The following is a 109,882-nucleotide window of genomic DNA, read 5'->3' on the forward strand; positions in this document are numbered from 1 at the left end:
GCTGCGACTGGCGCATTGTCGACCTGATCGAAGGCGAGCGGCCGGTGTCGCTCTATCTCGTCATTCCGCCATCGGATATTTCGCGGACCAAGCCGCTCGTTCGCCTGGTGCTCAACCAGATCGGCCGGCGCCTCACCGAACGCCTTGATCAGTCAGCCGATCATCGGCGGCACAAACTGCTCGTAATGCTCGACGAGTTTCCGGCGCTTGGGCGGCTCGACTTTTTCGAGACCAGCCTCGCCTTCATGGCAGGCTATGGCATCCGCGCCTTTCTGATCGCCCAGTCGCTGAACCAGATCGAAAAGGCGTATGGCGAACACAATTCGATCCTCGATAATTGTCATGTCCGCGTCGCCTTTGCGACCAATGACGAGCGAACCGCCAAGCGTATCTCTGACGCGCTCGGCACGGCAACCGAACAGCGCGCCATGCGCAACTATGCAGGCCACCGGCTCGCGCCCTGGCTGGCCCATGTCATGGTCAGCCGTCAGGAAACCGCTCGCCAGCTCCTGACGCCGGGCGAGGTGATGCAGCTCTCGCCCGACGAGGAACTGGTCCTCGTCTCCGGCATGGCGCCGATCCGCGCCAACAAGCTCAGGCATTTTGCCGACCGCAATTTTACCGCTCGGCTGGCCCCACCGCCCGTGCTCGCCGAGGGTGGCTATCTAGACCGTCCTGCCGTGCGCCCTGACGATTGGAGCGGCATTGTCCGCAGCCCGGACGCACGGCTTGGCCGTTTGGATAGCGCCGAGGCCCTGGCGGAAGAAGGGGGGCTCGAGCAGCAGCGCCATCCCGGCCTCCCCGAGGCGCCGGGCACTAAAGGGGAACCAGCAGCGGACCCTGCGCTGGCCCTTGCCGAGGACGATGACCTGGTCGCCGACCAGCGCGCGATGGACCAGGCGCGCGGTCTCAGCGTGGTCGCCCGTGGCTATGCCCTCAACGAGGGCAGCGACCATGATCTTGTGCCGGGGATCTGAACCATGAAGGTCCGCCAGAACCTCTATATCGATCGCGAGCTGAGCGACGCGCTCGAAGCGCTTGCCGCCGGTACGGCCGGTAACAAGTCGCGGCTCGTCAACGATGCGCTTGCCGACTGGCTGTCGCGTCGCGGGACCAAGCAGGTCGATGATCTGCTCAAACTGAGGCTCGACCGGATCAGCCGCGAGATCGGCCATGCGCGCCGCGACATCGACGTCCTGCTCGAAAGCCTGTCGCTGTTCGTCCGCTATCAGCTGATGGTGACCGCCCCGCTGCCGGATGCCGATGCCGCCGCCATCGCGGTCGGTCGGGACCGGTTCGAGAAGTTCGTTGCCCAGGTCGGTCGCCAGCTTGCCGCTGGCAAGCGCAGCATCGGCCATGCTCCCGATTTGGAGGAACCGGCATGAGCGGTACGTCCGATACCGTGTCGGAAGGGCGGCGCCGGGCGATGCTGCGCACCGCCATGGGCCCGACCATCGCGGCGGCCCTTGCCGACCCCCTGGTGCTTGAGGTGATGGTCAATCCCGATGGGGCCCTTCGCCTCGACCGGTTGGGCGAGGGTCGCACCGATACGCTCATTCGGTTCGATCCTGCCCAAGTCGAGCGGATCATCCGCCTTGTTGCCTCGCATGCCAAGACCGAGGTGCATGGCGACCGGCCGATCGTGTCGGCTGAACTGCCGCCGCATGGCGAAGGGGCAGGGGAACGGTTCGAGGGCCTGTTGCCGCCAGTCTCGCTCGGTCCCTGCTTCTCGATCCGCAAGCCCGCCACCCGGCTCTATACCCTGATGGACTATGTCGCTGATGGCATTCTGTCAGCGGAAATGGCGCGCCTCTTATCGCTCGCGGTCGTTGAGCGCCGGAATATCCTGATTGCGGGCGGCACCAGCTCGGGCAAGACGACGCTTGCCAATGCGCTGCTCGCCGAGATGGCGAATCTCGACGAGCGCGTGCTGCTCATCGAGGATACGCGCGAGCTCCAATCGCCCGCTCCCGATACCGTGGCGCTTCGCACCCGGCCCGGCAGCATTTCCATGGCGGACCTTGTCCGCTCGACGCTTCGCCTGCGGCCCGATCGGATCATTGTCGGTGAAGTGCGCGGCCCCGAGGCGCTCGACATGCTGAAGGCCTGGAATACCGGCCATCCGGGCGGGATCGCCACGGTGCATGCCAATGGCGCGGCGGCCGCGCTCACGCGCATCGAACAGCTGGTCCAGGAGGCCGTGGTCACCGTGCCGCGCCGGCTCATTGCCGAGGCGATCGACATGGTCGTGTTTATCGCAGGACGTGGCACCGGCCGACGGATCGAGACGATCGCCGAGGTCACCGGCCTCGATGCGCAGGGCGACTACCGCCTTCACGACCTCACCCCCTCCCTGACCCCCCGATGATGGAGATTGAATGATGTCCGACACACTTTCCGCTCGCCGCTTTCCCCGGGCCATGCCCCTCATCGCGCTTGGCATGGTGATTATCGCCGCCGATGCCTGGGCGAGCGGCTCCGGCATGCCCTGGGAAGAACCGCTCCAGCAGGTGCTGGAATCCGTCCAGGGGCCCGTCGCCAAGATTGTCGCGGTGATCATTATCATCGTCACTGGCCTGACCCTTGCCTTTGGCGAGACGGCAGGCGGGTTTCGGCGCCTGATCCAGATCGTATTTGGCCTGTCGATCGCCTTTGCCGCTTCGTCCTTTTTCCTGTCCTTTTTCAGCTTTGGCGGCGGGGCGCTCGTCGCATGAGCACCCTTAGCCCGATCGAAGGCTTTGAGGTGCCGATCCATTCCAGCCTTGGCCAGCCAATCCTCTTGGGCGGCGCGCCGCGCGGGCTTGCAATCGTCAACGGCACCATTGCTGCGGCGCTCGGCCTTGGGCTCCAGCAATGGCTGGCTGGCCTTGCGATCTGGGCAATCGGCCACAGCCTTGCCGTCTTCGCCGCCCGGCGCGATCCCGACTTCGCGCCGGTGCTGCTCCGCCACCTGCGCCAAAAAGGCGAGCTTTCATGCTAGCGCTCCATGAATATCGCCGGCGCGCCGACCGGCTCGCTGACCATCTGCCCTGGGCGGCGCTCATTGCCCCTGGCGTCATTCTCAACAAGGATGGCAGCTTCCAGCGCACGCTTGGCTTTCGGGGTCCCGACCTTGAAAGCGCAACCGAGGCCGAACTGGTCGCGGCATCGGCGCGCGCCAATAATGTGCTGAAGCGCTTTGGCTCGGGCTGGGCACTGTTCTTTGAGGCCGAGCGCCGCGAGGCGCTCGGCTATCCGAAAAGCCGCTTTCCTGATCCCGTCTCCTGGCTGGTCGACGAGGAACGCCGTGCCGACTTCGAAGCCCAGGGCCAGCATTTCGAGAGCCGCTATTATCTGACCCTGCTTTGGCTGCCGCCCGCCGACAGCAGCGATGCCGCTGGCCGTTTCATGGTCGATCGGCCCGGCCATGACGGGGTGCGGGACTGGCGCGGCGACCTTGCCCGCTTCATCGCTGAAACCAACCGCGTCCTCGACCTGCTGTCGGGCTTCATGCCCGAGGTGCGCGCACTCGGCGATGCCGAGACGCTTACCTATCTCCACGGCACGGTGTCCGACCGGCGGCATGCTGTCGCCGTCCCCGATACGCCCATTTATCTCGACGCCTTGCTTGCCGACACGCCGCTTGCCGGCGGCCTCGAGCCCAGGCTTGGTGAGCAGCATCTGCGCACCGTCACCTTGCTCGGCTTTCCGAGCCTTAGCCGCCCCGGCATTCTCGATGCACTGAATGCGGCAGATTTCGGCTATCGCTGGACCACCCGCTTCATCGCGCTCGACAAGACCCATGCGACCCAGGCGCTCACCCGCATCCGCCGGCAATGGTTCAACAAGCGCAAATCCGTGACCGCGCTGCTGCGCGAGGTGCTCTATAACCAGCCCGCCCAGCTGCTCGACAGCGATGCCGACAACAAGGTGGTCGATGCCGACCTCGCGCTTCAGGAGCTGGGCGGCGACCATGTCGCCTTTGGCTATCTGACGGCAACGATCACGGTGGCGGATGCCGACCCGGTCCGCGCCGATGAGAAGCGCCGCGCGGTCGAGCGAATCGTCAATGGGCTCGGCTTCACTTGCGTCCGCGAAACCATGAATGCGGTCGAAGCCTGGCTCTCGTCGCTGCCGGGCCATGCCTATGCCAATGTCCGCCAGCCGCTCATTCACACGCTCAACCTCGCCCATCTGATGCCGCTCTCGGGCATCTGGGCAGGCCCGGACACCAACCGGCATCTGGGTGGACCGCCGCTCCTTCATGCCCAATGCTCGGGCACGACGCCGTTCCGCTTGTCGACCCATGTCGGCGATGTCGGCCATATGCTGATTGTCGGGCCGACAGGGGCAGGCAAGTCGGTGCTGCTCGGGCTGATCGCGCTCCAGTTTCGCCGTTATACCGGTGCGCAGCTCATCCTGTTCGACATGGGGTTCTCGGCCCGGGTGCCCGTGCTGGCAATGGGCGGATCGCATCATGTGCTGGGCGGCCAGGGCGACGAGACCGGTCTCGCTTTCCAGCCGCTTCGGCGCATCGATGACCCGGTCGAACGCGCCTGGGCCGCCGAATGGCTGGCAGGCCTGCTTGCCCATGAGCAGGTCGTCATCACCCCCGAGGTCAAGGATGCGCTCTGGTCAGCGCTTGGCAGTCTTGCAACCGCACCCATTGAAGAGCGGACGCTCACCGGCCTTGCCATGCTACTTCAGTCAGCGCCGCTCCGGGTCGCTCTGACGCCTTACACCATGGAGGGTCCTTATGGCCGGCTGCTCGACGCAGCCGACGAGACGCTCGCCTTTGCCGATATCCTCTGCTTCGAAACCGAGGCGCTGATGCAGCAGCCGGGCGTCGTTGCGCCTGTGCTCCACTATCTCTTCCACCGCCTCGAGGCGCGGTTTGACGGGCGCCCGACGCTCCTCATCATCGACGAGGCCTGGAGCCTTCTTGACGATCCGCTCTTCGCCTCGCGCATCCGCGAATGGCTGAAGACGCTCCGCAAGAAGAATGTCGCGGTCATTTTCGCCACCCAGTCGCTTGCCGACATTACGGAAAGCAGCATTGCGCCAGCGATCATCGAGAGCTGCCCGCAGCGGATCCTCCTGCCCAACGATCGGGCCATCGAGCCGCAGGGCCGGCAGGCTTATGCCCGGTTCGGCCTTAATGATCGCCAGATCGACCTGATCAGCCGGGCAACGCCCAAACGCCATTATTATCTCCAATCGGCGCGCGGCAATCGCCTGTTCGAGCTGGGCCTTGGTCCCGTCGCGCTCGCCTTGTGCAGCGCGTCCGGCCCGGAATGGACAAGACGGATCGATACCCTGCTCGCCGAGCACAGCGCTGCCGGCTTTCCTGGCCACTTCCTGCGCGCCGCCGGCCTCGACTGGGCCGCCGAGCTGCTCGGCCAATTTCCCATCCCCCACGCCCCAGAGGAGAACTGACCATGCACCGTCTGATCCCCATGTTGCCGCGTCGGCACGCCATTGCTGCTGCGCTTGCTGCTGCTTCCCTCCTGTCGCTCGGAATGGCGCTGTCATCGCCTGCCTCGGCGCAGATCGCCGTCTTCGACCCCAGTAATTACAGCCAGAATCTGCTGACCGCCGCCCGGACGCTCCAGCAGATCAACAACCAGGTTCGTTCGCTCCAGAACGAAGCCAATATGCTTCTTGCCCAGGCGAAGAACCTGAAGACGATCGATTTTCCCGAAATGCAGGCGATTACTGAGCGCCTCCAGGCAATCGACCGACTGATGGGTCAGGCCCAGGGCCTCGATTTCCGTATGTCGGGTCTCGACGCGCAGCTTCGCCGCCTGTTCCCTGAGGCATTGAGCGAGGCGCTGTCCACCGATGACCGGATTCGCGCCGCGCGTCAGCGGCTCGAAGCCGCCATGTCGGCCTATCGCGAGACCATGACCGTCCAGGCGCAGGTGGCCGAGAATGTCACAGCCGATGCAAGCCTGCTCACTGGTATCCTGGCGCGCAGCCAGGGAGCCGAAGGCGCGCTGCAGGCAGCCCAGGCAAGCAACCAGCTGCTCGCACTTAGCGCCAAGCAGCAGTTCCAGATCCAGCAGCTGATGGCCGCCCAATATCGCGCCGATGCCACCGAGGCCGCCCGACGCGCTCAGGCTGAGGCTGAAGGGCGAGCGGCCACCAGGAAGTTTCTCGGGTCGGGCTCCGCCTACACGCCCCAATAGGCGGGGCCTCACCCGAGGGCGGCGGCGGATTGCTTTTCGCCGTCGCAGCCGCGGGGCGTGGTCATGCTCCCCCCGCCACGTCCCGCGGCACCCTTTAATGATCGAGAAGGACATGCATCGTGCAGGACCTGAACGTCATCGACCGCTTCATGGAAGCCTTTATCCGCTATATCGATAGCGGGTTCGGGCTGCTTGGACCCGATGTCGCGTTCCTCACGACGACGCTCATTGGCATCGACATCACCCTTGCCGGGCTCTTCTGGGCGATGGGCGGCGAACAGGATGTGATTGGCCGCTTCCTGAAGAAAATCCTCTATATCGGCGCGTTCGCGCTGATCCTGAACAGCTTTGCGACGCTTGCCGACATCATCTTCCGCTCTTTTGCCCAGGCAGGGCTGACAGCGGGCGGCGGCACGCTGTCATCGGAGGATCTCCTCAAGCCCGGGCGCCTCGCCGGCACCGGATTCGAGGCCGCTTGGCCGCTTCTTGAACAGGCATCGAGCATGATGGGCTTTGTCGGCTTTTTCGACAATTTCCTGACCATTGCCGTTCTCCTGTTCGCCTGGGCGATCGTCATCCTCGCTTTCTTCATTCTTGCCGTGCAGATGTTCGTGACGATCATCGAGTTCAAGCTGACCAGCTTGGCCGGCTTCATCCTCGTGCCGTTCGCGCTGTGGAACCGCACCAGTTTCCTTGCCGAGCGCGTGCTCGGCAATGTCGTCTCTTCCGGCATCAAGGTCATGGTGCTCGCGGTCATCGTCGGCATCGGCTCCAATTTCTTCGCCGAATTCACCGCCTCAATGCAGAGCCAGGAGCCTGATCTTGGGCGGGCCATGAGCCTCATGCTCGGCGCGCTTGCCCTGTTCGGGCTCGGCATCTTTGGTCCCGGTATCGCCTCCGGCCTTGTCGCTGGTGCCCCGCAGCTTGGCGCGGGTGCTGCGGTCGGCACCGCGCTTGGCGCTGCCAGCGTTGCAGCGCTGGGTGGCGGGGCAGCGATCGGCGCCGCCCGGCTCGCTGGCGCCGGTGCGCTCGGCGCTGTGCGTGCCGGGACGGCCATGGGGTCAGCGGCACAGACGGCCTATACGCTTGGCCAGGAAGCTTCGGGCTCCTCGAGCATCGGCGCTGGCCTCAAGGGCGTCGGCCAAGCGGTCGCAGGTGCGGCGCGCCAGCGCGCCGGATCGGCGTTGGGCCTCAAGGCCGCCGCCGAATCGGGTCGGGCGTCGGCCTGGGCAGCCCTTGGCGGCACTGGCGGTGCCCAGCCCATGGCCGCATCGAGCGAGGCTGCGGCGCCCTCCTGGGCGCAGGCCATGCGGCGCCAGCAGGACGCGCGGCATCACCGCCATATCGCCATCCAGGCCCTCAAGGAGGGCGATCGCGGCGGTGCCTCGGCAACACCGGACATCAAGGAAAAGGAGGAATAGGCCATGCGCTTCAAGCGAAGCGTCCAACGCTATGGGCGTACCCCGGAACCCGAAACCCCCTATCAGCGCGCCGGCCAGATCTGGGATGAGCGTATCGGTTCGGCGCGGGTGCAGGCACGCAATTGGCGGCTGATGGCCTTTGGCGGCCTGGGTCTCACCGCCGCCATGTCGGCAGCGCTTGTCTGGCAGTCGTTGCAGAGCAGGGTCGTCCCCTATGTCGTCGCGGTCGACCGCCTGGGCGAGGCAAGGGCAGTGAGCGAAGCCGAGCGCGACTATCAGCCAAGCGACGCACAAGTCGCCTGGCACCTTGCGCGCTTTATCGAGCAGGTGCGCTCGGTTTCGCTGGATCCGGTGCTGATGCGCCAGGACTGGCTTTCCGCCTATGATTTTGTCACCCGGCGCGGTGCGCAGTTCTTGGGCGATTATGCGCGCACCGCCGATCCGTTCGGGCGAGTGGGCGAGCGGGCGGTGTCCGTCCAGGTAACGAGCGTCGTTCGCGCATCGGACCGCTCCTTCCAGGTCAAATGGACCGAAACCGTCTATGAGCGCGGTAATCGGACCGGCACGTCTAACTGGACCGGCATTTTGACCGTGATGCGCAAGGGCCCGAGCTCGGCCGAGACCCTGCGCCGCAATCCGCTCGGCCTTTATGTCGATGCCATCGACTGGAGCCGTGAGCTCGACCCCGTACCCACCCCACCGCCATCGTCCGCGCCTCAATCGGCCGAGCCGCCGGTAGACGTTTCAGGCGTGCCGCGCGGATCGCCCCTCGACCCGACCCTCGGGGCCGATCCCGCCCCCAATATGCTCCAGGAGAACAGGCCATGACCCGTCCGCTTGCCCTATCCGCCCTGGCTGCGCTCATCGCCAGCCCGGTTGCTGCGCAGTCCAATCCGTCAACGTCTGCCAACCCATCCCGGTCCGGTGTCGCGGCAATCCGCGCTGCCAACGCCCAGGCAACTATCGACCCTCGAGGTGCTGACTTCATTAACGCAAGTGCGGTCTATCCCTTTGCCGCAGGCACGATCTACCAGGTCTATACCGCCCCCGAACGCGTGACTGATATTGCGCTTCAGCCGGGCGAGACCCTGGTTGCCGTGGCAAGCGGCGATACGGTCCGCTGGGTGATCGGGGACACGGCAAGTGGCACTGGGCCTCATAAGCAGGTCCATATTCTGGTGAAGCCTTTCTCCTCAGGGCTCAGCACCAATCTTGTCATCACCACGGATCGGCGAACCTATCATCTTGCGCTTGCCAGCACGCGCGGGTCGGCGATGGCGGCCTTGTCCTGGAGCTATCCCCAGGATGCCCTGCTGGCGATCCGCCGCGCGCAGGAAGCGGCGGCGGCCGCCGCGCCGGTGGCTACTGGCCTTGAGGTCGAACGGCTCGATTTCGCCTACCAGATTTCAGGCGATCGCCCGCCCTGGCGTCCGCTTCGCGCCTTTGATGACGGGAGGCAGACCTTTATCGAATTCCCGCCCTCGCTTGGCCAGGGCGAGGCCCCGCCGCTGTTTCTTCTCGATCCGAACGGGGAGGCGCAGCTGGTCAATTACCGGCTGCGTGGCCGCTTCTATGTCGTCGACCGGTTGTTCGACAGGGCAGAGCTGCGGCTCGGCACCAAGCGCCAGCAAATTGTTCGGATCAGTAAAGCCGGGCGGAGGACGTCATGACGGATGCCATCCCCTCCGGCGACACAGCACCGCCGGCGAAGGTCGATCCGGAAAGTCTCGTCCTTCGTGCCCAGCCAGTACCTACCATCCGCTTCAAGCGCGGGCTGGTGATCGGCCTTGCCGGTGTCGCCATCCTCGCCATCGTCTTGACGGCCTGGCTTGCGCTGTCGCCGCCGAGCTTCAAGCTGACGGACCAGCCCAATGATCTTGCCGAGCCGGCCAAGGCGCCAAGCGACGCGCTGGACGATCTACCGCTGAGCTATGCCGACGCGCCCAAGCTGGGACCACCGCTCCCCGGCGATCTTGGGCGGCCGATCCTCAAGCACCAGCAGTCGATGGCGGCGGACATGACCGCACAACCGGACGCACAGGAACAGTCGGCGCGTGCGGCACGGGAACAGGCGGCGGCGGAGCGCAAGGCAGCCCGCGAATCAGCCCTGCTGGTTGCGACGGGCACCCGGGCTGTAGCGGACGAGGCTCTGGCGCCAGTGGCCGTGCCCACGCCGGTGATGGCCGATACCCCAAAATCACCGCTAGACCTTGAGCGCGATCCCAATGCGCAGCAGCGCAAGATGGACTTCCTGCAGGCATCGGACAATGGCGGCGGCATCAGTCCGCACAGGATCCGTCCGGCAGCATCGCCCTATCTGCTGTCCGCTGGTAGCGTCATCGCAGCGAGCCTCATCACCGGGCTCCGGTCGGACCTGCCCGGTCTGGTTACCGCACAGGTCACCGAGCCCGTCTTCGACACTGCGACCGGCCGAATCCCCCTGATCACGCAAGGCGCGCGCCTGATCGGGCGCTATGATTCGGTTGTCGCCTTTGGCCAGCGCCGCGCCCTCGTCGTCTGGCAGCGCCTCCTCTTTCCCGATGGCCGCTCACTTGCCCTCGACAATGAGCCTGCAACTGACCCGGCCGGCTATGCGGGGCTGGAGGACAAGGTCAATTTCCACAGCTGGACGCTTCTGAAAGGCGTCGGCATCTCAACCCTGCTGGGGCTTGGCGCGAACCTGACCTTCGCAGGGGAGAGCGACCTCGTTCAGGCCATCCGGCAATCGACCCAGCAGAATGTTGCCCGCGCTGGCGACCAGATCACATCGCGTAACCTCCAGATTCAGCCAACCATCACGATCCGGCCCGGCACGCCGGTGCGGCTTGTGGTCCACCGCGATCTCATCCTCGCTCCCTTGAACGAATAGGTGCCCTATGCCTGATTTGAAGCTTCCCAAGCTGCCGGACCGCACGCCCGTCAAGCTCACGATCAGCATCATGCCTGAGCTGAGCGAGGCGCTCGGCGACTATGCCAAAATCTATCAATCGACCTATGGCCAGTCCGAGGCCGTTGCCGACCTTGTGCCCCTGATGCTCAAATCATTTCTCGACAGCGATCGCGGCTTTGCCAAGGCACGCGAAGCCATGAACAAGGCACAGGGCAGTGGCTGAGCTTTCCGAGCGCCAGGAGCGGTTCCTCAAGCTGCCCGAGGTCTGTCGCCGTGTCGGCCTGGGCAAGTCGATGATCTACGATCTCGTAAAACGAGGCCAATTCCCACCGCCCTATAAGCTGTCGTCCTGTGCGTCGCGCTGGAGCGAACGCGAAGTGGTCGCCTGGATTAACGACGTAAAGGATGGCTTCGAGGGGAAGCGCCGCAAGCTCTAGGTAGCAATTTGCGACGCTCGACAGGTCTAGGCCGTTTGTCCTTTGCGCGCCTTGGTCGCTGGGGCAGGCTTTTCGCCCTGCCTGCGACCAAGCCCGATCTGCTTGGCGAGTGCCCGGCGAGTTTCAGCATAGGCGGGTGCGACGATTGGATAATCCGCCTTCAGGCCGTAACGCTCGCGGTATTCGGCGGGCGTAAGCCCGTTGTTGGCAAGGTGGCGCTTCAGCGTCTTATAAGGTTTGCCGTCGATCATGCTGATGATGAAGTTTGGGTCAGCCAGGCTTTTGCGAATTGTCACTGCGCCTTCAAACTTCCCAGACACTGCCTCCTGTCCCTGATCGGCCGTGCTCGACCCGCGAAGCTCCTGAATGGTCGTATGCATGGCGCGCATGAACGCCGGTACATCCTCGGCGGCGGTGCGTGTATTGGCGTTGGAGAGCCAAGCGGCGGTCAGTTCTGCGGCAAGCTCAACCGCATCCGCCACAGTGTTATCATCTGCCATGATTGGCCCCCATTATGTGTTGTATTGATGGGCTAACGGATGTTCGTGTCAGGCGCAACCAGACCCTGTTTATACCGGTCACGCAAAGACAAAGCCTGACGATGGGCCAGCAATTCTGACGGAACGAACTACAATCCTTCGGCTTTGATCTCTCCGCCAACTCTGAGTGACGGACGTCCTTGGCCTTCGTCGGCTTGAGATAAGCGGGCCGCTTTCTGTCCGCGATGTGGAATGTCGCTCAGTCGGCAACATAGAGCTTGGCGATCGAACCGGAAACACGGATGTCGCCTGCCGATCCCCACCTCATTGCCACCTGTCAAGCCGCGCCAGGTCCACTTGAGATCGGTACAAGAATTCGGTTTCAGCCTTGGGCGGCCTGAACCGCGCGAGCCTCCATAACCACGCCGAGACGCGCTCGCACAGCGCCAAAGATGGCGGCGAGATTGTCCATGCTCGGATTGCCCGATTCCGACAGCATCCGATGCAAGCTCTTGCTTGGCCGCTTCGTCTCGTTCGCCAGTTCCTCAAAGCCAAGCGAGGCGTTGACGAGATCGCGCAGGATCAACCGCGATACATGCGGTTCCCCGTTCAGAAACGCGGTTGCAGCCTCATCCAGCAATGCTTTGGCAAAGACGGGATCACGCGCGACGCGCTCCTTCAACGTTTCCTTGAAATCACGGGTCAGTGCCATCGCTTCACCTCCTGCCTTTCGTGTCGGCCGCCTTACGGGCACGATACTCCTTGAGCAGCACCCCGGCCCGGTCGATGTCGGCCTGCTGTCTGCGCTTTGAGCCGCCGACGAACAGGATGACGAGGTCATCGCCATCCTGTGTCAGATACAGCCGATAGCCTGGCCCCCAGTCGATCCGATATTCGCCAAGCCCTCCGCCAATCCATTTGACGTTGGACACATTCCCCAGTTCCAGCCGAATGACTGCCGTCGCCACCTTGGCCGATGCTTGGGGATCAAGACCATCGAACCAGGATCGAAACGGGCATGAGCCGTCCTCGCGAACATATTCCTCAACAATCACGTCATCCGCTTTCTGGTAACATATAAGTTACCATTTGGCCAGTGACGATCATCGTGCATGACGACGCGGGGCAGGAAAGCGAAAGTCCGGCTCGACGGGGGAGGGTAGCCTTCGGCGCGACCCGGACCCGATTTCCTTCACCGGCCGACCAACCAGTTCAACCGGATCAGGCAGGCCCTCGCTCAACATATCGGCCCAGATCGCCGCCAGCTCGCGTCGGCGGGGCATATAGGCCGCACGGTTATAGGCGCCCTCGACCTTGTCTTTCGGGACATGGGCGAGCATCAGGTCGATCACCTTGCGGTCATGCGGATCGCCATTGCGCTCCGCCCATTCGTTCATGATCGTCGAAAAGGCCGCCCTAAATCCGTGCGGCACATGATGTCCGTGATAGCCGGCCCGATTCAACAGATAGCCAATCGCGTTTTCGCTCATCGGGCGGTGCGCATGCCGGTTGCTGGGAAAAACCAATGGTCCCCCACCCGTGAGCGGCCAAATCGCGCGCAGCACCGCCACCGCTTGTGGGGTCAGAGGAACAAGGTGATCCCCATCGATTGCTTCCTTGCGTTCCAGATCGCCTTTCATTCTGGCCGAAGGGATGCGCCAAAGCGGCAGCTTGCCATCGAGGTCTTCGAATTCAGCCCATTGTGCACCGCGCAGCTCGCTTGGCCTGACGGCGGTGAACGCCAGCATTCTAAGGCCGAGCCGGGTGACCGGCCGTGCATTATCTTCCTCGGCTGCACGGATCATCTCACGCAGGGCGCCGATCTCGGTGATCGCAGGCTGGCGTCCCTTGCGCAGCGGCTTGAGGACAGAGCCCAGCTTTTCGGCAGGGTCGCTTGTCGCGATCCCCTGAGCGATAGCGTAGACGAACACCGCCGAGATGCGCTGCCGTACGCGTTTTGCCGTCTCGATGGCACCCCGGTTCTCGATCTCTCGCAGCACGCCCAGGATCAAGGGCGGGGTGAGCTGGGCGATCGGCAACGCGCCAATGATCGGGAAGACGTCGCGCTCCAGGCTGCGGAGGATGTCGCTCGCATGGATGATGGCCCATTGTGCCTTGGCATTGCCATGCCACTCGCGCGCCACGCGCTCGAACGTCTGCCGGGAAGCTTCCAGGTTCGCCTCGATCTTCAGTCGTTTTGCGACATTGGGATCAAGCCCCTCGCACAGCATCGACCAGGCTTGGTCACGCTTTTCGCGCGCATCGGCCAGTGACACGCGCGGGTAAGCGCCGAAAGCCATGCTCTTCTGCTTGCCGTCATAGTCATAATTCCAGCGCCACAGTTTGCCCCCGCTCGGGGTGACCAGCAGATAGAGCCGACTGGCATCGGCAATTTTGTAGGGTTTTGGCCGCGGTTTCGCGGCTCGGATCTTCGCATCGGTCAGCAATGTCCGTCTCCTGAAAAGTACCACGTTTTTTGACCGCGCGTACCACGTTTAGAGCCCTCCAATTCGTCGGATGGGCATGGACGGGCACGGACGGCCGAGGCCGAACCGGTCTGCTAAGCGTCGGTAATCAGGGAGAAAAAGTCGATCCCACCGGTCTTGTGCGGACCCTTGTGGAATGGCCGGTGGCGGAGCGGGAGGGATTCGAACCCTCGATACGGTTTTGCCGTATACTCACTTTCCAGGCGAGCGCCTTCGACCACTCGGCCACCGCTCCGCATGTCCTGGCAGGTTGCGCTCCCTAGAACGGTGCGGGCGCGGCTGCAAGCATTGTCAGCCGGGCCGGTGCATGCAATTCATTGGCGATGATGCACTGGATCGCCCTTGCCGCCGCCGCCCTTGCGCAGACCGCGCCGGCCACGCCCCCCGCCCCGGGCGATGCGATCGAGGCAGACTGGCGGGCGATACCCGACGATCAGCTGCTGGTCATTGACCTGACCGGCGGGCGGCGGGTGGTCATCCGTCTGGCCCCGGACCATGCACCGGTCCATGTGGACAATATCCGCAAACTGGCGCGCGCCCGATGGTGGGACGGCACTAGCGTCTATCGCGTCCAGGACAATTATGTCGCGCAATGGGGCGATGCGACCGAGCAGAAGCCGCTGCCCGCCGATGTCGTCGCCAATCCGCCGGCCGAATATGAGTTCGCGGCCCGGCCGCTGGCGGCGCGGCTGACCTTGCCCGATCCCTATGCCCTGCGCGCCGGGATGACCGCCGATGGCTGGCTGCAACTGACCGGCCCCTATCGCCCCGATCAGGCAACGGACCGGGCGTGGCTGCCGCATTGCTATGCCATGGTCGGTGTGGCGCGCGATCTGGCGCCCAGCACAGGTTCGGGGGCGGAACTCTACACCGTGATCGGCCATGCGCCCCGGCATCTGGATCGCAACATCGCGCTGGTCGGCCGGGTGATCCAGGGGATCGAGCATCTGTCCACGTTGCCGCGCGGGACCGGCAATCTGGGCTTTTACGAAAAACCGGCCGAGCGCGTCGCGATCGAGACGGTGCGGCTGGCCAGCGACATTCCGGCGGGGGAACGGCCCGGTTTTCAGTATCGCGCGACGGACAATCCGCGCTTTGCCGCCTATGTCCGGGCGCGGGAAAACCGGGAACCGCCGTTTTTCACCGTGCCGGCGGGCGGCGCCGATATCTGCAACGTTCCGGTGCCGGTGCGGCCGAGCCCCCGTTAAGCCGGGCGATACTCCGGATCAGCGGCCGGCCACCCAGTCGGCGACATCGACCGAAACCTTGTTCGCCGCCTCGTTCAGCGCAGCGGCAACCGGTCCCGCTTCCACGGGGCTGACCGGCACGCGCGCCTCGAACCGCCGTTTTTCGACCGATTCTGCACCCTTTCGCACCAGCGCGGCATCATAGGTGACGATCGCTTCACCCGTCCGGGCATCAATGCCAAAGCTGCGCAATTCGCCCGACAGCGACGCGCCCGGATCGACCAGGATCTGCCGCGCGGTCAGCACGGCATAGCCCGACCGCGCGGCCAGCGTGTCCGACAACAGCCGCTGGAACAGATAGGCCGGCGGCTCCACCCACTGGGCGTCCTTGACATAGGAAAGCGTGGTTGCGTCCGACCGCACGGGAACGCGATTGACCGCAATCTCCTGTGGCACGACGGGCGTGGCGATGGTGATCGTTGGCGCAACGCCGGAATTGGCGACCTGACCCGTTGCCGGAGCCGTTGCCGGTTCCAGCGCCATCAGCATCGGCGGCGTCTTTGGCCCGAAGCTGAGGCATCCGGCCAGCGGCAGTGCGGCGGCGATCAGGATCGCATAGCGAATGGCAGGGCGCGTCATGGCCGTCATTTCCCCTTTGGATCGTAATCGGGCAGCTTGCTGGTGCCGATGATGGAGGCCGCGCCCTGGCGATCGACCTTTTGCAGAATGGAATTGATGCTGGTCGTCGCCTCACGCAGTTCACCGACCAGCTGACTGACCTCTGGCAGGGTTTCGCGGGTCAGCCGCTGCACGCCGGGGCGGGCGTCGCCGATGGTACCCTCCAGCGCCTCCATGCTGCGCTGGGCAGAGGCGATGGTGGCATTGAGGTTCTTCAGCGCCGGGCGAACATCGTCCGACACCAGCTGGTTCGACGTGCCGGCCAGCTGGCTCAGCTGATTTGCGGCGTCGGTGGCGGCGCGGATGGCGACCTGCGTGTCCTTCAACGTCTGGGCAATGGCCGGGCCCTGATCGGCAAAGCTGTCGGTCAGCCGGTCGGTATTTTCCAGGATCGAGCTGATCCGCGCCTGATTCTTGTCCGACAACAGTTCGTTCGCCCGTTCCAGCACCGCCGTCAGCCGCTCCAGAATGGCGGGCGCGGAATTGAGCAGCGCGCCAAGGCCGCCCCGCTTGGTCGGGATCACGGGCACGCCCATCGGGCACACGCTTTCCGGACGCGTCTCCGGGCATTCCAGATGGGGCGAGCCCTTGGTCGCGCCTTGCAGCTGGATCTGGCTGACGCCAGTAAATCCAACGCCCTCGATCGCGGCGGTGGTACCGACCAGGATGGGCACATCCTCGTTCACCGAAACGCGCACGCGCACCAGCGACGGGTCGGGCTTGTACAGGTTGATCGACACGACCTGACCGGCAGGAACGCCGGAAAACACCACGGGTGATCCCTTGGCAATTCCGTCCACCGCCTGGCGGAAGAAGATGTCATATTCGCGCGCGGTGTTGGTGTTGAGCCGCGCAAGCCAGACCGTGAACAAGGCGGTCACCAGCAACAAGATCAGCACCACCGCGCCGACCAGCACATGATTGGAACGCGTTTCCATCAGCCCTTCATGCCCCTGTGGCCGGCGCCGACCCGGCCCGTTCGGCCGAGGCGACGGCCGCGCGTCCGCGCGGTCCATTGAAATAAGTCTGGATCCATGGGTGATCCATGGCCAGCAATTCGTCGATTGTGCCTACTGCAATCACCCGCTTGTCCGCCAGCACGGCGACCCGATCGCAAATGGCATAGAGCGAATCCAGATCATGCGTGATCAGGAAAACGGTCAGGCCCAGCGTTCGTTGCAGGGACAGCGTCAATTCGTCGAACGCAGCCGCCCCGATGGGGTCGAGCCCGGCGGTCGGTTCGTCCAGGAACAACAGTTCCGGATCAAGCGCCAGCGCGCGGGCAAGGCCGGCACGCTTTTTCATGCCGCCGGACAGTTCGGCCGGATATTTCGGCCCTGCCTCGGCAGGCAGGCCGGTCATCACCACCTTGTACCCGGCGATTTCGTCGAGCAGCTGCTGCGACAGGCCGGGATAGAATTCGCGCAGCGGCACCTGAACATTTTCGGCCACGGTCAGCGTGGAAAACAGGGCGCCGCCCTGAAACAGCACGCCCCAGCGCTTGCGCACATCGACCGCTTCGGTGGGATCGCGGTCGATCGTTTCCTCACCGAACACGCGAATAGTGCCTTCCAGCGGCTGCTGAAGCCCGACGATGGAGCGCATCAGCACCGATTTGCCGGTGCCCGACCCGCCGACCACGCCCAGGATTTCGCCCCGGCGCACGTCCAGGTCCAGCCCGTCATGCACGATCTGGTCGCCGAACCCGTTCTTGAGGCCGCGTACGCAGATGATCGGTTCGCTCATATCCAGCCGATCCAGGTGAAGAAGACCGCGAAAAACGCGTCGAGCACGATCACAAGGAAAATCGCCTGCACAACCGCAGACGTGGTCCGCTTGCCCACCTGTTCGGCGTCGCTTTCGACCAGCATCCCCTGAAAACAGCCGGCGATGGCGATGATCGCCCCGAACACCGGCGCCTTGACCAGGCCGACATACAGGTCGGTCAGCGGCACGACCTCCCGGATGCGCTGAATGAAGGTGATCGGCGGAATGTCCAGCGTCAGCCAGCACAGCAATCCGCCACCGATCATCGCCACCAGCGAGGCATACATGCCGAGCAGCGGCATCATCAGCACCGCGGCCACCACCCGGGGCAGCACAAGCGCCTCCATCGGGGACACGCCGATGGTCCGCATCGCGTCGATTTCCTCGGTCAGCTTCATCGTGCCGAGCTGAGCGGCAAAGGCGCTGCCCGAACGACCGGCGACCATGATCGCGGTCATCAACACGCCCAGTTCGCGCAGCGTGATCCGGCCGATCAGGTTGATCGTGAACACCTCTGCACCGAACTGGCGCAGCTGCACCGCGCCCTGTTGTGCGATGACGATGCCGATCAGGAAACTCATCAGGCCGATGATGCCCAGGGCGGAAACGCCCACCACTTCGAACCGCTGCACCGTTGCGTGGAACCGGAACCGGTTGGGCGGGCGCACGATGCTGACCATCACGGACCAGAACGCAATGACTGTCGCGCCCAGAAAGCCGAGCAGACCGGCCATCGTGCGGAACGATTGAATCGTCGCCGCGCCGATTTCGTCCAGGATGCGCAGGCCGGACGGCAGGCCGGGATGCTTGACCGTCACCGGCTGATCCGCGGCGGTCACCTGTTCAAAGATAACGCGCTTGTTCTCGTCCAGCCCCTCGATCGACGCATTCCTGGTGGTCGCCGTGCGATGCACCACCCAAGCGCCGATGGTGTCGAGCCGTTCGACGCTGCCAAGGTCGATGACCGAAACCGGGCCGTCGATCGCGCCAAGCCGTTCCGGAAGCGTCCCGATCCGGGCCAGCGACAGATCGCCGGTCAGGGTCAGCCGCGCTGTACTTGCATCATAGCTGAAATCCGCAGGGCCGCTCATAGCACGCTTCCATGCGGCATTTGTGCTGGCGCGGCAAGGCGATAGCCGCCATGGAATGGCCGATGCCGCCAGCGCCGCACCTTTCCATCTGGGACATGGACAAGACGATCACGCGCGTGCCCACCTGGACGCCGTTCCTGGTTCATGCCGCGCTCCGTCGCTCCCCGTGGCGGCTTGCCCTGCTGCCGCTGGCCGGGATGGCCGGAATCGCCTTTCGCATGGGCATGATTTCCCGTGCCCGGCTGAAGGAACTGGCCCAGCATTGGGTGATCGGTCCCCATCTGACCGTCGAAGAGGCGCAGCGCATCGCCGACAGCTATGCCGCGCGGGTGGTCGACACCGGCCTGTTCGCCCGTGCGCACGCCCGCGTGCTGGCCGACCGGGCACAGGGGTACCGCACCGTTCTGGCGACGGCGAGTTTCGATTTCTATGCCGCCGCGATTGCGCGCGCTCTGGAATTTGACGGGGTGATCGCAACCCGGTCGCTGCGCAACGACCTGGGCCACATCCTGCCGCGCGTGGATGGCGAGAATTGCTATGGCCCCGCCAAGCGGCGGATGGTCGAGGCATGGATGGCCGAACAGGGCATTGACCGGCCCGGTACGGCGATCCGGTTTTACAGCGATCATGTCAGCGATGCCCCGATGCTGGAACTGGCGGACGAGGCGTTTGCGGTCAATCCGCACCCGCCGCTCCGCCGGCTGGCGCGCCAGCGCGGCTGGACGATCATCGACTGGGATCGCGAGGATTAGCGTCAAAGCCAGCCGTCCACCGCATGGATGGCCAGCCCCACCAGCCCGCCAACCAGGGTGCCGTTGATCCGGATGAACTGAAGGTCGCGGCCAACGGCATTTTCGAGGCGGTTGGTAATAGTTTGTTCGTCCCAGCCACGGATCGTGTCGGAAACCAGCCGGACGATGGCGTCGCCATAGTCGCTGGCCGCGCCCACCGCCGCGCGGCGGACAAAGCGGTTGACCGTGCGGGCAAGTTCCGGATTGGTCTGCAGCGTCTGGCCAAGCTGGCGCAGCGCGTCGCCCAGCTGACCGGCCATCATCGCATCGGGATTGGCGGCGGTTTCGATCATCCGCGCACGCAGCATCTCCCAAACCGACTGCCACCAGTCGGCCAGTGCGGGATTGGCCAGCAGGTCGGCCTTGAACGCCTGAACCTTTGCCTGGGTGTCGGGATCGTATTTCAGGTCGATGGCCAGCCGGGCCAGCCCTTCCTCCGCCTTGTGCCGCAGGGGGTGGGCGGGATCCTCCGCCATGTCGTTGACCAGCCCGCTCAGCCCGTCGATGATCTTGTTGGATAGCCTTTCATCCAGCCCGGTCCAGCGCAGGATCGATCCTGCGCGGTCGTGCACCATCTGGCGGATGATCGGCTCGTTCGCCTCCAGCACGCGCGCGGCCCAGCGGATCATGCCGTTCATCAGGGGAACGTGGCGATCCTCCTCGATCGCGGCGTGCAGCGCCTGACCCAGCATGGGCGCGATATCCAGCCGGCGCAGCTGGTCGGACAGCGCCGCGCGGACGACGCCGCCCAGCCGTTCCTGATCCAGCGATTGCAGCAAGTCGACCACCAGCCGCGAAGCGCCGTAGCGCAGCCGCCCCGCAACGCCGCCGCCCGGCTGGGTCAGCCAGCGCCCGGCCGCGCCCGCCACATCGACCCCCCGCATCCGCCGTGCGACGACGCCGGGGATCAGGAAATTTTCCTTCAGGAACCGGGCCAGCGTGTCGGCAATCCGGTCCTTGTTGCGCGGGATGATGGCCGTGTGGGGGATGGGCAGGGCAAGGGGGTGGCGGAACAGCGCGGTGACCGCGAACCAGTCCGCCAGGCCGCCGACCATCGCCGCCTCGGCAAACGCCTTGACATAGCCCCAGGCCGGATGCGCCCCCTCCACCGACCGGGCGATCAGGAACAGCGCGGCCATCGCGACCAGCAGTCCGGTCGCCACCAGCCGCATCCGCGTCAACTGGGGCGGGGGTGGCTCCAGTCTGGCGGGGCGGCGGGGAAACAGCTTCATGCCCGCAACAAACCCCCAGCGCCGGGAAAGTTCACTCCGCCGGCTGGTTCGGCCCGCCATCCCCCTGATACCCGATGCGGCCGCCGGGCTGGTGGTCCAGCACCGGCTTGCCATCGTCGCCGGGACGATAGGTGAGCAGGCGGCGCGACAGGCGTGGGCCGACCCAGCGTTCGAACCCGATGGCCAGGCTGAACAGGGCCGGCACCAGCACCAGCGTCAGCAGCGTGGACAGGATCAGGCCGCCGATCACGGTGATGCCCATGGGGGCACGCCACGATCCGTCGCCATTCAGCGACAGGGCGGTGGGCACCATGCCCGCGACCATGGCCACGGTGGTCATCACGATCGGCTGAGCGCGCTTGTGCCCGGCGTCGACGATCGCGGTGAACTTGTCGACGCCCTTTTCCATTTCCTCCAGCGCGAAATCGATCAGCAGGATCGAGTTCTTGGCGACGATGCCGAACAGCATCAGCACGCCGATCAGCACGGGCAGCGACAGCGGATTGCCCGAAACCCACAGGGCGATGAACCCGCCAAGCGGCGCCAGCAGCAGCGAGGACAGGTTGACCAGCGGGGCCATCAGACCGCGGTAAAGCAGCATCAGCACCGCAAAGACGAGGAAGATGCCGGACACAAGGGCGATGACGAAGTTCTGGATCATCTCCGCCTGCCACTTGGCCTGCCCGACCTCCAGCTTGCCGACGCCGATCGGCAGGTTCTTCATGCTGGGCAGCTGGTCGATCTTGGCCAGCACCGCGCCGGAGACATAGGGCTTGCCCGTCTTGGGATCGGTGCCAAGGTCGGCACCGATGACCAGGCGGCGCTTCTGGTTCAGCCGGTCGATGCGGGTCGGCCCTGCACCGAATCGGATGTCGGCGACGACGCCCAGCGGCACCGAACCGCCCGCCTGGGTCGGGACGGGCAGGTTGCGGACCGTATCCAGTTCGGCGCGCGAATCCTCGGCCAGCGCGACGCGGATCGGCACCTGACGGTCGGACAGCGAGAATTTGGCGCTGTTCTGGTCGATATCGCCAAGCGTCGCGATGCGGATCGCGTTGGACAGGGCGGCGGTCGTCACGCCCAGATCGGCGGCAATGTCGGTCCGCGGCTGAATGACGATTTCCGGCCGCTGAAGGTCGCCCGAAATGCGCGGGGCGCGCACTTCCGGCATCCGCTCCATCTCGGCCACGATCTTGAGCGCGGTGTCGTTGAGCAGCTTGGGATCATCGCCGCCCAGCACGATCGACATGGCACGGCCGCTGCCGCCCCAGCCGCCCTGTGCGCGCACGTTGACGCGCGCATCGGCGATCTTGTTCAGCTCCGGCGCCAGCTGCTGTTCGAACACCGTGCTGGTCACCGGCCGCTCGTCCTTCAGCATTGCGGTGACGCGGCCATTGCCCACGAAGGTGCGGGCATAGACGCTCTGCACCACGTCATCGCGCTTTTGCAGGATGGTGGAGACCCGGTCGACCACCGCCTTGGTCTGGGCCAGCGTGGTGCCGGGCACCATTTCGATGTTGACCGTGATGTCGTCCTGATCCTGGCTCGGCTGGAAGGTAAAGGGCAGGGGGCCGCCGACTGCCAGGAACATCTGGAACACCAGTGCGATGGCAAAGGTCGCGACCGCGACCCAGCGATGGCGCAGCGTCCATGCCAGTGTCCGGGTGTACAGGTCCATGACCGGACCCTCGCCATGCGTGGCATGGCCCTTTGCCTTCAGGAAATAGGCCGCGATCATCGGCGTCAGCATGCGCGCGACGACCAGGCTCATCAGCACCGACGCAACGACGGTCAGGCCGAAATTCTTGAAGAACTGACCCGAAATGCCGGGCATCAGGCCAACGGGCAGGAACACGGCGACGATCGACATGGTCGTGGCCAGCACCGCGACGCCGATTTCGTCGGCCGCGTCGATCGATGCCTGATAGGCGGATTTGCCCATCCGCATGTGCCGCACGATGTTTTCGATCTCGACGATCGCGTCGTCGACCAGCACGCCCGCCACCAGGCTCAATGCCAGCAGCGTCATCTGGTTCAGCGTGAAGCCCAGCATGTCCATGAACCAGAAGGTCGGGATGGCCGACAGCGGAATGGCCAGCGCAGAGATGGCCGTCGCCCGCCAGTCGCGCAGGAACAGGAACACGACGACGACCGCCAGGCCCGCGCCCTCCAGCATCGCGTGCATGGCGCTGTCATATTGCTGCTTGGTGTATTTGACGCTGTTGAACAGGACGTCGAACTTCACCTTGGGGTTGCGCGCCTCGATCTCGCTCAGCTTCTTCTCGGCTGCCTCGAACACGGCAAGGTCGGATGCGCCCTTGGCCCGCTTGATGTCGAACGCCAGCACCTGACGGCTGTTATATTCGCCCAGACTGCGTTGTTCGGCATACAGGTCGCGGACCTGCGCGATGTCGCCCAGCCGCACGGTGCGCCCGCCGCCGATCGCGATCATGGAATCGGCCAGCGTCTGGGCGGTTGCGGCGTTGCCCAGCACGCGCACCGACTGTTCGGTGCCCGAAATTTCCGTGCGCCCGCCAGCCGCGTTCAGGTTCACCTGGCGCAGCTGCTGGTTCACCTGGCTTGCGGTCAGGCCAAGCGACTGGATCTGCGCGAGGTTCAGGATCACGCGAATCTCGCGCGTCACCCCGCCGACGCGCTCCACACCCGACAGGCCGTCGACGGCAAGCAGTTCGTTGGCGACATTGTTGTCGACGAACCAGGACAGCTGTTCGACCGTCATGTCCGTTGCCGTGACGGTAAAGCTGGCGATATCCTTGTCCGACGTGTTGAACCGGCCCACCTGCGGCTCAAGGATCCCGTCGGGCAGGTCGCCGCGAATCTGGGCAATGGCGTCGCGCACATCGTTGACGGCCCGGTCGATCGGCGTGCCGATATCCAGCTGAATGATCGTCTGGCTGTTGCCTTCGCTGACCGTCGATTCCAGCTGGTCGATGCCCGGCAGGCTGCGCACCGCAGCCTCGACGCGCTGGGTGATCTGCGTTTCCAGTTCGGTGGGAGCAGCGCCCGGCTGGCTGATCGAAATCCAGACGATCGGGAAATCGATGTCCGGCTCGTTATTCACGTCCATGCGGATGAAGCTGACGATCCCGGCGATGGTCAGCGCGATGAACAGCACGATCGGCGGCATCGGATTGCGGATGGACCAGGCCGAGATGTTCCGAAAGCTCATGATAGGGTTCCGATTCGCTTGCTCATCCTAGGGCGACGTGGGCGGATTACTTCGCCTTGCCGTCCTGTCCATTCACCAACTGGGCGTTCACCTTCTGCCCCGGATTCAGGAACGCGCCGGCGCTGACCACCACGCGCTCTGTCCCGTCCAGGCCGGATGCGATCAGCACGCCGTCGTCCGACACCGCACCGGTGCGGATATCGCGGCGCACGACCGTGCCCGATCCATCGACGATATAGACGAAATTGCCCTTGCCGTCGCTCTGCACCGCCGATTGGGGCAGGCGCGGGGCCACCGATGCGCCCGACTGGATGCGGGCGGTGGCAAAGCCGCCGGGACGCAGCGCCTGATCATAGGACAGGGCAACCCGCACGATCCCCTGACGCGTTTGCGGATCGATCACGGGCGACACCTGCCACACCTCGCCGCGATAGCTGCGCTCGCTGCCGACCGGGGTGACATCGGCGGGTACGCCGGTGGTGATGCGGGTCAGGTCCGCCTCGGACAGGCGCACCTGCATTTCCATCTGGCCGCCCTGTGCCATGCGGAACAGCACGCCGCTGCCCCCGGACACGATCTGGCCCGGCTCGACCGCGCGCGACAGGATCAGGCCGGCGGCAGGGGCGCGGATATCCAGCCGGCCATTGCGCGCGCGTGCTTCGTCCAGCTGTGCTTCGGCCACCCGAACCCGGGCGACGGCGGAATCGCGCGTCGCCGTCCGGCGATCGATATCCGCCTTTGAAATGAAGCCGCGATCCACCAGCTGCAGCGCGCGGTCCAGCTCTGCCTGCGCCAGCTGGGCGTCGGCGCGGGCGACGCGGATCTGCGCGGCCAGCGATTCGGCGGTCTGGGACTGGACCGACCGGTCGACCGTCGCCAGCACCTGTCCCGCCGCAACCCAGGTGCCGGCATCCACCAGCACGCGCGTGACCAGGCCACCCTCGCCCGCCACGCCGACGGGCAGTTCGCGGCGCGCGGCGATCGATCCGGTGCCACTGATCACCCGGGCCACGGTCTGCTGACCCGGCACCATGACGCTGATCGACGGCATGGCGCCGCTGTCGTCGCCCTTCGCTGCCGCCCCCGGCGCCTTTTCGGCGTCCTTGGCACCGCCGCCAAGGGCGAACCACGCGATCAGGGCAGCCACCACCACGGCGACGGCGACGCCAATGATGATCCAGCGGCGGCGGCCCTTACGCTCGCTGCCATCCTCGATCAGATAGGGCGTCGCATCTTCCGTCATGGTACGTTTATCGAAGTTCATCCGGCACTTCCCTGCACGGCCCCCCAAGGCCAAATGTCTGTCATGCTGTATTATATGAATATATCACCCCGCTCAAGCGGGCTTTTTTGGGATTTGCGACCCGTCTTCTTACCGCGCTCGGCATGGCCCCGGCAATGGCGTAAACCATTGCGCCGACAAAACGTCTTGCCACCGGGACCGTAACGACACAGCATCGCGCCCACCGGACGGCCACGATCGGAGCCTGAGGGGTGAACGGGGAGAACGGGGGATGCCGGATTCATTTCTGGGATGGCTGCTGATCGGATTGGTCGCCGGTGCGATTGGCAAGGCCGTCATGCCCGGGCGCGACCCCGGCGGCCTGATCGTCACCATCCTGATCGGTATTGCCGGCGCGCTGATCGGCGGGTTCCTGGCGCGGCTCGTCGGGCTGGAGGCGACGGGCTGGTTCACCAGCTATCTGATCGCGATCGGCGGTTCGGTGCTGCTGCTCTGGCTCTATCGTCAGGTCGTCAAGCGGCGCATCTGATCCGGCGGCCGTTCATCCGCCGTAGCCATGCCGCGGCTAAAGCCTCTGCGATGCGGGTGACCGAATGCTGCACCCGCCAAGGAGGATGACAATGAACCGTTCGCTGCCGCTGCTGTTTGGCACTGCCCTGATGGCCCTGCCCGCCGCCGCCCCGTTGCATGCCCAGACGATGGCCGGGCCGATTGTCCCGGTTGACGGCACGGTTCTGGACGTCGTGGCTGAAGGACGGGTGACGCGCACGCCCGACATCGCCATCGTTCGCGCCGGGATCGTGACTCAGGATGCGAATGCTGCCGCTGCGCTGAAAGCCAATGCGGCCCGCATGACGGCGGTGCTGGCAGCGGTGAAAAAGCTGGGCATCGCGGATCGTGACGTCCAGACGTCACAGATCAGCCTGCAGCCGCAATATCGCTATGCCGAGGGGCAGCCCCCGGTCATCACCGGCTATCAGGCGACGAACCAGCTCACCCTGAAACTGCGCGATGTGGCCCGGGCCGGGGCCGCGCTCGACGTGCTGGTGGCACAGGGTGCCAACACGATCGAGGGGCCCACCCTGATGATCGACGCCGCCGACGCCGCGATGGACGAGGCGCGGACCGACGCCGTGCGCCGCGCCCGGGCGCGTGCCGACCTTTACGCGCGGGCAGCCGGGCTGCGCGTCGATCGGATCCTAGTCATTTCCGAAGGGGCTGCACCCACCCCCGGCCCGGTGCCGGTGATGATGGCCCGGATGGAATCCGACAGCAGCAGCAAGATCATGCCCGGCGAACAGTCGGTCGACATGACCGTGTCGGTCCGGTTCCTGCTGAAATAAGGGGATACGAAAAAGGGCGGCACTGCCCATCCCGGCAGTGCCGCCCGTTTTTTCGTCGTCCGATGATTAACGGACGCGGCCGCGACGGGCCAGGTTGATCAGCGCCAGCAGGATCAGCGCGCCGATGAACGACCACAACAGGCCCACCGGGCTCCACGCGGTCAGCGTCGAGCCATAGCCGAACATGCCGCCGACGACGTTACCGATGAACGATCCGATGATGCCGACGACGATGTTCAGCAGGATACCCTGCTGCGCGTCGGTGCGCATGACGATGCTGGCCAGCCAGCCGATGATTCCGCCCACGATGATGGCGACGATAATTCCCATTTCCCGTCCCTCCTGATGAACGGTTCGCCGCATGACGAACCCTGGGGCATAGGACGCCTCCGGGACGATAAGGTTCCGGGCGCGGCTGAAACGGAACCGGCCCGCCATCCGGTGGGGGAGGGCGGGCCGGCAGATTTCGGTGCTGATTCCGACTGGGATCGAGGTCAGAATTTCTGTTGCCGCTCGTACAGCGATCGATAATGCTGAATGCGCGTGACGCGCAGGCCGGGCATCCCGACACGATCGATCGCGCGCTGCCATGCGGCGAATTCCTCCACCGTCAGGCCATAGCGTTCGCACACCTCGTCGACGGTCAACAGCCCGCCATTCACCGCGGCAACAACCTCTGCCTTGCGGCGCACGACCCAGCGGGTCGTGTTGGGCGGCGGCAGCGTGTCGAGCGTCAGCGGCTCCCCTAGGGGTCCGATCACCTTTGCTGGCCTGATTTTCTGGTTCTCGATCATGTTTCCTCGATCGGGGGCGGGGGCCCCCCTCTCAAACGCTAAAAACGACCATTAGGCGGCGGACTTGAACATCGATTAAAACGGCACGGTAAATGCCGGCTTCACCTCTTTGCCGGCGTGCGCCGATGCAAAGGGGCGAAGGACGCGGGCCGGATGGGCATCCAGTCCGCGAAACCGGCCATCGGCGGGGCGCAGCGGACGACCGCTGACCGGTGCCGACAGTCGGGCCTGCACCCGCGCGGTCGGGCTTGCGGCCTGACGGCTGACGATCCCGACCAGCATCACCGAAAAGTCGGGACACCCCGACGGATCGGGCCGTGCTTCCTTGATCCGCAGCCATTTGGGATCGAGGGTCATCGGGGGCGGTTCGTGCATCACCATTGGGCGGGGATAACGGGAAAACACTGAAAACCCGGTAAAGGGCCGGGAAAGAATCCGGTTTGGGCTTTGCCGATCCGCTCTGACGCGCCTATCTGCGCCAGCAATGTCGCTTGATCTGTTCCAGCTTGCCGGCCCTGCCAGTGCCCGCCGCATCGTCGTCGCCATGTCGGGCGGGGTCGATTCGTCGGTGGTCGCCGCACTGGCTGCGCGCACGGGGGCAGAGGTGATCGGCGTCACCCTCCAGCTGTACGATCATGGCGAGGCGGTGGGCCGGGCGGGCAGTTGCTGTGCCGGACGCGACATTCGCGATGCGCGCGCGGTGTGCGACCGGCTGGGCATCGCGCATTATGTCCTGGACCACGAATCGAGCTTTCGCGAACAGGTGATCGACGATTTCGCCGACGAATATCTGGCGGGCCGGACGCCCATTCCGTGCGTCAAATGCAATATGGGGCCAAAGTTCACCGACCTGTTCAAGGTGGCGCGCGACCTGGGTGCCGATTGCCTGGCGACCGGCCATTATGTCCGCCGCGTCATGGGTCCGGGCGGCGCGGAACTGCATCGTGCGGTCGATCCGGCGCGGGACCAGAGCTATTTCCTGTTCGCCACCACGCAGGACCAGCTGGATTACCTTCGCTTTCCGCTGGGGGGCATGGAAAAGCCCGCGGTGCGCGCGCTGGCCGCCGAGCTGGGGCTGGGCGTGGCGGGCAAGCCGGACAGCCAGGACATCTGTTTCGTGCCGGATGGCGACTATGCGTCGCTGGTCAAGAAGCTGCGGCCCGATGCGGTGCGCGGCGGCGAGATTGTCGACCGGGCGGGCCGGGTGCTGGGCACGCATCGCGGCATCATCCATTTCACCGTCGGCCAGCGCCGGGGGCTGGAGATCGGCGGCACTCCGGAGCCGCTGTACGTCCTGGCCGTCGATGCGGAAACGGCACGGGTCGTGGTCGGGCCGCGCAGCGCGCTGGCGGTTTCGGCGGCGCGCATTTCGGGCATCAACTGGCTGGCCGGGGACGATGACGGCCCGGCAATGGTCAAGGTGCGGTCGATGGCCCGGCCGGTGCCGGGGCGGCTGACCGGTGACCGGGTGATATTCGACGCGCCCGAATATGGCGTGTCGCCGGGCCAGGCGGCCGTTCTGTATCGCGGCGACCGGGTGCTCGGCGGCGGCTGGATCGAGGAGACGGAGGCGGCAGAGGCCATCGCCGCCTGACCTGTCAGAACCGGTTGTCGCTGTACAGCGCGGCGACATCCTCGTCCCAGGCGCGCTGATAGCGTTCGAGCAGCTGTTCCGCCGGCACCTTCCCCTTGCGCACGATGTCGCGCAGCGGATCAAGAAAGCCCGTCTCGTCACTGCCGCCCGCATCGGTGCGCCCGCGCGCGGACAGCCCGGCATGGGCGATATCCAGCACCGCGCCGGCAATGTCGCGCAGCGTCCGTCCGCCGGGCAGCGGCGCGTTCAGCCCCAGTTTCGGCACCGAGTCGCGCAGCGTCTGACGATCCTCGATGCTCCATCCCTTGACCAGGTCCCATGCCGCATCCAGCGCGCCCTGATCATAGAGCAGGCCGACCCACAGCGCGGGCAGCGCACAGATCCGGCCCCATGGCCCGCCATCCGCACCGCGCATTTCAAGGAAGCTTTTCAGCCGTACCTCCGGGAAAGCGGTCGACAGATGATCGTTCCAATCGTCCGTCGTCGGCAATTCGCCCGGCAGGACCGACAATTCGCCCTTCAGGAAATCGCGGAAGCTAAGGCCCGCCGCGTCGATATAGCGCCCGTCGCGATAGGCAAAGTACATCGGCACATCGAGCGCATAGTCGGCATAGCGTTCGTATCCGAACCCGTCCTCGAACACGAAGGGCAGCATCCCCGTGCGCGCCGGATCGGTGTCGGACCAGATATGGCTGCGATAGGACAGGAAGCCGTTGGGCTTGCCTTCGGTAAACGGCGAATTGGCGAACAATGCAGTCGCCAGTGGTTGCAGCGCGAGACTGACGCGGAACTTCTGCACCATGTCCGCCTCGCTGGAATAATCCAGGTTGGTCTGGATGGTGCAGGTGCGCAGCATCATGTCGAGGCCCAGCGTGCCGACGCGCGGCATGTGGCGCAGCATGATCGCGTACCGCCCCTTTGGCATGATCGGCAATTCGGCGCGCGTCTTGTCCGGCCACATGCCAAGGCCCAGAAAGCCGAGGCCCAGCCGGTCGCCCACCGCCTTGACCTGTTCCAGATGGCGGCCGGTTTCGGCGCAGGTCTGATGCAGATTGTCGAGCGGCGCGCCGGACAGTTCAAGCTGCCCCGCCGGCTCCAGGCTGACATTGCCGTCGGGTCCGGCCAGCGCGATGACGTTGCCGCCCTCTTCGATGGGGGTCCAGCCGAACTCGGTCAGACCATTCAGCAGGTCGCGGATGCCGCCGGGTTCGTCATAGGCGGGCGCGCGCAGATCGGCGGTGCGATAGACGAACTTTTCATGCTCGGTCCCGATGCGCCAGCGATCCTTGGGCTTTTCGCCCCTGGCAAAGGCCGCGATCAACTGGGCGCGGTCGGTAATGACCGGCGCGTTGCTATCCGAAACCGTCTTGGTGCTCATCGCGCCCCCCTAGAGCGACACAGATGGGGTCGCCAGCAGGAATTTGCCAACGGGTCGGTGCAGGCGCGAAAGGTTGCGAAAGTGACACTACGTCGCAGCCGGACGTCGATGGTGCGAGGCTGTGCGGCGACGAACGGGGCGGGGGAGTGGGCGACGCGGCGCATGGGTGGAGCGAAACACCGGAAATCCTGCATTCCAGTGGTTTTCCGGGTGGCCACTATGGGACGCGAGAAACACGAAGCGATGATGAACCGCAACCTATCGGGGGGCGCCACGGCGTCCACTATAACACTGTCGATCTCGGCGCTTAAGGCGTATCGCGCAATGGGATGAAGGACATCCACATTTTGGCCCAAGCATCTTGTACACCCGCAACGCTCATCGCGTGGCCCAGTGCTTCTTGGATCGGTATTGGCGTTTCGCAAGGCCCAATGATAACTCTGTTTATGAGCGTGTCCGGCGCAGCTCCTACAACACCCGCGTCAGCGTCATCTTTGAGCGCCAACTTTACCACACGCTGTGGCACTCCACTCACTATCTCGGTCGAAATATCTAACCACGGCGAACTGCCGTCGATTGAAGGTGAGTGAAATACCCGCCATTCACGTTCTTCTTTGAATCCAGGGTGCTTCGTAGCGAGTACAAACGATCTAAACGCGTAGAAAAATAGATTGAGAACTAGCTGACGATCAACCTTCGATAAAAGATCGCCAACGTCCATTATCGATGCCACCCAAATCTGAAACCACTCCACGAATTGTTGCTGATCTCTATAAACAACCGGCATTGAGTAAACAGCCATCTGTTCAGTTTCTGACAGAAACGCTGTTGTGTTCAGTACCAAGGCTACGCCTGAACGCCTGCCATATGCTCGCCACATAGAGAGCCGTCCATAATAATCCTCTTCGTCATCATGCTCGGAAAGGCAGATAATGTAGGTATCATCTATCATACCTTTGGCATGGCCGTTGAAATATTCCTCTAGCTCTGTCTTAATTACTTGCCAGTTATTCTTCAGCCACTTTTGAAGACTTTCTCCAGCAATGGACTTCCAAGCTGCCTGCAAACATTCCAGCCCATGCCTCATTTCGGAGTAATCGTTCATCAGGTGAGCGTTTCTCAGCCAAACCTGCTTTCCCGATATAATCTTGTACGCGTTTTCAGCAGACGTGTAGTGTACAAGCCGAGAGCCGCCTTTGAGACGTTCGATAGCGTCCATCATGTGCGAAGCAAAAACATTCAAAAATGCTTGATCGTCGATAGGTTTCGCTAACGGCTCGATTGCTTGCATTTCAGTTTGCCCTCCTGCCCCCTACCAATCCCCCGCCGCTGCCATCCATAGGCCGACCGCCGCTGCTGCCGCCGTCTCCGCGCGCAGGATGCGGGGGCCGAGGGTGATGCCGACCGCCGCCGGACAGGCGCGAATGGCCGCGCGTTCCTCGTCATCGAAACCGCCCTCCGGCCCGATCAGGATCGCGGCCGGGCCGGGGCGCGCCTGCATCGCTGTCAGCGCGGGTTCGCCGCCCGCCTCGTCAGCAAAGAACAGGTGGCGCTCCGGCGGCCAGTCGCGCAGCATCGCCGTCAGCTTGACCGCCGGGTCAAGCGCGGGGAGCGCGGTGCGGCCGCATTGCTCGGCTGCCTCGATCAGATGCGCGCCCAGCCGTTCGGGGTTCAGCTTGTCGACGACGCAGCGCCGGGTCAGCACCGGCACGATCCGGTCGACGCCCAGTTCGCACGCCTTTTCCAGCGTCCATTCCATGCGCCCCTTCTTGATCGGCGCGGCGCACAGCCACAGGTCGGGCACCGGCTCGCGCGGGCGGAGCAGCGTGCTGATGGTCAGCGTCACGCGCCGCTTCGCCACGTCGGCGGCCACCGCCAGCCACTCCCCCGTGCGATTGTCGAACAGCTTCACCGGATCGCCGGGCGCCATCCGCATCACCTGCCCCAGATAATGGGCGGCATTGCCGTCAAGGGTCAGCGACATCCCCTCGCTCAGCGGCTGATCGACGAACAGGCGCGGGGTCGATTGCGGCGGCCAGGCCGGGGTGGCCACCATCAATCGTCGGTCCGCGATGCGTAGAACGCCGCCCGTTCCGCATCGGTCAGGGGCAGGGGCATGGCGCGTCCGTCCCGCGCGCTGTCGAACGCGGCCTCGATCACCGCCATCACGGCCAGCGCCTGAACCGGCGGCACGGGATTGGCGGCGGTGCCCCGGATGGCATCGCGCAGGCCGGCATAGAAACGGCGCTGATCCCCGGCGGGCACGCGGGCATGGACGGGTTCGCCCGCCCCGTCGAAATAGACGAGCGGATCGGCATCCTGGCCCCAGCCCGGCGCGCCCGGCGTCATGCCCGAGCGCAGCTGCGCTTCCTGCGGGTCCATGCCTGCCTTGACGATGCTGCCGCCCGTGCCGTGCAGGGTAAAGCGCGCCGCGCCGCCCGCCACCAGCATGGACGCGTGGAGCACCGCCCGCGCCTCGCCATAATCCAGCACGGCATGGGCCCAGTCATCGGCCTGTCCGCCGTCGCGGGCGATGGCCAGGCTGGCGCTGACCCGGTCGGGCAGGCCCATCAGCAGCAGCGCCTGATCCACCAGATGCGGGCCAAGATCGTACCAGATGCCGCCCCCCGGCCCCGCGCGTTCGCGCCACCGGTCGACCACATCCGGGCGATATCGGTCGAAATGCGCCTCAAGATGCGTCAGCCGCCCGATCAGGCCGTCCTGCACCGCCTGCGCCACGCCCAGATAGTCGCTGTCCCAGCGGCGATTGTGAAACACGGCACAGGTGACGCCCGCCTCCTCCGCCGCGGCAATCACGCCGCGCGCCTCGTTCAGCGACAGGGCGAACGGCTTGTCGATCACCACATGGGCGCCCGATGCGATGGCGGCATGGGCCAGCGGGGCATGGGTATCGTTGGGGCTGGCAATGACGATCAGGTCAAGGTCGCGCCGCGCGATCAGCGCCTCTGCCGTCGGTTCGACGATCAGGCCGGGAAAATCCACCGCCACCCCTTCGGGCCGGGATGATGCGATGGCGGTCAGCTCCAGCCCCTCGGTCGCCGCGATCAGGGGCGCGTGAAAGGTGCGCCCGGCAAAGCCATAGCCGATCAGACCGACGGAAAGGGGGGCATCGTCCATCCCCTTTCCCTAGCGCGGCGGGCGCGGGCGTCAAAGGTGGCAACGCAACCTTGTCCGGGCGAAAGCTGCCCTGGGCTGGCCTTTCCCCGCAGGGCGAGCCAGAGCAGTTGCGCGCAGTGCAACCATGACGGGGGGAAGCATCCGATGATCCGATGGTTCAGGCCGATGCTGGCCGGGGCGCGGCAGGGGGACCGGATGATCGCCGGGTTCGGTGCGGCGTTCGGCATCGCGATGACCGCGCTGATCGGGATCGCGGCCGGGCTGTCGCCCGACCTGCTGCCCGTCATCGTCGCGCCAATGGGGGCGAGCGCGGTGCTGATCTATGCCGTGCCGACCAGTCCCTTGACCCAGCCATGGCAGGTGATCGGCGGCAACAGCCTGTCCGCGCTGTGGGGGCTGGGCGTCGTCGGCCTGGTCCCGCATCCCGCGCTGGCCGCCGGAATCGCGGTGGGCGGCGCGATCCTGATCATGTCAGCGACGCGCAGCCTGCATCCGCCGGGCGGGGCATCCGCGCTGACCGCCGTGATCGGGGGCAAGGCGGTGGTGGCGGCTGGCATGGCCTTTCCGCTGCTGGTGCTGATCAACAGCGTGTCGATGGTGGTCATCGGCCTTGCCTTCCATCGCCTGATTTCCGACCATGCCTGGCCGCATCGGCCCGCCCCGCCCGCCGCAGCCCCCACCCTGCGCCGCGCCGACATCGACGCCGCGCTGGCCGACATGGGCGAGACGTTCGACATCGCACCCGCCGACCTTGCCGCCCTGCTCGACCGGGCAGAGGCCCATGCAAAGGGGCGGGGATGAGCGGAGCCATGACCAGCTGCTGATACCGGGGGCCGGTCGAGGCGTGCCCGTGCTGCGCCACGCACTGGCCCCCGGTGCGCCGGTGTGGCAACAGGCCGGTTCATGACGGCGACCATCACCCCGGACAGCGAACATCGCGGCCTGATCGCGCTGCTGCCCGCGGCCGCGCGGCCCTATGCCTTGCTGGCGCGGCTGGACCGGCCGATCGGGTGGTGGCTGCTGTTCTGGCCCGGCGCATGGGCAGTGGCGCTGTCGGGTCAGGCGGTGGCGCGGTGGGACCTGATCCTCTGGCTGCTGCTGGGCAGCATTGCCATGCGCGGCGCGGGCTGCGTCTATAACGACATTGTCGACCGCGATCTGGACGCGCGGGTGGAACGCACGCGCAGCCGCCCGCTGCCCAGTGGTCAGGTGTCGGTGCGCGCGGCGTGGGGCTGGCTGGTTGCCCTCGCGCTGACCGGCCTGATCGTGTGGTTCCAGCTCGGCTGGCCCGCGCGGATCGTGGCGCTGGCCAGCCTGGCGCTGGTGGCGGCCTATCCGTTCATGAAGCGGATCACCTGGTGGCCGCAGGCATGGCTGGGCATCGTGTTCAGCTGGGCCGCGCCGGTCGCGTGGATTGAAACTTCGGGGGCGGCGGATTGGGCGGGCATCCTCCTTTATCTGGGCAGCATCGCCTGGGTCATCGGATATGACACGCTCTATGCGGTGCAGGATGTGGAGGACGACGCGCTGGCCGGCATCCGTTCGTCCGCCCGCGCGCTGGGGCCGCGGGTGCGGGCGGGCGTCGCGGTCTGTTACGCGCTGGCGCTGGCGGCGTGGGGTAGCGCGATCTGGCAGGTGTTCGCCAACCCCCTGGCGATTGCCGCGCTGCTTCCCGCCGCGCTGCACCTGATTTGGCAGGTCGCGACGCTGGACCGGGCCGATCCGATGAGCGCGCTGGTCCGGTTTCGCTCGAACCGCAACTGCGGCGCGCTGATCTTCATGGCGATGCTGGTGGTGGGACAGGCGAGTATTGTTTGAGGCGGCACCGGCCCGCTCCTCCGCCCCGCCACCCATCGACAGGATATTCTGAAATGGGCGGCGGGACGGGGGAGCGGGCCGGTGCCGGTCACGCGCAATGGCGCGTCAGACGCTCCGCCGCCCCAGTGCTTCGGCGGCCTCGGCCATCAGGGCCGCGATGATCTCTGCCACCGGTTCTTCCTTCGTCACCATGCCGACCGACTGACCGGCCATCAGGCTGCCATTTTCGACATCGCCGTCGATCACCGCGCGGCGCAATGCGCCCGCCCAGTAATGCTCGATCTGCAACTGCGCCTCGGCCATTTCGACCGCGCCTGCATCCAGCGATGCCGCAACCTCGCGCTGCTTGGCGGTGAACAGTTCCGTGCCCTTGTTCTTCAGCGCGCGTACGGGGATGACGGGCAGGCGGGGGTCCACCTGAACGCTGGCCACCGCATCGCGGGCGCTGGCGCGGAAAAACGCCTTCTTGAAATCGGGATGCGCGATGCTTTCGCTGGCACAGGCAAAGCGGGTGCCCAGCTGAACCCCCGCCGCGCCCATTTCCAGATAGCTGGCGATCGCGCCGCCGCGCCCGATGCCGCCCGCGACGAACACGGGCAGCTGTTCGGCCACTTCGGGCAGGATTTCCTGCGCCAGCACGCTGGTCGACACCGGGCCGATATGGCCGCCGGCCTCCATCCCCTCGATCACCAGCGCATCGACGCCGGTGCGGATCAGCCGCTTGGCCAGCACCAGCGCGGGCGCGAAGCAGATCACCTTTGCGCCCGTCGCCTTGATCGCCTCCAGCGACCCTGCTGGGGGCAGGCCGCCCGCCAGCACGATATGCCCGACGCCGTGGCGGCCGCACACCGCGATCAGATCGAACAGTTGCGGGTGCATGGTGATCAGGTTGACGCCGAACGGCTTGTCCGTCAGCGCCTTTGTAGCCGCAATCTCCCGGTCGAGCAGGTCGGGGCTCATCGCGCCGCACGCGATCACGCCGAACGCGCCGGCGTTCGAGATGGCGGACACCAGGTTGCGTTCGGACACCCAGGACATCGCCCCGCACAGGATCGCCGTTTCCGTGCCCAGAAATTCGGCCCCGCGCGCCATCAGCGCCTTCAGGCGCGCTGCGCCCGCATCAATCGTCTCGCTCATCGCCGCGCCCTAGCCGGAGGCGGGGCTGGTCGGCAAGTCGGGGTGCCTGGTCATCCACCCCACGTTCGCACTGAGGAGCCGCGTCAGAGGCGTCTCGAAGTGCCTGGGACTGTGCTTCGAGACGGGGCTGCGCCCCCTCCTTAGCACGAACGGGGTTGGGCGAGCGGGGTGGCGATCCCGCAATCCTCCCCTGTCAGGGGAGGTGGCAGGCCGAAGGCCTGACGGAGGGGTGTCCACCTCTAGATAGGCGTTCACCTCTCCGCCAGCATGTGTGGCGCTGCCACTGCTCGGTAAGCTAGCTATTCTTGGAATGTAGCCTCAAGTGTTTCGTCAAAAAGACGTAACGTTTCCTGAACTTGAGCAAGGTCTCCTGGTAGAAAAAATTGGTCAGGATGTTCGTAACGCAGCCAATGGGAAAGGTATGGCTGATGCATAATTTCTACCAAATTGCGAAGCGCAGTCATATCATGATCGAAATTCCCCCTCTCGATGCGATCAAGCGCATCAAGGAGATTGTGGCCTAAACGTTTGAGGTCATTCGGAGAAATTTCTACTTCAACCAAACAGACTGCCGCTTTAAGCATAAGTTCAAGTCCAAGCCCCAGCAGATAATGGGTGGACAGAGAGAAGGTGCCATTAAAGGCAAAGTGTTCTGGATCTTCCAACCCACGCTCTTCAGCGTATCGAATTGATGCCCGATATAGCTCAAAGGCCGACAATGCGTGGGACCTCCCCACTTGATAGAGCTGCAAGGCAATTTCTCTGGTCATGCTATTTGGATAGACGGCCTTGATGTTTATCAAAAGCCGCCAGTGGCAGAACCATTCATCATTGGTCGCGCCCACCGGCGTGCCGCCGGCGGTCACCACCTAACGCACCGCGCGTGGCGGCTTGAGCCACAGGATCACCAGCCGCCGCCCCTTCACCCGAACGGTTGGGGACAGTGGCGGGAATCGGGAAAACGTCGTCGGGCTTTCGGCCGCCGGTTCAAGCGACGATTTCTTCCGGCGCGTCGAGGCCATAGGCGGTGTGCAGCACGCGGACGGCGAGTTCGGTGTAATCTTCCTCGATCAGCACGCTGACCTTGATCTCGCTGGTCGTGATCGCCTGAATGTTGATGCCGCGTTCGCCCAGCGTCTTGAACATCGTGGCGGCGACGCCCGCATGGCTGCGCATCCCGACACCGACGATCGTCACTTTGGCAACGCGGGTGTCGTGGCGCAGCGCGCCATAGCCGATGCGGTCCTTGCCCTTTTCCAGCACGTCGAGCGCGCGGGCCAGTTCGGCATTGGGCACGGTAAAGGTCACGTCCGTCGATCCCGCCTCATGCGCGATATTCTGAACGATCATGTCGACATTGATGTTCGCCTCGGCCAGCGGATCGAAGATCGATCCGACCGCGCCCGGCCGGTCGGGCACGGCGGTCAGCGTCACCTTTGCCTCGTTCTTGTCGTGCGCGATGCCGGTGATCAGTTGGCGTTCCACGTCGTCAATCTCCTCTTCGCCGACGATCAGCGTGCCGGGTTCCGGGTCGTCGGTCGCGTCCACAAAGCTCGACAGCACCTGGACGCGCACATTTTCCTTCATCGCCAGACCGACCGAGCGGGTCTGGAGCACCTTTGCCCCGACGCTCGCCAGTTCCAGCATTTCCTCGTACGTCACGCGGCGCAGCTTGCGCGCGCGGGGCACGATGCGCGGGTCGGTGGTATAGACGCCGTCGACATCGGTATAGATGTCGCACCGGTCGGCCTTCATCGCCGCCGCCACCGCCACGGCAGAGGTATCCGACCCGCCCCGGCCCAGCGTCGTCACCCGGCCGGCGTCCGTCATCCCCTGAAACCCCGGGATCACCGCGACATTGCCGGCGGCCAGCGATGCGTTCAGCGCATCGGTGTCGATCCCGCCGATCCGCGCACTGGCATGGGCATCGTCGGTGCGCACCGGCAATTGCCAGCCAAGCCAGCTGCGCGCGGGCACGCCGATCGCCTGAAGCGCGATTGCCAGCAGGCCGCTGGTCACCTGTTCGCCGCTGGCCACCACCACGTCATATTCGGCACGGTCGTACAGGGCGGACGCCTCGCGGCAGAAGTTCACCAGCCGGTCGGTTTCGCCCGCCATGGCCGATACGACGACGGCGACCTGGTTGCCGGCCTCCCATTCCCGCTTGACGCGGGCCGCCACGATGCGGATGCGTTCGATCCCGGCCATACTGGTGCCGCCGAACTTCATCACGATCCGCGCCATAATCTTTCGCCAAACGCCTCTTTGGAGCAATGGGGGCGCCTGATAGGAGTGTCCCATGGCAAAGGCAAGCATCGCAACCCCGTCCAGCATCGACCCCAAAGAGGCCGCGCATTTCGGCACGCTGGCCGCTGACTGGTGGAACCCCAGGGGGTCAAGCGCGATGCTACATCGCCTGAACCCCGTCCGCCTCGCATTCGTGCGGGAATCGGTGGATGCGCACTGGCCGGACGGCGCGGGCGGCTTTACCCCGCTGGCGGGCAGGCGCGCGCTGGATGTGGGGTGCGGCGCGGGGCTGATGTGCGAGCCGCTGGCCCGGATGGGTGCGGCGGTCACGGGGCTGGACGCGGCGCCGGAGAATATCGGCGCGGCCAGCGCGCACGCCGCCGCCATGGGCCTGTCCATCGATTACCGGGCGGTGGGGGTGGAAACGCTGGCCGATGGCGAGCGGTTCGACCTGGTCACCGCGATGGAGGTGATCGAGCATGTCGCCGATCCCGCCGCATTCGTCGTGGCGCTCGCCCGCGTGCTGGCACCGGACGGGCTGATGATCGTTTCCACGCCGAACCGCACGCCGCTATCGCGGATCGGCATGGTGGGCGTGGCAGAGGCGACGGGCATGATCCCGCGCGGCACGCATGACTGGGACAAGTTCCTGACCCCGCCGGAGCTGACCGAAATGCTGGAGGGCGCAGGACTGGCGGTATCGCCGCCGCGGGGCATCGCCTGGTCCCCGGTTCGCGGGCTTCATCTGGGCGATGACTTGGCGCTCAACTATATCGTCAGCGCACGGTTCGTCGCGTGAAGTGAACGCAGTGCTTGCAACGGTCGCATGACTGTGTCGGTATGTCGCAGGATTTTCCTGAGAGGGAACCGGTAGTTCATGGTCATGCGTAATCGTGCCGTTTCGGCAATCGTCCTTGCTGCGTTCCTTTCAGGCTGCGGGGGCGGCGGCGGATCGTCGTCCGGCGGCGGCGGGCCGATCAGCGCCCCGGCCCCGACCCCCGCTCCGACGCCGACGCCGACGCCGCCCGCAACGACCACCTGTTCGCTGGCATCGCGGCAGGACTGGGTCGCGGCACAGATCAACGAATGGTATCTGTTCCCCGACCTGCTGGCCACCAACGTCAACGCGTCCAGTTTCAACAATCTGGACGATTATGTCGACGCGCTGGTCGCGCCCGCCCGCGCCCAGCGGCGAGACCGGTTCTTTACCTATGTCACCTCGATCGCCGAGGAGAATGCGTTCAACAATTCCGGCCAGACGGCGGGCTTTGGCTTCCGCCTGGCCACCGATCCCAGCCAGACGCGCCTGTTCATCGCGGAAAGTTTCGAAAACACGCCCGCGACGGACAATAATGTCGATCGCGGGGCAGAGGTGCTGGCCATCGGCACCACGCCCCAGACGCTGCGCACCATCGACCAGATCGCGCGTGAGGATGGCGGATCGCTGGGTCCCTCGCTTGGCCCGGACACCGTCGGCACCAGCCGGTCGTTCCAGGTGCGTGACGGCGCCGGCACCCGCACGGTGACGCTGACCAAGCGAAATTACGACATCCAGCCGGTGTCGACCCGCTATGGCGTGCGCATCCTGAACGATGGCGGGAAAAAGGTGGGCTATGTGAACCTGCGCACCTTTATCTCGACGGCCGATGCCCAGCTTCGCAACGCCTTTACCCAGTTCCGGGCCGATGGGGTGACCGAGGTGATCGTCGATGTCCGCTACAACGGCGGCGGACTGGTGCGGATTGCCGAGCTGTTTGGCGACCTGTTGGGCGGCAACCGCGCGACCAGCGACGTGTTCAGCCGCACGACGTTCCGCCCGTCCAAATCCAGTTTCGACGAATCCCGCAATTTCGCGCCCCAGCCCCAATCGATCGCCGCGACCAAGATCGTGTTCATCGGCACCGGCGGCACGGCATCGGCCAGCGAACTGGTCGCCAATTCCTTCATCCCCTATCTGGGCAACAACATCGCGCTGGTCGGCACCAACACGTTCGGAAAGCCCGTGGGGCAGATCGCGCTGGACCGCGCGGCGTGCGACGACCGGTTGCGCGTTGTCGCCTTTGCCACCCAGAACCGCGACCGGCAGGGCGAATATTTCAACGGCCTGGCCAGCGTGCTGCCGCGCACGTGCCAGGCGGGCGACGATTTCACCCGGCCGCTGGGCGATCCGTCGGAAGCATCGGTCAGCGCCGCGCTCGGCTTTCTGGCCGGGCGGTCCTGCACCCCGATCAGCAGCGGCGGGGCGACGGCATCGGCCAGCCGGTTCCGCGATTCGGCCCCCTATCAGCTGCTGAGCCCGGATCGGCCGAGCGTCGCGCAGCGCGAAGTGCCGGGGCTGTTCTGATGGTCGCCGCGCGCTGGAACGGCCGGGTCATCGCCGAAAGCGACGATACCGTGGTGGTGGAGGGGAACCATTATTTCCCCGCCGACGCGGTCGACCCCGCCGTGCTGATGCCCAGCACCCGCACCAGCGTGTGCGGGTGGAAGGGGACGGCCAATTACTACAGCCTGTCGGTGGACGGGGCGGTAAACGCCGATGCCGCCTGGTATTATGCCGATCCCAAGCCCGCCGCCGCCGAAATCCGGGGCCGCATCGCCTTCTGGCGCGGGGTCGAGGTCGGCTGACCCGCATGGCCGGGGTGCGGCTTCGGCCCGAATGGCTGGCACAGATTGGGGGCGAGTTCGACCAGCCCTATATGGCGCAGCTGCGTGCCTTCCTGCTGGCGGAGCGGGCGGCGGGCAAGCGCATCTTTCCGCCTGCGTCCGAATGGTTTCGTGCGCTTGACCTGACCCCGCCGGGGGAGGTGCGCGCCGTCATTCTGGGCCAGGATCCCTATCACGGGCCGGGTCAGGCGCATGGCCTGTGCTTTTCCGTCCGTCCCGGTGTCCGCGTGCCGCCCAGCCTTGTGAACATCTACAAGGAACTGGCCAGCGACCTTGGCATCCCGCCCGCGCGGCACGGCCATCTGGAGGCGTGGGCGCGGCAAGGGGTGCTGCTGCTCAACACCGTCCTGACCGTGGAAATGGGGCAGGCCGCCTCGCACAAGGGGCGCGGCTGGGAACGCTTTACCGACGCCGTGATCGCCGCGATCAACCGCTTGCCCCAGCCGGTCGTGTTCCTGCTCTGGGGTAGCCATGCGCAGAAAAAGGCCGCCGCCGTCGATCGCAGCCGCCATCATGTGCTGACCGCGCCGCATCCCTCGCCGCTGTCGGCGCATACCGGCTTTCTCGGCTGTCGCCATTTCAGCCAGGCCAACGCCTTTCTGGCCGCGCACGGGCGCGGCACGATTGACTGGCGCCTGCCCGACGCGGCAGAGGCGGCGGCATGAGCCAGAAGGACGCCGACCGCCAGGCCCGCCTCGCCCAGGCGCTGCGCGACAACCTGAAACGCCGCAAGGCCCAGGCCCGCGCCATGGCCGTGCAGGGCGAACCGGAAAAGCCGGACGAGGGAAGGTAGGGCAAAACCCTCACCCTTCCGGCGCTGACGCGCCTCCCTCCCTCTCCCGCCTGCGGGAGAGGGAAGGGGCCCGCCGCCGCAGGCGGTGGGAAGGGTGAGGGTCTTTTCTGCCACGGCGCTACCCCTGATCCGTCACCCCAACGAAGGCCGGGGTCCATCGCACCGCAAGCGACACCCTCTCAATCGAAGGAAGCAGCCCAGCCGCGCGCTGGATGCCGGAACAAGTCCGGCATGACGGGGAAGATATGCCCGTTGCCTTACCCCCACTCGTCACCCCGGCCTCGCGCCGGGGTCCAGCTTGAGGCGCGCTACCCGATGGACGAAGCGCGAACCAACGCCGTGTTTCAGAAAGCGGCCATTCCGGAAGCGACCCCATAGCGGCGATGGGCTAGCGCATTCCTGATGCCGGATGCTTACGGCTGTTGTGGAGAAAGCCTGTTGGATACGGCGCGCCGCACAACGACTAAGGTCACGACGAAGATGGCTATCGCAGCGGCGAAAACCCCAATTGTCCAAGCTACCATGTAGATGCTCGAGCATGGATCAGGGTCGGGCTGAACGCGGTGCTGCGGAGCGCACCCATAGAACACACGAAAAAGCAGATACACGCCGATAGTTAAAAACGCCGTGATTGAAACCGCGCTGCCAGCCGCAATCCCGGCCAGTATCGACCACAGCTTGATTTTGCGGACGCTCATCGGAGGTATCTTTCCGCCGTTCCAGCCGTTCTGCAATCCACCCATACTTGGCCATCCATCACATGACCTGAAAGAAGTCATTCGCCGGCTCGAACGCCACCCCCAACCGTCACCCCGGCCTTGTGCCGGGGTCCAGCGTCGGCTGGGCAAAAAGTCATGGAAATGTTGGATTTTCCATGCTTCACCCTGGTCGATGCACGGCCCGCTTTCCTGCCCGGCGACCCAAATGTCGCGTGCCTGTCGCGTCATTGACGCCTCACGATCAAAACCCGGTCATTCTGTCAAAACTGTCAACCACTCACCGCCGCTCGGCCATTCCCTCTGCCGCTGCGTGGCCGCTGGCCCAGGCCCATTGGAAATTGTATCCGCCCAGCCATCCGGTGACGTCCACCGCCTCGCCAATGGCATAGAGGCCGGGCACGCCGCGCGCCTCCATCGTCCGCGAAGACAGCCCGGCGGTGGCGATGCCGCCTGCCGTCACTTCGGCCTTGGCAAAGCCCTCTGTCCCGTTTGGCCGGAACAGCCAGTGCGCCAGCCGCTCGCCCGCCGCCGCCAGCGCGCGGTCGGTCTGCGCCGCCAGTTCCCCGGCAAGCGCCAGCCGTTCGGCCAGCACGGTCGCCAGCCGTTCGGGCAGCGCCTCGGCCAGCGCCTTTGCCACTGTCTGCCGGGGCCGCGCCCGCTTGGCCGCGACCAGCCAGTCGGCGGGCCGATCGGGCAGGAAATCGATGCCCACCGCATCGCCATGCCGCCAATAGCTGGACGCCTGAAGGATCGCGGGGCCGGACAGGCCGCGATGGGTGAACAGCGCCGCCTCGCGGAACCGCGCCTTGCCCGCGCTTGCCTCCACCGGGGCGGCGACGCCGGACAGTTCGCGGAACAGCACATCGTCGCCGCCCAGCGTCAGGGGGACCAGCGCCGGGCGCGGCTCGACCACCTTCATCCCGAACCGGCGGGCAAGATCATAGGCATAGCCGGTCGCGCCCAGTTTCGGAATGGCCGGGCCGCCGGTGGCGATCACCAGTTGCGGTGTGCTGACCCGGCGACCGGCCAGCGACAGGGTGAAGCGGCCATCGGCATGCCCCACCTCGCCCACCGCCTGACCCAGCGCCCAGTCGACGCCGCCCGCGTCGCATTCGTCGCGCAGCATCGCCACGATCTGTTTCGCCGACCCGTCGCAGAACAGCTGCCCCAGCGTCTTTTCATGCCAGGCGATGCCATGCCGGTCGACGAGTTCAATGAAATCCGCAGGGGTGTACCGCGCCAGCGCCGACTTGGCGAAATGCGGATTGGCCGACAGATACCGGTCGGGCGCGGTTTGGATATTGGTGAAATTGCACCGCCCGCCGCCGGAAATCAGGATCTTTCGCCCCGGCGCGTCATTATGATCGATCAGGAGGACGCGCACCCCCCGCTTGCCCGCTTCGGCAGCGCAGAACATGCCCGCCGCGCCTGCGCCCAGCACGATGGCGTCATAGGTGTCGCTCATCTGGCGTCGATGATCCGGTTGGCGAGCGCCCGGCCGGACAGCCATGCCGCCTCGATCCGCGGGCCGATCAGCCAGTCGCCGCACGCGCCGATCCGCCGATCCGCGTCCCACATTGCCGCCCCGCCATGGCCGCCCGACCGGGCATATCGCCAGCGATGGGCGGTCAGCAGCAATGGCGGGGGCAGGGGCGATGCGGCATGGGCCGCCAGCTCGGCCAGCAGCGCGTCCGCAATGGCGGGGGCGTCCTCCTCCAGATGCTCGGCCGACCAGGCGGGCGACCCCTGCACCACCCACGCCTCCGGCCCCGTCCGGCCCGGCTTGGCGCTGTTGCGCGCGGCCCAGCCGATGGCGCCGGCATCGCGAAGGGTGTCGGTATCGATCGCCAGCCGGTCGGGGAAGGCGGCCATCATGGTCCAGCACGGGTCCGACCGGGTTGCCTCTGCCGCGGCGGCGAGGTGCGGCAGATGCGGGCTGGCCAGCGCCGCCACCTGTTCGGCCGGGACTGCGATCACCGCCGCGTCGAACGCCGGTGCCTCGTCCGCCCCGGTCAGCCGCCATCCCGCGCCGTCGGCGACCAGCGCGTCGATGCGCGTGGCCCAATGCACGTCATGCGCCGCCGCCATCGCCCGGATCACGGCGTTCATGCCCGGCGTGCCGACCCAGGCATCGGCGCCCGCAACTGGCCAGCGCGCGACGACCCCTGCTTGTGCCCACCCCTCGACCGCTGCAGCAAAGCCGGCATCGCGGGCGGTGAAATATTGCGCGCCATGGTCGAACTGCACGTCGGTCCCGTCGGGCAGGGCCATGCGCCGGGTGCTCATCCGCCCGCCCGGTCCGCGCCCCTTGTCGAACAGGGTGACGGCATGGCCTGCCGCCATCAGCGCGTCCGCCGCCGACAGACCCGCCATACCCGCCCCGATGATCGCAATCCGCATCTTTGCCCTTCGTCCTTTGGTCCAGCTTATCCCGGCACCCATGGCCCCCTATATGGTTGCCCATGGCACAGGTGACAGTCTGGTTCGATGGGGCTTGTCCGCTCTGTACGCGGGAAATTGCGCTGATGCGGCGGCTGGACCGGCGCGGGCGGATCAAGTTTCTCGACGTCAGCGGCGATGCGCCCGCCGATTGCCCGGTCGACCGGGCCGATCTGCTCGCCCGGTTTCACGCGCGGGAGGGGGACCGGATGCTGTCCGGTGCCGCTGCCTTTGCCGCGATGTGGCGGGCGATCCCGCTGCTGCGGCCGCTGGGCGAACTGGCGCGGGTGCCGCTGGTGCTGGCGGGGCTGGAATGGCTGTACCGCCGGTTCTTGCGCATCCGGCCCCGCCTCCAACGCTGGGTGGCGGCGCGATGAAGTGGCCCGACCCCGATCCGACCGCGCCGGGGCAGGAAAGCGTGTGGGATTATCCCCGCCCGGCGGTGCTGCGGTCCAACACGCGCCACATCCTGATCCGCCATCGCGGACAGGTGGTGGCGGAAACGCGCGGCGGGTTTCAGGTGCTGGAGACCAGCCATCCGCCGAGCTATTACCTGCCGCCCGATGCCATCACGCCCGGCCTGCTGATCCCCAATCCCCGCCGGTCGATGTGCGAATGGAAGGGGCAGGCACGATATTGGGACCTGGTCATCGGCAGCGAACGGATCGAGGGCGTGGGGTGGAGCTATCCCAGCCCGACGCCTGCCTTTGCCGCGATGAAGGATCACATCGCATTCTATCCCGCGCCGTTCGACGAGGTGCGGGTGGACGGCGAGCAGGTGACGCCCCAGCCGGGCGGATTTTACGGCGGCTGGATCACCAGCCATGTGGCCGGACCGTTCAAGGGGCCGCCGGGGACCCAGTTCTGGTAAGTTGTTCGTCCAGCCACGCCGCCGCCTGATCCGGGCTGCGCTTGTCGGTGTCGCGGTCGACCATCCAGTTGGCCTGTCGCATCGCCTCTACCGGGATCGCGCCGACCAGGGGGCGCAACGCCGCGACCAGCGCCGTATCGTCCGCCCGGCCGGGGGCGAGCATCAGGATCGCGTCATAGCCCGGAATGGCATGGCGCGGATCGGCCAGCACTTTCAGGTCCTGCGCCGCGATCCGCCCGTCGGAGGAGAAGGCGGAGATGACATCCGCCTGACCATTTTCAATGGCGCGATACATGAAGCTGGGGTTATAAGGCGTCGATGTTTTGAACCGAACTGGATAGGCGCGGCGGACGGCCGCCCATTCGGGCCGTTCCAGAAATTCGACATCGGTGGCAAAGGACAGGCGCGGCGATGCGGGCGCCAGGTCATCCAGGCTGTCGATGCCCAGCCGCTCCGCATCCGCCCGCCGCATGGCAAAGGCATAGGCGTTTTCGAAGCCAAGCGGCCCCAGCAGCGTGACCGAATGGTCGCGGGCCGCCCATTGCCCGACCCCGCGAACGATCGCCTCGCGCGAGGGGACGTCGCTGCGCCCCATCTCGTTGGTCCAGATCGTGCCGGAATAATCGACATAGAGGTCGATATCGCCGGATTTCAGCGCGGCGAAGACGACGGCGGATCCCAGCCCTTCGCGATAGCGAACCCGGTACCCCGCGGCCTGAAGCCGCCGTCCGATCAGCCGGGCGAGGATGAACTGTTCCGAAAACCCCTTTGCCCCAATGGTGACGACGCGGCCCTGCGCGGCGGGAAGCAGCGCGGGGGCGAGCGCCAGCAGCACAGCGCCCAGCATCGCCGCCAGCCCGCCCCACAGCATCCATCGCCGCCGCGCCCGCAACCCCCGCTCGATCAGCCCAAGCAGTGCATCCGCCGCCAGCGCCAGCCCGGCGGCCGCGACGCATCCGGCAAGGACGAGCGCCCAGTTCTGCGTCTGAAGCCCCGCAAAGATGAGGTCGCCCAGGCTTGGCTGACCCACGGTGGTGGACAGGGTGGCGGCGCCGATCGTCCACACCGCGGCGGTGCGGATGCCCGCCATGGCGATGGGGGCAACCAGCGGTGCCTCGACCAGCAGCAGTTTCTGCCACGGCGTCATGCCCATGCCGTCCGCCGCCTCGATCACCGCCGGGTCGAGGCCGGCAAGGCCAGTGACGATGTTCCGCAGGATCGGCAGCACGGCATAAAGGGTGAGCGCCAGCAGCGCGGGCAGGAAGCCCAGTGCGGGCACGCCGCCGCCGACCAGCCCGGACAGGCCGGTCAGCACCGGATAGAAAAGCGCGAGTAGGGCAAGCGCCGGAATGGTCTGAACCAGGCTGGCCAGGCCGAGCGCGATCCGTGCCGCCCAGGGCCGGCGCGCCGCGATCACGGCGAGCGGCACGCTGACCATCAGGCCGAGCAGCAGCGCCGATCCGGCCAGGATCAGATGCTGGGCCGCCAGATCGGGCACGCGGGCAAAGGCGCCGGTCATTCGCCCCGTTCCAGCGCGGCCAGCCGGTGCGCCTGTTCGCGCGGCACCGCGACCAGCGCGTCCGCCGCCGCCCCTGCCCTACCTGCGATCAGATCGGCCGGCGAACCATCGCCGACGATGCGCCCGCGGTCCATCACCAGCACCCGGTCGGCCAGCAGCAGCGCCTCTGCTATGTCATGCGTCACCAGCAGCGTGGTCAGCCCCAGCCGGTCGTGCAGCGCGCGGATGGCGCGGCCCAGCGCGTCGCGGGTAACGGGATCCAGCGCGCCGAACGGTTCGTCCATCAACAGGATGCGCGGGGCGGCGGCCAGCGCACGGGCAATGCCCACCCGCTGTGCCTGTCCACCGGACAGGGCGGGGGCGGGCCGCGCGGCAAACCCGGCAGGCAGATCGACCAGCGCGAGCAGTTCGGCCACGCGATCGCCGGTCCGCCGCTGTCCCGCCAGCCGCAGCGCCATTGCGATATTCTCGCCCACCGTCAGATGCGGAAACAGGCCGATATTCTGAAACACATAGCCGATGTTCCGGCGAAGCAGGGCCGGGGCCTGATCCGCGACGTCGCGCCCGTCGATCCGCACCTGGCCAGCGTCCGGCACGACCAGCCGGTTGATCGTTTTCAGCAGCGTCGATTTGCCCGACCCGCTGGCCCCGACCAGCGCCACGAAGCTGCCCGCCGCAATATCCAGCGAAACGCCGTCCATTGCCGCGACCGCACCGTGCCGGCGGGTCACATCGGTCAGCGCGATGGCGGGGGGCGATGGGGTGGCCGGCATGGATGCACGATTGTGGGGAAAAGCCCGGCCCACGTCAAAAGCGGACTTTGCGGGTCCGCCCGGACGGTATCCGGCCGGGGGCTTGGCGTGGGTGGCGGGCAGGGGCTAGGTTGGGGCAACAAAACAGAAGGCAGGAGGGATGACCATGGCAAAGGATGCGCGTGCAATTTTCATTACCGGAGGCGCATCGGGCATCGGTCTTGCGACCGCGCGGTTGTTTGCCTCTCGCGGCTGGCGCGTCGGGCTGGCCGATGTGAACGAGGCGGCGCTGGTCGAGGCGCTGGCCGATTTTCCGCCCGGTACGGCCAGCACCTATCGGATGGATGTGCGCGAACCGGAACAATGGCGGGCAGCACTGGCCGATTTCTGTTCGTTAAGCGGCGGGCGGCTGGATGTGTTGTTCAACAATGCCGGGATCGCGGTGGGCGGGCCGATGCACGAAACATCGCTGGATGACCTGCATCGGCTGATCGACATCAATTTTACCGGAGTCGTTCATGGTGCGGTGCTCGCCTTTCCCTATCTGGTGAAAACGCCGGGTTCCTGCCTGCTCAACACCGCCTCTGCCGCCGCGATTTACGGGACGTCGGGCACGGCGGTCTATTCAGCGACGAAATTTGCGGTGCGCGGCCTGACCGAATCGCTGGAGGGCGAATGGTACCGGGCGGGGATCAAGGTGCGATCGCTCATGCCCAGCTTTATCGAAACGCCGCTGCTGGACGCCAATGTCGTCGGGTCCAACGCCAATGTCCGCGAGCGGGTGCAGCGGGCGGGGCTGGAGCTGACGCCGGTCGAGCGGGTGGCCGAAGCAGCATGGCGGGCCGTGCATGGCAAGGAGGTGCACACCGTGGTCGGCAAGACGGCCGAGCGGATGCAGTTCGCCGCCCGCTGGCTGCCCGGCAAGCTGCGGCGACAGGCGCGCGGATCGCTGTGACCGATCAGGCGACACCCAACCTGCCCTCGCGCGATTTCGATGCGACGATCGCCTTTTATGCGCCGCTGGGGTTCGCGGTGTCGTGGCGGGGCGGCGGCTGGATGATCCTGGAGCGGGGGGCGATGACGCTGGAATTCTTTCCCTGGCCCGATCTGGACCCCGCAACGAGCAGTTTCGGCGCGTGCCTGCGGATGGACGATATCGAGCCGATCTGCGCAGCTGCGCTGGCGGCGGGGGTGCCGGATGCGCGCACCGGCTTTCCCCGGCTGCATCCGCCGACGCACGATGCGGCATCGGGGCTGACGATCGGCTATCTGATCGATCCGGATGGCAGCCTGTTGCGGCTGATCCGCAACCCGGCGGATTAGGCCATGACGTTGCGGCCGCGCGCGACGGTTGCGCTGTGGCCCACCCGTCCCTTTGCCAAGCGGTCCCGGATCGTGTCCATGAACACCCAGTCGTTGCGGACGCTGTCGGGGTTCAGCGTCATCTTCATGTAGCCACGCCGGCTGGTGTCGCACCATTTGAGTTCGGGATTGGTGTCGACCAGCGCGCGGGCGACCACCGCCGGATCGGCGGCAAGCGCGCTTTCATAGCCGGGCGAGGTGACGGAATGGCCGGCAAATTCGACCCCCGCAGGCTTGCCATCCTGTGCCAGGTCATAGGCCCAGCCATTATGGCTGTCCCCCGCGATCACGACGAGGTTGGCGCCCATCGCCTGCGCCGATTTCAGAAAGCGCGCCCGTGCCGCCGGATAGCCGCCCCAGGCATCGAAATTAAGCGGCAGCCCCGCCTTTGACGCCATGATGCCGGACATCACATATTGGCGGACATAATCAGGCGCATCCTTTGCCATCCACTCGATCGCGCTGGCGGGCGAGCGGGTCTGGCCCATGATCGTGCCGAAACCGACGACCTGCCACCGGGTGCCGCCGCGCACCGATGCGGTCATGGCATCGGCCAGCCAGGCCTCCTGCGGCAGGCCCATCATCGTGGCGGACGGGTCCATCCACGCGCCATCCCGGAACGCGGCGAGCGCGCGGGCCGGATCGGCGGCCTTGAACAGCGGGGCGATATCCTTTTCCTGTGTCCGGGCGAGCACGCGGGTTTCGGTGCGGAACAGCGTGGCGAGCGAACCGATCTGATAGCTGGCCCAAGGTGCGTCGGACACGGGCAACCATTCGCGATAGGCCTGAATCGCCATCGCCTTTCGCACGGCCCAGTCGCCCTCATCCGCCTGATGATTCTGGGCGCCGCCTTCCCAGCTGTCATTGGTGGTTTCGTGATCGTCCCATTGCAGGATCATCGGCTTTGCCGCGTGCAGCGCCATCAGGTCGGGGTCGGCGCGATAGCTGGCGATGCGCAGGCGATAATCGGCCAGCGTCAGAATCTCGTTCAGCGGCTGGGGCACGCGCGATGCGATCGCCTGGGCATCGGCGGGGTAACTGCCTTTCTGATACTCGTAATAATAATCGCCGAGATGGACCGTCAGGTCGATATCGTCGCGCGCGGCGGCATGGGCATAGGCGTTGAACCAGCCAAAGCCGATGTTGGAGCAGGAAAAGACGCCGATGCCGTAATCGCGCACATCGCCGTCGGGCAGGGTGCGGGTGCGACCGATCATCGAGATGCTGCCATCCGGCGCGATGAAGCGGTAATGATAGCGCGTTCCGGGGGTCAAGCCCATCACCACTGCCTTGACCGTATGATCGCGCCAGGGGCCGGTGCTGACTTCCGCCCCGCCGGAAATGCGGACGAAATCGGGCGTTTCCGACACCTCTACCCGGATCTTCACCGCGCCGCCGCCCGACGGGACATAGCGGGCCCAGAACAGCATGTGCGTCTGGCCCGGCTCGCCGCTGGCAACGCCGTGGGTAAAGCCAAGCTGCGATGCCTGTGCCCGCGCGATGCGGGGCAGGGCAAGCGCCCCGACGCCAAGCGTTGCGGACAGGATCAGGTGGCGGCGATCAAGGATCAGGGTCATGGCACGGGTCCCGGAACAAGGTTCCGATGCCCTGCACCCGCTTCATGTCGGGTTGATTACAGGCCGGTCAGCCGGTCGCCGCAGCCCGCCGGTCGGCGCGGGCGTCGAGCAGCGACTGGTAATAGGCGACCAGCTGTTCGGCATGTTCGCGGTCGGACAGCACCTGTGCCGCGGCCCGCCGGGTGGCGGCGCGCAGGATCGCGGGTTCGCGTTCGAACAGACGCTTGATCGCGGCAGCGGCGGAACGTGCGTCGCGCGCTTCATAGGTTTCGGCGATCAGCGGGTCGGCGATTTCGGCAAACCCGCCCTCGTCCGGCGCGATCAGCGGCAGGCCGGACGCAATCGCCTCCAGCCCCACCAGGCCAAAGGGTTCGGCGTCGGATCCGTGGATCAGCGCGTCGCAGCTGGCCATGATTCGGGCAAGGCGGGCGCGGTCATAGATGGGGCGGAACAGCTTGATATGCGGGCTGTCCTTGACCCGGCGCTGGACCGATCGGCTGTCGACGCCGGCGCCGATCTGAATCAGGCCGACCGGCATGACAGAGCCGGCGCGTTCGACCGCGTCGAAAATCATCGGCCAGCGTTTTTCGGGATGGTGCCGGCCAAGGCCAAGCAGCAGATGCGCGTCGCGCGGCAGGCCAAGCTGGGCGAGCAGCGATTCGCGGAATGCCTCGTCCCGGTGATCGGGCGAGAAGATGCCCGGCTGGATCCCCAGTGCGGCGGAATGATGCACGGTCAGGCCGCGCCGCCGGTGCCGCTTTGCCAGGGCGGGGCCGTTGCTGACAAAGGCGTCGAACTTGACCAGGAAACTGGCCATGTAATTCGTGTACCACTGGAACGCCCGTTCGATCCGGGCGGGGCTGGCCCAGCCTTCGAACCAGCGCATCGGATAGGCGCCGACATTGTCGTTATGCGCGAAATAGACCTTTAGCGCGTCGCCCGGCCAGTTGCCGACGATCCAGCCGGGCCGCCAGGGCGAGCTGGTTTCGACGACATCGGGCTTGAGCTCGTCCAGCAGCGCGCGGATTTCGCGGCCGGAGAAAAAGATGCCGTAATTGGTGTCAAAGATCAGGCGCGGCGCCTTGACCCAATAGATGCGGCCGCCGCCGGGCCGTTCCTCGACCCAGCTTTCCCGGCCCGGCGCGATGACGAACAGTTCATGGCCCAGTTCGGCCATGATCTCCATCTTGCGGTCCAGATAGGTGCGCACACCGCCGCCGGTGGGCGAATAATATTCGTTGACGTCGACGACGCGCATGACGGGGGCGGGTGCCCGGTCCCTTTCGTCAGGCGACCGGGCCGAAGCCGGACAGGCCGCGCATATACTGCGCAGTGATGTTGACCGTGGTCACGCCATTGCCGACGGTGATGGTCGCCTGCGCCAGCTTGGGCTTGCTGCGGCCCAGTTTCTGGTTGCTGACAAAGCCCGCGCCGTCCCGCCAGAAATTGAACTTGTTCTTGCCGTCGCGGTCATGGGTGAACAGCAGGGCATAGCGGCCGGGTGCCGGCGCCTTGATGCACAAGCTGACGGGGCCGGAGGCGGGCATGTCGGCCCAGACGCGGCGAAAGAACTTGCCCTCGGCGCGCAGCACCTTGTCGTCCTTCAGGAAATCCTCGTCATTGGCGGGCCAAAGCTCCAGCTTGAGCCGGCCGGTCCGGTCCTTCAGGCCGTTTACATTGACCTGAATCGCCGTTTCGCCATTCACGCACGCAGCCGAATCCGATCCCAGCGGCGGCTTGGCCGCAGCGGGCATCGCAAGCATCGCAGCGGCCGCAAGGCCAAGCGCCGCACGGCCGCTCTTGGCAAACAGGGTCATTCCACTTTCCTCGTCACCGCAGACAGGGCGAAGACAATCGCCAGTCCGATATGCACCAGCAGCGTCAACGTCGCGCCGAACGCGACGAGATCGCTGAGTGCTTCTCTCTGCCCTATAAAAATAATGGCGAAGTTGGCGAAAAGAAGGTCCTTGTTGGGCACAAGCGGAAGGCGGAACACAAGCAGGCGTCCCGCAACGAGAAACGCCCATTCGATCAGCGGCACGTCCGGCATCGCGAGATGCCAGGCGAGGCTGAGGAAAATGCTGTCGATGACGATGCGCAACAGGTGAACCCCGCTGATCGCCCAGAGCGCGGGATAGGGCAGGGCGAATACCCGGCGGGAAAACAGCACGAACGGCACCGACAGCATGAACATCACCACAGCCGACAGGGCGATGTTGCGGAAATCGCGGTCGGGAATCAGGTCCGCGCCATAGGGCAGTACGATCGCCAGCATGGTCAGCGTGACGATATTGCCGGTGACGCCGGACAGGATCGTCACATCCTTTACATTGCCGAAGGGCGAGGTGACCATCCGCATCCGCTGACGCGCCCAGGCATAGAAATACAGGTCTCCGGAATAACCGATGGCGACATCGTTCGCGATGCGTTTGCGCAACAATGCACCCAGGCCCGACACGGGCAGGCCCCAGAGCCGGCGATAGATGACGAAATCGCCCAGCGGCGATGCCATGTAGGACACAGCAAAGCACAGGTAGAACACGGGATTACGGGGCAATTGGGCGCTGAAACCTGCCAGCCCGCCATCGAACAGTTCGCGCGCAAGGCCGCCGGCCATCAGCACCGACACGATGATGCCAATCCATTTCGGCCAGGACGAATCCGTCCCGCGCATCGGTTCCAGACCGCCCAGGTCGGACGGCGCGATCGGCGCTGTATCGGCCGTCCGCTGCTCCATCCTCAACCCTCCCTCAGCCGCCAGCACGGCGGATCGGCCGGATGGGGCGGCCGAACTCCGGCGGGCCGCATAGCCGCTTTGCGATTGCCCGGCAAATCCGTCAGCCTTCCGGCTTTACCCGGTCGGGATGGGCTGCGGCAAAGGGCGGCAGTGCGCAGGCGCGGGCGTCGGCGGCAACCAGCCGGGGATAGCCGGCCAGATCGACATTCAGGCGGCGCGCGTTCGCCACCTGTGGCACCAGGAAGATATCGGCGATATCGGGCGCATCGCCGCCCAGAAAGGGGCCGTCGCCCGCCATCTGTTCCAGCGCCGAAAACCCTTCATGGATCCAGTGCGCATACCAGGTGTCGCGAACCGGCTTTTCCAGTCCCAGCGGCTGTTCCAGATAGCGCAGCACGCGCAGATTGTTCAGCGGGTGGATATCGCACGCGATCAGTTGCGCCATCGCCAGTGCGCGGGCGCGCGCCATCGGATCGGCAGGGATCAGGCGCGGTCCGGGCTGGGTTGCGTCCACCCAGTCGATGATTGCCAGGCTTTGCGTGACCACGCCATCGCCCGTGTCCAGTGCGGGCACCAGCCCCTGCGGATTGCGGGCCAGATAGTCGGCGGCGTGATGGGCATTGTCGATCAGCGACACCGGCACGCGGCGATAGGCCACGCCCTTGAGGTTGAGGGCAATGCGCACGCGATAGGCCGCGGACGAGCGGAAATAGTCATACAGTGTCAGCATCAGCCAGTCTCTGCCTGCGCCCCGGCGCCCTTGAGCGCGGCGTCCAGCGTTGCGCTTTCCGCCTCGCGTTCCGATTCGCGTTCCAGCGCGACCTTGATCATCGCCACGATGGGATCGGCCAGCGCCAGCCCCAGCACCCCGAACAGGGTGGAGGCAAGGATCTGGGACGACACGGTAAGGGCGGGCGGCATGTCCACCGTGCGCTTGGCGATCATCGGAATGATGACATAACCGTCGAAATTCTGGACCGCGAAATAGATGATGATGGCCCAGATGCCCTGTTCCGGCCCGGCCGAAAAGCCGACCGCGACCATCAGGATGCCCGACATCAGCGCACCGATATTGGGAATGAACGCCAGCAGTCCGGTGATGATGCCCAGCACCAGCGCCATCGGCACGCCCGCCAGCGACAGGGCGATCCACGTCACCACCCCTTCGAACGCCATGCCGATCAGTCGCCCGGCCAGCAGCCGCCGCATGGTCCAGGCCATGCGGTCGAGCGTGATGGCGAAATCGCGCCGCCCGCCCGATGGGACCATCCAGGCAAGACCGCGTTCATAGATGCGCGGGTCCATCGCCACGAACAGGCCGATGATGAAGATAAGGAGCATGGTCGTCACCCCGCCGACCAGCGACCCGACGGCGCTGGTCAGCCGGCCGATCGATCCCGCCGCCTGTTGCGCCAGGCTGGACAGGGCGGGCCGGTCGGGCAGCAGTCCGTTATCGTTCGCCCAGTCGATCAGGCGATTGCCCTGCACCTCCAGCACCTGACGCAGCTGTTCGGCCTGAACCGAAATCTGGACACCAGCGGTGTAGAAGACCCAGGCAAGAAACCCGATCGCGGCCGCCAGCACGATCAGCAGCCGCGCGCCGCGCCAGATCGGCAGCACCCGGCCGAGCAGCCGCACGCCGCCGTCCAGCATCGAGGCAAAGACGAGCGCGGCAAAGATGATCAGCAGCGGTTGAACCAGCAGCACGATCAGCGCGATGGCGATGCCGACGCTGGCCCAGACGGTCGCCTTGCGAAATTCGCGGCGGACAAACGGATCGCGCAGTTCGTTCGGACCCGGCCCCTGATCGACCAGTTCCTCGACCTTGCTCATTTGGCCGAGTCGCTATCCTGTTCCGGACGAAGCGATTCGCCGGCGCGACCCGGGCGCAGCGATCCCCACCAGGTCAGCGGGTTCCACGTCCCCTCGCCATCGAAGCTGAAGGTGATGAATTCGGCCCGTCCGCCGATATTTTCCCACGGCACCGGGCCGCCAAGCCCCGCCTCTGCAATGGAAAAGCGGCTGTCGGCGGAATTGTCGCGATTGTCGCCCATCAGGAACACATGACCCTCCGGCACCGTGACCGGGCCGAAATTGTCGGCGCGCGGGCGGAATTCGACATCGATCGTGTCATAGCTGCGCCCGCCGGGCAGTGTTTCGCGATAGATGGGCAGGCGGCAATAATCGCGCCCATCGGGGGCGGTAAAGCGCGCGCCGGGATATTGCGCCGGGTCGCATTGGGCATTGGCGTCGACGGGGATGATGCGGTCGGCACTGCGCACCCGCTTCAGCGGTTCGTCGTTCAGCGAGACCAGGCCGTTATTCACCTCGATCCGGTCGCCGGGCAGGCCGATCACCCGCTTGATATAATCCGTGCCCGACTGGGGCGGGGTGACGATGACGATGTCGCCGCGTTCCGGCAGGCTGCCGAACACCCGGCCCGGAATGAAGGGCAGGATGTGAAAGGTGGGGCTGACGAAGGAATAGCCATAGGGATATTTGGTGACGACCAGCCGGTCGCCCTTCATCAGCACCGGCATCATCGATTCCGACGGGATGTAGAACGGCTTGGCAATGAAGCTGTGAAAGCCGAGCACGGCCAGGATCAGCCAGAACAGGCCCTTTGCCTCTCCCCACCAGTCGGTGCCGCCCTTTGCAGGCGCAGCGGCGGGGGTTTCGTTCGTCGTCGCCACGGGATCGGCGGCCATAATCGTCCTAACTCAGGTCAGCGGGACCGCCTCGATCACCACAAAGGCCTGAGCCCATGGATGATCGTCGGTCATCGTCAGATGCACGCGGACTGCGTGGCCCGGCGGCGTCATCGCGTCAAGTCGCGCCTTTGCCCCGCCGGTCAGCGCCAAGGTGGGGGCGCCGGAGGGCGCGTTGACCACGCCGATGTCGCTCATGAACACGCCGCGGCTGAACCCCGTGCCGACCGCCTTGGAAAACGCCTCTTTCGCGGCGAACCGCTTGGCCAGCGTTCCCGCCGCCGTATAGGGCCGCCGCGCGGCCTTTGCCTGCTCGATTTCGGTGAAGCAGCGGCGCATGAACCGGTCCCCGAACCGGTCGATCGACCGCTGGATCCGCTCGATATTGCACAGGTCGGAACCGAGGCCCAGGATCATAAATCCTCCCCGGTACGGGGAGGGGGACCGCTCGCGCAGCGAGGGGTGGAGGGGGCGCACCACACAGAGCGGGATTCGCGGCCGACCCCCTCCGTCAGCACTTCGTGCTGCCACCTCCCCGTGCCGGGGAGGATTTCGTTTCCCTTCACCGCGCCTGGTCCATCAGGTTGCGCATCCGCCGCACCACCGGACCCAGCCCGTCGAAGATCGCCTCGCCGATCAGGAAATGGCCGATGTTCAACTCGCGCAGCTGCGGGATCGCGGCGATGGGCACCACGTTGTCAAAGGTGAGGCCGTGCCCGGCATGAACCTCGATCCCGTTCTTGGCAGCGAGCGCGGCGGCATCGCTGATCCGGCGCAGTTCGGCGGTCTGTGCCTCGCCCGACAGCTCGCAATACAGGCCCGTATGCAGTTCGATTACCGGCACCTTCAACCGCAGCGCCGCCTCGATCTGCCGCGGATCGGGTTCGATGAACAGGCTGACGCGGATGCCCGCATCGGTCAGCGCATCGCAGAAATGCGCAAGCTGATTGTGGAGGCCGGCGGCATCCAGCCCGCCCTCGGTCGTCCGCTCCTCACGCTTTTCCGGCACGATGCAGGCGGCGTGCGGACGGTGGCGCAACGCGATGGCCAGCATCTCGTCCGTCATCGCCATTTCAAGGTTGAGCGGGATCGGCAGCCCGCCCGACAGGCGGGCGATGTCGTCATCGGTGATGTGGCGGCGATCCTCGCGCAGATGCGCGGTAATGCCGTCGGCGCCCGCATCCGCCGCCAGCAGCGCGGCCCGCACCGGATCGGGAAAGCCGCTGCCCCGTGCATTCCGCACGGTGGCGACATGGTCGATATTGACGCCGAGACGCAGGAATTCGGTCATGAAGGCACTCCGGTTGAGCATAGGGCGGCGCGCAGCACGTCATGGGTGATGCCCGCCTGCTGCCAGATTTCGCCAAAGGCCGCTTCGGCCTCGGCCCGGTTGGAAGTCATGATGACGACCATGCCCTGATCGGGCAGGATGATGTTGCGCAGGACGACCCCGCCGATAAAGCCGCGCCGTTCGACGATCCGCACCGGCACGTTGCCGCAATCCTTCAGCGGCGAGCTGAACGACCATTGGCCGAGTGCCGCAAAGCCATAATCGGGTTTGCCGGTCCACATCACCGCCCGCTGCGCATCAGGCAGCAGCTTGCCGGTCATCAATGCGCGGTCAAAGGCCAGAAGATCGCGGGTCGTGCCGTACAGCGCGCCGGCTCCACCGAAATTTTCCAGCCGGAACGCCGATGATTCGGGCTTGCCGTCGGCAAAGCCCGGTACGGTGGGTGCCGCGCTGGGAAACAGGCCGATGCTGGTCAGGCCGAGCGGCCGGGCGATGCGTTCGTCGATCAGGGTGGCAAGCGGTCTGCCGCTGGTCGCCTCCACCACCGCCGCCATCATGATGAAATCGCAGTCGCCATAGAAGAATTCGGACAATGGCTTGCGCGTCGTCGGCCCTTCGCACCAGCTGCGCCCGGTTTGCGGGCTGTCCCGATCGACGCTGTAAAAGGTCGACCATCCGTCCATGCCCGCCGGCCCTTCCTCGGTCCGGGGCAGGCCGGATACGTGCTGCATCAGCATCCGGGCCGTGATCTGACCGGCATAGGGTGCCTTGCTGTCGGGCAGGTAGCGCGTGATGGGCGCATCCAGATCGAGCCGACCTGCCGCCACTTCCTGCATGGCGATGGTGGCGGTCACCTGCTTGGTCACCGACGCCCAGCGCCACACGGCACCCAGCCGGTGGGTTTCCGTGGCCCGCGGGTCGATCAGCCCGAACGCCCGCTCGTAGATAACGGTGTCGCCGCGCGCGATCAGGATGGTGCCCGGCGCGGTTTCCAGGTTCACGGCAGCGGCCAGCGCCGCCTCATCGATGGCAGAGCCGGCCTGAACAGAAGGGGCCTGATGCGCGGCCGCGCCCATCGCCAGCAACGCCAGGGGGGACAGCATCGCTGCGGCGGCGGCGGCGGCGCGCAGCCGGCGGATCATGCCGCGCGGCTGCCGGGCTTGATGGCCGGGATCGCTGCCAGTTCGGGGGGCAGCGCATCGGCGGCATAGGTGGCGACTTCCAGCCGGATCAGCGGATAGAAGGGGACGCCAAGGTCGGCCGTACCATTGGACCGGTCGACCAGAGCGGCGGCGGCAACCACTTCGCCGCCCGCTTCGCGGATCGCCCGGATCGCCTCACGCGAGGAAAGGCCGGTCGTGACCACATCCTCCATCATCAGCACGCGCGTGCCGGGATCGAGGCGGAAACCGCGGCGCAGGTGGAACACGCCATCGGGCCGTTCCAGGAACATCGCATCGACGCCGAGCGCCCGGCCCATTTCGTGTCCGGCGATGACGCCGCCCATTGCGGGCGAGACGACCGCCTGGATCGCGGAACGAACCGATTCGGGAAGTCGGGCGACCAGCGCATTCGCCAGACGGGCACCCCGCGCCGGGTTCATCAACACCCGTGCGCATTGCAGATAGCGTGAGCTGCGCAGGCCGGACGACAGGATGAAATGCCCCTCAAGCAGCGCATCCGCCGCCCGAAATTCAGCCAGAATGTCCTCGTCGGTCATCATCATTCCCCGGTGATCGGCGCGCTGTTCCCTTAGAGCCGCCGGACCCCGGCTGCAATGTTTCCAAAAAAGGCAGGATCAATGCTTGAGGCGCTGGAATACGCGTCGTATAGGCCGCCTGTCGGGTATTTTCCCGCACAGCACCCGGCCGAATTGTCTGGCGCGGGCGCGGATCAGAAACGGACGAACGACGACGATGCATCTGTCTGGACGAAAATCCTTCATGCTCGCCGCCCTGCTTGCATTGGCCGGGCCTGGCATGGCCCTGGCCCAACAAGCCGCGCCGGTGGATGGGGCCGTTGTGCCCGCCGCCGCCGCGCCGACCGCCGCCGCCGCGGCCGCCGATGCGGCAGCCACGCCCGCCAAGCCGGCGGACCCCACGCTTAACCCGGATGGCTCGTTCAAGCGCGCGCCGACCCCCGGCGTGGGCCAGCCGATTGCCAACGCCATCGGCCTGCAGGATCAGGTGTCGCCCAATGGCCGCGACGGCCTGTGGCTGCACAATGTCATGCTGATGCCGATCATCACGATCATTTCGGTGTTCGTGCTCGGCCTGTTGATCTGGGTGATCTTCCGCTATCGCCGCGCCGCGAACCCGGTGCCGTCGAAGAATTCTCACAACACGCTGATCGAGGTCGTGTGGACCGTTGCGCCGGCGCTCATCCTGCTGGCCATCGCGTTCCCGTCGATCCGCCTGCTGGCCAACCAGTACAAGCCTGCCCCGGCCAATGCCGTGACGCTGAAGGCGATCGGCAACCAGTGGTACTGGTCGTATGAATATCCCGATCATGGCGGCGTGTCGCTGACCGCCAACATGCTGAAGGAGCAGGGCGAGGTCGGCAAGGGCGACCGGTTCCGCACCGATCGCGACGGCCCCCGCTTGCTGGCGACCGACACGCGCGTCGTGCTGCCCGTAAACACGCCGATCCGCCTGATCACGACGGCCAATGACGTGATCCACAGCTGGGCCCTGCCCGCCGCGTGGATCAAGCTGGACGCGATCCCCGGCCGCCTGAACGAGACGACGTTCACCATCGAGAAGGAAGGCGTCTATTTCGGTCAGTGTTCCGAACTGTGCGGCGCCCGCCACGGCTATATGCCGATCGCGGTCGAAGTCGTGTCGCAGGCCGAATTCGCGCAGTGGGTCGCTGCCAAGGGCGGCACCATGCCGAGCGCCGCGACCGCGGCCGCCAGCGCCGCCGCGACGATGACGCCGGAAGCGGCAACCGTGAATGCGGCCGATGCTGCCGCCGTAACCAATGACAGCGCGGCCGACTGGGCCGCCGGCAATCAGGGCAATTAAGGCCATGACCGATTCTGCACTCAACCCCAGCGCGTTCGACGCGCACGGCCACGCGCATGACCATCATGACGCGGATCACAAGCCGGGCTTTTTCGCCCGCTGGTTCATGTCGACCAATCACAAGGATATCGGCACCCTGTATCTGATCTTCGCGATCTTTGCGGGGATCATCGGGGGCGGGATTTCCGGCCTGATGCGTGTCGAGCTGGCGGAGCCCGGCATCCAGTATCTGCCCACCTGGGCCAGCTATCTGGCCGGATCGCAGGTCAGTTTCGATCAGGGCCTGAACCTGTGGAACGTGCTGATCACCGCCCACGGCCTGATCATGGTGTTCTTCATGGTCATGCCTGCGATCATCGGCGGGTTCGGCAACTGGTTCGTGCCGATCATGATCGGTGCGCCGGACATGGCGTTCCCGCGCATGAACAACGTCTCGTTCTGGCTGCTGCCGCCGTCGTTCATCCTGCTGCTCGCCTCGCCCTTCTTCGGCGCGGGTGCGGGTACCGGCTGGACCGTCTATCCGACGCTGTCGACCATCGGTCATCAGGGTCCGGCGGTAGACATGGCGATCCTGTCGCTCCACCTGTCGGGTGCAAGTTCGATCCTGGGTGCGATCAATTTCATCACGACGATCTTCAACATGCGCGCGCCGGGCATGACGCTGCACCGGATGCCGCTGTTCGTGTGGTCGGTGCTGGTCACCGCGTTCCTGCTGTTGCTGGCGCTGCCGGTGCTGGCCGCGGCGATCACCATGCTGCTGACGGACCGCAATTTCGGCACCACCTTCTTTGATCCCGCCGGCGGCGGCGATCCGGTGCTGTACCAGCATCTGTTCTGGTTCTTTGGCCACCCCGAAGTGTACATCATGATCCTGCCGGGCTTTGGCATCGTCAGCCAGATTGTGTCGACGTTCAGCCGCAAGCCCGTCTTCGGCTATCTCGGCATGGCCTATGCCATGGTCGCCATCGGCGTCGTCGGGTTTGTCGTGTGGGCGCACCACATGTTCACCACCGGCCTGAGCGTGAACACCAAGATGTACTTCACCGCCGCCACCATGATCATCGCGGTGCCGACCGGCATCAAGATCTTCAGCTGGATCGCGACGATGTGGGGCGGATCGATCAGCTTCAAGACCCCGATGGTCTGGGCGATCGGTTTCATCTTCATGTTCACCGTCGGCGGCGTGACCGGCGTCGTGCTGGCCAATGGCGGCGTGGACGACATCCTGCACGACACCTATTATGTGGTCGCGCACTTCCACTACGTCCTGTCGCTGGGTGCGGTGTTCGCCCTGTTCGCCGGGTTCTATTACTGGTTCCCGAAGATGTTCGGTAAGATGTATTCCGAACTGCTGGGCCAGCTGCACTTCTGGGTGTTCTTCATCGGCGTGAACGTCCTGTTCTTCCCGATGCACTTCCTGGGTGCCCAGTCGATGCCGCGCCGTTACCCGGATTATCCGGACGCCATGGCCTACTGGAATGAAATCGCCAGCTATGGCTATTTCATCATGGCAGCCGGCATGGTGATCTTCTTCATCAACATCTTCTACTCGCTCGCCGCCGGTCGGAAGGCCGAGGGCAATCCGTGGGGCGAGGGTGCAACGACGCTGGAATGGACGCTGTCCAGCCCGCCGCCGTTCCACCAGTTTGAGACGCTGCCGGTGATCGAGGGCGGCAAGGGTCATTGATCCCCGTCCCGACGGACAGAAATGAACGAGCGCCCCGGGGGAAACTCCGGGGCGTTTCGTCATGGGCGGGGCGCGGGACCCGGTGATCCGGCTGGACCCGGCCGAGCGGCGCATCGCCATCCTGCTGGCGGCGCTGGCGGGATATGTCGACGCGGTCGGTTTTATGGCGTCTGGTGGCTTTTTCGTGTCGTTCATGACGGGCAATTCGACCCGGACCGGCGTGGGCATTGCCGAGCGGATGGGCGATGCCGCCATCGCTGCCATGCTGATCGCCGCGTTCGTCGCCGGGGTTACGGCCGGCACGCTGGTCCGCCGCTGGATCACCCGGCGGTCGATGCTGGTCGCGCTGGTCGCCCTGTGCGTGGGAATCGCAGCGGCGACGGCCCGTCACTGGCCGGTGCCCGCGACCCTGGCCATGCTTGCCTTTGCCATGGGCGCCGAAAACGCAGTGCTGGTCGTGGGGGGAGAGGCGGTCAGCCTGACCTACATGACCGGGACGCTGGTCAAGGTCGGGCAGCGAATCGGCCATGCGCTGGCCGGCGGCGATCGATGGGGCTGGGCCCCGTTCGCCATCCTGTGGGCCGGCCTGATCCTGGGCGCCGTCGCGGGCGGCATGGCCCATCATTGGCTGGGCATTCAGGCGCTGTGGCCCGCCGCATTGGCCGCGCTGCTGATCGCGGTGGCCCTGTTCCTGCGCGAACGTGTCCCGGAGCGGACGGCGGAATAGATTGCTGCCCTTCCTTCGCCCCAATCCGCCCTATATAGGGCGAGCGAGTTCGATGATGACACCCAACACAGCCACCCCCGCCGCGACCGTGGCGATTCCCGCCGACTGGCGCGATTTCCTGGCGCTGACCAAGCCCCGGGTTATGACGCTTGTCGTCTATACCGGCCTGGCCGGGATGCTGGCCGCGCCGGTCCAGTTGCCGCCCGTGCTGGCGTTCACCGCGATCCTGTGCATCGCGCTGGCCGCCGGTGCCGCAGGCGCGCTGAACCAGTGGTATGAGGCCGAGCTGGACGGCAAGATGAAGCGCACGGCCAAGCGGCCGCTGCCCGCGGGCCGGATGGACAAGCAATCCGCGCTGCATTTCGGGGTGGGCGTTGGCGCCGGATCGGTGATCCTGATGGGCCTGGCGCTGAATTACCTGGCCGCCGCGATCCTGCTCGCCTCGATCCTGTTCTATGTCGTTATCTACACCATCTGGCTGAAGCCGCGAACGCCGCAGAATATCGTGATTGGCGGGGCTGCCGGGGCCTTTCCGCCGCTGATCGGATGGGCGGCGGCGACGGGGGACGTCACGCTGTTGCCGTTCCTGTTGTTCCTGCTGATCTTCCTGTGGACGCCGCCGCATTTCTGGGCGCTGGCGCTGTTCGTGCGGCTGGATTACGCCAATGCCGGCGTGCCGATGCTGCCCGTCGTGGCGGGCGAGCGGACGACCCGGCATCAGATCGGCTTGTACACGCTGCCCATGGCCGCCTGTGCCGTGGTGCCGTGGCCGCTGGGCCTGACCGGTGCCATTTATGGCTGGTCGGCGGTGCTGCTGTCCGCCCTGTTCGCCGCGCTGACCGTGCCGGTCGCGCTGCGCACGACGACGGGACCGGATGACCGCATGCTGCCCGAAAAGCGGTTGTTCAAATATTCCATCCTTTACCTGTTCGCGCTGTTCGGCGCGCTGGTTGTCGACAGGTTCGTGCCATGACCCCTGAACAGGAAAAGCTGGTCCGCGAGCGCCAGAAATCCCGGTCGCGCGTCACCGCGCTGTTGCTGGTCGCGTTCTGTGTGCTGATGTTCGCCATCACCATCGCCAAGATCAAGGCAGGGTTCCAATGATCGACCGCAAGATCCGGACGGCCATGCTGGCGGTGCTGGGCGTGGCCGGGATGACTGGCCTGGGCTTTGCCAGCGTGCCCTTGTACCAGATGTTCTGTCAGGTCACCGGCCTGAACGGCACCACCAACCGCGGCGATGCGGCCCCCGGTTCGACCGGCGAAAAGGTGGTGGTCAAGTTCGACAGCAATGTCAGCCCGTCGCTGCCGTGGCAGTTCCAGCCGGAACAGCGGTCGGTGTCGGTCGATATCGGCGGGCGCAACATGGCGTTCTTTACCGCCCGCAACACCAGTTCGGTACCGATCACCGGCACCGCGACGTTCAACGTCACCCCGGCCGCAGCGGGCCAGTATTTCACCAAGATCCAGTGTTTCTGCTTTACTCAGCAGACCTTGCAGCCGGGTCAGGAAGTGCGGATGCCGGTGATCTATTACGTCGATCCCAAGCTGCACAGCGATCCCGATACCAAGGATGTGCAGGCGATCACGCTCAGCTACACCTTTTATCCCAGCAAGGCCGAGCAGCCCGCCGGTTAACCCATTGGGTACGTCGGCCACGATCCGCCGTGCGAGCCGTTGACGCTCCCCGCCGCGCCGCTTAAGGCGGCAGGGAACGACTTTCGACTAGGGACGGATCATGGCCGGAGCCAAGAACCACGATTACCATATTCTGCCCCCCAGCCTGTGGCCGCTGATGGGTTCCTTTTCGGCGCTGGCGATGGCGTCGGGCGGCATCATGTGGATGCACGAAGCGGTCGGCGGCGGCTGGGTGTTCCTGATGGGCCTGGCCGGCGTGCTGGCCACCATGTATTTCTGGTGGGCCGATGTGGTCCGCGAAGCCAATGCGGGCGATCACACCCCCGTCGTTCAGCTTCACCTGCGCTATGGCATGATCTTGTTCATCGCATCCGAAGTCATGTTCTTCGTCGGATGGTTCTGGGCATGGTTCGATTTTTCGCTTTTCCCCGTGCCGCTGGAAATCGATGCCGAGGGGACCGTCACCAACCTGCTGGGTCAGGAAGGCGCCTCTGCCCTGCTGCAATGGCCGCCCAAGGGGCTGGAAGTGGTCGATGCGTTCGGCTTTCCGCTGCTTAACACCATGATCCTGCTGTTGTCGGGCACCACGGTGACCTGGGCCCATCACGGCATCATCCACAACCAGCGCGGCGGCGAACTGCGCGGCTTGTGGGGCCTGATCGGTGTTGGCGACAAGGATTCGGCCAAGAAGGGCCTGTGGCTGACCATTATCCTGGGCGCGATCTTTTCCGCGGTGCAGGCATATGAATATGCCCATGCGCCGTTCGGGTTCGGCGGATCGAACTTCAGCTCCGCCTTTTACATGGCGACCGGGTTCCACGGCTTTCACGTGCTGGTCGGCACGATCTTCCTGATCGTCTGTCTGGCCCGCCTGTATCGCGGCGATTTCACGCCTCGCCAGCATTTCGGCTTCGAAGCCGCTGCCTGGTACTGGCATTTCGTCGACGTGGTATGGCTGTTCCTGTTTGTCGTCGTCTATGTCTGGGGTGGCTGGGGCGCGCCGGTTCACGGCTGAGCCCGAGCGCGACAGACAATGGCCAAGCGGGCCGGCATCCATCGGGGTGCCGGCCCGTTTGCCGTTCGGGGCATCCGCCCGTAAGCCTTTCTGCGCACCCGCCCCATGCACGCGCCGCTTTGCGCCGCCCCGGAAATTGCCCTATCCGGTTCGTCGTCCGTGCCGGACCGGATGAACCAGGAAAGCTGACCCAGGTGAAGCGACTGCCCCTGATCCCCACCCTGATCGTTGCCGCCGCCATTGCGGTGATGATCGCCCTTGGCGTGTGGCAGTTGCAGCGGCGGTCGGAAAAGGAAGCACTGCTGGCGCAATATGCCGCGAATCGCGACCTGCCGGTGATGAGCTTTCCGCGCGCCGCCGATCCGGCAGCGATGTTCCGCCGGGCCAGCCTGTTCTGTCTGGAGGTCGTGCGCTGGGACATGGGCGGGGCGGGCAAGGGCGGATATCGCCACATCGCGCAATGCCGCACCGGCGCGGAGGGCGCGTTGATCCCCGTCGACATGGGGTCGATCCGCGATCCGGGTTTCAAACCGCAATGGCGCGGCGGCGATGTGACCGGCACGATCACCGAAGCGCCAAGCGCGCGATCGGTGCTGGGCGACTGGCTGGCCGGATCCGGCGCGGCCGCCCGGCCGCTGATGCTGGTATCCGAAACGCCGGCCCCGGGCCTTGCCGCCAGCCCCCGGCCCGATCCGGCCAATGTGCCGAACAATCACCTGGCCTATGCCGGGCAGTGGTTCTTTTTCGCACTGGTCGCGGCGATCATTTATTTCCTGGCGCTGCGAGCGCGCGCAACAAAGCTTGCCGCGCCGCGCCCCGGCGGCTAATCGCGCGGCCATCATGCAGTATGTGAGCAGCAGGGGGAATGCGCCCGTTCTGGGGTTCCGGGACGTGACGCTGGCGGGGCTGGCGGCCGATGGCGGGCTGTACGTGCCCGAAACATGGCCGGTGATGAGCCGGGATGCGATCGCAGCGCTGGCCGGGCTGGACTATGTCGAGACGGCGGTGCGCGTGATGAGCCCGTTCGTTGCCGACGCCCTGTCCGAGGATGAACTGCGCGCCCTGTGCACCCAGGCTTATGGCCGGTTTTCGCATCGGGGGGTGACGCCGCTGGTCCAGCTGGATCACCGCCACTGGCTGCTTGAGCTGTTCCACGGCCCGACGCTGGCGTTCAAGGACGTGGCGCTGCAATTGCTGGGCCTGTTGTTCGAAAAGTTCCTGAAGGGCACGGACCAGCATCTGACCATCGTCGGCGCGACCAGCGGGGATACCGGATCGGCTGCGATCGACGCGGTCGCGGGGCGCGAGGGCATCGACATCTTCATGCTACATCCCCGTGGTCGGGTGAGCGACGTGCAGCGCCGCCAGATGACGACGGTGCTGGCCCCCAATGTCCACAACATCGCCATCGACGGCAGTTTCGACGATGCCCAGGCGATGGTGAAGGCGATGTTTAACGACCCCGGCTTTTCTGGGCGGTTCCAGCTGTCGGCGGTCAATTCGATCAACTGGGCGCGGCTGATGGCGCAGGTGGTCTATTATTTCTATGCCGCAGTCCGGCTGGGTGCGCCGGACCGGGCCGTCGCCTTTTCCGTGCCGACGGGCAATTTCGGCGATGTGTTCGCAGGCTATGTCGCCGCGCGCATGGGCCTGCCGGTGGCTAAGCTGGTGGTGGCGACCAACGTCAACGACATCCTGCATCGGGCACTGTCGAGCGGCGATTATTCGACGGGCAGCGTGACGGCGACGGCGACCCCGTCAATGGACATTCAGGTCAGCAGCAATTTCGAGCGACTGCTGTTCGACCTGGGCGGGCGCGATGGCGGCGCGATGGCGGCGCAGATGAAGGGGTTCGAGGCGAGCCGGGCGATGCGGCTGACCAATGCGCAGCGCGAGGGCGCGAGCGCATTGTTCGCCAGCGTGCGGGTGGACGAAAACGGCATGGCGAAGGCGCTGCGCTGGGCGCATGAGGCGGCGGGGCAGATCATCGATCCGCATACCGCCATCGGCCTGGCCGCAGCGCAGGAAAGTGCCGACGACGCCGCGCCGATGGTCACACTGGCCACGGCGCATCCGGCCAAGTTCCGGGACGCGGTGGAACGGTCGACCGGCATCCGGCCGACCCTGCCGCCGCGCGTCGGCGACCTGTTCGACAGGACGGAGCGGTATGACCAGTTGCCCGCGACGTTCGAGGCGGTGACCGGATATATTGCCGAGCGGGCGGTGGCGCGATCCTGATCGCTTCCCCCGCTTTCGCAAGGCAGCGCCAGCGCCTAAGACGCGGCCCATGAATCTGATCACTCTGACCGGCGAGCCGTGGCGCGACTATGGCCTGATCGACAGCGGCCATGGCCGCAAGCTGGAACGATATGGCGACTATCGGTTCGTCCGGCCGGAGCCGCAGGCGCTTTGGGCACCGGCCAGTGCCGACTGGGCCGCGCATGGCGAATTCGTGCCGGGCGCGGACGAGGATGGCGGCGGGCGCTGGCGGTTCGACCGGCCGGTGCCGGAACGCGGATGGCCGCTGGCATGGCAGGAAGTGCGGTTCACGGCATCGCCGACGCCGTTCCGGCATCTGGGCTTTTTCCCCGACATGGCGCCGGTCTGGACCTGGCTGCGCGATCAGGTGGCGGGGACGCGCGATCCGCAGTTCCTGAACCTGTTCGGCTATACCGGGGTCGGCACGCTGGCCCTGGCGGCGGCGGGGGCGCACTGCGTCCATGTCGATGCGTCGAAGAAATCGGTGGAGGCGGCGCGGGCCAATGCCGCGCTGTCGGGTATGGCGGACAAGCCCGTGCGCTGGCTGGTCGAGGATGCGACCAAATTTGCCGCGCGCGAGGTGCGGCGCGGGCGCAGATACGACGCGATCCTTCTGGATCCGCCGAAATGGGGACGCGGGCCGAACAACGAGTTGTGGAAGCTGGAGGAAGGGCTGCCCGGCCTGATCCGCGATGTCGCGGCGCTGATCGACGGGGAGTCGCGTGCGGTGTTCCTGACCGTCTATGCGGTGCGGATGTCGGCGCTGGCGATCGGCGAACTGATGGCTCAGGCGTTCGCGGGCAAGGGCGGGCGCGTGGAGGCGGGCGAACTGGGCGTGCGCGAGGAAGCGCGCGGGCTGACCCTGCCGACGGCGATATTTGCGCGGTGGAGCCGGGATTGAACGGATCGGGGTATTGCCGCTGGATGCCCCGCGTGGAATCGAACCACGATTGACGGAATCAAAATCCGCTATCGTACCGTTAGACGACGGGGCAATGCGGACGACCAAGCCGAACCGGCTGTCCCTGGTCCAATTCTTTAGGAGCGTCCCATCCGCATCGCTGCGCCCGCCACGAAGGGGGCGGCGGCGGTGATGGCTAGGCTGGTGGCGGCGAGGAGCTGGATCGCGCCTGCGCCGCCGGACAGCATCCCGGCACCGAAGATCAGGATGGGGATGGCCAGCGGCAGCATCATCAGGCCGGCGATCGCGCCTGCTCCGCGCAGGCCAGCAACCAGCGCGCCGGTTGCGACGGCCAGCGCCGCCAGCCCCGGCGTGCCGATGGCGAGGCCCAGCATCACCTGCGCCAGCGTGTCGGCCGACAGGTTGAGGAGGCCCGCGCCGATCACTGCCCCCAGTGCGATCGGCGGGGCAAAGGCCAGCCAGTGACCGGCGATCTTGCACGCTGCAAACAGGCTCATCGATGTACCGCGCAGCGCCAGCTGATCGGTGGTGCCGCTGTCCATGTCCGGCGCGACTAGCCGCTCGACGGGCAGCAGCGCGGCGAGCAGGGCGGCGGCCCAGATCACCCCGCCGCCGATCCGGCCGAGCAATTCGCGGTCCGGCCCGATGGCGAGCGGGAACAGGATCACCGCGAGCAGGAAAAAGGCGACGACAAGACCCGCACCGCCGCCCGCATAGCCGCGCCGCACCTCCCGCAGGATCAGCGCGGGGATCACGCCGCAGCCTCGATGGACAGTTCGGCGGCATCGGGCAGGTCGATGGGCTGATGCGTGGCGACGACGGCGATGCCGCCGCCCGCGCGGTGGCGGGCGATCAGGGCGGCCAGCCTGTCCACCGACTTCAGATCAAGGCCGTTGGCCGGTTCGTCGAGCAACCAGACCGCCGCTTGGCTGGCCACCACACGGGCGAGCGCGGCGCGGCGACGCTGGCCGGTGGACAACAGGCGCACCGGCACCTCGGCCAGGTCGGCAAGCCCGACATCGGCAAGCGCGCCGGTGACGCGCGCGCCGTTGTCGCCCGTTCCGTCCATCGCCGCCCAGAAGCGGAGCGCATCAGCCAGCGACCGATCCTCGTCCATCGCCAGCGATTCGTTCATCAATGCGCGCGTTCCCACGATCTCGACCGATCCGGCATAGGGCGACAGCAGCCCGGCCAGCACGCGGATCAGGCTGGATTTGCCGGCACCATTCGGCCCGGTGACGCGCAGCGCCTGACCTGGCGACAGGTCAACAGCGATGCCAGCGAACAACAGCCGCCCGCCGCGCCGACAGGCAAGCCCGGTTGCGGCAAGGCGGGCCGGAGCGGTCATTCGCCCGCCGCATCCTCCAGCGCGTGCATATCATCGTCGGACAGGCCGAAATGATGCCCCACCTCGTGAATCACGACATGGCGGATAAGGTCGCCCAGCGTGACGCCGGTTTCGCACCATTCGGCCAGCAGCGGCTGGCGATACAGGTGGATGCGGTCGGGCATCGCGCCGCTTTCCCACACCGATTTGTCGCCCAGCGGACGGCCGTGATAAAGGCCGGTCAGCTCGAACGGATCGGTCATCCCAAAGCTGGCCAGCGTTTCGTCATCGGCGAATTCGTCGACGATCAGCACGACATCGGCCAGATGCGCGGCAAAGGGTTCGGGGATGGTCGCCAGCACGCGCCGGGCCATCGCCGCCATTTGCGCCGGGGTCGGCGCGGTCCAGTTGCGGGCGGCTTGCTCGTCCATGCAATTCGCCATAGGCCGTCGGGGAGGATCGCGGCAAGCAGCGGGATGAATGGATGATCGACGCGTTGAACGAGGCGGAACGGACGGATGCGCTGGAGGGCCTGCCCGACTGGGATTTCGACGAGGCCCGCGACGCGATCGTCCGCGAATTCACCTTTGACGATTTCAGCCAGGCATTCGGGTTCATGACCCAGGTCGCGCTGCTCGCCGAAAAGGCGGATCACCATCCCGAATGGTCGAACGTCTATAACCGGGTCGAAATCCTGCTGACCACGCATGATGCCGGCGGCCTGTCCGCCCGCGACATCGACATGGCGCAGGCGATCGACCGGCTGGTGGAATAATCGCCATGGCGGGCGCGGCGCGTAACCATCCGGCCGATGGCAGCGAACCCGGCGGCATGAGCGAAGCGCGCCCGACCCGCCTGTACAAGCACCGCCTGCCCACGCGGGTCTGGCACTGGATCAACGCGGTCACGATCTTCGTGATGCTCGGCTCCGGCCTGATGATCCTGAATGCGCATCCCATGCTGTACTGGGGCGATTACGGCGCCAATTTCGACCAGCCCTGGTTCCGCGTCTCCTGGGTGTTCGAGGGCGGGCGGGTGCCGGGATGGCTGACCATTCCGTCGACCTATAATCTGGCGCTGGCGCGGCGGTGGCATTTCACCTTTGCGCTGATCCTGGGCTTTGCGCTGCTGGGCTTCATGGTCTTCAGCCTGCTCAACCGGCATTTCGCGCGCGATTTGCGCATCCGCGCGGCGGAAGTTGCGCCCGCTCATCTGTTGCATGACGTGAAGGCGCATCTGGCGCTGCGTTTTCACGATCCTGCCAATCCGGGCGCGTTCAACGTGCTTCAGAAGATCGCCTATGCCAGCATCCTGTTCGGCGCCCTGCCGCTGATCATCTTTACCGGGCTGGCCATGTCGCCGGGCATGGTCAGCGCATGGCCGTTCCTGAACGAGATATTCGGCGGGCGGCAGTCGGCGCGGTCGATCCATTTCATCGCGGCAATGGCGATCGCGCTGTTCATCATCGTCCATCTGACGCTGGTCATCCTGGCCGGGCCGATCCGCGAGGTGCGGTCGATGATCACCGGATGGTGGCACGCGCCGAAGGGATGGCATTGATGAGCCGGTTGCTGTTGTCCCGCCGCCGTGCGCTGACCGGGCTGACGCTGGGGGCGGGCGGCCTGCTCACCGGATGCGATACGCTGGGCGAGAATGAGGCGTTCCGCAAGTTCCTGTTCCGCGGCGACGACTGGCACCGTGCGTTGCAGCGCTCGCTGGCGGCGAAGGACAGCCTGGCCCCTACTTTTCGGCTGGACGAACGCTCGCCCGTGTTCCGGGTCAACGGCACGGCCAACCCGAACACCGCCGAATATAACGCGATGGTGGCGAACCAATTCGCTGACTGGCGGCTGGTGGTCGACGGGCTGGTCGCCAATCCCCTGCGCCTGTCGCTGGCGCAGCTTCGCCAGATGCCGTTGAAGACGCAGACGACGCTGCATAACTGTGTCGAGGGGTGGAGCGCGATCGGCACCTGGACGGGGCCGCAGCTGGGCCTGATCCTGAAGGCCGCGAAATTGGCGCCGTCGGCCCGGTTCATCGTGTTTCACTGCGCCGACAATTATCGCGGCGGGGCGTGGCGCTATTACGAATCGGTCGACCTGATCGACGCATTCCATCCGCAGACGATCCTGGCGCTGGCGCTGAACGGCAATGCCCTGTCCGTCGGGCACGGCGCGCCGGTGCGGCTGCGCGCCGAGCGGCACCTGGGGTACAAGCAGGCCAAGTTCGTCATGCGCGTGGAGGCGGTCGCCAGCCTGGATCAGGTGTATCGCGGCAAGGGCGGTTTCTGGGAGGATGCGGCCGGATATGAATGGTATGCCGCGCTGTGACATGAAAATGCCGCACTGGGACGCAATCTAGTCGGGCATGGCCCTGATTGATCTGTTCCTGTCGCGCGCGGTCAGGCGGGGCGCGCTGACCCTGATCAAGCCGGACGGCACAACCGCCGTTTTCGGCACCGCCGATCCCGCCATTCGCCCCGTCACCATGCGGTTTGCCGATGATCGCGTGGCGCGCCAGATTGCCGCCGATCCCGGCCTGGGCGCGGCAGAGGCGTGGATGGACGGGCGGCTGACCATTGCGGACGACGACCTGATGGGTCTGCTCGACCTGATTTCCGCCAACAACCGTTGGGAGGACAGCAAGACGACGCTGCTCGCCGGGCCGGTGGCGCGGGCGCGGGACCGGCTGATCCAGAGCATCAAGCGCCATAATGCGGCACAAGTGTCCAAACGGAACGTCGCGCATCATTACGACCTGTCGGCGCGGCTCTATGACCTGTTCCTCGATGCCGACCGCCAATATTCGATGGCCTATTTCACTGATCCGGGCCGCAGTCTGGAACAGGCGCAGGCGGACAAGAAGGCGCACATCGTTGCCAAGCTGGCGATCGAGCCGGGGATGCGTGTGCTGGATATCGGCTGCGGCTGGGGCGGCATGGCGCTGTATATCCACGCAAAGACGGGCGCTGCGGTCCACGGCATCACGCTGAGCGAGGAGCAGCTGAAGATCGCGCGCGAACGGGCGGCGGCGGCGGGCGTTGCCGACAAGGTGACGTTCGAGCTGATCGATTATCGCGCGGTGACGGGCCAGTTCGACCGTATCGTGTCGGTCGGCATGTTCGAACATGTCGGCACGCCGCAATACCGCACCTTCATGGCCAAATGCCGCGCGCTGATGCCGGATCACGGCGTGATGCTGCTGCACACGATCGGACGGGCCGGCGGGCCGGGCGTGACCGACCATTTCACCGCGAAATACATCTTCCCCGGCGGCTATATCCCCGCCCTGTCCGAAATCCTGCGCGCGAACGAGGGCAACAAGATGTTCGTGACGGATGTCGAGGTGCTGCGGCTGCATTATGCCCATACGCTGCAGCGCTGGTACGACCGCGCGGTAGCGGCGAAGGACCAGATTGTCGCGCTGTACGACGAACGCTTCTATCGGATGTGGCTATACTATCTGGCGGGCAGCTGCGTCAGCTTCAGGCACGGCGGGCTGGTCAATTATCAGGTTCAGTTCGCCCGATCGCGCGAGGCATTGCCGATCACCCGCGATTACATGGCCGAGGCGGAGGCCAGGCTGCGGTCCTAGTCCGCCACCTCGCCCTCGCCGGGTGCGGCATACGCGCTGCGGACGATCGCATCCAGCACGTCGGCGTCCACGTCCGCCAGCTTCTTGATGTAGAGGCAGCCCTTGCCGGCCTTGTGCTTGCCCAGCCGGGTCAGCGCGTCGGCCTGCTCAGGCCGCCCGGCACCGACATAGAAGACCAGCTCCGCCTTGCGCGGGGAAAAGCCCACCCGGCACATCTCCCCCTCTCGCCCGCTGGCATAGCGATAGCGGTATCGTCCGAAGCCGATGATCGATGGCCCCCACAGGACGGGCGGCTGGCCCGTTGCCCGTGCCATCAATTCGGTGACGGCAACGGCATCGGCGCGGCGCGCGGGATCCGGCACGGCGTCCAGAAATTCAGTGACGGCTGCATCCGTCGGCAGGGTCTTGTTTGCGGTCATGGCTGTCCCCCTTGCGGTGATGCTGCGCCCGGCGGACGAGTCGGGGCAAGCCGGTGCCTTGCACCAGCGGGCAATGGGTCATAAGGCGCGCGGCGATTCCCCATGCACCGAACCTGCGGAGCCGTGCCCATGTCCGACAAGATCAACCGCATCGTCCTTGCCTTTTCCGGTGGGCTGGACACCAGCGTGATCCTGAAATGGCTGCAGCAGACCTATAATTGCGAAGTCGTCACCTTTACCGCCGATCTGGGGCAGGGGGAGGAGCTTGGCCCGGCGCGCGCCAAGGCCGAGCTGATGGGGGTAAAGCCCGAGCATATCTATATCGACGACCTGCGCGAGGAATTCGTCCGCGATTTCGTGTTCCCGATGATGCGCGCCAATGCGCTGTACGAGGGGCAGTATCTGCTGGGCACGTCGATCGCGCGGCCGCTGATTTCCAAGCGATTGATCGAGATTGCCGCGGAAGTGGGCGCCGATGCGGTCAGCCATGGCGCGACGGGCAAGGGCAATGACCAGGTGCGGTTCGAGCTTTCCGCCTATGCCCTGAACCCCGATATCAAGGTGATCGCGCCGTGGCGCGAATGGGACCTGACCAGCCGCACCGCGCTCATTGCCTTTGCCGAGGCGCACCAGATCCCGGTGCCCAAGGACAAGCGCGGCGAAAGCCCGTTTTCGACCGACGCGAACCTGCTCCACACCTCGTCCGAGGGCAAGGTGCTGGAGGATCCGTGGGATGAAGTGCCGGATTATGTCTATTCGCGCACCGTCAATCCGGAGGATGCGCCGGATCAGCCGGAATATATCACCATCGATTTCGAGCGTGGCGACGGCGTTGCCCTGAACGGACAGGCGATGTCGCCGGCGACGCTGTTGACGGAACTCAACGAACTTGGCCGCAAGCATGGCATCGGCCGGCTGGATCTGGTCGAGAACCGGTTCGTTGGCATGAAGTCGCGCGGGATGTACGAAACGCCGGGCGGCACTATCTATCATCTGGCCCATCGGGGCATCGAGCAGATCACGCTGGATCGCGGCGCCGCCCATCTGAAGGACGAACTGGCCCCGCGCTATGCCGAGCTGATCTATAACGGGTTCTGGTTCGCGCCGGAGCGCGAGATGTTGCAGGCCGCGATCGATTACAGCCAGGAAAAGGTGGCCGGGACCGTGCGGCTGAAGCTGTACAAGGGCAATGCGTCGGTCGTCGGGCGCAAGTCGCCCCATTCGCTGTACAGCGAGCGGATGGTGACGTTCGAGGATGATCAGGGCGCGTATGATCAGCGCGATGCGGCGGGATTCATCAAGCTGAACGCGCTGCGCCTGCGTCTGCTGGGTCGGCGCGACCGCTGATCCGGGCGGGAGCTTCGCGGAGTTGTCATGATTCCGTTTCGAGTTTGAAACGGAAATCGCATCAGGCTGCAACGCAGCGCGACTAGCGGCGCTTCCTGACGGGCCAGCCGATGAACGGCGGCCCGAAAGGGGACATCGCCATGCGCCGTATCATCGCCGGACTGCTCGTCACGAGCGCGTTCATCCTGCCCGCCGCCGCCCTTGCCCAGCCGATGCCGGATGCGGCGGACCCCGCCGATGCCGAACCCGCCGCCGAGGATGGCGACATCGTCGTGCTGGGTCGCGGCGATACGCGGCAGGTGCAGGAACTGGACAATCAGGACATCACAATCCTGTCGCCCGGCACCAGCCCGCTAAAGGCGATTGCCCGTCTGCCCGGCGTCAATTTCCAGTCGGCGGATGCGTTCGGTGCCTATGAATGGGCGCAGCGCGTGTCGATCCGCGGGTTCAACCAGAACCAGATCGGCTTTACGCTGGACGGCATCCCGCTGGGTGACGGCAGCTATGGCAACACCAACGGCCTGCACATCAGCCGCGCGATCATCGCCGACAATATCCGCCTGACCCGCGTCAGCCAGGGGGCGGGGTCGATCGGGACCCAAGCGACCAACAATCTGGGCGGCACGATCGAGTTCTTTTCCGACGATCCCGCCAGCGAGCGCGGTGTGCGTGCCGCCGCGACCTATGGCGATGAAAACACCTATCGCGTCTATGCCCGGCTCGACACCGGCGATATCGGCGGTTCTGGTGTTGCCTTTTACGGCAGCTATGCCCGGCTGGACACCGACAAGTGGAAGGGGTTCGGTTCGCAGCGGCAGGACCAGTTTTCGGGCAAGCTGGTTGCGCCGATCACGGGCGACCTGCGCGCGGTCGGCACGCTCAGCTATTCGGTGCGGCGCGAAAATGACTATCAGGACATGTCGCTGGACATGATCCGCCGCCTGGGCAGCGATTGGGACAATATCTCCGATAATTACGAGCTTGCCGTGCTGATTGCCGATATCGGCGCGAACACGGGCTATACCGGTGCCGCGCCCACCAATCCGGCGGCCGGCACCACCTATCCTGCGCCATTCGCCAACCCGGACGATGCCTATTTCGACGCGGCCGGCCTGCGCGACGACCTGCTCGCATCCTTTGGCGTGGAAACGCCGGAAAGCGCGCCGGTCCGGGTGACGGTGAAGGGGTATCTGCACGACAACAAGGGACAGGGCCTGTGGTTCACCCCCTATGTCCCGACGCCCGGTGGCATCCCGATTTCGATCCGCACGACCGAATATGACATCGACCGCAAGGGCGTGTTCGGTTCGGCAGGCGGCACGTTTGGCGACGTGTACGACCTGACCGTCGGCGGCTGGTACGAGAAGAACGATTTCCGCCAGGCGCGGCGCTTTTACGGCCTGGCCAGCCGGAACCGGCCGGGCCGGGACAGCCTGTCCTTTCAGGCGAACCCGTTCTTCACCCAGTGGGATTATAATTACGAGACCGAGACGGTTCAGTATTTCGTCCAGAACAAGCTGAGTCTGGGCGCGCTGACGGTCAATCTGGGCTGGAAGGGGTACAAGGTCGAGAACCGCGCCGATCCGATCGTTGCCGGGGCGCTCGCCAGCGGCGAGTTTGAGGTGAAGGACTGGTTTCAGCCCCATGCGGGCGTCAGCGTTGCCATCAGCGACGACCTTGAGGTGTTCGGCGGGTTCACGCAGGTGACGCGCGCCTTTACCTCGGCGGCCACCAGCGGCCCGTTCGCCACCACCCCGGCCGGATTTGCCGCGCTGGGCGACCTGAAGCCCGAACAGTCGGACACGTTCGAGCTTGGCGGCCGGTTCCGGTCGGCGGCGTTTTCGGGGTCGGTCGGTGCCTATTACGTCAATTTCCGCGACCGGCTGATCGCCTTTGCCAATGGCGCGGGCATCGTTGGCAACCCGGCGATCCTGCAGAATGTCGGCGATGTGCGGTCGCTGGGCATCGAGGCGACGGGCGAGTTTCGCCTGGGCGGCGGCCTTAGCCTCCAGGGCAGCTATGCCTACAACGAATCGACCTATCGCGACGACGTTCTGAACGCTGCCGGCGCTGTGGTCGCGGCAACCGAGGGCCGCACCGTTGTCGATGCGCCGCGCCACATCGCCAGCGCCGAAATCGTCTATTCCGGCGATATCTTCTTTGGCCGGTTCGGCGGCAATTACATGAGCAAGCGGTATTTCACCTATGAGAACGACCAGTCGGTCGACGGGCGGCTGATCGCCGATGCGACGCTGGGCGCGCGGATCGAGGTGGCGCCGGGCCGTCAGGTGGAACTGCAGCTGAATGCCACCAACCTGTTCGATGAGGAGTATGTCGCAACGATCGGGTCCAACGGGTTCGGCAATCGCGGCGACAACCAGACGCTGCTGATCGGTGCGCCGCGCCAGGTGTTCGTGACGCTGAAGACCGGGTTCTGAGCGGATCGGGCAGGGATGATGCTTCGACAGGCTCAGCATGAGCGAGGTGGGGATGACGCTTCGTTCCCGACACCGCTCGTCCTGAGCTTGTCGAAGGGCGAATCTCTGTCGCTGTGACAGGCCAATGCTTCCCCATGCCCGGGGGCGGTTCGCGGCAGGTGGCCTTGACGTCGTTCCCCGGCTCGGCAAGGGCCGGGGAATGCGCTGGTCTGCCGTCATTCCCGTCTTTAACGAGGCGGATTATCTGCCTGCGACACTCGCCTCGCTGATCGCGCAGGACGAGCCGGTCCGGATCATCGTGGTCGACAACGGATCGACCGATGGCTGCATCGATGGAGCGCGCCGGCAGGCACAGGCAGCGGGGACCGATATCCTGTTCCTGGATGAACCGACACCGGGGCAGGTCTATGCCCTGCGTCGCGGGATCGACGCGGTGCAAACCGAATTCGTCGCGGTCTGCGATGCCGATACCGTCTATCCGCCGCATTACCTGATGCGGGCCGGCGAACTGTTCGATGCGGGCGGGCCGGGGCGGGTGATGCTGGGCGCGTGGCTGAAGCCGGATGACGGCGATCCCGACCATGCCGTGCGCGCGCGCCGCCACCGGCTGACCGCCGCCGCCGTCTGGCCGCGACAGAACCATACCAGCGGCGCGGCACAGCTGTTCCGAACCGAGGCGCTGCGCCGGGCGGGCGGATATGATCCCGCCCGCTGGCCCTATGTCCTGAAGGATCACGAACTGGCGCACCGCGTGCTCAAGCTGGGCCAGCAGGCCTATGATCCCGACCTGTGGTGCGTCAGCTCGTCCCGGCGCGACGACCGGCGCGGGGTGCGATGGACGCTGTTCGAGCGGCTGATGTACCATTTCACGCCCAACGCGGCGAAAGACTGGTTCTTTTACCGCTTTCTGGCCGGGCGGTTCGCCGCGCGCGGCCAGCGCGACACCGTGCTGCGCCAGCGCAGCTGGGACAAGCAGGGATGACCGACCCTGCGCCGCTGACCGAAGAGCCGGAGGCGGCGCGCGGCTGGTTCGACCGTCTGATCGCATGGGGGCGGCCCTATGCCCGGCCGCTCCACTGGGTGTGGATGGCCGCGATCCTTGGCTATGTCGGCTGGAAACTGACCGAGCTTGGCTGGCGTGACGTGCTGACCCGGTTGCCGGTCAGCCCGTGGTTCTACATCGTCTATGCGGTCAGTTTCATGCTGTTGCCGCTGACCGAACAGCGCATTTTCCGGATGATCTGGGGCAAGCCGGTGCCGCTTGGCCCCGTGCTGCGCAAGCGCGCGCTGAACGCCGTCGTCATCGGATATTCCGGCGATGCCTGGTTCTTTGTCTGGGCCAGCGCCACGCTGGGCATCCCGACACGTCGGGCGATAGCGGGGCTGAAGGACAGTTCGATCCTGTCGGGCATGGGCGCGACGCTGACGACGTTGCTGCTGGTCGCGGCGCTGATCGGGCTGGGCCAGCAGGGGCTGGTCGACCGGATCATCGGCGGGCAGACGGCGCTGTTCGTGGGGCTGGCCGTCGCGGCGCTGGCGGTGGCGGTGCTGGCCGTGCTGTTCCGGCGGGCGGTGTTCTGGATCGACGGCGCGCGCGCAATCCGCATCTTTGCCATCCACCTTGCCCGCGCATGGGCGGTGCTGGCGCTGCAGGTGGTGCAGTGGTGGGTGGTGCTGCCGATGGTGCCGATGGAAACATGGCTGCTGTTCGTGACGGCGCAGGCGGTGATCAATCAGCTGCCCTTCGTTCCCAATCGCGAGATCCTGTACCTGGCCGTCAGCCTGGAACTGGTCGGCGGGTCGGGGGTCGATGCGGCGACGCTGTCCGCGCTGATGGTTGCGACGGCGCTGGTCAAGCAACTGGCCAATCTGTTCACTCTTGCCATCACCGGATTCGGTGGCAATGATGGTGTCATGGTCCGGGAACACACCGGGCAAGAGGCCGACCGGCCGACCTGAACCGACACCCCATTCACGGGAACCATCCATGCGTAGAATCAGCACCAGCATGACGGCGATCGCGGTTGCGATTTCCGTTCCGTTCCTTGTCGCCCCTGCATCGGCCGAGCCGGTCGCCCAGGCCGCAAAGCCTGCGCCTGCGCCGCTCAGCCAGCTCGTCAAGTCGATCGACATTCCGTATCAGGAATTCACCCTGGCCAACGGTCTGCGCGTGATCGTGCACGAGGATCGTAAGGCGCCCGTGGTTGCGGTCAGCGTATGGTACGACATCGGGTCCAAGCACGAGCCCAAGGGCAAGACCGGCTTTGCCCACCTGTTCGAGCATCTCATGTTCAACGGCACGGAAAATTCGCCGGGCGAATATTTCGAGCCACTGCAGCAGATCGGCGCCACCGACCTGAACGGCACCACTTTTTTCGACCGCACCAATTATTTCCAGACCGTGCCCCGCCCCGCGCTGGACATGGCGCTGTTCCTGGAAAGCGACCGCATGGGCTATCTGCTTGGCGCGGTGACGCAGGGCAAGCTGGATGAGCAGCGCGGCGTCGTGCAGAACGAAAAGCGCCAGGGCGACAACAACCCCTATGGCCTGACCTTTTACGAGGTGCTGAAGGGCCTGTTCCCCGAAGGTCATCCCTATTCCCATTCGACGATCGGTTCGATGGCCGATCTGGACGCAGCCAGCCTGGCCGATGTGAAGCAGTGGTTCACCGACCATTACGGCCCGAACAACGCCGTGCTGGTGCTGGCGGGTGACATCAACGCCGCCGAGGCGCGGCCGCTGGTCGAGAAATATTTCGGCGCGATCAAGCGCGGCCCGGAAACGCGCACCCCCGACGCGCCTGTCGTTCCGCTGAGCGCGCCGAAGCGGGTCGAGATGAAGGACCGCGTCGCAACCACCCGCATCAGCCGGTACTGGCCGACGCCGGGCCTGAATGATCCGGAATCGACGCTGCTGCAGATCGGCGGCAGCGCGCTGGGCGGGCTGGCGTCGTCGCGGCTGGACAATGCGCTGGTCCGCGAAGACAAGCTGGCGGTCAGCGTCAGCGCGGGCGAATCGCCCTTTGCACAGGTCGGCTTTTTCTCGGTAAGCGCGGACGTGCGCCCGGGCGCCGATCCGGCGCTGGTCGAAAAGCGGATGGACGAAGTGGTCGCCAAGCTGCTGGCCGAAGGGCCGACGGCGGACGAGGTGGCGCGCGTGACGACCAGCACCGTGTCTGGTCGCCTGTCGGGCCTGGAGGCCGTTGGCGGGTTCGGCGGCAAGGCGGTCGCCCTGGCCGAGGGCGCGCTCTATTCCGACAATCCGGGTTACTACAAGATGCAGCTGGAGCGGATGGCGGCGGCGACGCCCGCCGCGGTCAAGGCGGCGATGGCCAAGTGGATCGGCAAGCCGGCGCTGACCATCGTCACCACGCCGGGCGAGCGCCCCGCCTATGCCGAGGCGCAGGCCCCGGCAGCCAAGCCTGCCGCCGCGCCCGCCAAGGACGAAGCGGTGAAGGGCACGCGCGGACCGCTGCCCCAGGTGGGCGATGTCAGCGCGCTTGAGTTCCCCAAGGTCGAGCGCGCCAAGCTGAACAACGGGATCGAGCTGGTCTATGCCCAGCGCAGCGCCCTGCCCATCACGCAGGTGGTGATGCAGTTCGATGCGGGCGCCGTGGCCGATCCCGACGACAAGCTGGGCACGCAGGCGATGATGCTGGCGGTGATGGACGAGGGCACCAAGTCGCTCAATTCGGTCCAGCTGGCCGAGGCGCAGGAGCGGCTGGGCGCGCGGATCAGCACTAATGGATCGGCCGACCGGACGGCGGTGACGCTGTATACGCCGAGCGCCAACATGGCCGGATCGGTGGCCCTGTTCGCCGACGTGGTGCGCAACCCCGCCTTTGCCCCGGCAGAGGTCGACCGCGTGCGCGCGCAGCAGCTGGCCCGCATCAAGCAGGAACTGTCCAGCCCGCAGGGCCTGGGGCAGCGCGCGATGCCCAAGCTGCTCTATGGCGACAAGTCGGCCTATGCCAAACTGGCGGCGGCAACGGGCGATCCGGCGGTGATCGCCAGCCTGCAATCGGCCGATCTGGCCGCATTCCATCAGGCATGGCTGCGTCCCGAAAAGGCCAAGATCTTCGTCGTCAGCGATCGTCCGCTGGCCGAGGTGAAGGCAGAGATGGACCGTGCCTTTGCCGACTGGAAGGCCGCGGGCACGGCGGGCACCAAGGTGGCCGGTACCAATGTGCAGGCCAGCCCGCGCATCCTGCTGATCGACCGGCCGCAATCGCCGCAGTCGCTGATTCTGGGCGCGCAGCTCACCAAGCTGGACCCCAAGTCGGACCTGCTGGCGTATCAGACCGCGAACGAGGTGCTGGGCGGATCGTTCCTGTCGCGCATCAACATGGACCTGCGCGAGGAAAAGAGCTGGTCCTATGGCGCGGGCGGCCGGTTCAACCAGCTGGACGATGCCGTCACCTATGTCGTCAGTGCGCCGGTACAGGCGGACAAGACCGGTCCGGCGATCGAATCGCTGAAGCGCGAAGTGACCGAGTTCCTCACCACGAACGGCGTGCAGAAGGACGAGTTCGAGCGGACGATCAACGGCCAGACGCGCGAGCTGGCGGGCAATTTCGAGCGCGCAAGCTCGGTCCTGTCCGCGATGATCCAGAATGACGAGCTGGGCCGTCCGGACAATTATTACACCACGATCGCGCAAAAATATCGTGCGCTGACCGCGCAGCAGCTTGACGCTGCGGCACGCTCGACTTTCGACCCGGCCAAGTTTGTCTGGGTCGTCGTTGGCGATGCCAAGGTGGTGAAGCCCCAGCTTGACTCGCTCGGCCTGCCGGTCGAGGTCAAGCCGATGGCCGAGCTGACCGCCCTGCCGCAGGGCAAGGCCGCGGCCACCAAGTGATCGAAACAGGATAGGAGTGGATGCCATGGCGAATGTCGATGGAAGCTGGGACACCGTCACCAAATCGCCGATGGGCGATCAGCAGGCGACGCTGTCCGTCACCAGCAATGGCGATACCTTTACCGGCACCTATTCGGGCGCCATGGGCACCACCGAGGTGAAGGACGGCAAGGTGTCCGGCGATAGGCTGACCTGGAAGGTCGATATCGTCGTCCCCATGCCGATGACGCTGGATTGCGAGGCGACCGTCGATGGGGACACCATCACCGGCACCGTCGGCGCCGGCGTGTTCGGCAGCTTTCCGTTGAGCGGCAAGCGCGCCTGAACCGACCCGGGACGACAGGATCGGCCCGCCATCCCACCGGGGTGGCGGGCCGTTTCCGTTTGGCGGCGGCAAAGATTTTTTCTGATGTGCCATAATACGGTATAGTTTTGCGACATTTGGGACATAGGAGGCTTCAACCCCCTCCTGTGTCAGGATCGCCATGCGCCCCCTCGCCCGATTCGTCCTGCTGACTGCAACGGCCCTGTCCACCCTGGCGTGCCCAACGCTGGCCGGGGCGCAGACCACTCCGCCCGGGCAGGAGGCTGGCAATGGTCAGAACACGCCTGCCACGCCGCAATCGGCGGGCGACGGATCGGCAGGCAGCGCCCCGGCCGAACCGGCAGCCGAAGCCGAGGAAATCGTCGTCGTCGGCCAGCGCCTGCCCGGTGCGGTCGAGGGGGATGTGAAGCCCGAGGTGCAGTTGTCGCCGGCCGAAATCCGGGCCTATGGCGCCAGCAATATCGCCGAGTTGATCGCTGCACTGTCGCCGCTGACCGACAGCGGACGCGGGCGTGGCGGCGGGCCGGTATTCCTGCTGAACGGTCGCCGGATCGGCAGCCCGCGCGAGATTCAGAGCATCCCCAGCGAGGCGCTGGTCCGGGTCGACATCCTGCCGCCGGAAGCCGCCCTTGCCTATGGATACGGCGCGGACCAGCGGGTGGTCAATTTCGTGGTGCGCCAGCGGTTCCGGTCGCTGTCGGTCGAACTGGCCGACACCGTGCCGACCGAGGGGGGCACGAACGCCATCCGGGCCGAAGCGACGCTGACCCAGATCCGGCCGAGCGGGCGCAACAATATCGAGATCGAATATAATCGGCAGACGCCGCTGCTGGAAAGCGAGCGCGACCTGATTTCGACCCGCGGGGGCCAGTTTGACCGGCTGGGCAATGTGACGGGCATTGGCGGTGCACAGATCGACCCGGCATTGAGCGCGCTGGTCGGCGAACCGGTGACGATTGCAGGCGTGCCCGTCACGGCCGCAACCGCCGCGCCGACGCTGAACGATTTCGTCGCCGGGGCGAACGATCCGAACACGACGGACATCACGCCGTTCCGTACCCTGCGCGCAGCCAGCGATTCGATTGAGGGCAATGCGGTGATTGCCCGGACGATGTTCGGTAATGTCGATACGACCTTCACGCTTGGTTCCACATTGACGGACACGACCGCGCTACAGGGCTTGGCCCAGGCGACCCTGACCGTGCCGGGCAGCAATCCGTTTTCGCCCTTCGACAGCGACGTCCGGTTGCTGCGCACACTTGGCGACGAACCGTTGCTGGCAAAGAGCCGCAACTGGGAAGTGAATGGCGCGGTGTCGATGAACGGCACCATCCCCGGCAACTGGCGCTGGTCGTTCAACGGCAATGTCGAGCGCACCGAGCGGAGCGGCACCACGGATCGCGGCTTTGCTATTGCGCCGGTTCAGGCGGCGCTGACGGCGGGTGATCCGGGCGTGAACCCGTTCGGACCGTTGCTGCCGCTGGCACCGATCATCGACACCAATCGGGAGGTAAGCACCGCGCTGTCCGGCGATGCGGTCGTTTCGGGTGCTGCGTTCCGCCTGCCCGCCGGCGATGTGCGGACCAATGTCCGGCTGCGCGCCAACAGCAGCAGCATTGACAGCCGATCGGTGCGAAGCGGCATCGAGCAGGTGGCAAGCCGCGGACGCGACGAGGTAACGGCACGATTGGGGATCAACGTGCCGATCGCCAGCGACCGGGAAAATGTGCTGCCGTTCCTTGGCCGCCTGTCCTTCAATGCCGCTGGCGGCGTGACCGAGCTGTCGGATTTCAGCAGGTTGGTCGAATACAGCTATGGTCTGAACTGGGACCCGGTCCCGATCCTGAGCATCCGGGCCTCCTTTGCCGGGGACCAGAACGCACCTTCTCAGAATCAGCTGGCCGCTCCGGTGATCGTCACCCCCAACGTGGTGGTGTTCGATTTCGTGCGCGGCGAAAGCGTGGCCGTGACGGCGACCACGGGCGGCAACCCCGATCTGCGCGCAGACAACCGGCGGTCCTTCAGCGTGGGCGGCAACCTGAGGCTGCTGGATGCCAACAACACGCGGATCGACGTCAACATGGATTATTCCCGCAACCGGATCGACGATCCGACCCAGGCGTTTCCGGCGATCACCGCCGCGATTGCGCAGGCCTTTCCCGAACGGTTCACGCGCGATGCAACCGGCCGGTTGCTGGCCATCGATACCCGCGCCGTCAATTTCGACCGGAGCGAGCGCCAGGAGCTGCGCACAAGGATCAGCTTCAACAAGAGTTTTCCTGCGCCGCAAGGCCGGGGCGACGGCGAACGCTGGCGCCAGATGGTCGGCCAGGGGCAACCCGGCGGGGAAGGCTCCCCGCGCGGTGACGGCGGACAGCAGGGCCAGGCGGGTCCCCGCGGCGAGGGTAGCCAGCGTGGCCCGGGTGGCGGCTTTGGCGGCGGCGGAGGCGGCGGCCGGTTCGGCGGGCGCGGTGGCGGCAATTCCATCGGCATTGACCTGACCCATACCTATCGGCTGGCGCAGACATTGCTGATCCGCGAGGGGCTGCCCGAACTCGATCTGCTCAATGGCGATGCCCAGAATTCCCGGGGCGGATCGCCCCGCCACGAGGTGAGGGTACAGGCGCGAGGTCGCTATAACGGCTTCAATTTCCGGCTGGAGGGCAATTATGCCGGCCCGACCTTTGTCAACGGGGGTGTCGCCGCTGATGGCCGGCTCGATTTTTCAAGCCTGACGCGCTTCAATGCCCAGGCTCAGGTCGATCTGGGGCAATCCTTCATCGCGCGCGGCGAGCGATGGGCGCGCAATGCCCGGGTGTCGCTGAACGTTACCAACCTGTTCAACACGCGCCAGCGGGTGACCGATGCCAATGGCGAGGTGCCGCTGACCTATCAGCCGGGGTTCGTCGATCCGCTGGGCCGGACGGTGTCGATCACGCTGCGCAAGCTGTTCAGCTGACCGGACGAACGAACGGTTATTCGCCGAACGCTCCGCGGCGATAGAGCAGGGTGATCGCGACCCGGCGGTTGCGGGGATCGGACGGGTTCTTGACGATCAGCGGTTCGCGGTCGGCCACGCCCTCGATCCGTTCGAAGGATGCTTCCTTGACCCCCCCGGCCAGCAGGCGGCGGCGCGTCGCCTCTGCCCGGCCGGATGAGAGCATCCAGTTGTTCATGGCGCGCGGGTCGCCGAACGGCAGGCTGTCGGTATGGCCGCGGATCATGATCGGGTTGTCGAGCGGCGCGATCGATGCGGCGACCAGCCCGATCAACTGATTGGCATCCCCGGCAAAGGCCGTGGTGCCCAGGTCGAACATCGAATAATCGGCATCGTCGATCAGGTCGATGCGCATCCCGTCGCGCGTCTTCACGAAGCGGACATGCTTGCCCAGCTTGGCGAGCTTCTGGTTCGACTGGATCTGTGCCTCGACCCGCGATTTCATCCGGCGGAAATTCTTTTCGTCCTCCGCCGCCAGCGCGCGCTTGTCCTTGAGCGTGCCCTTTTCGCCTGAACCGACCTGACGTCCGCCGGATGCGTCGACGGGAATGGTCATCGACCGGGTGCCGGTCTGGCCCGCACGGTTGGGATAATTGTCCGGCTCGTTCAGCGAACTGCCGCCAAGCAGGCCGTCGGAACCGGCGCTGTTCTGTTTTTTCTGGATCAGCGTGGGCGAGAAATAGTCGGCCAACGCCTTGCGCTGCTTCTCGTTCGTCGCGCCCAGCAGCCACATCAGCAGGAAGAACGCCATCATCGCCGTCACGAAATCGGCATAGGCGACCTTCCACGCGCCGCCATGATGCCCGCCATGACCATCGGCGATGATCTTTTTGACGATAACGATCTTTGGCGGCTGATTGTTGCCGTGCGGTGCGCGGGAAGAGGGCATTACAGAGCGCCCTTTGACGCGCCGGTGCCGCTTATCGGCGCAAGCCGATCAAACAGCATCATCAGCGGCCCCGCAGTCCGTCGAATACTTCGCCGAAACCGGGCTGGTTGTGATGCGCGATGCCGCTGCGCGCGGCCTCGATCACCAGCGGCTGGGGATGGCCGTGCAGCGATGCGATGATGATCTGTTTCACGACATGATAGATGGCGGCATCGGCGTCGATCACCTGTTGCAGGCGGGTCGCCAGCGGGCCGACAATGCCATAGGCGAGCAGCACGCCCAGAAAGGTGCCGACCAGCGCCGAACCGATCATCGCGCCCAGGATGCTCGGCGGCTTGTCGATCGAGCCCATCGTCTTCACCACGCCCAGCACGGCCGCGACGATGCCCAGCGCGGGCAGCGCGTCGGCCAGACCCTGCAGCGTCGTCTGCGGCCCCTGAACCTCGTGATGATGGGTCTTGATGGCGTTATCCATCACTTCTTCGACCGCATGGACATCCAGCGTGCCCGACGACACGACGACCAGGCGCAGCGTGTCCGCGATCAGGTTGATCAGCGTGTGATCGGCGAGCAGGCGGGGATATTCGGAAAAGATCGCGGATGATTTCGGATCCTCGACATGCGGTTCCAGCGCGATCGGCCCTTCGGTGCGCAACAGCTTCATCAGCTTGGACACCAGGAAGATCGTGTCGAGATAATCCTGTTTCTTGTATTTCGGCCCCTTGAGCACCTTGACGACGCCGCCGCCCAGCGCCTTCAGCTCCTTCATCGAATTGCCGATGATCAGCGCGCCGACCGCCGCGCCGCCGATGATCAGCATTTCGTGGGGCAGTGCGTGCAGCACAGGCCCAAGCGCACCGCCGGTGATGGCGAAGCCGCCGAACACCATGGCGATCAGCACGACAAGACCGATCAGCGGAAACATGGAACAGCGGCACTCCCGGTTTTGACTGGCCCTTCACATCGGAAGGGGGGCGATTTGACCCTTTTTGCCAGCAAGGCGGAAAAAAATGGTTACCGAGGCGATCCGGCGATCATCGCAGTTGGTCGAACAGGGTCAACTGCGACAGCCGGGTAAAGCTGGACTGCGTCGCCTGAAGGATCGTCAGCGTCTTCTGAAGCTCGGTCACCGCCTTGGTCACATCGACATCCTCGATCGAGGACATGGCGATTTCGCGGTCGGTTTCCTCGGTCTTGCGGCGCTGGGTTTCCAGTTCGACCCGCATTTCGCGGGCGCCCACCGACGCGCGGGCAGCCGCGACGTGATCGAGCGCGGCCAGAATATCGTCATTATGGCCGGCCGTCCCAGCGGCATCGCCCGACCGGATCGATGCGGACACCGCCGCCAGCGTCGCAAAGATATCGGTCCCGCCCGCGGGCATGAAGATATGTTCGCCATTCTCGCTGGCGATCACGCTGCGCCCTTCACCGATCGGAATGGGCACCGGCGCGCCGTCACCGGTATAGCTGACCGTGCCGTCCGCCGCCTGGGTAAAGGCATCGCCGGTCGAGCTACCGCCGAAAATCGGGGCGCCGCGCGAATCGCGGCTATTGGCCAGACTGAGCAATTCGTCGCGGATCGTATCGAGTTCGGTTGCCACGGCTTCCCGGTCCCCCTGGGACAGGATGCCGCTGCGCGCCCGCACGGTCAGTTCGCTGACCCGCTGCAGCCGGTCGTCCACGCTGCCGAGCAGGCTGTCGCTCTGCGCCAGCAGGCCCTGTGCCAGCGCCAGATTGGCCGTGGTCGTTTCCGCCGCGACCGATTCGCGCTTCAGCATGGCCAGCCGCTGATACCCGCCGGGATCGTCCGCCGCGGTCAGCAGCTTCTTGCCCGTCGCAATCTGCGTCTGCAACGTTTCGGCGCGGCTGCTCATCCGCAGCATCAGCGAGGTGGAGCGATCGTAAAAGCTGGCGGTGGCGATGGACATGGCGCTTACCGGATCTGGAGGATGCTATCAATCGTCTCGCGCGCCACCTGGATGACGCGGCTCGACGCCTGATAGGCTTGCTGGAAACGGATGAGGTCGACGGCCTCGCGGTCAAGGTCGACGCCGACGGCGTTGGACCGGCTGCTGACCGCCTGATCCTTGATCGATGCCTGCGCCTCTGCAACCGACTTGCGCGCCTGAAGCGCCGCGCCGTTGCCCGCGATCATGCTGGCGGCGCGATCCTCGAACGCAGCGGTGCGGCGAAACTCGTCCAGCGCCAGCAAAGTGGCGTTGTCGCGCGGGCCGCCGCCGACGCCGGATGCGGCGATGCCGCGCGGATCGGTGAGGCCGACCGTCATGCGCGACGGATCGGCGGGATCGGTGATGAACAGCGGCTGCCCGGCATTGCCGTCAAGGTCGCGGCCCTGCGCCTGCAGCGTGTTGATGCCATCGGCAAATTCGTTGGCCATGATGCGCAGTTCGATCTGCGCGTCGGCGATGCGGCCCGCGCCCTCCACGATCCCGGCCAGCCTGCCGCCGGTCGCCGGAAGGACGGAGGTGACCCCGGCGCTGGACACGATGAACTGTGCCGCGCCGGTGTTGCTGCGATTATAGGCGATGGACGACACCCGGTCGCCGGTGATCAGCACCGGACCGCCAGGGCCGCCGACCCTGAGCGTCGCGCGCCCGACATCGTCGGTGGTGACGTTGAGATCGACATAGGCGGACATGGCGTCGATCAGCCGGTCGCGTTCGTCGAGGAGCTGGGCCTGGCCGCTGCTGCCCGGCTGGGTCCGGCCGATCGCGGCATTCACCTGAGCCAGTGCGCGGGAATGGGATTCAAGGTCGCTTGCGGCGCCCTGACCGGCGACATCCACCTCGGCCGTCATCCGCTCCAGCGTGTCGGCGCTGGTCGAGAACGCCTGTGCAATGCTGATCGCGTGTTCCAGCATGACGATGCGCGGGGCGGTGGCGCTGGGGTCGGCCGCCGCCTGGGCGCCCGCATTGAAGAACTGGCCCATCCGTTCCGCCAGCTGAGGCCCGGCCAGCGCGACGTCCAGCCGCTCAAGCCACACGATTCCTGCTTCGCTGCGCGCCAGATCGGCCGTGGCAACCCGCACATCGGCGTCGCGAAAGATGTCGCCCATCCGCCGGATGCCGTCCGACACGACGCCATACCCGCCAATGCCCTGCGCCGCGCCTATTTCGGTCATGTTGGCGGTACGGCGGACATAGCCGGCGGTGTCGGTGTTGGCGATGTTTTCCGACGTGGTGCCCAGCGCCGTCTGATAGGCGCGGACGCCGCTGGCACCGATGGAAAGCAGGTCGCTGCTCATGGCTTATTCCTTTGCATCCGGCGCCATGGCCGCGCCCGGAGGCTCGGCCAGCGTCGGCTGGCTGCGCGACAGAAAATCGGTCATCGCCCGGCCGATGCCCAGCGGCGTGGACGCCGCCATGGTCTTGGCCAGTTGCTGATCCTGCATGTCGCGGAACTGGGTCATGGCCTGGCTGTCGAACAGCGGCTTGGCGAGGTTCGCCTTGCGCATCGAGGCCAGCATCATGCCGACGAACAGCGATTCGAACTGCTGTCCGGCCTTGTTCAGGTTGTCGCGGCTGGACAGTCGGCTGGTGTCGATCGACACGCCGGCGCTGGACGCCGCAGGGGCGGGGGCGGAAAGCGGGTTCATCACAGGATCACCAGATCGGCCTTGAGCGCGCCCGCTTCCTTCAACGCCTGAAGGATCGCGACCAGATCCCCCGGCGATGCGCCGATGGCGTTCACCGCCTTGACGATATCGGCCAGTTTCGGCCCCGCCTCGAACAGGAACATCGGGCGCAGATCCTCGCTGATGCCGACCGAGCTCTGTTCCTCGATCGCGGTCTGGCCGCGGCTGAGCGGGGCGGGCTGGCTGACGCGGGGGGATTCATCGACGCGCACGGTCATGTTGCCATGGCTGACCGCGACCGGCGACACGCGCACGGCGGAGTTGATGACCACGGTGCCGGTGCGGGCATTGATGATGACGCGCGCGGGCGCCTCTGCCGGTTCGACGGGCAGGTTTTCGATTTCCGAAATCAGCATCGCGCGGATGTCGGCACCGGGCGGTGCGCTGACCGACACAGACACGGCATCGAGCGCCGTCGCCCGCCCCGCACCAAAGCGCATGTTGATGACGTCGGCAACGCGCTGGGCCGTCGTGAAATCGGCCCGCGATAGATTGTAGGTGAGCGCGGGCGTGTCGGCAAAGCCGGTGGACACGGTGCGTTCGACCGTTGCGCCCTCCGGAATACGACCCGACGAAGGGATGTTGACGACGACGGACGATCCGTCCGCGCCCTCTGCCCCCAGACCGGACACGGTCAGCGTCCCCTGGGCCATCGCATAGATCTGGCCATCGGCACCGATCAGCGGGGTCAGGATCAGGCTGCCGCCGCGCAGGCTTTTCGCCTTGCCCATCGAGGCGACGGTCACGTCGATCCGCTGGCCGGGCTTGGCAAAGGCGGGCAGGTCGGCGGTGATCATCACGACGGCGGCGTTCTTCAGGCCTGGATTGATCCCGGCCGGCAGCTGAAGCCCCAGCCGCGAGGTCGCGGATTTCACCGACTGGATCGTGTATTCCAGATTGTCGTCGCCCGTGCCGGGCAGGCCGACAACGATGCCGTAACCGGTCAGCTGGTTGGACCGGATGCCTTGGAACTGGCCAAGGTCCTTGACCCGTTCCGCATAAGCGGGCGCCGCCAGTCCGAGCAGGGCGATGAGCAGCAGGAAGAAGCGCATGATCGTGCTCCGCGTCAGAAAGGGCTGATGACCTGGAAGAAGCGGCTGAGCCACCCCTGACGGCTGGCGCGGGCGATATCGCCCTTGCCGGTATAGGCGATGCGGGCATCGGCGACGCGGGTGGACGGGACGCGGTTGTTCGCATCCACATCCGCCCGGCGGATCAGCCCCTTGATCTGGACGAACTCGTCCCCGCGGTTGAGCGTGACGCGCTTTTCGCCCTGAACCAGCATGGTGCCGTTCGGATAGACCGCCGTCACCGTGACGCTGAATTCGCCGGACAGCGCGTTCGACTGTTCCGCCGACCCTTCGCCCTTGAACGCGCGGCGGCCGCCGACGGTGGCGTCGGACTGGCTGAACAGCGCCAGCGCGCCCGTCGATGGCGGGATCAGCGACGTGCTGCCATTGCTGTCGAGCTGCGATCCGGACGACTTGGTCGCAGTGGTGCGTTCGACCAGCACGATGGTGACGGGATCGCCGACCTGGGCCGCACGCGCACCTTCGTGCAGCGCGGCATAGCCGTTCTCGGGTTGAAAGATGCTGCCATTGGCGACGGGCGGCGGCGGGGGTGGCACCGGCGCCGGCATGGCGGCGGTGAAATCCTCTTTGGGCTTCTTCTTGCCAAAGATGCCGGCCTGTGCGCCGTTGGGCAGGGCGGTGCCGGCGATGGCCAGCATCAGGATGAGTGTGCGCATCACGCCCTCAGATCGTCTGGTTGACATATTGCAGCATCTCGTCGGTGGCCGAGATCATCTTGGAATTGACCTCATAGGCGCGCTGCGTTTCGATCATGTTGACGAGTTCCTCGACGACATTGACGTTGGATCCTTCCAGCATCCCCTGCCGGATGGTGCCGCGGCCAAGCTCGCCCGGGATGCCGATATTGGCAGGGCCGGAGGCGGCGGTTTCGATGAGGTAATTGTCGCCGCTGGCCTGCAGACCGGCGGGGTTGGGAAAGCCGGCGACCAGAACCTGGCCAAGCTGGCTGGATTCCGTCTGGCCCGCGATCTGGGCCGACACGGTGCCGTCGCCGCCGATGGTGATCGACGTCGCGCCTTCCGGAACGGTGATGCCGGGCATCAGCTGATACCCCTCGCTTGTCACCAGCAGCCCCTGGGGCGAGCGGGCGAAATTGCCGGCGCGGGTATAGGCAAAGGTGCCGTCCGGCATCTGGATCTGGAAATAGCCCTGACCGTCCAGCGCCATGTCCAGCGAATTGCCGGTGGTGGCCAGCGACCCTTGCGTGTCGATGCGTGCCGTCCCCTGGATGCGGACGCCGGTGCCGAGGTTGAGGCCGGTGGCATATTGCGTCTGCTGCGTGCTGGCCGAACCGGCCGCCGTCACCACCTGATAGGCCAGCGTCTCGAACGCGGCGCGGTCGCGCTTGAACCCGGTCGTGTTGACGTTGGCCAGGTTGTTCGAAATCACGCGCATCCGCATGTCCTGGGCGTCCAGGCCCGTGCGGGCGATGTGCATTGCGGCGTTGCCCATGGTCTTGCTCCTTACTGGATTCGCATCAGCGAGGCGGACTTCTCGTCCATTTCCTTCGCTTCTTTGACGAGATTGGCCTGCACCTCGTAGGCGCGCTGGTTTTCGATCATGTCGACCAGTGCCTGGGTCAGGTTGACGTTGGACTGTTCGAGCGACCTGCTCATCACCCGGCCCTTGAGGTCGGTGGGCAGCACGCCGCCGCGCTCGACGCGCATCAGGCCGTCCAGCCCCTTGACCGTTTTCGATCCGGCATCGCTGACCAGTTTGATCTTGCCGATTTCCTGCGGCACCGCGCCCGGTTCTGCACCCAGCGGGACGATCGAGATCGACCCGTCATCGGCGATTGCGATGCGTTCGTGCGGGGGCACCGTGATCGGGCCGGTTTCGCCCAGCACCGGATGGCCATCGCCCGTTTCCAGCATCCCCGTGTCGGAAATGTGCAGGTCGCCCCGGCGGGTATAGCCTTCCGTCCCATCGCCGGCCTGGACCGCGATCCAGCTGTCGGTGGCGATGGCGACATCGAGGTCGCGGCCGGTGGAGATGATCGCCCCGGCCTTGCGGTCGATATCGGTCACTTCCTCTGCCGCGGGCCGGCGCGATTCGAACTGGCCGCCGCCCTTCAGCATGGCCTGTTCGAACGACACCCGGTCCGCGCGATAGCCGGTGGTGTTGGCATTGGCGATGTTGTTGGCGATCGTCGCCTGCGCGGCCATCCGGCTCTTCAGCCCGGACAGTGCAGTGTAGATCAAACGGTCCATCGCCTATGCCCCCCTGGTGCCGGCTATCAGTTGATGTTGAAGATGGTCTGAGAGATCTGGCTGGCGGTATCGAGCGCCTTGGCATTCGCCTGGAACGCGCGCTGCGCGGCGATCAGTCCGACCAGTTCCTCGGTGATGTCGACGTTCGACCCTTCGATCATGCCGCTCATCAGCGAACCGAAGCCATCCCCATTGGGTTCGCCGACAATCGGTTCGCCCGACAGGCCGGATGCCGTCCAGTAGCTGTTGCCGATCTGACGCAGGCCAGTGGGGTTGGCGAAATTCGCCAGCATCACCTTGCCCAGGATCGTGCTTTCGCCGTTGGAAAAGCTTGCCTTTACAAAGCCGTCGGGATCGACGGTCACGCCTTCCAGCTGGCCGACCGCAACGCCGTCCTGGCTCCGCTCGCTGACGCTGAACGGACGGACGCCCTGGTTCGTGGCGCTGGCGAACTGAAGGCTGATCGTCTGATCGCCGGGGGCCGACGCGGGCGAGAAGGGCGCAAAAGTGGTCGCACCGGTCGGCGAGACGAGCGCGCCCGACGCATCGAAGGTCAGTTCGACCGGCGACGGCGTGCCTGCGGCGGTGCCAAGCCCGGCATCGCCGACGAAATTGCGCACATCCCACGTCGTCGGGCTGGTCTTCACGAAATAGGACGACAGGGTCATCGGGCTGCCGCCCGCGTCATAGATGGTCGTCTGCGTCGTCTGGTTATAGGTCGCCGGATCGAACCGATCGAACGCCCCCGACGGGATGGCCGAACCGCTGTTCAGCGTGACGCCGAGCGTCACCGCGCTGGTCGGAACCGGCGTGCCGCTGGTTTCCGGCAGACGCAGGCTGACCGCCTGATCGATCCCGGTGGCGACCACCGTGCCCGATCCATCGACCGGGAATACCTGAAGGTGCCCGCCCTGCGCATCGACGACGAACCGCTGGGCATCGACCATGAAGCCGCCATTGCGGGTGAAGTTCACCCGCTGACCCGACAGGTCGGGCTTGACCGCGAAAAAGCCGTCGCCGGCAATGGCGATATCCAGCGACGATCCGGTCTGGGTCATGTTGCCCTGATTGAACTGCTGCTGGATGGCGCGCGTGACCGTGCCCGATCCGATCGCCATGTTGGGCGATTGCGACAGGTTGGACGCCATCACGTCGGCAAATTCCGCGCGGCTCTTCTTGAAGCCGTTGGTGACCACGTTCGCCAGGTTGTGCGAGATGGTCGACATGTCGGTCTGGGCTGCCTTGAGGCCGGAGAGCGAGGTGTAGAAGGACATGAAACGATGCTCCTGTACGTAAAGAGGGGTCAGCCGATCCGGCGGACGGCGGATGCGGACACCTGACCGATGCCGGGCAGGTTGAGGACGGGGCCGCCGGTTGCCGGCAGCGAAACGGAAGTGACGGGCGCCCAGACGAGCGCACGGGCAGGCACGGCGCCGTTCGCGCCGCGCGCCTCGACGCTGAGCGTATAGGGGCCGGTGCCGGCAGGCTCGCCATTGGCCAGCGTGCCGTCCCAGTCGAACATGACGGTGCCGGCGGCCTGTTTGCCCATTTCGATGGTGCGAACGGGGTTGCCGTCGGCATCCCCGATGGTGACGGTGACGCCGGTGGCATCCTTGTCCAGCTCGATCCCGGCCTCGATCCCGCCGATGTCGCGGGCATAGGCGGTGCTGCCTTCGGTGAGGACGGTGCGGCCGACCCAGGACAGCGCCTCTGCCGGGCTGGTCGCGCCCAGCTTGTCGGCGATCGCCTTGAGCGTCGAGTTCATTTCCTGCTGACCGGCCAGCGACGAGAATTGCGCCATCTGCGCAACCATCTGGGTGTTGTCGACCGGTTCGAACGGATCCTGGTTGCGCAGCTGCGCCGTCATCAGCGACAGGAAATCCTGCTGCCCAAGCGACGATTTGCCGGTGGCGTTCGCCATCGCCGCGCTGCTGGTGTCGCTGCGCTTGATGCCCAGCCCGTCAAGTGTCGTATCGAATGCGCTTGCCATGATCAGCGTCCCAGCCGGAGCGTTTCGGTGATCAGCGACTTGGCCGTCTGCATCACCTCCACATTGTTCTGATAGGAACGGGCTGCCTCCAGCATATCCACCAGTTCCCGGGATTCCTGCACCGCGCTTTCCCAGACATTGCCGTCCTTGTCGGCCAGGGGATTGCCCGGATCGTACCGCTTGGTCGGTTCCTCACCCGCCGTGACGACGCGCTGGACATCGACCGTGGCCATCCCGGTCGCCTGATCGAAATGGGTGCGGAACACCGGTTTCATCGTGCGATAGGCAGCGGCCTGCGAATTCGCGATCGACCCGGCATTGGCCAGGTTCGACGCCGTGGTGTTCATCCGCACCATCTGGGCGGACATCGCCCGGCCGGACACTTGAAAGATATTGAGCGGAGCGTCAGCCATGGTCATTCACCCTTCAGCGCGCGCTTGATCGTGTCGATGCGGCCGTTGAGGAACGCCAGCGTCGTCTGATAGGCGACGGCGTTCTCGGCAAAGGCGGTCTGTTCCAGCGGCAGGTCGACGGTGTTGCCATCCAGCGACGGCTGAAGCGGCACGCGGTACAGCGTCGCGCCGTTGATCGCGGCCTGGCTGTTGGTGCCCGGCTGTTCCACCGCAGCCAGCGCCGCGCGGAAATCAATGTCCTTCGCCTTGTAGCCCGGCGTCGAGGAATTGGCGATGTTGGACGCCAGCACGTGCATGCGCTGAGCGCGCACCGCCAGTGCCGCGCCATGCACGCCGAAAAGCCGATCCTGAGCCATAAGCGGTCTCCACGAAAAGTCGTTCGCCGGTTCACTAAGCAATGGCCGTGCCAATTTGCCGAAACGGGTATGCAGGGGGCAAAGCGGCAATCCGGGCGGCAAGATCTTGCCGGTTGCGGCAGACGGTTGCCGCCCGCCCCGCGCCGCCGCCGCTGCCCGCGCCGCAGCTTTGCCGGGCGCAGCGGATTGGCCCGCCCCTTGCATTATCATCGCGCATGATCGGAACCGACCTTTCCCAGACCGCTGCGCTGATGGCGCCGTTCGTCGATTGGCCGTCCATCGCCATTGTTGGCGGCGGCACGGCGATCGCGCTGGCGCTGCGCCATCCGCTGGGCGACCTCGGCAGGGCGATCGCTGCGCTGACGCTTGCGCCGCGGCGGCGGTTCGGTGCCGATGCGCTGTTGATGCAGATCGATGCGCTGTCGCGGATCGCGAAGCGGCATGGCGTGATGCAGCTGGATCAGTCCGTGATCGATGATCCTGATGTGCGCGCGGCGATTGCCGTGATCGTCGATCGCGGGGCGCCGGACCGGGTCGCGCAGCTGCTGGACGAGCGGCGAACCGCACGGGCCGAGCGGCATCAGGCAGCGATCGCCGTTTGGGCAAGCATGGCCGATATCGCGCCCGCCATGGGCATGATCGGCACGTTGATCGGCCTCGTCCGCATGTTCACGACGATGAGCGATCCGCGCGCGATCGGTGCGGCGATGGCGATTGCGCTGCTGACGACCCTGTACGGAGCCTTGATTGCGACATTGATTGCACTGCCGGTCGCCTCGCGCCTGCGCGCGCTGGCGCGGGCGGAATGGATGGAGCGGACCCGGCTGGTGCAGCCGCTGAACGAGCTGGCCGCGCGCGAGCAGCCGCGTTTGCGCCCGGTACAGGACCGGACCGCATGATTGCCGCCGCCGATCCGTTCGAAATGCCGGACGCCCGGCCGGTCTGGCTGACGACGCTGGCCGATCTGTCGCTGCTGCTGCTCGGCTTTTTCGTGCTGGTCATGGCAACAGAGGGGCAGGACCGGACCCGGCTGGCTGCGGGGATGCGGGCGGCGTTCGGTGTCGAGACAGAGGGGACGGCGCCCGTGCGCCCCGCGCCCATGCCGCTGGAAACGGCGCGGGTGCGCGGGTTCGTCGCGGGCGACGATGGCATTCCCGATGCGGGCATGGCCATTGCCGATTGGGCAAGGGCCGCCGCCGCCGATCCGCGCGTCACCCTGACCCTGAGCGGCGGTGCGACGGGCGGCGAGGATGTCGATCCCGATACCGGAAGCATCGCGGTGCTGGCACAGGCACGGGCGCTGGCCGTCGCACAGGCGCTGGTCGCCGCGCGCGCCGTGCGCCCCGAACAGCTGCGCATCGCCGCCCATGACGGCCAGCCCGCGCGCGAGGCGCAGGTGATCGTGACCATCGGCTTTGCCGGCACGACGGCAGGAGCCGCCCGATGACAACCCCTTCAGTTCATGTTCCAAGCAGGAGACGATCCATGCGGATGATCCTTTTGCCGCTGTGCCTAAGCCTGTCGCTGCCCGCGCTGGCCGGCCCCGGCGATGTCCAGTCGACCCAGATCCTGGATACGGCGGTGGCGCAGTTCACCGGCGTGCCCGTCGGACAGGAAGGGGGTGCACGCACCGCCGTCGATCCCCGGCTGCGGCTGGCATCGTGCCAGTTGCCCCAGCTTGAATGGTTCACGCCCGCGCGCGACACAGTGGTGGTGCGCTGTATGGCGCCGGCCTGGCGCATTTTCGTGCCGGTCAACCGGTCGCAGCCGGTGCAGCAGCCCGTGGCCGCGACACCCGCCGGCATGGCCGGGCGGCCAGCGCCGGAGCCAAAGGCCGAACCGGTGATCAAGCGCGGCGATGCCGTGCGGGTCCAGGCGATGTCATCCGGCTTTGCCATCAGCCGCGACGGCGTGGCGATGGGCGATGCCGCTGCAGGCGGGCGCGTGCTGATCCGCGTGGACGACAAGAAGCCGCCGATTCAGGCTGTGGCGGTCGAACCGGGCGTCGCCACCCTGCCGGGCTGGATCCGCTGACGGCCCCGTAAATCGGCGTGGCAGAAAAAATGTCTTCAGCGATGAACAAAACCCTAAAGCCTTTTTCGCTTCGGTCGTTTCCCATTGTGTCAGCAGCTTATTCGGAGCGTGGACATGGTGGACCCGATCGGCATCAAGCCCATCCAGACCGGCGATCGCGCCGGGCCGGTGGCGGCCGTGCGGCCTGCCCGGACGCCGGAGCAGACCGCAGACACTGCGGCGCGCACGGCCCAGCCGGGCGTGCGGACGCTGGCCCGTCAGGCAGCGGAAAAGCCGGAAGTTCGCGCCGAGCGGGTTGCGGAGGTCAAGCGCGCGATCGAGCGCGGCGACTTTCCAATCCTGCCCTATACCATCGCCGATCAGCTGATTGCGCTGCGGCTGGACTGGCTTGACGTCCGATGACCCGCAAGGACGCCCTGTGCCAGGTGATCGAGTGCCTGCACGCCGAAATCGACGCGCTGAAGGCGAATGACGTCGCCGCGCTGGAGGCTGCGACCCAGGCCAAGCTGGGCGCGCTGGAAATCGTGGTCGCCAATGACAATGGCGCTGCCCCTGATGCCGAGCTGCGCGCGCTGGCCGAGGAAGCGCACAAGCTGAACGAGACGGCGCGCATTTACGTCAACCTGATGGCGGCAAATGTTCGCCGCCGCCTGCAGGATCTTGCCGGTGCCACGGGTGCCGCCCTGCGCCCGGCAGGCGCGGCTGGCCGGGTTACCGCCGCTTACGGGGCCTGATCCGACCCATCGGGTCATTTTGGCACACTCCTTGCTGTGATGCTTCCGTAACGGAGCAATCGAGCCAGGACTGATGCCGACCAATCTAGTCAATCCAGTCGCATCGCGATCCAGTGTCCATTCCGCCATTGCGCAGGCAAGCCAGCGCACCGGCATGGATTTCCATTATCTGCTTGGCCAGGCGCAGGTCGAAAGCGGCCTGCGCGCGGATGCCCGCGCCGGCACGTCGAGCGCGACCGGCCTTTATCAATTCATCGAACAGAGCTGGCTGGGCGTGGTGAAGCGGCATGGCGGCGAGCACGGCCTTGGCTGGGCCGCCGGTGCCATCGGCCAGACGGCCAACGGCCGCTATATCGTCAGTGACCCCGGCGTCCGCCGCGCGATCCTGAACCTGCGCAACGATCCCCAGGTCGCATCGCTGATGGCGGCGGAGCACGCATCGGACAACAAGGCCGCGCTGGAACAGACGCTGGGACGCGAGGCCGGCGGCACGGACCTGTACATGGCGCATTTCCTGGGCCTGGGCGGCGCGCGTCAGTTCCTGAGCGCGATGGAGGCCAATCCCGACCGCAGCGGCGCGGCAATGTTTCCCGCCGCCGCACGCGCCAACCGTTCGATTTTCTACACCGCCGGCGGACAGCCGCGCAGCCTGTCCGACATCTATCAGCGTTTTGCCGCCAAGCTGGACAAGGGCGCGATGGCCGCCGGATCGACCGGCCCGCAGCCGGCCAGCCCGTTCCAGAATCTGGACCCGGGTGTCGAGGTGCTGCTGGGCAACGAGGCGGAGGGGAATGACCGCGCCTGGGTGGAAACGACGCTGGCCAATCTGAACGTCATTCGCGGCCAGCAGACGCCGGGCGCGATGGGCGATCCCATCCGCACCGCCGCCTATCGCCCGACGCCGGAAACGGCGCGGCTCGCCTATCTGATGCTCGCCAATCTGGGGGCCTGATCCACGATGTTCGCAGCCCTGGCCACGCACCGCAATTTCATGCCGATCGTCCGCAACAGCGCGCTGCCGCTGGCGATCCTGCTGCTCGTCCTGTTGATGGTGGTGCCGATCCCGGCCTTCCTGCTGGACGTGTTCTTCATCCTGAACATCGCCATCAGCCTGGCGGTGCTGATGGTTGCGCTGAATGCGCAGAAGCCGCTGGATTTTTCCGCCTTTCCGTCGGTGCTGCTGTTCGCCACGCTGTTTCGCCTGGGCCTTAACGTCGCATCGACCCGCGTCGTGCTGGTGCACGGTCATGAGGGCGAGGCCGCGGCCGGTCATGTGATCGAGGCTTTTGGCACGTTCCTGATTGGCGGCGATTATGTCGTCGGTCTGCTGGTCTTTGCGATCCTGATGATCATCAACATGGTCGTCGTGACCAAGGGCGCGGGCCGCGTGTCGGAAGTGTCGGCACGCTTTACCCTGGACGCCCTGCCCGGCAAGCAGATGGCGATCGACGCCGATCTGAACGCTGGCCTGATCACCGCCGACGAGGCGCGGGCCAAGCGGGTCGAGGTGGCGACCGAGGCCGATTTCTATGGCGCGATGGACGGTTCGTCCAAGTTCGTGAAGGGCGATGCCGTTGCGGGCCTGCTGATCCTGGCGGTCAACATCATCGGCGGCCTGATCCTGGGCGTGGTCAGCCACCAGCTGAGCATCGGCGATGCGGCCCGCACCTATATCATGCTGGCCATCGGCGACGCGCTGGTGGCGCAGGTGCCGGCGCTGCTGCTGTCGATCGCCGCCGCCGCCATCGTGACCCGCGTGACGTCCAGCCAGGATCTGGCCGGACAGATTGGCGGCCAGTTCGGATCGTCGCGCACCTGGACCCCGGTTGCCGCGATCCTGGCGCTGCTGGGCGTGCTGCCCGGAATGCCGACGCTGATCATCCTGCCCGCTGCTGCTGCTGCCGGATTTGCCGCCTATCGCCTGCGTCAGGCAGAGCGTCGTCCGCCGCCGCCCGAGCCGGTCGCGCCGCCGCCCGACCTGTCGCGTATCGGATGGGATGAGGTTGCCGACACGCTGATGATTCAGGTGGATATCGGTTATGGCCTGGTGCCGCTAGCCGACGAGCGGCGCGGTGGCCCCGTCATGGGCCGCATCACCGGCGTGCGCCGCCAGCTGTCCAAGGAACTGGGTTTCGTGGTGCCGCAAGTGCGGGTGCGCGACGACATCAACCTTGCCCCCTATGCCTATCGCGTGCTGATCGGCGGCGTCATCGTCGGTGAGGACAGCGTGTCGCCCGACGAGATGCTGGCGCTGGACACCGGTCAGGCGATCGGTGCGGTGCAGGGCAAGCGGGTCAAGGACCCGACCTTTGGCCTGGACGCGGTCTGGATCCGCGCGGGCGATGCCGATGCGGCGACAGGTCAGGGCTATCTGGTGGTCGATCCGGCGACGGTGATTGCCACCCATCTGAACCAGTTGCTGATCCAGCACGCCGCCGACCTGCTTGGCCCGGACGAGGTGCAGTCGCTGCTGGACGAGCTGAAGGAGCGCCACGCTGCGCTGGTCGGATCGCTCAGCCCCAATCCGCTGCCGCTGACCACGCTGACCCAAGTGCTGAAGGGGCTTCTGGCCGAGAATATTCCGCTGAAGGAATTCCGCCGTATCGCCGCCGCCATCGCCGTCGCTGCCCAGCGCAGCATCGATGCGGAGGAGATCATCGAGCTGATCCGGCCCGATCTTGGCCCGCTGATCATCCAGAAGCTGTGCGGCGTGCGCGAGCCGCTGCGCGTGATGACGCTGGAAGGGCAGCTGGAGGCGCTGCTGAGCCAGGCCGTGCGCGGCGACATGAGCCGCCGCCACGCCATCGATCCCGAACTGGGCCGCCGCATCGCCGATGCGCTGCAGCGCGCCGCCCAGCCGCTGGTCGCCGATGCCAAGCCGTTCGCGCTGGTGGTTCAGCCGGGCATCCGCCTGGCGATCCGAAAGCTGGTCAGGACGGTGCTGCCCGACACGCCGGTCATGAGCTTTTTCGAGGTGCCCGAGGACAAGCCCGTCGAGGTGGTGGCCGTGATCGGTGCGCCGGAGGCATTGCCCGCATGAACGCGCCCTTTTTCCCCGAACGGCCGCTGACCTATTCCCCCGCCGCCGCACAGGCACGGGACAAGGATGCGCTGGCCCGCAAATATCTGCCGCTGGTGCGCCGCGTCGCGTGGCACGTGCACGGCGCGATGAGCACGCTGATCGAGGTGGAGGACCTGATCCAGTTCGGGCTGGTTGCGCTGATCGAGGCGGCCGACCAGTTCGAGGAGCGGGGTACCGCGACGTTCGAGCAATATCTGACGACGCGGGTACGCGGCAGCATGATCGATGCGCTGCGCCGGAACGCGACCATGACGCGCGGCGCGATGCGCCGGAAACGCGAATATCGGGAGACGATCGCGATGCTGACCACTGATCTGGGCCGGCCGCCGCGCGATGCGGAGGTTGCCGCACGGCTGGGCGTGACGCTGGACAAGCTGCGCACGGACTATGCCGGGGCAGAGGCGTTGCGGTTCGATTCGATCGATGAGCTGTACGACGACGAAGCGCCCTGGTTCATGTCCGACGCGCCCGATCCGTTCGAGTCGCTGGCCGAGGGGGATCAGCGCGAGGCGCTGGCCGCGACGATCGCCGAATTGCCCGAGCGCGAGGCGCTGGTCATTCAGCTGTACTATGTCGAGGAACTGAACCTTGAGGAGATTGGCGAGGTGCTGGGCGTCGGTTCGGCGCGCATCTGCCAGATCAAAAAAAGCGCGCATGAACGGCTGCGCAAGGGGTTGATGCGGCGGCTGGGGTGAATTGACCGGTCGGTGATCCGGTCAGTCCAGCAGCCCCTTTAGCCGGTAAAGCTGGTCCAGCGCATCGCGCGGGCTGAGCGCATCCACATCCAGCGCCGTCAGTGCCTCGCGCAGCGGGTCCGCAGCCTCCGGCTCCGCATCTGCCATCGCGGCGAACAGGGGCAGGTCGTCAAGGCCAGCGGCAATGCCGCCCGTCTTTTCGCGCCCCGCCTCCAGCCGCGCCAGCACGGCCTTTGCGCGGGCAAGGGTTGCAGGCGGCAGACCGGCGAGCCGCGCGACAGCCAGGCCATAGCTGCGATCCGCCGGCCCCTCTGCCACTTCGTGCAGAAGGACCAGATCGCCCTTCCATTGGCGCGCGCGGACATGGTGGAGCGACAGGGCCGGGCAGCGTTCCGCCAGCCGGGTCAGCTCGTGATAATGGGTGGCGAACAGGCAGCGGCAGCGATTGTCGTCATGCACCGCCTCCACCACCGCCCAGGCGATGGCAAGGCCGTCATAGGTGCTGGTGCCGCGCCCCACCTCGTCCAGGATGACGAAGCTGTGCGGTGTCGCCTGCGCCAGAATTGCGGCGGTTTCGACCATTTCGACCATGAAGGTCGATCGGCCGCGTGCCAGATTGTCGGACGCGCCAACCCGGCTGAACAGCCGGTCGACCAGCCCGAGCCGGGCCGTTGCCGCGGGCACATAGCTGCCGGCCTGAGCCAGCACCGCGATCAGCGCGTTCTGACGCAGGAACGTCGATTTTCCGCCCATGTTGGGGCCGGTCACCAGCCACAGCCGGTTGTCGGGTGACAGGCCGCAGTCATTGGCGACGAACCGCTCACCGGACCGTGCCAACGCGGTTTCCACGACGGGATGACGGCCGCCCGTCACCTCGAAACAGGGATGGTCGGCAATGTCGGGGCGGGCCCAGCCGCCCTCTGCCGCGCGCTCGGCAAGGGCGGCGGCCACGTCCAGCCGGGCGACGGCGTCGGCGGTGCGGGCGATCGCTTCCCGGCTGGACAGCGCCTGTTCGGTCAGGTCCTCAAGATGCGCGGCCTCGGCGGCCAAGGCATGGCTGCTGGCCTGAGCCACCTTCATCGCGACATCGTGCAGGTCGGCGGCGTTGAACCGGACCGCACCCGCCATGGTCTGTCGATGAATAAAGCCGCTGTCCGGCGCCATCAGCGCATCGGCGTGGCGGGCCGGCACCTCGATATGATAGCCAAGGACATTGTTGTGCCGAACCTTGAGCGCGGCGATGCCCGTGCGGGCGCGGTAATCCACCTCCAGCCCGGCAATCGCCTGACGCCCGCCAGCGCCGGTGCGGCGCAGATCGTCGATCGCAGCGTCGAACCCCTCGGCAATATACCCGCCCTGAGCAGCGTCGATGGGCGGTTCGGACACCAAGGCGCGCCGGAGCAGGTCGATCAGCGCGCCATGGCCGCGCATATCGGGCAGCAGCGCGGCAAGCAGCGGCGGCCCGCCCGCGCGTTCCAAGCGCTCGGCCAGCCGCCATGCGCCGTCCAGCCCGTCGCGAAGTTGGCCCAGATCGCGCGGGCTGCCGCGGCCGGCTGCGATCCGGCCGATGGCGCGGCCGATATCGGGCATGGCGCGCAGGGCCGAGCGAAGCTGATCGCGCCGTCCGGCATCGTCATGGAAATGCTGAACCAGATCGAGCCGTTCGGCGATGGCCGCCCGGTCCATCAGGGGGGCAGCAATGTCGGCGGTCAGCAGTCGCGCGCCCGCCCCGGTGACGGTGCGGTCGACAGCGTCGAGCAGGCTGCCCCGCCGCGTGCCGGACTGGCTGACGGTCAGCTCAAGGCTTTCGCGCGTGGCAGCGTCGATCGCCATCGTCGCCTCGCTCGACTGAATACGGGGCGGACGAAGGAAAGGCAGTGACCCCTTTGCCGTGTGGTCGAAATAGGCGATGAGGCCACCCGCCGCCGCCAGCGCCGCCCGGCTGAACTGGCCAAAGCCATCCAGCGTCGCCACGCCGAACAGGGATTTCAGCCGCGCCTCGCCCCGGCTACTGTCGAAATCGGTCCGCGCGCGCAGTGTCGTGGCGGCAGCATCCACGGCCGAACCCTCGGCCGCGATCAGCTCTGCCGGGGACAGGCGGGCAATGGCCGCGCCAACGCCCTCGGCCGATGTCTCGATGATCTCGAACCGTCCGGTCGAGATGTCGGCGGCGGCGATGGCGGTGCCGCCCGCCGCCTCCCCCACCGCGGCGCACCAGTTTGCTGCGCGGGCATCCAGCAACGCTTCCTCGGTCAGCGTGCCTGCCGTCACCACCCGCACGATGGCGCGGCCGACCAGCGCCTTGCTGCCGCCGCGTTTCTTCGCCTGTTCCGGCGTTTCGGTCTGTTCGGCAATCGCGACGCGGTGCCCCGCCTTGATCAGTCGCTGCAGATAGGCCGTCGCCGAATGGACCGGCACGCCGCACATCGGTATTTTTTCGCCCTGATGCTCGCCCCGCGCCGTCAATGCGATGTCGAGGCACGCGGCCGCCACCCTGGCATCGTCGAAGAACAGTTCGAAAAAATCGCCCATGCGGTAAAACAGCAGGCAATCCGCCGCCTCTGCCTTCAGCGCCAGATATTGCGCCATCATCGGGGTGGGGGCTGGGGCGTCGGCCATCCGGTTCGAATAGCCGGTGGCGGGGGGCAGGCAAGCGGTGTCAGCGATGATATCGCTAACAATTTCGCACTTGCGGGATGGAATGGCGGGTGACGTGGCGGAATTGCCCGGTTAAGGACCATGGCAAAGCCGTACCCAGAGGATGTCGATGACCGACGAGACCAACCAGTTTTCCGACCGCGAGGCCCTGCGCTTTCATGCCGAGGGCCGCCCCGGCAAGATCGAGATCGTCGCGTCCAAGCCGCTGACGACGCAGCGCGACCTGGCACTGGCCTATTCGCCGGGCGTCGCGGTGCCGGTAAAGGCGATCGCCGAGGATCCGGCCACTGCCTATGATTACACGGCCAAGGGCAATCTGGTCGCGGTGATTTCCAACGGCACGGCGATCCTGGGCCTGGGCAATCTGGGCGCGCTGGCATCAAAGCCGGTGATGGAGGGCAAGGCGGTCCTGTTCAAACGCTTTGCCGATGTCGATTCGATCGACATCGAGCTGAAGACCGAGGATGTGAACCGCTTCATCGATGCGGTCGAACTGATGGAGCCGACATTCGGCGGCATCAACCTTGAGGATATCAAGGCGCCGGAATGCTTCATCATCGAGCAGACGCTGCGCGAGCGCATGAACATTCCGGTGTTCCATGACGATCAGCACGGCACCGCGATCATCACGGCCGCGGGCCTGATCAACGCCTGTCTGCTGACCGGGCGCAGCTTTGCCGACATCAAGGTGGTCGTGAACGGCGCGGGCGCGGCCGCCATTGCGTGCACCGAACTGATGAAGGCGATGGGCGTCCGGCATGAAAACGTGCTGATGTGCGACCGCACCGGCGTCATCACCGTCGACCGGGAAGATGTGAACCAGTGGCAGTCGGCGCACGCGGCAATCACCGACCGCAAGACGCTGACCGACGCATTGTCGGGGGCGGACGTGTTCCTGGGCCTGTCGGCGGCCGGCGCGCTGAAGCCGGAGATGGTCAAGGACATGGCGCCTGCACCGATCATCTTTGCCATGGCCAATCCGGAGCCGGAAATCCGCCCGGAGCTGGCCAAGGCGGCGCGGCCCGATGCGATTGTGGCGACGGGCCGGTCGGATTATCCGAACCAGGTCAACAACGTCCTCGGCTTTCCCTTCATCTTCCGCGGCGCGCTGGATGTGCGGGCGACTGGCATCAACGATGAAATGAAGATTGCGGCGGCCAATGCCATCGCAGAGCTGGCGCGCGAACAGGTGCCGGAGGAAGTGGCGCTGGCCTATGGCGTCCAGCACAGCTTTGGTCCCGAATACATCATCCCCGCGCCGTTCGATCCGCGGCTGATGGAGGTGGTGCCCGCCGCCGTCGCCAAAGCGGCGATGGATTCGGGGGTTGCCACCAAGCCCATTCTCGACATGGCCGCATATCGCCAGTCGCTGAAGGCGCGGCTCAATCCCACGACATCGGTGCTCAGCCTTGCCTATGAAGGTGCGAGGGCCAAGCCCAAGCGCGTCGTCTTTGCCGAGGGCGAGGAAGAGGTAGTGCTGCGCGCGGCCATCGCCTTCAAGGAAGGCGGCTATGGCACGCCGGTGCTGGTTGGCCGCGATTCGACGCTCGACCGGCTGAAGGCGCTGGGCGCCAATCCCGATGATTTCGAACTGCACAACAGCGCCCATTCGCCGCTGGTGCCGCGCATGGTCGAGTTCCTGTACGCCCGGTTGCAGCGGCGCGGCTATCTGCGCCGCGATATCGAACGGCTGGTCAATCGCGATCGCAACATCTTTGGCGCGCTGCTGCTGCAGATGGGCGAGGGTGATGTGATGATCACCGGCACCACCCGGACCTGGGCCGAAACCATGCGTCAGGTCCGCCGCGTCATCGACCCGTCGCCCGGCCGGATCCCGTTCGGCATCCATGTGCTGGTGGGCCAGTCGCATACGGTGTTCATCGCCGACACGACGGTGAACGAGCGGCCGACCGCCGAGGAACTGGCCCAGATTGCCGAGGGCACCGCAGCGGTGGCGCGCCGGATGGGCGTGGAGCCGCGCGTGGCGTTCGTTTCCTATTCGACGTTCGGCAACCCGGAGGGCCGCTGGATCGACAATCTGCGGGGCGCGGTGAAGCTGCTCGACGAACAGAATCCGGGCTTTGAATATGAAGGCGAAATGCCGCCGGACGTGGCGCTGAACCCCAAACAGCTGGCCAATTATCCGTTTGCCCGGCTGTCCGGCCCGGCCAATGTGCTGATCATGCCCGGCCTGCAATCGGCGAATATTTCCGCCAAGCTGCTGCGCGAACTGGGCGGCGACGCCACGATCGGCCCGATGCTGGTCGGCATGGAAAAGCCGGTGCAGATCGCCCCGATGAGTTCGACTGCCAGCGATCTGGTGACGCTGGCCGTGCTGGCGGCGGGCGGCATCGTCCAGTGAGCTGCTTGCGGAGCGTGTTGCAATGCAGCAACACGCTCCGCGCAATTCCACGCAATTCGTCCTGCCGGGTTGCGTAATAAAGCTGTTTGATAAAGCCTGTGTCCGTTCGATGGTTGTCGCAGCCCATCGAGCCGTTGTCGTCCGTCGGGCGGATGACAGCGACACATAGCCGCCGGCCGGACCGACAACCCGAAAACAGGGTGCGGCCGGACAAGGTCGGATGCCCGGAGAGGCCTGGAATCACACCTTGATGAGGGGGATCCATGCCCAATATTGCTATTCTGCTCGCCTCTACCGCGCTGGTCGCATTCGCGGTGCCTGCCCATGCCCAGTCCGGACCCAGCGCCGACCCCGAACCGGTGGTCGCCACCGATGAATCCGCACAGGATCAGGCCGCCAGCAGCGAGATCGTCGTTACCGGACGCCGCGTTTCGACCGCCGAAACCGCGATCGGCACCGACGAGACCACGGCCACCATTTCGATCACGCGCGAGGCGCTATTGTCCGCACCAGCGGGCATTTCCGGCCTGAAGATGCTGGAAGGGCTGCCCGGTTTCAACGTGCAAGCGAACGATGCCCTTGGCCTGTACGAATTCGGCAATTCGGTGTTCGTGCGCGCGTTCAATTTCCAGCAGATCGGGTTCGTGCTGGACGGCGTGCCGATGGGCCGATCGGACCAGTTCGGCGGCAGCCCCATTTTTCGCTATGTCGAAAACGAGAATCTGTCGCGCGTGACGGCCAGCCCGGGCGCAGGCGATGTTTCGCTGCCCAGCTATTCCTCGCTTGGCCCCATCGTCCAGTACATCACGACCGATCCCGAAAAGGAGATGGGCGCGGTGGCCCAGTTCACCGTCGGCGCGGACGATTTCCGGCGCGGGTTCCTGCGCCTGGACACCGGGGACGTGGGCGGATTTTCAGCCTATGCCAGCTATTCGCGGCTGGAGGCCGATGTGTGGCGCGGGCCGGGATTCATTGAGCGCGATCATGTCGAGGCGAAGGCGCGGTATGAATTCGGGCCCCACTCGCTGGCGTTCCGGTTTCTGTACAACGACTATTTCGATTACGACTCGCCCGCCATTTCGATCGCGCAATATGAGGGGACGGCCGGCGATGCGTTCGGCCGGTCGGGCCGCTATTTTGCGTATCTGGGCGAGGTGCCGGACCTGCCGGTGACGACGCCCGGCATCCGTTATTCCA

115 protein-coding genes and 2 tRNA genes (2 of these 117 only partly in view) are annotated in these 109,882 nt (G+C 66.0%); 60 read left to right on the forward strand and 57 right to left on the reverse strand.

What is annotated here, in order from left to right; all coding sequences use genetic code 11:
• From ACNI3Q_RS07150 to ACNI3Q_RS07210, 13 genes are all read left to right on the forward strand, one after another.
• A protein-coding gene (locus ACNI3Q_RS07150; RefSeq protein ID WP_426275252.1) for a conjugal transfer protein TraG crosses the window boundary here: on the forward strand, positions 1-977 show its end. Its footprint begins 1,042 nt before the window's first position; 977 of the gene's 2,019 nt are visible here — the last part of the coding sequence; its start codon lies off the left edge, out of view; the stop codon is at positions 975-977.
• Between the two features lie 3 nt (positions 978-980).
• Positions 981-1,385 carry a CopG family transcriptional regulator gene (locus ACNI3Q_RS07155; protein ID WP_426275254.1) on the forward strand — a complete coding sequence of 135 codons (405 nt, stop codon included), beginning with the start codon at positions 981-983 and terminating at the stop codon, positions 1,383-1,385.
• Positions 1,382-2,368, forward strand: a complete 987-nt coding sequence (gene trbB, locus ACNI3Q_RS07160; protein WP_426275256.1) for a P-type conjugative transfer ATPase TrbB — start codon at positions 1,382-1,384, stop codon at positions 2,366-2,368. Before ACNI3Q_RS07155 ends, trbB begins: the two co-directional genes overlap by 4 nt.
• 13 nt (positions 2,369-2,381) lie before the next feature.
• A complete protein-coding gene (locus ACNI3Q_RS07165; protein WP_426275258.1) occupies positions 2,382-2,714 on the forward strand; it encodes a TrbC/VirB2 family type IV secretion system protein in 333 nt (110 codons plus the stop codon).
• A complete protein-coding gene (locus tag ACNI3Q_RS07170) occupies positions 2,711-2,980 on the forward strand; it encodes a VirB3 family type IV secretion system protein (RefSeq protein ID WP_260021063.1) in 270 nt (89 codons plus the stop codon). The genes ACNI3Q_RS07165 and ACNI3Q_RS07170 overlap by 4 nt, the downstream gene beginning before the upstream one ends.
• Positions 2,974-5,415, forward strand: coding sequence for a conjugal transfer protein TrbE (gene trbE / locus ACNI3Q_RS07175; RefSeq protein ID WP_426275260.1), 2,442 nt, complete (start codon positions 2,974-2,976; stop codon positions 5,413-5,415). The genes ACNI3Q_RS07170 and trbE overlap by 7 nt, the downstream gene beginning before the upstream one ends.
• A gap of 2 nt (positions 5,416-5,417) precedes the next feature.
• Positions 5,418-6,167, forward strand: a complete 750-nt coding sequence (trbJ, locus tag ACNI3Q_RS07180; protein ID WP_426275262.1) for a P-type conjugative transfer protein TrbJ — start codon at positions 5,418-5,420, stop codon at positions 6,165-6,167.
• A 119-nt stretch (positions 6,168-6,286) separates the two neighbouring features.
• A complete protein-coding gene (gene trbL / locus ACNI3Q_RS07185; protein WP_426275264.1) occupies positions 6,287-7,588 on the forward strand; it encodes a P-type conjugative transfer protein TrbL in 1,302 nt (433 codons plus the stop codon).
• 3 nt (positions 7,589-7,591) lie between these two features.
• On the forward strand, positions 7,592-8,416 hold the full coding sequence (gene trbF / locus ACNI3Q_RS07190) for a conjugal transfer protein TrbF (protein WP_426275266.1): 825 nt from the start codon (positions 7,592-7,594) through the stop codon (positions 8,414-8,416).
• Positions 8,413-9,258: a P-type conjugative transfer protein TrbG gene (gene trbG / locus ACNI3Q_RS07195; RefSeq protein WP_426275268.1), complete on the forward strand. Its 846-nt coding sequence runs from the start codon at positions 8,413-8,415 to the stop codon at positions 9,256-9,258. The genes trbF and trbG overlap by 4 nt, the downstream gene beginning before the upstream one ends.
• Positions 9,255-10,457: a TraB/TrbI/VirB10 family type IV secretion system protein gene (locus tag ACNI3Q_RS07200; protein ID WP_426275270.1), complete on the forward strand. Its 1,203-nt coding sequence runs from the start codon at positions 9,255-9,257 to the stop codon at positions 10,455-10,457. The genes trbG and ACNI3Q_RS07200 overlap by 4 nt, the downstream gene beginning before the upstream one ends.
• A 7-nt stretch (positions 10,458-10,464) precedes the next feature.
• Complete coding sequence (locus tag ACNI3Q_RS07205; RefSeq protein WP_426275271.1) at positions 10,465-10,701, forward strand: DUF2274 domain-containing protein; 237 nt, start codon at positions 10,465-10,467, stop codon at positions 10,699-10,701.
• Positions 10,694-10,915 carry a helix-turn-helix transcriptional regulator gene (locus tag ACNI3Q_RS07210; protein WP_426275273.1) on the forward strand — a complete coding sequence of 74 codons (222 nt, stop codon included), beginning with the start codon at positions 10,694-10,696 and terminating at the stop codon, positions 10,913-10,915. Before ACNI3Q_RS07205 ends, ACNI3Q_RS07210 begins: the two co-directional genes overlap by 8 nt.
• 26 nt (positions 10,916-10,941) lie before the next feature.
• Here ACNI3Q_RS07210 and ACNI3Q_RS07215 read toward each other — a convergent pair whose 3' ends face one another.
• From ACNI3Q_RS07215 to ACNI3Q_RS07235, 5 genes are all read right to left on the reverse strand, one after another.
• Positions 10,942-11,415 (reverse strand): Ros/MucR family transcriptional regulator, encoded by a 474-nt coding sequence (locus tag ACNI3Q_RS07215; protein WP_426275275.1) that lies wholly within the window; start codon positions 11,413-11,415, stop codon positions 10,942-10,944.
• A gap of 361 nt (positions 11,416-11,776) precedes the next feature.
• Positions 11,777-12,106, reverse strand: coding sequence for a helix-turn-helix domain-containing transcriptional regulator (locus tag ACNI3Q_RS07220; protein WP_426275277.1), 330 nt, complete (start codon positions 12,104-12,106; stop codon positions 11,777-11,779).
• A 4-nt stretch (positions 12,107-12,110) separates the two neighbouring features.
• A complete protein-coding gene (locus ACNI3Q_RS07225) occupies positions 12,111-12,449 on the reverse strand; it encodes a type II toxin-antitoxin system RelE/ParE family toxin (protein ID WP_426275279.1) in 339 nt (112 codons plus the stop codon).
• 48 nt (positions 12,450-12,497) lie between these two features.
• Positions 12,498-13,841, reverse strand: a complete 1,344-nt coding sequence (locus tag ACNI3Q_RS07230) for a tyrosine-type recombinase/integrase (RefSeq protein ID WP_426275281.1) — start codon at positions 13,839-13,841, stop codon at positions 12,498-12,500.
• Positions 13,842-14,024: 183 nt separating this feature from the next.
• Positions 14,025-14,115 (reverse strand) — tRNA-Ser (locus ACNI3Q_RS07235).
• Between the two features lie 88 nt (positions 14,116-14,203).
• Between ACNI3Q_RS07235 and ACNI3Q_RS07240 the strand changes: the two genes are divergently transcribed.
• Positions 14,204-15,088 carry a peptidylprolyl isomerase gene (locus ACNI3Q_RS07240; RefSeq protein WP_426275283.1) on the forward strand — a complete coding sequence of 295 codons (885 nt, stop codon included), beginning with the start codon at positions 14,204-14,206 and terminating at the stop codon, positions 15,086-15,088.
• A gap of 18 nt (positions 15,089-15,106) precedes the next feature.
• Here ACNI3Q_RS07240 and ACNI3Q_RS07245 read toward each other — a convergent pair whose 3' ends face one another.
• The 4 genes from ACNI3Q_RS07245 to ACNI3Q_RS07260 are packed head-to-tail and all read right to left on the reverse strand — an operon-like array spanning position 15,107 to position 18,603.
• Positions 15,107-15,706 carry an ABC-type transport auxiliary lipoprotein family protein gene (locus tag ACNI3Q_RS07245; protein WP_260021075.1) on the reverse strand — a complete coding sequence of 200 codons (600 nt, stop codon included), beginning with the start codon at positions 15,704-15,706 and terminating at the stop codon, positions 15,107-15,109.
• A 5-nt stretch (positions 15,707-15,711) separates the two neighbouring features.
• The gene (locus tag ACNI3Q_RS07250) at positions 15,712-16,683 is read right to left on the reverse strand and encodes an MlaD family protein (RefSeq protein ID WP_426275286.1); all 972 of its coding nucleotides are present in this window, start codon (positions 16,681-16,683) and stop codon (positions 15,712-15,714) included.
• 7 nt (positions 16,684-16,690) lie between these two features.
• A complete protein-coding gene (locus ACNI3Q_RS07255; RefSeq protein ID WP_426275288.1) occupies positions 16,691-17,491 on the reverse strand; it encodes an ABC transporter ATP-binding protein in 801 nt (266 codons plus the stop codon).
• Positions 17,488-18,603: an MlaE family ABC transporter permease gene (locus ACNI3Q_RS07260; RefSeq protein WP_426275290.1), complete on the reverse strand. Its 1,116-nt coding sequence runs from the start codon at positions 18,601-18,603 to the stop codon at positions 17,488-17,490. The genes ACNI3Q_RS07255 and ACNI3Q_RS07260 overlap by 4 nt, the downstream gene beginning before the upstream one ends.
• Before the next feature lie 11 nt (positions 18,604-18,614).
• Here ACNI3Q_RS07260 and ACNI3Q_RS07265 point away from each other — a divergent pair, with 11 nt between their 5' ends.
• Positions 18,615-19,355, forward strand: a complete 741-nt coding sequence (locus ACNI3Q_RS07265; protein ID WP_426275292.1) for an HAD family hydrolase — start codon at positions 18,615-18,617, stop codon at positions 19,353-19,355.
• 2 nt (positions 19,356-19,357) lie between these two features.
• On the opposite strand, the gene ACNI3Q_RS07270 is transcribed toward ACNI3Q_RS07265, so the two are convergent.
• From ACNI3Q_RS07270 to ACNI3Q_RS07280, 3 genes are read right to left on the reverse strand one after another with little or no spacing between them, the layout of a single operon-like run.
• On the reverse strand, positions 19,358-20,626 hold the full coding sequence (locus ACNI3Q_RS07270) for a DUF445 domain-containing protein (protein WP_426275294.1): 1,269 nt from the start codon (positions 20,624-20,626) through the stop codon (positions 19,358-19,360).
• A 31-nt stretch (positions 20,627-20,657) separates the two neighbouring features.
• Entirely contained in the window at positions 20,658-23,816 is a 3,159-nt protein-coding gene (locus ACNI3Q_RS07275) for an efflux RND transporter permease subunit (RefSeq protein WP_426275296.1), read from the reverse strand.
• A gap of 46 nt (positions 23,817-23,862) precedes the next feature.
• Positions 23,863-25,080, reverse strand: a complete 1,218-nt coding sequence (locus ACNI3Q_RS07280; protein ID WP_426275298.1) for an efflux RND transporter periplasmic adaptor subunit — start codon at positions 25,078-25,080, stop codon at positions 23,863-23,865.
• A gap of 250 nt (positions 25,081-25,330) precedes the next feature.
• Here ACNI3Q_RS07280 and ACNI3Q_RS07285 point away from each other — a divergent pair, with 250 nt between their 5' ends.
• Positions 25,331-25,588: a GlsB/YeaQ/YmgE family stress response membrane protein gene (locus ACNI3Q_RS07285; protein WP_426275300.1), complete on the forward strand. Its 258-nt coding sequence runs from the start codon at positions 25,331-25,333 to the stop codon at positions 25,586-25,588.
• Between the two features lie 85 nt (positions 25,589-25,673).
• Entirely contained in the window at positions 25,674-26,402 is a 729-nt protein-coding gene (locus ACNI3Q_RS07290) for an SIMPL domain-containing protein (protein WP_426275302.1), read from the forward strand.
• Positions 26,403-26,468: 66 nt separating this feature from the next.
• Here ACNI3Q_RS07290 and ACNI3Q_RS07295 read toward each other — a convergent pair whose 3' ends face one another.
• The 3 genes from ACNI3Q_RS07295 to ACNI3Q_RS07305 all read right to left on the reverse strand — a co-directional run bounded on the left by ACNI3Q_RS07295 (position 26,469) and on the right by ACNI3Q_RS07305 (position 27,553).
• Positions 26,469-26,732, reverse strand: a complete 264-nt coding sequence (locus ACNI3Q_RS07295) for a GlsB/YeaQ/YmgE family stress response membrane protein (protein WP_426275304.1) — start codon at positions 26,730-26,732, stop codon at positions 26,469-26,471.
• A 164-nt stretch (positions 26,733-26,896) separates the two neighbouring features.
• A complete protein-coding gene (sciP, locus tag ACNI3Q_RS07300; RefSeq protein WP_260021090.1) occupies positions 26,897-27,196 on the reverse strand; it encodes a CtrA inhibitor SciP in 300 nt (99 codons plus the stop codon).
• Positions 27,197-27,271: 75 nt separating this feature from the next.
• Positions 27,272-27,553, reverse strand: a complete 282-nt coding sequence (locus tag ACNI3Q_RS07305) for a hypothetical protein (protein ID WP_426275306.1) — start codon at positions 27,551-27,553, stop codon at positions 27,272-27,274.
• Positions 27,554-27,680: 127 nt separating this feature from the next.
• Between ACNI3Q_RS07305 and mnmA the strand changes: the two genes are divergently transcribed.
• Positions 27,681-28,790, forward strand: coding sequence for a tRNA 2-thiouridine(34) synthase MnmA (mnmA, locus tag ACNI3Q_RS07310; protein ID WP_426275308.1), 1,110 nt, complete (start codon positions 27,681-27,683; stop codon positions 28,788-28,790).
• Positions 28,791-28,794: 4 nt separating this feature from the next.
• Here mnmA and ACNI3Q_RS07315 read toward each other — a convergent pair whose 3' ends face one another.
• The 4 genes from ACNI3Q_RS07315 to ACNI3Q_RS07330 all read right to left on the reverse strand — a co-directional run bounded on the left by ACNI3Q_RS07315 (position 28,795) and on the right by ACNI3Q_RS07330 (position 33,306).
• Positions 28,795-30,168, reverse strand: coding sequence for a glutamate--cysteine ligase (locus ACNI3Q_RS07315; protein WP_426275310.1), 1,374 nt, complete (start codon positions 30,166-30,168; stop codon positions 28,795-28,797).
• A gap of 307 nt (positions 30,169-30,475) precedes the next feature.
• Positions 30,476-31,459 carry a DUF2971 domain-containing protein gene (locus ACNI3Q_RS07320; RefSeq protein WP_426275312.1) on the reverse strand — a complete coding sequence of 328 codons (984 nt, stop codon included), beginning with the start codon at positions 31,457-31,459 and terminating at the stop codon, positions 30,476-30,478.
• Between the two features lie 21 nt (positions 31,460-31,480).
• Positions 31,481-32,224 carry a 16S rRNA (uracil(1498)-N(3))-methyltransferase gene (locus ACNI3Q_RS07325; protein ID WP_426275314.1) on the reverse strand — a complete coding sequence of 248 codons (744 nt, stop codon included), beginning with the start codon at positions 32,222-32,224 and terminating at the stop codon, positions 31,481-31,483.
• Positions 32,224-33,306 carry an oxidoreductase gene (locus ACNI3Q_RS07330; RefSeq protein ID WP_426275316.1) on the reverse strand — a complete coding sequence of 361 codons (1,083 nt, stop codon included), beginning with the start codon at positions 33,304-33,306 and terminating at the stop codon, positions 32,224-32,226. Before ACNI3Q_RS07330 ends, ACNI3Q_RS07325 begins: the two co-directional genes overlap by 1 nt.
• Positions 33,307-33,450: 144 nt before the next feature.
• Here ACNI3Q_RS07330 and ACNI3Q_RS07335 point away from each other — a divergent pair, with 144 nt between their 5' ends.
• A complete protein-coding gene (locus ACNI3Q_RS07335) occupies positions 33,451-34,107 on the forward strand; it encodes an HPP family protein (RefSeq protein ID WP_426275317.1) in 657 nt (218 codons plus the stop codon).
• A gap of 102 nt (positions 34,108-34,209) precedes the next feature.
• Complete coding sequence (gene ubiA, locus ACNI3Q_RS07340; RefSeq protein WP_426275319.1) at positions 34,210-35,124, forward strand: 4-hydroxybenzoate octaprenyltransferase; 915 nt, start codon at positions 34,210-34,212, stop codon at positions 35,122-35,124.
• A 105-nt stretch (positions 35,125-35,229) separates the two neighbouring features.
• Here the strand turns inward: ubiA and ACNI3Q_RS07345 are convergent, their stop codons facing one another.
• The 3 genes from ACNI3Q_RS07345 to ACNI3Q_RS07355 form a co-directional block, all read right to left on the reverse strand.
• A complete protein-coding gene (locus ACNI3Q_RS07345) occupies positions 35,230-36,261 on the reverse strand; it encodes an NAD(P)H-dependent flavin oxidoreductase (RefSeq protein ID WP_426275321.1) in 1,032 nt (343 codons plus the stop codon).
• Between the two features lie 299 nt (positions 36,262-36,560).
• Positions 36,561-37,127, reverse strand: coding sequence for a hypothetical protein (locus ACNI3Q_RS07350; RefSeq protein WP_426275323.1), 567 nt, complete (start codon positions 37,125-37,127; stop codon positions 36,561-36,563).
• A 121-nt stretch (positions 37,128-37,248) separates the two neighbouring features.
• Entirely contained in the window at positions 37,249-38,505 is a 1,257-nt protein-coding gene (locus ACNI3Q_RS07355; protein ID WP_426275325.1) for an aspartate kinase, read from the reverse strand.
• 55 nt (positions 38,506-38,560) lie between these two features.
• Here ACNI3Q_RS07355 and ubiG point away from each other — a divergent pair, with 55 nt between their 5' ends.
• From ubiG to ACNI3Q_RS07380, 5 genes are all read left to right on the forward strand, one after another.
• Entirely contained in the window at positions 38,561-39,307 is a 747-nt protein-coding gene (gene ubiG, locus ACNI3Q_RS07360) for a bifunctional 2-polyprenyl-6-hydroxyphenol methylase/3-demethylubiquinol 3-O-methyltransferase UbiG (RefSeq protein ID WP_426275327.1), read from the forward strand.
• An 84-nt stretch (positions 39,308-39,391) separates the two neighbouring features.
• A complete protein-coding gene (locus ACNI3Q_RS07365; RefSeq protein ID WP_426275329.1) occupies positions 39,392-40,852 on the forward strand; it encodes a S41 family peptidase in 1,461 nt (486 codons plus the stop codon).
• A complete protein-coding gene (locus ACNI3Q_RS07370) occupies positions 40,852-41,133 on the forward strand; it encodes a DUF427 domain-containing protein (RefSeq protein ID WP_426275331.1) in 282 nt (93 codons plus the stop codon). The genes ACNI3Q_RS07365 and ACNI3Q_RS07370 overlap by 1 nt, the downstream gene beginning before the upstream one ends.
• 5 nt (positions 41,134-41,138) lie before the next feature.
• Positions 41,139-41,837 carry a uracil-DNA glycosylase gene (ung, locus tag ACNI3Q_RS07375; RefSeq protein ID WP_426275333.1) on the forward strand — a complete coding sequence of 233 codons (699 nt, stop codon included), beginning with the start codon at positions 41,139-41,141 and terminating at the stop codon, positions 41,835-41,837.
• Positions 41,834-41,965, forward strand: a complete 132-nt coding sequence (locus ACNI3Q_RS07380) for a hypothetical protein (protein ID WP_426275335.1) — start codon at positions 41,834-41,836, stop codon at positions 41,963-41,965. The genes ung and ACNI3Q_RS07380 overlap by 4 nt, the downstream gene beginning before the upstream one ends.
• 413 nt (positions 41,966-42,378) lie before the next feature.
• Here the strand turns inward: ACNI3Q_RS07380 and ACNI3Q_RS07385 are convergent, their stop codons facing one another.
• The 3 genes from ACNI3Q_RS07385 to ACNI3Q_RS07395 all read right to left on the reverse strand — a co-directional run bounded on the left by ACNI3Q_RS07385 (position 42,379) and on the right by ACNI3Q_RS07395 (position 45,084).
• Entirely contained in the window at positions 42,379-42,663 is a 285-nt protein-coding gene (locus ACNI3Q_RS07385) for a hypothetical protein (protein ID WP_426275337.1), read from the reverse strand.
• 298 nt (positions 42,664-42,961) lie between these two features.
• Positions 42,962-44,149 (reverse strand): BaiN/RdsA family NAD(P)/FAD-dependent oxidoreductase, encoded by a 1,188-nt coding sequence (locus ACNI3Q_RS07390; RefSeq protein WP_426275339.1) that lies wholly within the window; start codon positions 44,147-44,149, stop codon positions 42,962-42,964.
• The gene (locus ACNI3Q_RS07395; RefSeq protein WP_426275341.1) at positions 44,146-45,084 is read right to left on the reverse strand and encodes an NAD(P)/FAD-dependent oxidoreductase; all 939 of its coding nucleotides are present in this window, start codon (positions 45,082-45,084) and stop codon (positions 44,146-44,148) included. Before ACNI3Q_RS07395 ends, ACNI3Q_RS07390 begins: the two co-directional genes overlap by 4 nt.
• 62 nt (positions 45,085-45,146) lie before the next feature.
• Between ACNI3Q_RS07395 and ACNI3Q_RS07400 the strand changes: the two genes are divergently transcribed.
• Positions 45,147-45,500, forward strand: coding sequence for a thiol-disulfide oxidoreductase DCC family protein (locus ACNI3Q_RS07400; protein WP_426275343.1), 354 nt, complete (start codon positions 45,147-45,149; stop codon positions 45,498-45,500).
• On the forward strand, positions 45,497-45,994 hold the full coding sequence (locus tag ACNI3Q_RS07405; RefSeq protein ID WP_426275345.1) for a DUF427 domain-containing protein: 498 nt from the start codon (positions 45,497-45,499) through the stop codon (positions 45,992-45,994). Before ACNI3Q_RS07400 ends, ACNI3Q_RS07405 begins: the two co-directional genes overlap by 4 nt.
• Here ACNI3Q_RS07405 and ACNI3Q_RS07410 read toward each other — a convergent pair.
• Together ACNI3Q_RS07410 and ACNI3Q_RS07415 are read right to left on the reverse strand one after the other, a co-directional pair.
• Complete coding sequence (locus ACNI3Q_RS07410) at positions 45,963-47,513, reverse strand: ABC transporter permease/substrate-binding protein (RefSeq protein WP_426275347.1); 1,551 nt, start codon at positions 47,511-47,513, stop codon at positions 45,963-45,965. The two genes, ACNI3Q_RS07405 and ACNI3Q_RS07410, sit on opposite strands and share 32 nt — an antisense overlap.
• A complete protein-coding gene (locus tag ACNI3Q_RS07415; RefSeq protein WP_426275349.1) occupies positions 47,510-48,286 on the reverse strand; it encodes an ATP-binding cassette domain-containing protein in 777 nt (258 codons plus the stop codon). Before ACNI3Q_RS07415 ends, ACNI3Q_RS07410 begins: the two co-directional genes overlap by 4 nt.
• A 145-nt stretch (positions 48,287-48,431) precedes the next feature.
• Between ACNI3Q_RS07415 and ACNI3Q_RS07420 the strand changes: the two genes are divergently transcribed.
• Positions 48,432-49,220, forward strand: coding sequence for an SDR family oxidoreductase (locus ACNI3Q_RS07420; RefSeq protein WP_426275651.1), 789 nt, complete (start codon positions 48,432-48,434; stop codon positions 49,218-49,220).
• Positions 49,217-49,588 carry a bleomycin resistance protein gene (locus ACNI3Q_RS07425; RefSeq protein WP_426275351.1) on the forward strand — a complete coding sequence of 124 codons (372 nt, stop codon included), beginning with the start codon at positions 49,217-49,219 and terminating at the stop codon, positions 49,586-49,588. Before ACNI3Q_RS07420 ends, ACNI3Q_RS07425 begins: the two co-directional genes overlap by 4 nt.
• On the opposite strand, the gene ACNI3Q_RS07430 is transcribed toward ACNI3Q_RS07425, so the two are convergent.
• The 11 genes from ACNI3Q_RS07430 to pyrE all read right to left on the reverse strand — a co-directional run bounded on the left by ACNI3Q_RS07430 (position 49,585) and on the right by pyrE (position 59,660).
• Positions 49,585-51,204 (reverse strand): alkaline phosphatase D family protein, encoded by a 1,620-nt coding sequence (locus tag ACNI3Q_RS07430; RefSeq protein WP_426275353.1) that lies wholly within the window; start codon positions 51,202-51,204, stop codon positions 49,585-49,587. The two genes, ACNI3Q_RS07425 and ACNI3Q_RS07430, sit on opposite strands and share 4 nt — an antisense overlap.
• Before the next feature lie 67 nt (positions 51,205-51,271).
• Positions 51,272-52,462 (reverse strand): glycosyltransferase, encoded by a 1,191-nt coding sequence (locus ACNI3Q_RS07435; RefSeq protein WP_426275355.1) that lies wholly within the window; start codon positions 52,460-52,462, stop codon positions 51,272-51,274.
• Between the two features lie 28 nt (positions 52,463-52,490).
• The gene (locus tag ACNI3Q_RS07440) at positions 52,491-53,021 is read right to left on the reverse strand and encodes a DUF2141 domain-containing protein (RefSeq protein ID WP_426275357.1); all 531 of its coding nucleotides are present in this window, start codon (positions 53,019-53,021) and stop codon (positions 52,491-52,493) included.
• Positions 53,018-53,941 carry a hypothetical protein gene (locus ACNI3Q_RS07445; protein ID WP_426275359.1) on the reverse strand — a complete coding sequence of 308 codons (924 nt, stop codon included), beginning with the start codon at positions 53,939-53,941 and terminating at the stop codon, positions 53,018-53,020. Before ACNI3Q_RS07445 ends, ACNI3Q_RS07440 begins: the two co-directional genes overlap by 4 nt.
• Positions 53,942-54,041: 100 nt before the next feature.
• The gene (maiA, locus tag ACNI3Q_RS07450) at positions 54,042-54,671 is read right to left on the reverse strand and encodes a maleylacetoacetate isomerase (protein ID WP_426275361.1); all 630 of its coding nucleotides are present in this window, start codon (positions 54,669-54,671) and stop codon (positions 54,042-54,044) included.
• On the reverse strand, positions 54,671-55,774 hold the full coding sequence (locus ACNI3Q_RS07455; RefSeq protein WP_426275363.1) for an AI-2E family transporter: 1,104 nt from the start codon (positions 55,772-55,774) through the stop codon (positions 54,671-54,673). The genes maiA and ACNI3Q_RS07455 overlap by 1 nt, the downstream gene beginning before the upstream one ends.
• Positions 55,771-56,649, reverse strand: a complete 879-nt coding sequence (gene lepB, locus ACNI3Q_RS07460; RefSeq protein ID WP_426275365.1) for a signal peptidase I — start codon at positions 56,647-56,649, stop codon at positions 55,771-55,773. The genes ACNI3Q_RS07455 and lepB overlap by 4 nt, the downstream gene beginning before the upstream one ends.
• Positions 56,650-56,661: 12 nt before the next feature.
• A complete protein-coding gene (gene acpS, locus ACNI3Q_RS07465; protein ID WP_426275367.1) occupies positions 56,662-57,066 on the reverse strand; it encodes a holo-ACP synthase in 405 nt (134 codons plus the stop codon).
• Positions 57,067-57,211: 145 nt separating this feature from the next.
• Complete coding sequence (locus tag ACNI3Q_RS07470; protein ID WP_426275369.1) at positions 57,212-57,940, reverse strand: pyridoxine 5'-phosphate synthase; 729 nt, start codon at positions 57,938-57,940, stop codon at positions 57,212-57,214.
• A complete protein-coding gene (locus ACNI3Q_RS07475; RefSeq protein ID WP_426275371.1) occupies positions 57,937-59,082 on the reverse strand; it encodes a serine hydrolase domain-containing protein in 1,146 nt (381 codons plus the stop codon). Before ACNI3Q_RS07475 ends, ACNI3Q_RS07470 begins: the two co-directional genes overlap by 4 nt.
• Positions 59,079-59,660: an orotate phosphoribosyltransferase gene (gene pyrE, locus ACNI3Q_RS07480; RefSeq protein ID WP_426275373.1), complete on the reverse strand. Its 582-nt coding sequence runs from the start codon at positions 59,658-59,660 to the stop codon at positions 59,079-59,081. Before pyrE ends, ACNI3Q_RS07475 begins: the two co-directional genes overlap by 4 nt.
• Positions 59,661-59,856: 196 nt before the next feature.
• On the opposite strand from pyrE, the gene coxB reads away from it, so the two are divergent.
• The 10 genes from coxB (at position 59,857) to ACNI3Q_RS07530 (ending at position 69,189) form a co-directional block, all read left to right on the forward strand.
• The gene (gene coxB, locus ACNI3Q_RS07485) at positions 59,857-60,963 is read left to right on the forward strand and encodes a cytochrome c oxidase subunit II (RefSeq protein WP_426275375.1); all 1,107 of its coding nucleotides are present in this window, start codon (positions 59,857-59,859) and stop codon (positions 60,961-60,963) included.
• 4 nt (positions 60,964-60,967) lie between these two features.
• Positions 60,968-62,650 (forward strand): cytochrome c oxidase subunit I, encoded by a 1,683-nt coding sequence (ctaD, locus tag ACNI3Q_RS07490; RefSeq protein WP_426275377.1) that lies wholly within the window; start codon positions 60,968-60,970, stop codon positions 62,648-62,650.
• A 61-nt stretch (positions 62,651-62,711) separates the two neighbouring features.
• Positions 62,712-63,377 (forward strand): YoaK family protein, encoded by a 666-nt coding sequence (locus tag ACNI3Q_RS07495; RefSeq protein WP_426275379.1) that lies wholly within the window; start codon positions 62,712-62,714, stop codon positions 63,375-63,377.
• Between the two features lie 52 nt (positions 63,378-63,429).
• Positions 63,430-64,350 carry a heme o synthase gene (locus tag ACNI3Q_RS07500; protein WP_426275381.1) on the forward strand — a complete coding sequence of 307 codons (921 nt, stop codon included), beginning with the start codon at positions 63,430-63,432 and terminating at the stop codon, positions 64,348-64,350.
• Positions 64,347-64,481: a hypothetical protein gene (locus ACNI3Q_RS07505; RefSeq protein ID WP_260021131.1), complete on the forward strand. Its 135-nt coding sequence runs from the start codon at positions 64,347-64,349 to the stop codon at positions 64,479-64,481. The genes ACNI3Q_RS07500 and ACNI3Q_RS07505 overlap by 4 nt, the downstream gene beginning before the upstream one ends.
• Entirely contained in the window at positions 64,478-65,014 is a 537-nt protein-coding gene (locus ACNI3Q_RS07510) for a cytochrome c oxidase assembly protein (protein WP_426275384.1), read from the forward strand. Before ACNI3Q_RS07505 ends, ACNI3Q_RS07510 begins: the two co-directional genes overlap by 4 nt.
• Before the next feature lie 100 nt (positions 65,015-65,114).
• A complete protein-coding gene (locus ACNI3Q_RS07515) occupies positions 65,115-66,029 on the forward strand; it encodes a cytochrome c oxidase subunit 3 (RefSeq protein ID WP_426275386.1) in 915 nt (304 codons plus the stop codon).
• 194 nt (positions 66,030-66,223) lie between these two features.
• The gene (locus ACNI3Q_RS07520) at positions 66,224-66,856 is read left to right on the forward strand and encodes an SURF1 family protein (protein ID WP_426275388.1); all 633 of its coding nucleotides are present in this window, start codon (positions 66,224-66,226) and stop codon (positions 66,854-66,856) included.
• A 13-nt stretch (positions 66,857-66,869) separates the two neighbouring features.
• A complete protein-coding gene (gene thrC / locus ACNI3Q_RS07525; protein ID WP_426275390.1) occupies positions 66,870-68,267 on the forward strand; it encodes a threonine synthase in 1,398 nt (465 codons plus the stop codon).
• Positions 68,268-68,316: 49 nt separating this feature from the next.
• Positions 68,317-69,189 (forward strand): class I SAM-dependent methyltransferase, encoded by an 873-nt coding sequence (locus tag ACNI3Q_RS07530; protein WP_426275392.1) that lies wholly within the window; start codon positions 68,317-68,319, stop codon positions 69,187-69,189.
• Between the two features lie 20 nt (positions 69,190-69,209).
• Here the strand turns inward: ACNI3Q_RS07530 and ACNI3Q_RS07535 are convergent.
• The 4 genes from ACNI3Q_RS07535 to ACNI3Q_RS07550 all read right to left on the reverse strand — a co-directional run bounded on the left by ACNI3Q_RS07535 (position 69,210) and on the right by ACNI3Q_RS07550 (position 70,968).
• A tRNA-Gln gene (locus ACNI3Q_RS07535) sits at positions 69,210-69,283 on the reverse strand.
• A 43-nt stretch (positions 69,284-69,326) separates the two neighbouring features.
• Positions 69,327-69,962, reverse strand: coding sequence for a heme exporter protein CcmB (locus tag ACNI3Q_RS07540; protein ID WP_426275653.1), 636 nt, complete (start codon positions 69,960-69,962; stop codon positions 69,327-69,329).
• Positions 69,962-70,558 carry a heme ABC exporter ATP-binding protein CcmA gene (gene ccmA, locus ACNI3Q_RS07545; protein WP_426275394.1) on the reverse strand — a complete coding sequence of 199 codons (597 nt, stop codon included), beginning with the start codon at positions 70,556-70,558 and terminating at the stop codon, positions 69,962-69,964. The genes ACNI3Q_RS07540 and ccmA overlap by 1 nt, the downstream gene beginning before the upstream one ends.
• Complete coding sequence (locus tag ACNI3Q_RS07550; RefSeq protein ID WP_426275396.1) at positions 70,555-70,968, reverse strand: metallopeptidase family protein; 414 nt, start codon at positions 70,966-70,968, stop codon at positions 70,555-70,557. Before ACNI3Q_RS07550 ends, ccmA begins: the two co-directional genes overlap by 4 nt.
• 53 nt (positions 70,969-71,021) lie before the next feature.
• Between ACNI3Q_RS07550 and ACNI3Q_RS07555 the strand changes: the two genes are divergently transcribed.
• From ACNI3Q_RS07555 to ACNI3Q_RS07570, 4 genes are read left to right on the forward strand one after another with little or no spacing between them, the layout of a single operon-like run.
• A complete protein-coding gene (locus tag ACNI3Q_RS07555) occupies positions 71,022-71,312 on the forward strand; it encodes a 4a-hydroxytetrahydrobiopterin dehydratase (protein WP_260021141.1) in 291 nt (96 codons plus the stop codon).
• 56 nt (positions 71,313-71,368) lie between these two features.
• Positions 71,369-72,097: a cytochrome b/b6 domain-containing protein gene (locus ACNI3Q_RS07560; RefSeq protein ID WP_426275655.1), complete on the forward strand. Its 729-nt coding sequence runs from the start codon at positions 71,369-71,371 to the stop codon at positions 72,095-72,097.
• Positions 72,097-72,867, forward strand: coding sequence for a molybdopterin-dependent oxidoreductase (locus tag ACNI3Q_RS07565; protein ID WP_426275398.1), 771 nt, complete (start codon positions 72,097-72,099; stop codon positions 72,865-72,867). Before ACNI3Q_RS07560 ends, ACNI3Q_RS07565 begins: the two co-directional genes overlap by 1 nt.
• A 37-nt stretch (positions 72,868-72,904) precedes the next feature.
• On the forward strand, positions 72,905-74,131 hold the full coding sequence (locus tag ACNI3Q_RS07570; RefSeq protein WP_426275400.1) for a class I SAM-dependent methyltransferase: 1,227 nt from the start codon (positions 72,905-72,907) through the stop codon (positions 74,129-74,131).
• Here the strand turns inward: ACNI3Q_RS07570 and ACNI3Q_RS07575 are convergent.
• Positions 74,128-74,550: a DUF1801 domain-containing protein gene (locus tag ACNI3Q_RS07575; protein WP_426275402.1), complete on the reverse strand. Its 423-nt coding sequence runs from the start codon at positions 74,548-74,550 to the stop codon at positions 74,128-74,130. The two genes, ACNI3Q_RS07570 and ACNI3Q_RS07575, sit on opposite strands and share 4 nt — an antisense overlap.
• A gap of 129 nt (positions 74,551-74,679) precedes the next feature.
• On the opposite strand from ACNI3Q_RS07575, the gene ACNI3Q_RS07580 reads away from it, so the two are divergent.
• From ACNI3Q_RS07580 to ACNI3Q_RS07610, 7 genes are all read left to right on the forward strand, one after another.
• Positions 74,680-75,897, forward strand: a complete 1,218-nt coding sequence (locus ACNI3Q_RS07580; RefSeq protein ID WP_426275404.1) for an argininosuccinate synthase — start codon at positions 74,680-74,682, stop codon at positions 75,895-75,897.
• A gap of 140 nt (positions 75,898-76,037) precedes the next feature.
• On the forward strand, positions 76,038-78,335 hold the full coding sequence (locus ACNI3Q_RS07585) for a TonB-dependent receptor (RefSeq protein ID WP_426275406.1): 2,298 nt from the start codon (positions 76,038-76,040) through the stop codon (positions 78,333-78,335).
• Between the two features lie 199 nt (positions 78,336-78,534).
• On the forward strand, positions 78,535-79,317 hold the full coding sequence (locus ACNI3Q_RS07590; protein WP_426275408.1) for a glycosyltransferase family 2 protein: 783 nt from the start codon (positions 78,535-78,537) through the stop codon (positions 79,315-79,317).
• Positions 79,314-80,294, forward strand: coding sequence for a hypothetical protein (locus ACNI3Q_RS07595; protein WP_426275410.1), 981 nt, complete (start codon positions 79,314-79,316; stop codon positions 80,292-80,294). Before ACNI3Q_RS07590 ends, ACNI3Q_RS07595 begins: the two co-directional genes overlap by 4 nt.
• 28 nt (positions 80,295-80,322) lie before the next feature.
• Positions 80,323-83,193, forward strand: coding sequence for a M16 family metallopeptidase (locus ACNI3Q_RS07600; protein ID WP_426275412.1), 2,871 nt, complete (start codon positions 80,323-80,325; stop codon positions 83,191-83,193).
• Positions 83,194-83,218: 25 nt separating this feature from the next.
• Positions 83,219-83,518 carry a hypothetical protein gene (locus ACNI3Q_RS07605; protein WP_426275414.1) on the forward strand — a complete coding sequence of 100 codons (300 nt, stop codon included), beginning with the start codon at positions 83,219-83,221 and terminating at the stop codon, positions 83,516-83,518.
• A 160-nt stretch (positions 83,519-83,678) separates the two neighbouring features.
• Positions 83,679-86,477, forward strand: coding sequence for a TonB-dependent receptor (locus ACNI3Q_RS07610; RefSeq protein WP_426275416.1), 2,799 nt, complete (start codon positions 83,679-83,681; stop codon positions 86,475-86,477).
• 16 nt (positions 86,478-86,493) lie between these two features.
• On the opposite strand, the gene ACNI3Q_RS07615 is transcribed toward ACNI3Q_RS07610, so the two are convergent.
• The 13 genes from ACNI3Q_RS07615 to flgB all read right to left on the reverse strand — a co-directional run bounded on the left by ACNI3Q_RS07615 (position 86,494) and on the right by flgB (position 97,120).
• Entirely contained in the window at positions 86,494-87,405 is a 912-nt protein-coding gene (locus ACNI3Q_RS07615) for a flagellar motor protein MotB (protein ID WP_260021155.1), read from the reverse strand.
• A 61-nt stretch (positions 87,406-87,466) separates the two neighbouring features.
• Positions 87,467-88,330 carry a flagellar motor stator protein MotA gene (gene motA / locus ACNI3Q_RS07620; RefSeq protein WP_260021156.1) on the reverse strand — a complete coding sequence of 288 codons (864 nt, stop codon included), beginning with the start codon at positions 88,328-88,330 and terminating at the stop codon, positions 87,467-87,469.
• A gap of 109 nt (positions 88,331-88,439) precedes the next feature.
• Positions 88,440-89,333 (reverse strand): flagellar hook-associated protein FlgL, encoded by an 894-nt coding sequence (flgL, locus tag ACNI3Q_RS07625; RefSeq protein WP_426275419.1) that lies wholly within the window; start codon positions 89,331-89,333, stop codon positions 88,440-88,442.
• A gap of 5 nt (positions 89,334-89,338) precedes the next feature.
• Entirely contained in the window at positions 89,339-90,670 is a 1,332-nt protein-coding gene (gene flgK / locus ACNI3Q_RS07630) for a flagellar hook-associated protein FlgK (protein WP_426275421.1), read from the reverse strand.
• 3 nt (positions 90,671-90,673) lie between these two features.
• A complete protein-coding gene (locus ACNI3Q_RS07635; protein WP_426275423.1) occupies positions 90,674-91,021 on the reverse strand; it encodes a rod-binding protein in 348 nt (115 codons plus the stop codon).
• A complete protein-coding gene (locus tag ACNI3Q_RS07640; RefSeq protein ID WP_426275425.1) occupies positions 91,021-92,112 on the reverse strand; it encodes a flagellar basal body P-ring protein FlgI in 1,092 nt (363 codons plus the stop codon). The genes ACNI3Q_RS07635 and ACNI3Q_RS07640 overlap by 1 nt, the downstream gene beginning before the upstream one ends.
• 14 nt (positions 92,113-92,126) lie before the next feature.
• Complete coding sequence (locus ACNI3Q_RS07645; RefSeq protein ID WP_426275427.1) at positions 92,127-92,807, reverse strand: flagellar basal body L-ring protein FlgH; 681 nt, start codon at positions 92,805-92,807, stop codon at positions 92,127-92,129.
• Positions 92,808-92,814: 7 nt separating this feature from the next.
• Positions 92,815-93,603 carry a flagellar basal-body rod protein FlgG gene (gene flgG / locus ACNI3Q_RS07650; RefSeq protein WP_426275429.1) on the reverse strand — a complete coding sequence of 263 codons (789 nt, stop codon included), beginning with the start codon at positions 93,601-93,603 and terminating at the stop codon, positions 92,815-92,817.
• Positions 93,604-93,614: 11 nt separating this feature from the next.
• Entirely contained in the window at positions 93,615-94,361 is a 747-nt protein-coding gene (gene flgF / locus ACNI3Q_RS07655) for a flagellar basal-body rod protein FlgF (RefSeq protein ID WP_426275431.1), read from the reverse strand.
• A gap of 26 nt (positions 94,362-94,387) precedes the next feature.
• A complete protein-coding gene (locus ACNI3Q_RS07660; RefSeq protein ID WP_426275433.1) occupies positions 94,388-95,635 on the reverse strand; it encodes a flagellar hook protein FlgE in 1,248 nt (415 codons plus the stop codon).
• Positions 95,636-95,664: 29 nt separating this feature from the next.
• Positions 95,665-96,351, reverse strand: coding sequence for a flagellar hook assembly protein FlgD (locus ACNI3Q_RS07665; RefSeq protein WP_426275435.1), 687 nt, complete (start codon positions 96,349-96,351; stop codon positions 95,665-95,667).
• A gap of 2 nt (positions 96,352-96,353) precedes the next feature.
• On the reverse strand, positions 96,354-96,764 hold the full coding sequence (flgC, locus tag ACNI3Q_RS07670) for a flagellar basal body rod protein FlgC (protein ID WP_426275437.1): 411 nt from the start codon (positions 96,762-96,764) through the stop codon (positions 96,354-96,356).
• A gap of 2 nt (positions 96,765-96,766) precedes the next feature.
• The gene (flgB, locus tag ACNI3Q_RS07675) at positions 96,767-97,120 is read right to left on the reverse strand and encodes a flagellar basal body rod protein FlgB (RefSeq protein WP_426275439.1); all 354 of its coding nucleotides are present in this window, start codon (positions 97,118-97,120) and stop codon (positions 96,767-96,769) included.
• Positions 97,121-97,335: 215 nt separating this feature from the next.
• On the opposite strand from flgB, the gene ACNI3Q_RS07680 reads away from it, so the two are divergent.
• From ACNI3Q_RS07680 to fliA, 8 genes are all read left to right on the forward strand, one after another.
• Positions 97,336-98,019 carry a motility protein A gene (locus ACNI3Q_RS07680; RefSeq protein WP_426275441.1) on the forward strand — a complete coding sequence of 228 codons (684 nt, stop codon included), beginning with the start codon at positions 97,336-97,338 and terminating at the stop codon, positions 98,017-98,019.
• A complete protein-coding gene (locus ACNI3Q_RS07685) occupies positions 98,016-98,567 on the forward strand; it encodes a flagellar motor protein MotB (RefSeq protein WP_426275443.1) in 552 nt (183 codons plus the stop codon). The genes ACNI3Q_RS07680 and ACNI3Q_RS07685 overlap by 4 nt, the downstream gene beginning before the upstream one ends.
• Before the next feature lie 38 nt (positions 98,568-98,605).
• A complete protein-coding gene (locus ACNI3Q_RS07690) occupies positions 98,606-99,154 on the forward strand; it encodes a flagella basal body P-ring formation protein FlgA (protein ID WP_426275445.1) in 549 nt (182 codons plus the stop codon).
• A gap of 114 nt (positions 99,155-99,268) precedes the next feature.
• A complete protein-coding gene (locus ACNI3Q_RS07695; RefSeq protein WP_426275447.1) occupies positions 99,269-99,556 on the forward strand; it encodes a flagellar biosynthesis anti-sigma factor FlgM in 288 nt (95 codons plus the stop codon).
• A complete protein-coding gene (locus tag ACNI3Q_RS07700; RefSeq protein WP_426275449.1) occupies positions 99,553-99,888 on the forward strand; it encodes a flagellar protein FlgN in 336 nt (111 codons plus the stop codon). The genes ACNI3Q_RS07695 and ACNI3Q_RS07700 overlap by 4 nt, the downstream gene beginning before the upstream one ends.
• Before the next feature lie 73 nt (positions 99,889-99,961).
• On the forward strand, positions 99,962-100,840 hold the full coding sequence (locus tag ACNI3Q_RS07705; RefSeq protein ID WP_426275451.1) for a lytic transglycosylase domain-containing protein: 879 nt from the start codon (positions 99,962-99,964) through the stop codon (positions 100,838-100,840).
• 6 nt (positions 100,841-100,846) lie between these two features.
• Positions 100,847-102,928, forward strand: coding sequence for a flagellar biosynthesis protein FlhA (flhA, locus tag ACNI3Q_RS07710; protein ID WP_426275453.1), 2,082 nt, complete (start codon positions 100,847-100,849; stop codon positions 102,926-102,928).
• Positions 102,925-103,665 carry an RNA polymerase sigma factor FliA gene (gene fliA, locus ACNI3Q_RS07715; RefSeq protein WP_426275455.1) on the forward strand — a complete coding sequence of 247 codons (741 nt, stop codon included), beginning with the start codon at positions 102,925-102,927 and terminating at the stop codon, positions 103,663-103,665. Before flhA ends, fliA begins: the two co-directional genes overlap by 4 nt.
• Before the next feature lie 21 nt (positions 103,666-103,686).
• Here fliA and mutS read toward each other — a convergent pair whose 3' ends face one another.
• Positions 103,687-106,257 carry a DNA mismatch repair protein MutS gene (gene mutS / locus ACNI3Q_RS07720; protein WP_426275657.1) on the reverse strand — a complete coding sequence of 857 codons (2,571 nt, stop codon included), beginning with the start codon at positions 106,255-106,257 and terminating at the stop codon, positions 103,687-103,689.
• Between the two features lie 175 nt (positions 106,258-106,432).
• Between mutS and ACNI3Q_RS07725 the strand changes: the two genes are divergently transcribed.
• Positions 106,433-108,685 carry an NADP-dependent malic enzyme gene (locus ACNI3Q_RS07725; RefSeq protein WP_426275457.1) on the forward strand — a complete coding sequence of 751 codons (2,253 nt, stop codon included), beginning with the start codon at positions 106,433-106,435 and terminating at the stop codon, positions 108,683-108,685.
• A 263-nt stretch (positions 108,686-108,948) separates the two neighbouring features.
• On the forward strand, positions 108,949-109,882 hold the 5' portion of the coding sequence (locus ACNI3Q_RS07730; RefSeq protein WP_426275459.1) for a TonB-dependent receptor. It continues 1,385 nt past the right edge of the window; 934 of the gene's 2,319 nt are visible here — the first part of the coding sequence; it begins with the start codon at positions 108,949-108,951; its stop codon lies off the right edge, out of view.

It is taken from the genome of Sphingomonas eleionomae, from assembly GCF_049889035.1.
In the GTDB taxonomy this organism is placed as follows: Bacteria; Pseudomonadota; Alphaproteobacteria; order Sphingomonadales; family Sphingomonadaceae; genus Sphingomonas.

Coding starts and splice junctions, on each gene's coding strand:
- ACNI3Q_RS07395 (WP_426275341.1), bottom strand. CDS start 45,084: ATGCGGATTGCGATCATCGGGGCGGGTATGGCGGGTCTGTCGGCGGCG.
- fliA (WP_426275455.1), top strand. CDS start 102,925: ATGAACGCGCCCTTTTTCCCCGAACGGCCGCTGACCTATTCCCCCGCC.
- ACNI3Q_RS07265 (WP_426275292.1), top strand. CDS start 18,615: ATGCGGCATTTGTGCTGGCGCGGCAAGGCGATAGCCGCCATGGAATGG.
- ACNI3Q_RS07550 (WP_426275396.1), bottom strand. CDS start 70,968: ATGGACGAGCAAGCCGCCCGCAACTGGACCGCGCCGACCCCGGCGCAA.
- ACNI3Q_RS07570 (WP_426275400.1), top strand. CDS start 72,905: ATGGCCCTGATTGATCTGTTCCTGTCGCGCGCGGTCAGGCGGGGCGCG.
- ACNI3Q_RS07560 (WP_426275655.1), top strand. CDS start 71,369: ATGAGCGAAGCGCGCCCGACCCGCCTGTACAAGCACCGCCTGCCCACG.
- ACNI3Q_RS07695 (WP_426275447.1), top strand. CDS start 99,269: ATGGTGGACCCGATCGGCATCAAGCCCATCCAGACCGGCGATCGCGCC.
- ACNI3Q_RS07270 (WP_426275294.1), bottom strand. CDS start 20,626: ATGAAGCTGTTTCCCCGCCGCCCCGCCAGACTGGAGCCACCCCCGCCC.
- ACNI3Q_RS07495 (WP_426275379.1), top strand. CDS start 62,712: ATGGGCGGGGCGCGGGACCCGGTGATCCGGCTGGACCCGGCCGAGCGG.
- ACNI3Q_RS07220 (WP_426275277.1), bottom strand. CDS start 12,106: ATGGCACTGACCCGTGATTTCAAGGAAACGTTGAAGGAGCGCGTCGCG.
- trbF (WP_426275266.1), top strand. CDS start 7,592: ATGCGCTTCAAGCGAAGCGTCCAACGCTATGGGCGTACCCCGGAACCC.
- ACNI3Q_RS07585 (WP_426275406.1), top strand. CDS start 76,038: ATGCGCCGTATCATCGCCGGACTGCTCGTCACGAGCGCGTTCATCCTG.
- ACNI3Q_RS07635 (WP_426275423.1), bottom strand. CDS start 91,021: ATGAACCCGCTTTCCGCCCCCGCCCCTGCGGCGTCCAGCGCCGGCGTG.
- ACNI3Q_RS07690 (WP_426275445.1), top strand. CDS start 98,606: ATGCGGATGATCCTTTTGCCGCTGTGCCTAAGCCTGTCGCTGCCCGCG.
- lepB (WP_426275365.1), bottom strand. CDS start 56,649: ATGGCCGCCGATCCCGTGGCGACGACGAACGAAACCCCCGCCGCTGCG.
- ACNI3Q_RS07410 (WP_426275347.1), bottom strand. CDS start 47,513: ATGACCGGCGCCTTTGCCCGCGTGCCCGATCTGGCGGCCCAGCATCTG.
- ACNI3Q_RS07680 (WP_426275441.1), top strand. CDS start 97,336: ATGATCGGAACCGACCTTTCCCAGACCGCTGCGCTGATGGCGCCGTTC.
- flgF (WP_426275431.1), bottom strand. CDS start 94,361: ATGGACCGTTTGATCTACACTGCACTGTCCGGGCTGAAGAGCCGGATG.
- ACNI3Q_RS07580 (WP_426275404.1), top strand. CDS start 74,680: ATGTCCGACAAGATCAACCGCATCGTCCTTGCCTTTTCCGGTGGGCTG.
- ACNI3Q_RS07290 (WP_426275302.1), top strand. CDS start 25,674: ATGACAATGAACCGTTCGCTGCCGCTGCTGTTTGGCACTGCCCTGATG.
- ACNI3Q_RS07700 (WP_426275449.1), top strand. CDS start 99,553: ATGACCCGCAAGGACGCCCTGTGCCAGGTGATCGAGTGCCTGCACGCC.
- ccmA (WP_426275394.1), bottom strand. CDS start 70,558: ATGACCGCTCCGGCCCGCCTTGCCGCAACCGGGCTTGCCTGTCGGCGC.
- ACNI3Q_RS07295 (WP_426275304.1), bottom strand. CDS start 26,732: ATGGGAATTATCGTCGCCATCATCGTGGGCGGAATCATCGGCTGGCTG.
- ACNI3Q_RS07415 (WP_426275349.1), bottom strand. CDS start 48,286: ATGCCGGCCACCCCATCGCCCCCCGCCATCGCGCTGACCGATGTGACC.
- ubiG (WP_426275327.1), top strand. CDS start 38,561: ATGGCAAAGGCAAGCATCGCAACCCCGTCCAGCATCGACCCCAAAGAG.
- ACNI3Q_RS07595 (WP_426275410.1), top strand. CDS start 79,314: ATGACCGACCCTGCGCCGCTGACCGAAGAGCCGGAGGCGGCGCGCGGC.
- ACNI3Q_RS07685 (WP_426275443.1), top strand. CDS start 98,016: ATGATTGCCGCCGCCGATCCGTTCGAAATGCCGGACGCCCGGCCGGTC.
- ACNI3Q_RS07455 (WP_426275363.1), bottom strand. CDS start 55,774: ATGAGCAAGGTCGAGGAACTGGTCGATCAGGGGCCGGGTCCGAACGAA.
- ACNI3Q_RS07420 (WP_426275651.1), top strand. CDS start 48,432: ATGGCAAAGGATGCGCGTGCAATTTTCATTACCGGAGGCGCATCGGGC.
- trbG (WP_426275268.1), top strand. CDS start 8,413: ATGACCCGTCCGCTTGCCCTATCCGCCCTGGCTGCGCTCATCGCCAGC.
- ACNI3Q_RS07365 (WP_426275329.1), top strand. CDS start 39,392: ATGCGTAATCGTGCCGTTTCGGCAATCGTCCTTGCTGCGTTCCTTTCA.
- thrC (WP_426275390.1), top strand. CDS start 66,870: ATGCAGTATGTGAGCAGCAGGGGGAATGCGCCCGTTCTGGGGTTCCGG.
- sciP (WP_260021090.1), bottom strand. CDS start 27,196: ATGATCGAGAACCAGAAAATCAGGCCAGCAAAGGTGATCGGACCCCTA.
- mnmA (WP_426275308.1), top strand. CDS start 27,681: ATGTCGCTTGATCTGTTCCAGCTTGCCGGCCCTGCCAGTGCCCGCCGC.
- ACNI3Q_RS07600 (WP_426275412.1), top strand. CDS start 80,323: ATGCGTAGAATCAGCACCAGCATGACGGCGATCGCGGTTGCGATTTCC.
- ACNI3Q_RS07615 (WP_260021155.1), bottom strand. CDS start 87,405: ATGCCCTCTTCCCGCGCACCGCACGGCAACAATCAGCCGCCAAAGATC.
- ACNI3Q_RS07320 (WP_426275312.1), bottom strand. CDS start 31,459: ATGCAAGCAATCGAGCCGTTAGCGAAACCTATCGACGATCAAGCATTT.
- ubiA (WP_426275319.1), top strand. CDS start 34,210: ATGACGGCGACCATCACCCCGGACAGCGAACATCGCGGCCTGATCGCG.
- flgG (WP_426275429.1), bottom strand. CDS start 93,603: ATGGGCAACGCCGCAATGCACATCGCCCGCACGGGCCTGGACGCCCAG.
- ACNI3Q_RS07390 (WP_426275339.1), bottom strand. CDS start 44,149: ATGAGCGACACCTATGACGCCATCGTGCTGGGCGCAGGCGCGGCGGGC.
- ACNI3Q_RS07355 (WP_426275325.1), bottom strand. CDS start 38,505: ATGGCGCGGATCGTGATGAAGTTCGGCGGCACCAGTATGGCCGGGATC.
- ACNI3Q_RS07170 (WP_260021063.1), top strand. CDS start 2,711: ATGAGCACCCTTAGCCCGATCGAAGGCTTTGAGGTGCCGATCCATTCC.
- ACNI3Q_RS07155 (WP_426275254.1), top strand. CDS start 981: ATGAAGGTCCGCCAGAACCTCTATATCGATCGCGAGCTGAGCGACGCG.
- ACNI3Q_RS07555 (WP_260021141.1), top strand. CDS start 71,022: ATGATCGACGCGTTGAACGAGGCGGAACGGACGGATGCGCTGGAGGGC.
- acpS (WP_426275367.1), bottom strand. CDS start 57,066: ATGATCCTGGGCCTCGGTTCCGACCTGTGCAATATCGAGCGGATCCAG.
- ACNI3Q_RS07245 (WP_260021075.1), bottom strand. CDS start 15,706: ATGACGCGCCCTGCCATTCGCTATGCGATCCTGATCGCCGCCGCACTG.
- ACNI3Q_RS07575 (WP_426275402.1), bottom strand. CDS start 74,550: ATGACCGCAAACAAGACCCTGCCGACGGATGCAGCCGTCACTGAATTT.
- ACNI3Q_RS07510 (WP_426275384.1), top strand. CDS start 64,478: ATGATCGACCGCAAGATCCGGACGGCCATGCTGGCGGTGCTGGGCGTG.
- ACNI3Q_RS07325 (WP_426275314.1), bottom strand. CDS start 32,224: ATGGTGGCCACCCCGGCCTGGCCGCCGCAATCGACCCCGCGCCTGTTC.
- ACNI3Q_RS07215 (WP_426275275.1), bottom strand. CDS start 11,415: ATGGCAGATGATAACACTGTGGCGGATGCGGTTGAGCTTGCCGCAGAA.
- ACNI3Q_RS07255 (WP_426275288.1), bottom strand. CDS start 17,491: ATGAGCGAACCGATCATCTGCGTACGCGGCCTCAAGAACGGGTTCGGC.
- ACNI3Q_RS07385 (WP_426275337.1), bottom strand. CDS start 42,663: ATGAGCGTCCGCAAAATCAAGCTGTGGTCGATACTGGCCGGGATTGCG.
- ACNI3Q_RS07725 (WP_426275457.1), top strand. CDS start 106,433: ATGACCGACGAGACCAACCAGTTTTCCGACCGCGAGGCCCTGCGCTTT.
- ACNI3Q_RS07405 (WP_426275345.1), top strand. CDS start 45,497: ATGAAGTGGCCCGACCCCGATCCGACCGCGCCGGGGCAGGAAAGCGTG.
- ACNI3Q_RS07240 (WP_426275283.1), top strand. CDS start 14,204: ATGATGCACTGGATCGCCCTTGCCGCCGCCGCCCTTGCGCAGACCGCG.
- ACNI3Q_RS07640 (WP_426275425.1), bottom strand. CDS start 92,112: ATGCGCTTCTTCCTGCTGCTCATCGCCCTGCTCGGACTGGCGGCGCCC.
- flgL (WP_426275419.1), bottom strand. CDS start 89,333: ATGTCCATCGCCACCGCCAGCTTTTACGATCGCTCCACCTCGCTGATG.
- ACNI3Q_RS07505 (WP_260021131.1), top strand. CDS start 64,347: ATGACCCCTGAACAGGAAAAGCTGGTCCGCGAGCGCCAGAAATCCCGG.
- ACNI3Q_RS07250 (WP_426275286.1), bottom strand. CDS start 16,683: ATGGAAACGCGTTCCAATCATGTGCTGGTCGGCGCGGTGGTGCTGATC.
- ACNI3Q_RS07665 (WP_426275435.1), bottom strand. CDS start 96,351: ATGGCAAGCGCATTCGATACGACACTTGACGGGCTGGGCATCAAGCGC.
- ACNI3Q_RS07205 (WP_426275271.1), top strand. CDS start 10,465: ATGCCTGATTTGAAGCTTCCCAAGCTGCCGGACCGCACGCCCGTCAAG.
- ACNI3Q_RS07565 (WP_426275398.1), top strand. CDS start 72,097: ATGAGCCGGTTGCTGTTGTCCCGCCGCCGTGCGCTGACCGGGCTGACG.
- ACNI3Q_RS07285 (WP_426275300.1), top strand. CDS start 25,331: ATGCCGGATTCATTTCTGGGATGGCTGCTGATCGGATTGGTCGCCGGT.
- ACNI3Q_RS07370 (WP_426275331.1), top strand. CDS start 40,852: ATGGTCGCCGCGCGCTGGAACGGCCGGGTCATCGCCGAAAGCGACGAT.
- ACNI3Q_RS07610 (WP_426275416.1), top strand. CDS start 83,679: ATGCGCCCCCTCGCCCGATTCGTCCTGCTGACTGCAACGGCCCTGTCC.
- ACNI3Q_RS07590 (WP_426275408.1), top strand. CDS start 78,535: ATGCGCTGGTCTGCCGTCATTCCCGTCTTTAACGAGGCGGATTATCTG.
- ACNI3Q_RS07380 (WP_426275335.1), top strand. CDS start 41,834: ATGAGCCAGAAGGACGCCGACCGCCAGGCCCGCCTCGCCCAGGCGCTG.
- ACNI3Q_RS07430 (WP_426275353.1), bottom strand. CDS start 51,204: ATGACCCTGATCCTTGATCGCCGCCACCTGATCCTGTCCGCAACGCTT.
- ACNI3Q_RS07660 (WP_426275433.1), bottom strand. CDS start 95,635: ATGTCCTTCTACACCTCGCTCTCCGGCCTCAAGGCAGCCCAGACCGAC.
- ACNI3Q_RS07330 (WP_426275316.1), bottom strand. CDS start 33,306: ATGGACGATGCCCCCCTTTCCGTCGGTCTGATCGGCTATGGCTTTGCC.
- pyrE (WP_426275373.1), bottom strand. CDS start 59,660: ATGACCGACGAGGACATTCTGGCTGAATTTCGGGCGGCGGATGCGCTG.
- ung (WP_426275333.1), top strand. CDS start 41,139: ATGGCCGGGGTGCGGCTTCGGCCCGAATGGCTGGCACAGATTGGGGGC.
- ACNI3Q_RS07200 (WP_426275270.1), top strand. CDS start 9,255: ATGACGGATGCCATCCCCTCCGGCGACACAGCACCGCCGGCGAAGGTC.
- ACNI3Q_RS07345 (WP_426275321.1), bottom strand. CDS start 36,261: ATGAGCGAGACGATTGATGCGGGCGCAGCGCGCCTGAAGGCGCTGATG.
- ACNI3Q_RS07315 (WP_426275310.1), bottom strand. CDS start 30,168: ATGAGCACCAAGACGGTTTCGGATAGCAACGCGCCGGTCATTACCGAC.
- ACNI3Q_RS07500 (WP_426275381.1), top strand. CDS start 63,430: ATGATGACACCCAACACAGCCACCCCCGCCGCGACCGTGGCGATTCCC.
- flgB (WP_426275439.1), bottom strand. CDS start 97,120: ATGGCTCAGGATCGGCTTTTCGGCGTGCATGGCGCGGCACTGGCGGTG.
- ACNI3Q_RS07435 (WP_426275355.1), bottom strand. CDS start 52,462: ATGCGCGTCGTCGACGTCAACGAATATTATTCGCCCACCGGCGGCGGT.
- ACNI3Q_RS07260 (WP_426275290.1), bottom strand. CDS start 18,603: ATGAGCGGCCCTGCGGATTTCAGCTATGATGCAAGTACAGCGCGGCTG.
- ACNI3Q_RS07705 (WP_426275451.1), top strand. CDS start 99,962: ATGCCGACCAATCTAGTCAATCCAGTCGCATCGCGATCCAGTGTCCAT.
- ACNI3Q_RS07530 (WP_426275392.1), top strand. CDS start 68,317: ATGAATCTGATCACTCTGACCGGCGAGCCGTGGCGCGACTATGGCCTG.
- ACNI3Q_RS07470 (WP_426275369.1), bottom strand. CDS start 57,940: ATGACCGAATTCCTGCGTCTCGGCGTCAATATCGACCATGTCGCCACC.
- trbJ (WP_426275262.1), top strand. CDS start 5,418: ATGCACCGTCTGATCCCCATGTTGCCGCGTCGGCACGCCATTGCTGCT.
- motA (WP_260021156.1), bottom strand. CDS start 88,330: ATGTTTCCGCTGATCGGTCTTGTCGTGCTGATCGCCATGGTGTTCGGC.
- ACNI3Q_RS07645 (WP_426275427.1), bottom strand. CDS start 92,807: ATGCGCACACTCATCCTGATGCTGGCCATCGCCGGCACCGCCCTGCCC.
- ACNI3Q_RS07515 (WP_426275386.1), top strand. CDS start 65,115: ATGGCCGGAGCCAAGAACCACGATTACCATATTCTGCCCCCCAGCCTG.
- ctaD (WP_426275377.1), top strand. CDS start 60,968: ATGACCGATTCTGCACTCAACCCCAGCGCGTTCGACGCGCACGGCCAC.
- ACNI3Q_RS07165 (WP_426275258.1), top strand. CDS start 2,382: ATGTCCGACACACTTTCCGCTCGCCGCTTTCCCCGGGCCATGCCCCTC.
- ACNI3Q_RS07445 (WP_426275359.1), bottom strand. CDS start 53,941: ATGGAGCAGCGGACGGCCGATACAGCGCCGATCGCGCCGTCCGACCTG.
- ACNI3Q_RS07400 (WP_426275343.1), top strand. CDS start 45,147: ATGGCACAGGTGACAGTCTGGTTCGATGGGGCTTGTCCGCTCTGTACG.
- flgK (WP_426275421.1), bottom strand. CDS start 90,670: ATGAGCAGCGACCTGCTTTCCATCGGTGCCAGCGGCGTCCGCGCCTAT.
- trbE (WP_426275260.1), top strand. CDS start 2,974: ATGCTAGCGCTCCATGAATATCGCCGGCGCGCCGACCGGCTCGCTGAC.
- ACNI3Q_RS07280 (WP_426275298.1), bottom strand. CDS start 25,080: ATGAACTTCGATAAACGTACCATGACGGAAGATGCGACGCCCTATCTG.
- ACNI3Q_RS07475 (WP_426275371.1), bottom strand. CDS start 59,082: ATGATCCGCCGGCTGCGCGCCGCCGCCGCCGCCGCAGCGATGCTGTCC.
- ACNI3Q_RS07440 (WP_426275357.1), bottom strand. CDS start 53,021: ATGACCCTGTTTGCCAAGAGCGGCCGTGCGGCGCTTGGCCTTGCGGCC.
- ACNI3Q_RS07335 (WP_426275317.1), top strand. CDS start 33,451: ATGATCCGATGGTTCAGGCCGATGCTGGCCGGGGCGCGGCAGGGGGAC.
- coxB (WP_426275375.1), top strand. CDS start 59,857: ATGCATCTGTCTGGACGAAAATCCTTCATGCTCGCCGCCCTGCTTGCA.
- flgC (WP_426275437.1), bottom strand. CDS start 96,764: ATGGCTGACGCTCCGCTCAATATCTTTCAAGTGTCCGGCCGGGCGATG.
- ACNI3Q_RS07605 (WP_426275414.1), top strand. CDS start 83,219: ATGGCGAATGTCGATGGAAGCTGGGACACCGTCACCAAATCGCCGATG.
- ACNI3Q_RS07305 (WP_426275306.1), bottom strand. CDS start 27,553: ATGACCCTCGATCCCAAATGGCTGCGGATCAAGGAAGCACGGCCCGAT.
- ACNI3Q_RS07275 (WP_426275296.1), bottom strand. CDS start 23,816: ATGAGCTTTCGGAACATCTCGGCCTGGTCCATCCGCAATCCGATGCCG.
- mutS (WP_426275657.1), bottom strand. CDS start 106,257: ATGATGGCGCAATATCTGGCGCTGAAGGCAGAGGCGGCGGATTGCCTG.
- flhA (WP_426275453.1), top strand. CDS start 100,847: ATGTTCGCAGCCCTGGCCACGCACCGCAATTTCATGCCGATCGTCCGC.
- trbB (WP_426275256.1), top strand. CDS start 1,382: ATGAGCGGTACGTCCGATACCGTGTCGGAAGGGCGGCGCCGGGCGATG.
- maiA (WP_426275361.1), bottom strand. CDS start 54,671: ATGCTGACACTGTATGACTATTTCCGCTCGTCCGCGGCCTATCGCGTG.